89 protein-coding genes and 1 pseudogene (1 of these 90 cut by a window edge) are annotated in these 105,911 nt (G+C 70.5%); 67 read left to right on the forward strand and 23 right to left on the reverse strand.

All coding sequences use genetic code 11. From position 1 onward, the window contains the following. From LY41_RS11915 to LY41_RS11930, 4 genes and pseudogenes are all read right to left on the reverse strand, one after another. On the reverse strand, positions 1 to 614 hold the 5' portion of the coding sequence (locus LY41_RS11915) for an arginase family protein (protein ID WP_253863928.1). 232 nt of this gene lie to the left of the window's left edge; the window shows 614 of its 846 coding nt (coding positions 1–614); it begins with the start codon at positions 612 to 614; its stop codon lies beyond the left edge, outside the window. Next, positions 611 to 1,432 carry an amino acid ABC transporter ATP-binding protein gene (locus LY41_RS11920; protein WP_253864099.1) on the reverse strand — a complete coding sequence of 274 codons (822 nt, stop codon included), beginning with the start codon at positions 1,430 to 1,432 and terminating at the stop codon, positions 611 to 613. The genes LY41_RS11915 and LY41_RS11920 overlap by 4 nt, the downstream gene beginning before the upstream one ends. Before the next feature lie 72 nt (positions 1,433 to 1,504). Then, positions 1,505 to 2,155: pseudogene (locus tag LY41_RS11925) on the reverse strand (amino acid ABC transporter permease); the annotation flags it as partial. Positions 2,156 to 2,164: 9 nt separating this feature from the next. Further along, positions 2,165 to 3,022 carry a transporter substrate-binding domain-containing protein gene (locus LY41_RS11930; RefSeq protein ID WP_253863929.1) on the reverse strand — a complete coding sequence of 286 codons (858 nt, stop codon included), beginning with the start codon at positions 3,020 to 3,022 and terminating at the stop codon, positions 2,165 to 2,167. Between the two features lie 373 nt (positions 3,023 to 3,395). Here LY41_RS11930 and LY41_RS11935 point away from each other — a divergent pair, with 373 nt between their 5' ends. From LY41_RS11935 to LY41_RS11950, 4 genes are read left to right on the forward strand one after another with little or no spacing between them, the layout of a single operon-like run. Next, complete coding sequence (locus LY41_RS11935) at positions 3,396 to 4,865, forward strand: 4-hydroxyphenylacetate 3-hydroxylase family protein (RefSeq protein ID WP_253863930.1); 1,470 nt, start codon at positions 3,396 to 3,398, stop codon at positions 4,863 to 4,865. Continuing rightward, a complete protein-coding gene (locus LY41_RS11940; protein WP_253863931.1) occupies positions 4,862 to 5,311 on the forward strand; it encodes a RidA family protein in 450 nt (149 codons plus the stop codon). Before LY41_RS11935 ends, LY41_RS11940 begins: the two co-directional genes overlap by 4 nt. After that, positions 5,308 to 5,982, forward strand: coding sequence for a DUF1028 domain-containing protein (locus LY41_RS11945; protein WP_253863932.1), 675 nt, complete (start codon positions 5,308 to 5,310; stop codon positions 5,980 to 5,982). The genes LY41_RS11940 and LY41_RS11945 overlap by 4 nt, the downstream gene beginning before the upstream one ends. Continuing rightward, a complete protein-coding gene (locus tag LY41_RS11950) occupies positions 5,982 to 7,142 on the forward strand; it encodes an amidohydrolase (protein ID WP_253863933.1) in 1,161 nt (386 codons plus the stop codon). Before LY41_RS11945 ends, LY41_RS11950 begins: the two co-directional genes overlap by 1 nt. Before the next feature lie 35 nt (positions 7,143 to 7,177). On the opposite strand, the gene LY41_RS11955 is transcribed toward LY41_RS11950, so the two are convergent. Beyond that, positions 7,178 to 8,440: an MFS transporter gene (locus LY41_RS11955; RefSeq protein ID WP_253863934.1), complete on the reverse strand. Its 1,263-nt coding sequence runs from the start codon at positions 8,438 to 8,440 to the stop codon at positions 7,178 to 7,180. A 68-nt stretch (positions 8,441 to 8,508) separates the two neighbouring features. Here LY41_RS11955 and LY41_RS11960 point away from each other — a divergent pair, with 68 nt between their 5' ends. From LY41_RS11960 to LY41_RS11970, 3 genes are all read left to right on the forward strand, one after another. After that, positions 8,509 to 9,075 carry an ArsR/SmtB family transcription factor gene (locus tag LY41_RS11960; RefSeq protein ID WP_253863935.1) on the forward strand — a complete coding sequence of 189 codons (567 nt, stop codon included), beginning with the start codon at positions 8,509 to 8,511 and terminating at the stop codon, positions 9,073 to 9,075. Between the two features lie 128 nt (positions 9,076 to 9,203). Continuing rightward, positions 9,204 to 10,679, forward strand: a complete 1,476-nt coding sequence (gene hflX / locus LY41_RS11965; protein WP_301297036.1) for a GTPase HflX — start codon at positions 9,204 to 9,206, stop codon at positions 10,677 to 10,679. A gap of 22 nt (positions 10,680 to 10,701) precedes the next feature. Then, on the forward strand, positions 10,702 to 11,916 hold the full coding sequence (locus LY41_RS11970; protein WP_372493204.1) for a hypothetical protein: 1,215 nt from the start codon (positions 10,702 to 10,704) through the stop codon (positions 11,914 to 11,916). Positions 11,917 to 12,051: 135 nt separating this feature from the next. Here the strand turns inward: LY41_RS11970 and lexA are convergent, their stop codons facing one another. Further along, positions 12,052 to 12,756: a transcriptional repressor LexA gene (gene lexA / locus LY41_RS11975; RefSeq protein WP_372493205.1), complete on the reverse strand. Its 705-nt coding sequence runs from the start codon at positions 12,754 to 12,756 to the stop codon at positions 12,052 to 12,054. A 489-nt stretch (positions 12,757 to 13,245) separates the two neighbouring features. Between lexA and LY41_RS11980 the strand changes: the two genes are divergently transcribed. The 4 genes from LY41_RS11980 (at position 13,246) to LY41_RS11995 (ending at position 18,489) form a co-directional block, all read left to right on the forward strand. After that, positions 13,246 to 13,566: a LysM peptidoglycan-binding domain-containing protein gene (locus LY41_RS11980; protein WP_253863936.1), complete on the forward strand. Its 321-nt coding sequence runs from the start codon at positions 13,246 to 13,248 to the stop codon at positions 13,564 to 13,566. 480 nt (positions 13,567 to 14,046) lie between these two features. Then, on the forward strand, positions 14,047 to 14,508 hold the full coding sequence (gene nrdR / locus LY41_RS11985; protein WP_253863937.1) for a transcriptional regulator NrdR: 462 nt from the start codon (positions 14,047 to 14,049) through the stop codon (positions 14,506 to 14,508). Between the two features lie 79 nt (positions 14,509 to 14,587). Next, entirely contained in the window at positions 14,588 to 17,446 is a 2,859-nt protein-coding gene (locus LY41_RS11990) for a vitamin B12-dependent ribonucleotide reductase (protein ID WP_253863938.1), read from the forward strand. Between the two features lie 365 nt (positions 17,447 to 17,811). Then, positions 17,812 to 18,489, forward strand: coding sequence for a hypothetical protein (locus LY41_RS11995; protein WP_253863939.1), 678 nt, complete (start codon positions 17,812 to 17,814; stop codon positions 18,487 to 18,489). A gap of 27 nt (positions 18,490 to 18,516) precedes the next feature. Here LY41_RS11995 and LY41_RS12000 read toward each other — a convergent pair whose 3' ends face one another. Further along, entirely contained in the window at positions 18,517 to 20,550 is a 2,034-nt protein-coding gene (locus tag LY41_RS12000; RefSeq protein ID WP_253863940.1) for a prolyl oligopeptidase family serine peptidase, read from the reverse strand. A gap of 29 nt (positions 20,551 to 20,579) precedes the next feature. Beyond that, on the reverse strand, positions 20,580 to 21,491 hold the full coding sequence (locus LY41_RS12005) for a serine hydrolase (protein WP_253863941.1): 912 nt from the start codon (positions 21,489 to 21,491) through the stop codon (positions 20,580 to 20,582). A 210-nt stretch (positions 21,492 to 21,701) separates the two neighbouring features. On the opposite strand from LY41_RS12005, the gene LY41_RS12010 reads away from it, so the two are divergent. Continuing rightward, on the forward strand, positions 21,702 to 23,489 hold the full coding sequence (locus tag LY41_RS12010) for a Xaa-Pro dipeptidyl-peptidase (protein ID WP_253863942.1): 1,788 nt from the start codon (positions 21,702 to 21,704) through the stop codon (positions 23,487 to 23,489). Between the two features lie 125 nt (positions 23,490 to 23,614). Then, a complete protein-coding gene (locus LY41_RS12015) occupies positions 23,615 to 24,805 on the forward strand; it encodes a DUF4192 domain-containing protein (RefSeq protein ID WP_253863943.1) in 1,191 nt (396 codons plus the stop codon). Here LY41_RS12015 and galE read toward each other — a convergent pair. The 3 genes from galE to LY41_RS12030 form a co-directional block, all read right to left on the reverse strand. Further along, the gene (galE, locus tag LY41_RS12020) at positions 24,756 to 25,775 is read right to left on the reverse strand and encodes a UDP-glucose 4-epimerase GalE (RefSeq protein ID WP_253863944.1); all 1,020 of its coding nucleotides are present in this window, start codon (positions 25,773 to 25,775) and stop codon (positions 24,756 to 24,758) included. The two genes, LY41_RS12015 and galE, sit on opposite strands and share 50 nt — an antisense overlap. 219 nt (positions 25,776 to 25,994) lie before the next feature. Next, positions 25,995 to 27,224, reverse strand: a complete 1,230-nt coding sequence (gene galK / locus LY41_RS12025; RefSeq protein WP_253863945.1) for a galactokinase — start codon at positions 27,222 to 27,224, stop codon at positions 25,995 to 25,997. Continuing rightward, positions 27,221 to 27,913, reverse strand: coding sequence for an iron-dependent transcriptional repressor DtxR (locus LY41_RS12030; protein WP_253863946.1), 693 nt, complete (start codon positions 27,911 to 27,913; stop codon positions 27,221 to 27,223). The genes galK and LY41_RS12030 overlap by 4 nt, the downstream gene beginning before the upstream one ends. 189 nt (positions 27,914 to 28,102) lie before the next feature. Here LY41_RS12030 and LY41_RS12035 point away from each other — a divergent pair, with 189 nt between their 5' ends. The 3 genes from LY41_RS12035 to LY41_RS12045 are packed head-to-tail and all read left to right on the forward strand — an operon-like array spanning position 28,103 to position 33,144. Then, the gene (locus tag LY41_RS12035; protein WP_253863947.1) at positions 28,103 to 29,005 is read left to right on the forward strand and encodes a sulfurtransferase; all 903 of its coding nucleotides are present in this window, start codon (positions 28,103 to 28,105) and stop codon (positions 29,003 to 29,005) included. 44 nt (positions 29,006 to 29,049) lie between these two features. Beyond that, positions 29,050 to 30,222 carry an acetoin utilization protein AcuC gene (locus tag LY41_RS12040; RefSeq protein ID WP_253863948.1) on the forward strand — a complete coding sequence of 391 codons (1,173 nt, stop codon included), beginning with the start codon at positions 29,050 to 29,052 and terminating at the stop codon, positions 30,220 to 30,222. Between the two features lie 6 nt (positions 30,223 to 30,228). Next, positions 30,229 to 33,144 (forward strand): bifunctional acetate--CoA ligase family protein/GNAT family N-acetyltransferase, encoded by a 2,916-nt coding sequence (locus tag LY41_RS12045; RefSeq protein WP_253863949.1) that lies wholly within the window; start codon positions 30,229 to 30,231, stop codon positions 33,142 to 33,144. A gap of 51 nt (positions 33,145 to 33,195) precedes the next feature. Here the strand turns inward: LY41_RS12045 and LY41_RS12050 are convergent, their stop codons facing one another. From LY41_RS12050 to LY41_RS12060, 3 genes are read right to left on the reverse strand one after another with little or no spacing between them, the layout of a single operon-like run. Continuing rightward, positions 33,196 to 34,782 (reverse strand): long-chain-fatty-acid--CoA ligase, encoded by a 1,587-nt coding sequence (locus LY41_RS12050; RefSeq protein WP_253863950.1) that lies wholly within the window; start codon positions 34,780 to 34,782, stop codon positions 33,196 to 33,198. After that, positions 34,779 to 35,963, reverse strand: coding sequence for an acyl-CoA dehydrogenase family protein (locus LY41_RS12055; protein ID WP_253863951.1), 1,185 nt, complete (start codon positions 35,961 to 35,963; stop codon positions 34,779 to 34,781). Before LY41_RS12055 ends, LY41_RS12050 begins: the two co-directional genes overlap by 4 nt. A 42-nt stretch (positions 35,964 to 36,005) precedes the next feature. Further along, positions 36,006 to 37,214 (reverse strand): acyl-CoA dehydrogenase family protein, encoded by a 1,209-nt coding sequence (locus LY41_RS12060; protein WP_253863952.1) that lies wholly within the window; start codon positions 37,212 to 37,214, stop codon positions 36,006 to 36,008. A 353-nt stretch (positions 37,215 to 37,567) separates the two neighbouring features. Between LY41_RS12060 and LY41_RS12065 the strand changes: the two genes are divergently transcribed. The 17 genes from LY41_RS12065 (at position 37,568) to LY41_RS12145 (ending at position 55,474) form a co-directional block, all read left to right on the forward strand. Continuing rightward, positions 37,568 to 38,656, forward strand: a complete 1,089-nt coding sequence (locus LY41_RS12065; protein ID WP_253863953.1) for a Zn-dependent alcohol dehydrogenase — start codon at positions 37,568 to 37,570, stop codon at positions 38,654 to 38,656. Next, a complete protein-coding gene (locus tag LY41_RS12070; protein WP_253863954.1) occupies positions 38,653 to 39,573 on the forward strand; it encodes a 3-oxoacyl-ACP reductase in 921 nt (306 codons plus the stop codon). The genes LY41_RS12065 and LY41_RS12070 overlap by 4 nt, the downstream gene beginning before the upstream one ends. Next, the gene (locus tag LY41_RS12075) at positions 39,570 to 41,084 is read left to right on the forward strand and encodes an aldehyde dehydrogenase family protein (RefSeq protein ID WP_253863955.1); all 1,515 of its coding nucleotides are present in this window, start codon (positions 39,570 to 39,572) and stop codon (positions 41,082 to 41,084) included. The genes LY41_RS12070 and LY41_RS12075 overlap by 4 nt, the downstream gene beginning before the upstream one ends. Positions 41,085 to 41,092: 8 nt before the next feature. Beyond that, on the forward strand, positions 41,093 to 41,893 hold the full coding sequence (locus LY41_RS12080) for a glucose 1-dehydrogenase (protein WP_253863956.1): 801 nt from the start codon (positions 41,093 to 41,095) through the stop codon (positions 41,891 to 41,893). Positions 41,894 to 41,937: 44 nt separating this feature from the next. After that, entirely contained in the window at positions 41,938 to 42,726 is a 789-nt protein-coding gene (locus tag LY41_RS12085; protein WP_253863957.1) for an MlaE family ABC transporter permease, read from the forward strand. A 4-nt stretch (positions 42,727 to 42,730) separates the two neighbouring features. Then, the gene (locus tag LY41_RS12090) at positions 42,731 to 43,651 is read left to right on the forward strand and encodes an MlaE family ABC transporter permease (protein WP_253863958.1); all 921 of its coding nucleotides are present in this window, start codon (positions 42,731 to 42,733) and stop codon (positions 43,649 to 43,651) included. Then, on the forward strand, positions 43,648 to 45,072 hold the full coding sequence (locus LY41_RS12095) for an MCE family protein (RefSeq protein ID WP_253863959.1): 1,425 nt from the start codon (positions 43,648 to 43,650) through the stop codon (positions 45,070 to 45,072). Before LY41_RS12090 ends, LY41_RS12095 begins: the two co-directional genes overlap by 4 nt. Next, entirely contained in the window at positions 45,069 to 46,103 is a 1,035-nt protein-coding gene (locus tag LY41_RS12100; RefSeq protein ID WP_253863960.1) for an MCE family protein, read from the forward strand. The genes LY41_RS12095 and LY41_RS12100 overlap by 4 nt, the downstream gene beginning before the upstream one ends. Next, complete coding sequence (locus LY41_RS12105; RefSeq protein WP_253863961.1) at positions 46,100 to 47,146, forward strand: MCE family protein; 1,047 nt, start codon at positions 46,100 to 46,102, stop codon at positions 47,144 to 47,146. Before LY41_RS12100 ends, LY41_RS12105 begins: the two co-directional genes overlap by 4 nt. Then, positions 47,143 to 48,324 carry an MCE family protein gene (locus tag LY41_RS12110; RefSeq protein ID WP_253863962.1) on the forward strand — a complete coding sequence of 394 codons (1,182 nt, stop codon included), beginning with the start codon at positions 47,143 to 47,145 and terminating at the stop codon, positions 48,322 to 48,324. Before LY41_RS12105 ends, LY41_RS12110 begins: the two co-directional genes overlap by 4 nt. 77 nt (positions 48,325 to 48,401) lie before the next feature. Continuing rightward, positions 48,402 to 49,613, forward strand: a complete 1,212-nt coding sequence (locus tag LY41_RS12115; RefSeq protein WP_253864103.1) for an MCE family protein — start codon at positions 48,402 to 48,404, stop codon at positions 49,611 to 49,613. Then, on the forward strand, positions 49,613 to 50,977 hold the full coding sequence (locus LY41_RS12120; RefSeq protein WP_253863963.1) for an MCE family protein: 1,365 nt from the start codon (positions 49,613 to 49,615) through the stop codon (positions 50,975 to 50,977). The genes LY41_RS12115 and LY41_RS12120 overlap by 1 nt, the downstream gene beginning before the upstream one ends. Next, entirely contained in the window at positions 50,974 to 51,486 is a 513-nt protein-coding gene (locus LY41_RS12125; RefSeq protein ID WP_253863964.1) for a hypothetical protein, read from the forward strand. Before LY41_RS12120 ends, LY41_RS12125 begins: the two co-directional genes overlap by 4 nt. Then, positions 51,483 to 52,229 (forward strand): hypothetical protein, encoded by a 747-nt coding sequence (locus tag LY41_RS12130; RefSeq protein ID WP_253863965.1) that lies wholly within the window; start codon positions 51,483 to 51,485, stop codon positions 52,227 to 52,229. The genes LY41_RS12125 and LY41_RS12130 overlap by 4 nt, the downstream gene beginning before the upstream one ends. 136 nt (positions 52,230 to 52,365) lie before the next feature. Further along, on the forward strand, positions 52,366 to 53,595 hold the full coding sequence (locus LY41_RS12135) for a glycosyltransferase family 4 protein (protein ID WP_253863966.1): 1,230 nt from the start codon (positions 52,366 to 52,368) through the stop codon (positions 53,593 to 53,595). Further along, a complete protein-coding gene (locus LY41_RS12140; RefSeq protein ID WP_253863967.1) occupies positions 53,596 to 54,402 on the forward strand; it encodes a class I SAM-dependent methyltransferase in 807 nt (268 codons plus the stop codon). Then, positions 54,389 to 55,474, forward strand: coding sequence for a prenyltransferase (locus LY41_RS12145; RefSeq protein WP_253863968.1), 1,086 nt, complete (start codon positions 54,389 to 54,391; stop codon positions 55,472 to 55,474). The genes LY41_RS12140 and LY41_RS12145 overlap by 14 nt, the downstream gene beginning before the upstream one ends. On the opposite strand, the gene LY41_RS12150 is transcribed toward LY41_RS12145, so the two are convergent. Next, entirely contained in the window at positions 55,450 to 56,136 is a 687-nt protein-coding gene (locus LY41_RS12150; RefSeq protein WP_253863969.1) for a class I SAM-dependent methyltransferase, read from the reverse strand. The genes LY41_RS12145 and LY41_RS12150 overlap by 25 nt on opposite strands. A gap of 192 nt (positions 56,137 to 56,328) precedes the next feature. On the opposite strand from LY41_RS12150, the gene LY41_RS12155 reads away from it, so the two are divergent. The 25 genes from LY41_RS12155 to LY41_RS12275 all read left to right on the forward strand — a co-directional run bounded on the left by LY41_RS12155 (position 56,329) and on the right by LY41_RS12275 (position 86,418). Continuing rightward, positions 56,329 to 57,933: an FAD-binding protein gene (locus LY41_RS12155; protein WP_253863970.1), complete on the forward strand. Its 1,605-nt coding sequence runs from the start codon at positions 56,329 to 56,331 to the stop codon at positions 57,931 to 57,933. After that, on the forward strand, positions 57,930 to 58,124 hold the full coding sequence (locus tag LY41_RS12160) for a ferredoxin (protein ID WP_253863971.1): 195 nt from the start codon (positions 57,930 to 57,932) through the stop codon (positions 58,122 to 58,124). The genes LY41_RS12155 and LY41_RS12160 overlap by 4 nt, the downstream gene beginning before the upstream one ends. Beyond that, entirely contained in the window at positions 58,121 to 59,878 is a 1,758-nt protein-coding gene (kstD, locus tag LY41_RS12165) for a 3-oxosteroid 1-dehydrogenase (RefSeq protein ID WP_253863972.1), read from the forward strand. Before LY41_RS12160 ends, kstD begins: the two co-directional genes overlap by 4 nt. 81 nt (positions 59,879 to 59,959) lie before the next feature. Further along, positions 59,960 to 61,525 carry a UDP-N-acetylmuramoyl-L-alanyl-D-glutamate--2,6-diaminopimelate ligase gene (locus LY41_RS12170; RefSeq protein ID WP_253864104.1) on the forward strand — a complete coding sequence of 522 codons (1,566 nt, stop codon included), beginning with the start codon at positions 59,960 to 59,962 and terminating at the stop codon, positions 61,523 to 61,525. Continuing rightward, a complete protein-coding gene (locus LY41_RS12175) occupies positions 61,522 to 62,979 on the forward strand; it encodes a UDP-N-acetylmuramoyl-tripeptide--D-alanyl-D-alanine ligase (RefSeq protein ID WP_253863973.1) in 1,458 nt (485 codons plus the stop codon). Before LY41_RS12170 ends, LY41_RS12175 begins: the two co-directional genes overlap by 4 nt. Further along, a complete protein-coding gene (gene mraY / locus LY41_RS12180) occupies positions 62,976 to 64,061 on the forward strand; it encodes a phospho-N-acetylmuramoyl-pentapeptide-transferase (RefSeq protein ID WP_253863974.1) in 1,086 nt (361 codons plus the stop codon). Before LY41_RS12175 ends, mraY begins: the two co-directional genes overlap by 4 nt. A 3-nt stretch (positions 64,062 to 64,064) precedes the next feature. Next, positions 64,065 to 65,462, forward strand: coding sequence for a UDP-N-acetylmuramoyl-L-alanine--D-glutamate ligase (gene murD, locus LY41_RS12185; protein WP_253863975.1), 1,398 nt, complete (start codon positions 64,065 to 64,067; stop codon positions 65,460 to 65,462). Further along, a complete protein-coding gene (gene ftsW / locus LY41_RS12190) occupies positions 65,449 to 67,032 on the forward strand; it encodes a putative lipid II flippase FtsW (RefSeq protein ID WP_372493207.1) in 1,584 nt (527 codons plus the stop codon). The genes murD and ftsW overlap by 14 nt, the downstream gene beginning before the upstream one ends. After that, positions 67,029 to 68,168 carry an undecaprenyldiphospho-muramoylpentapeptide beta-N-acetylglucosaminyltransferase gene (murG, locus tag LY41_RS12195; RefSeq protein WP_253863976.1) on the forward strand — a complete coding sequence of 380 codons (1,140 nt, stop codon included), beginning with the start codon at positions 67,029 to 67,031 and terminating at the stop codon, positions 68,166 to 68,168. Before ftsW ends, murG begins: the two co-directional genes overlap by 4 nt. Continuing rightward, the gene (gene murC / locus LY41_RS12200) at positions 68,158 to 69,606 is read left to right on the forward strand and encodes a UDP-N-acetylmuramate--L-alanine ligase (RefSeq protein ID WP_372493209.1); all 1,449 of its coding nucleotides are present in this window, start codon (positions 68,158 to 68,160) and stop codon (positions 69,604 to 69,606) included. The genes murG and murC overlap by 11 nt, the downstream gene beginning before the upstream one ends. Positions 69,607 to 69,626: 20 nt before the next feature. Next, positions 69,627 to 70,448 carry a cell division protein FtsQ/DivIB gene (locus LY41_RS12205; protein ID WP_253863977.1) on the forward strand — a complete coding sequence of 274 codons (822 nt, stop codon included), beginning with the start codon at positions 69,627 to 69,629 and terminating at the stop codon, positions 70,446 to 70,448. A gap of 288 nt (positions 70,449 to 70,736) precedes the next feature. Then, positions 70,737 to 72,155: a cell division protein FtsZ gene (gene ftsZ, locus LY41_RS12210; RefSeq protein ID WP_253863978.1), complete on the forward strand. Its 1,419-nt coding sequence runs from the start codon at positions 70,737 to 70,739 to the stop codon at positions 72,153 to 72,155. 148 nt (positions 72,156 to 72,303) lie between these two features. After that, on the forward strand, positions 72,304 to 73,008 hold the full coding sequence (gene pgeF, locus LY41_RS12215) for a peptidoglycan editing factor PgeF (RefSeq protein ID WP_253863979.1): 705 nt from the start codon (positions 72,304 to 72,306) through the stop codon (positions 73,006 to 73,008). Positions 73,009 to 73,010: 2 nt separating this feature from the next. Further along, positions 73,011 to 73,775: a YggS family pyridoxal phosphate-dependent enzyme gene (locus LY41_RS12220; RefSeq protein ID WP_253863980.1), complete on the forward strand. Its 765-nt coding sequence runs from the start codon at positions 73,011 to 73,013 to the stop codon at positions 73,773 to 73,775. Between the two features lie 77 nt (positions 73,776 to 73,852). Then, positions 73,853 to 74,512, forward strand: coding sequence for a cell division protein SepF (locus tag LY41_RS12225; RefSeq protein ID WP_253863981.1), 660 nt, complete (start codon positions 73,853 to 73,855; stop codon positions 74,510 to 74,512). A gap of 154 nt (positions 74,513 to 74,666) precedes the next feature. Then, the gene (locus LY41_RS12230; protein WP_253864107.1) at positions 74,667 to 74,936 is read left to right on the forward strand and encodes a YggT family protein; all 270 of its coding nucleotides are present in this window, start codon (positions 74,667 to 74,669) and stop codon (positions 74,934 to 74,936) included. 49 nt (positions 74,937 to 74,985) lie between these two features. Then, entirely contained in the window at positions 74,986 to 75,939 is a 954-nt protein-coding gene (gene wag31, locus LY41_RS12235; RefSeq protein WP_253863982.1) for a DivIVA-like cell division protein Wag31, read from the forward strand. Positions 75,940 to 76,058: 119 nt separating this feature from the next. Beyond that, positions 76,059 to 76,733 carry a hypothetical protein gene (locus LY41_RS12240; RefSeq protein WP_253863983.1) on the forward strand — a complete coding sequence of 225 codons (675 nt, stop codon included), beginning with the start codon at positions 76,059 to 76,061 and terminating at the stop codon, positions 76,731 to 76,733. Between the two features lie 399 nt (positions 76,734 to 77,132). Then, positions 77,133 to 80,342, forward strand: a complete 3,210-nt coding sequence (gene ileS / locus LY41_RS12245; RefSeq protein WP_253863984.1) for an isoleucine--tRNA ligase — start codon at positions 77,133 to 77,135, stop codon at positions 80,340 to 80,342. A 122-nt stretch (positions 80,343 to 80,464) separates the two neighbouring features. Beyond that, positions 80,465 to 80,827, forward strand: a complete 363-nt coding sequence (locus LY41_RS12250; RefSeq protein ID WP_253863985.1) for a hypothetical protein — start codon at positions 80,465 to 80,467, stop codon at positions 80,825 to 80,827. A gap of 38 nt (positions 80,828 to 80,865) precedes the next feature. Further along, positions 80,866 to 82,377, forward strand: a complete 1,512-nt coding sequence (locus LY41_RS12255) for a sensor histidine kinase (protein WP_253863986.1) — start codon at positions 80,866 to 80,868, stop codon at positions 82,375 to 82,377. Continuing rightward, positions 82,374 to 83,033, forward strand: coding sequence for a response regulator transcription factor (locus LY41_RS12260; protein WP_253863987.1), 660 nt, complete (start codon positions 82,374 to 82,376; stop codon positions 83,031 to 83,033). Before LY41_RS12255 ends, LY41_RS12260 begins: the two co-directional genes overlap by 4 nt. 167 nt (positions 83,034 to 83,200) lie before the next feature. Continuing rightward, a complete protein-coding gene (locus tag LY41_RS12265) occupies positions 83,201 to 84,679 on the forward strand; it encodes a potassium/proton antiporter (RefSeq protein ID WP_253863988.1) in 1,479 nt (492 codons plus the stop codon). A 42-nt stretch (positions 84,680 to 84,721) separates the two neighbouring features. After that, entirely contained in the window at positions 84,722 to 85,495 is a 774-nt protein-coding gene (lspA, locus tag LY41_RS23875) for a signal peptidase II (RefSeq protein WP_308292235.1), read from the forward strand. Continuing rightward, the gene (locus LY41_RS12275) at positions 85,492 to 86,418 is read left to right on the forward strand and encodes an RluA family pseudouridine synthase (RefSeq protein ID WP_253863989.1); all 927 of its coding nucleotides are present in this window, start codon (positions 85,492 to 85,494) and stop codon (positions 86,416 to 86,418) included. The genes lspA and LY41_RS12275 overlap by 4 nt, the downstream gene beginning before the upstream one ends. Positions 86,419 to 86,451: 33 nt before the next feature. On the opposite strand, the gene LY41_RS12280 is transcribed toward LY41_RS12275, so the two are convergent. Continuing rightward, positions 86,452 to 86,853 (reverse strand): Lrp/AsnC family transcriptional regulator, encoded by a 402-nt coding sequence (locus LY41_RS12280; RefSeq protein WP_253863990.1) that lies wholly within the window; start codon positions 86,851 to 86,853, stop codon positions 86,452 to 86,454. Positions 86,854 to 86,954: 101 nt separating this feature from the next. Here LY41_RS12280 and LY41_RS12285 point away from each other — a divergent pair, with 101 nt between their 5' ends. Continuing rightward, positions 86,955 to 88,628: a DUF885 domain-containing protein gene (locus tag LY41_RS12285; protein ID WP_253863991.1), complete on the forward strand. Its 1,674-nt coding sequence runs from the start codon at positions 86,955 to 86,957 to the stop codon at positions 88,626 to 88,628. Positions 88,629 to 88,683: 55 nt separating this feature from the next. Here LY41_RS12285 and LY41_RS23630 read toward each other — a convergent pair whose 3' ends face one another. Next, complete coding sequence (locus LY41_RS23630) at positions 88,684 to 88,815, reverse strand: hypothetical protein (RefSeq protein WP_301296825.1); 132 nt, start codon at positions 88,813 to 88,815, stop codon at positions 88,684 to 88,686. Between the two features lie 210 nt (positions 88,816 to 89,025). Here LY41_RS23630 and LY41_RS12290 point away from each other — a divergent pair, with 210 nt between their 5' ends. Beyond that, entirely contained in the window at positions 89,026 to 89,262 is a 237-nt protein-coding gene (locus tag LY41_RS12290; protein ID WP_253863992.1) for a hypothetical protein, read from the forward strand. Here the strand turns inward: LY41_RS12290 and LY41_RS12295 are convergent. From LY41_RS12295 to LY41_RS12305, 3 genes are all read right to left on the reverse strand, one after another. Beyond that, positions 89,259 to 91,706: a glycoside hydrolase family 65 protein gene (locus LY41_RS12295; protein WP_253863993.1), complete on the reverse strand. Its 2,448-nt coding sequence runs from the start codon at positions 91,704 to 91,706 to the stop codon at positions 89,259 to 89,261. The two genes, LY41_RS12290 and LY41_RS12295, sit on opposite strands and share 4 nt — an antisense overlap. Further along, the gene (locus LY41_RS12300) at positions 91,703 to 92,428 is read right to left on the reverse strand and encodes a beta-phosphoglucomutase family hydrolase (RefSeq protein ID WP_253863994.1); all 726 of its coding nucleotides are present in this window, start codon (positions 92,426 to 92,428) and stop codon (positions 91,703 to 91,705) included. The genes LY41_RS12295 and LY41_RS12300 overlap by 4 nt, the downstream gene beginning before the upstream one ends. Positions 92,429 to 92,609: 181 nt before the next feature. Further along, entirely contained in the window at positions 92,610 to 93,434 is an 825-nt protein-coding gene (locus LY41_RS12305; protein WP_253863995.1) for a PIG-L family deacetylase, read from the reverse strand. A 666-nt stretch (positions 93,435 to 94,100) separates the two neighbouring features. On the opposite strand from LY41_RS12305, the gene LY41_RS12310 reads away from it, so the two are divergent. Together LY41_RS12310 and LY41_RS12315 are read left to right on the forward strand one after the other, a co-directional pair. Then, positions 94,101 to 94,511, forward strand: a complete 411-nt coding sequence (locus LY41_RS12310; RefSeq protein WP_253863996.1) for an STAS domain-containing protein — start codon at positions 94,101 to 94,103, stop codon at positions 94,509 to 94,511. Between the two features lie 129 nt (positions 94,512 to 94,640). Continuing rightward, positions 94,641 to 95,384 (forward strand): class I SAM-dependent methyltransferase, encoded by a 744-nt coding sequence (locus LY41_RS12315; protein WP_253863997.1) that lies wholly within the window; start codon positions 94,641 to 94,643, stop codon positions 95,382 to 95,384. A gap of 13 nt (positions 95,385 to 95,397) precedes the next feature. Here LY41_RS12315 and LY41_RS12320 read toward each other — a convergent pair whose 3' ends face one another. Beyond that, the gene (locus LY41_RS12320; protein ID WP_253863998.1) at positions 95,398 to 95,787 is read right to left on the reverse strand and encodes a DUF2237 family protein; all 390 of its coding nucleotides are present in this window, start codon (positions 95,785 to 95,787) and stop codon (positions 95,398 to 95,400) included. A gap of 160 nt (positions 95,788 to 95,947) precedes the next feature. Further along, complete coding sequence (locus LY41_RS12325) at positions 95,948 to 96,205, reverse strand: winged helix-turn-helix domain-containing protein (RefSeq protein WP_253863999.1); 258 nt, start codon at positions 96,203 to 96,205, stop codon at positions 95,948 to 95,950. A gap of 249 nt (positions 96,206 to 96,454) precedes the next feature. On the opposite strand from LY41_RS12325, the gene LY41_RS12330 reads away from it, so the two are divergent. Further along, the gene (locus LY41_RS12330; protein WP_253864000.1) at positions 96,455 to 97,336 is read left to right on the forward strand and encodes a hypothetical protein; all 882 of its coding nucleotides are present in this window, start codon (positions 96,455 to 96,457) and stop codon (positions 97,334 to 97,336) included. A 47-nt stretch (positions 97,337 to 97,383) separates the two neighbouring features. On the opposite strand, the gene LY41_RS12335 is transcribed toward LY41_RS12330, so the two are convergent. Beyond that, positions 97,384 to 99,057 (reverse strand): GGDEF domain-containing protein, encoded by a 1,674-nt coding sequence (locus LY41_RS12335; RefSeq protein WP_253864001.1) that lies wholly within the window; start codon positions 99,055 to 99,057, stop codon positions 97,384 to 97,386. Between the two features lie 208 nt (positions 99,058 to 99,265). Here LY41_RS12335 and LY41_RS12340 point away from each other — a divergent pair, with 208 nt between their 5' ends. From LY41_RS12340 to metK, 4 genes are all read left to right on the forward strand, one after another. Beyond that, on the forward strand, positions 99,266 to 100,954 hold the full coding sequence (locus tag LY41_RS12340) for an alkaline phosphatase D family protein (RefSeq protein ID WP_253864002.1): 1,689 nt from the start codon (positions 99,266 to 99,268) through the stop codon (positions 100,952 to 100,954). Further along, positions 100,951 to 102,306, forward strand: coding sequence for an alkaline phosphatase family protein (locus tag LY41_RS12345; RefSeq protein ID WP_253864003.1), 1,356 nt, complete (start codon positions 100,951 to 100,953; stop codon positions 102,304 to 102,306). Before LY41_RS12340 ends, LY41_RS12345 begins: the two co-directional genes overlap by 4 nt. 880 nt (positions 102,307 to 103,186) lie before the next feature. Further along, positions 103,187 to 104,887, forward strand: a complete 1,701-nt coding sequence (locus LY41_RS12350; RefSeq protein WP_253864004.1) for a glycine/sarcosine N-methyltransferase — start codon at positions 103,187 to 103,189, stop codon at positions 104,885 to 104,887. A 67-nt stretch (positions 104,888 to 104,954) separates the two neighbouring features. Next, positions 104,955 to 105,911 (forward strand): methionine adenosyltransferase (metK, locus tag LY41_RS12355; RefSeq protein ID WP_253864108.1); only part of this gene is annotated, 957 nt, incomplete at its 3' end.

Here is a 105,911-nt window from a genome sequence, read left to right on the forward strand (position 1 = left end):
CCGGCCATGTCCGGGTGGTAGTGCACGCGGTCGCGGCTCCCGGGACCTGCGGCGACGGATTCGAGGATGTCGACGCGCCACACGGCCGTGTCGAGCACGATCCTGGCCGACGAGTACACCGAACCGGTCTGCGGTTGTGGGTCCAGCAGCCGCAACTCCACGCGGACCCCGCGTTCCGCGCCCTCCTGGCCGGGATAGGGATCCGGGTCGACGAAGTACAGGTCCTCGACGAGGACGGCGAGCTTGCCGAAACAGAACGTGCGCATCATGGTGAACCTCCGGGGAGTGTGCGTGCCGATTTCGCCGAGTGCGGCGTCGATGGAGAACGGGTTCGCCGCCACGTCACCGGCGTCGACGACCTGCGCGGCGCGGAAGGGGGCCACGTCCAGTTCCACGTGGTATGCGGGCCGCAGGTGACGCGACGCTTGGCGGACCGCCATCGGACCGAACCGCGCCCCGGGCCGGTACGGGGTGCCGCCGTCGAACGGCACACCCAGGACGGCGAGGTCGTAGTCGGTCACCGCGTCGATCGCAGGCAGGTGGGCGAACGTGGCCGCCTCGGCGAAGCGCGGCACCTCGGTGCCGCTCACCGGTTCCACGGGACCGGGTGTCATGAGCGCACCTCCTCGGCCGCCGGTGCGGTGTGGTCGACCTGCTGCAGGAAGCGCGCGACCCGCGGGGTGGCGCCCGTGCCGAGCACTTCGTCCGGCGGGCCCTGGGCGGCGACCCGGCCGTCCTCCATGAACACGACCCAGTCGGCCACGTCGCGGGCGAGGCGCATCTCGTGGGTCACGACGACCATCGTGCGGCCCTCGTCGGCCAGGTCGGCGATCGTGCCGAGTACCTCGCCCACCAGCTCCGGGTCCAGTGCCGAGGTGGGCTCGTCGAACAACAGAACCTTCGGGTTCATCGCGATGGCGCGTGCGATCGCCACCCGCTGTTGCTGCCCGCCCGAGAGCTGGTGCGGGTACTTGTCGGCGTGCTCGCGCAGCCCCACCCGTTCGAGGAGATCCAGCGCACCGGCACGGTCGACGGCGCCGCGCAGCCGCAACGCCGTCGGCGCCAGGAGCACGTTCTCGACCGACGTCCGGTGCGGGAACAGGTTGAACCGCTGGAACACCATCCCCACCTCGCGCCGTTGCCGTGACACCTCGGCGTCCGAGAGGTCGTGGGGCTTGCCGGAGTCGTCGAGCTTGTAGCCCATGAGGGCGCCGTTGATCTCGACCCGTCCCGAGTCGACGGACTCCAGGTGGTTCAGGGTGCGCAGCAACGTCGTCTTCCCGGACCCCGACGGCCCGATGACGACCACGACCTCGCCCTCGTGGACGTCGAGATCCACATCGGACAGTACGGTGTTGTCGCCGAACGACTTGTCGACATCCTCGACCCGGACGACGGGTGTGCCGGTGTGCTCCCGGCGCGGCCGCGCCAGGAGCACGGGACGGTCGGTGCGGTCGGCGGACGCGACGGCGGCGGTCTTCCGCCGCGTGACGTCGAGCCGGTTCTCGATGAGCCTGCGCACGATGTCGAAGAAGCTGACGATGAGCACGTAGTAGAACGCCACCATGAGCATCGTCTCGAGCACTTTGAAGTTGTCGGTGTACAGCCGCTGGCCGACGAGCAGGATCTCCGTCAGCGAAATGGTCGACACCAGCGAGGAGAGCTTGATGATCGTCGTCAGCTCGTTGCCCAGCGACGGGATCGCCACCCGGAAGGCCTGCGGCAGCACGACGAGCCGCTGCACCGTCAGGTACCGCAATCCCAGCGCCTGTGCGGCCTCCCGCTGGTCGGGGCGTACCGACAGCAGTCCACCCCGGTGGATCTCCGCCATGTAGGCGCCTTCGCTGAGTACCAGCGAGATCAGGCCGACGACGAAGGCCGAGCCGAGCACGTCGGCCAGCCCCGGGAACAGCTGCGGCAGGTTGTAGACGAACACCAGCAGCACGAGGAGCGGGAGGCTGCGGAACAGCCACACGTATCCCGACGCGAGCCAGCGCACCGGTCCGATCCGGGACTCCTTCATGAAGGCGGCGACGATGCCGACGGCGTTGCCGAGCAGCCACGAGGCCACGCTCAGCGCCACGACGACGAGACACGCCGTCCAGAAGTCCCCGAACGACAGCAGGCTCAGCGCGTAGTTCCAGTCGAAACTCATCCGGGCGCCTCAGCTGTTCTTCGACTCTTCGAGTACCCGGTCGTCGACCGGCTCCAGGTTGTAGGACTCGAGCAGTCGCTCGTAGGTCCCGTCGTCCTTCATCTCCTGGATGGCCTGCTCGATGGACGCGCGCAGCTCGTCGTTGCCCTTGTTGACGGCCAGGCCCACCGCCGTCGGCCAGAGCAGCTCGTCGTCGAGGAGCTTCAGCGCACCGTCGGAGGACTCGACGACGTCCGCGGCCACCGCGGCGTCGGTCACCGTGGCCTGGACCTGGCCCGCTCGCATCGCCGACGTGGCCTCGGGGTCGGTGGGGTACTCGCGGGCATCGACGGCACCCTCTCCCGCTTCGTCGCACAGCGACGGGATCTTCTCCGCGGCGGCGTCGTGGTGCACGCTGCCGGTCAGCGCGCCCACGCTCCGTCCGCACAGGTCGGTGAGTTCGGTGGCATCGGAGTCACCGGCGACGATGATCGACGAACCGGTCTGGAAGTACGGCACCATGTCCACCTGTTCGAGACGTTCCGCCGAGAAGTAGAGCGCCGAGGCCACCATGTCGTAGCGGTTCCCCTTGAGTCCCTGGATGATCTGGGCGAATCGCACGTCCTGATAGTCGGGGGTCATGCCCATCTTCTCGGTCATAGCGTCGACGAACTCGACGTCGAACCCGGCGGGCTGTCCGTCCTCCCGCTGGTCGTACGGCGGGTAGGTCAGGTCGATACCGACGGACAGGTCGCCGCCGGAGCCCGTGTCGGATCCTCCGCAGGCGGCGGTGGCGAGGAGGGCCGCACCGGCGGCGAAGGCGGCGAACCGGCGGAACCGGGCGGAGCCGCTACAGGGACGGGGAGATGGCGCGGGGGAGTGGGTCATCGCGATTTCCCTTCGTGCGAGCCGACGTTCGACGTCGTCCGAGTGAGCGAAGCGGGGAAGACACGTCCGAGGTTATGCGCGCACCGAGGCCGCGAATAAGCGGCGAACATCGATGAACTGCATCATGTGATCCGATGAAACATCTGCGAAATCCGATGTGAGCGTGGACGTATCGTGAATCCGCCGTGTGGCGGGGAATCCGGCGGTCACGCGACGTTCGTGTTGCGCCGGTATTGCGGTGTCGGATTCATCTCATTCGACGATGCCGACGATCGGAACTCCGTGTTTTACAGATTCCGTGCTGCCACCGAATGCTGGTGGTCATCTCGGCCACTCATGACAGGCCGCGCCCACTTACGAGGAGAACGTCAGCATGATCCGTACCGGTGAGGAGTACCGCGACTCCATTCGCGACGGCCGCGAAGTCTGGATGGGCAACGAACGTGTGCGGGACGTGACGACACATCGGGCGTTCAAGCCGATCGTGGATGTCCGTGCCCACCTCTACGACATGGCCCACGACTCCGGCACGCGTGACGTGATGACCTACCACGATCCGGACAGTGGCGAGACCAATTGCATCGCCAACCGACTGCCGCGCACTCAGCAGGACTGGTGGGACAAACGCGCTGCGACCGATCTGGTCATGGACCACGCCCGTGGCGTCGTCACGCGCGTCGGCGACGAGACCATCGGCGAGATGTGGTCGCTCTACGACGGCCAGGACGTGCTCAACGAGGTGGACCCGCGTTTCGCCGAGAACATCCGCAACCATGTGCACCGGGCCGTGACCGCCGACCCGTTCCACGTCTCGGCGAACACCGACCCGAAGGGCGACCGTTCCCGTGCGCCGCAGGACCAGGACCCCGACATGCTGCTGCACATCGTGCGGGAGACCGACAACGGCATCGTGGTGCGCGGGGCGAAGTACGAGACGGCGGCCGCGTACTCGAACCAGGCGTTCACGAAACCCACGATCGCCAACTGGGGCAACGACGAGATGTCCGACTACGCCGTCGGTTTCATTCTCGACATGGGATCGCCGGGCCTCAAGTTCATCTGCCGGGACGGTTTCGCCGGCCGCGTGCCGGAGGCGGACTACCCGTTGTCGAACCGGGTGGACGAGGTCGAGTCCATGGTGGTCTTCGACGACGTCGAGATCCCGTGGGAGAACGTACTGTTCTACCGCCACACGCGCGCCGCCACATACATCCGGTCCACGCTGCACCGCTACAGCGCGTTCGCCTACGTGCAGCGGACGCTGCGGTTCGCCGACCTGATGATCGGCGCCGCGCTGTGGAACGCCAAACAGACCGGACTCGACAAGCAGCAGGCGGTGCAGGAGAAGCTGGCGACACTGGCGACGTATCGCGAGACGATCAGCGCGCACCTCACGGCGTCGATCGTCATGGCAGAGCCCAGCCCCGGCGGGCTGCTGATGCCCAACCAGTCGTTGCTCTACACGGGCCGGGTCGCCGCGCTCACACCGCTGGCGGAGATGATGCATCTGGCGCGCGAGCTGTGCGGCGGGCAGATCTGCATCACGCCCGACGCCGCGGCGTTCGACAACCCGGCTACCGCGGGATGGCTGGACAAGTTCTACTCGATCAACGAGAACTGGGTCGCCGACGATCGCCGCAAACTCCTCGCCATGGCACGCGATCTACTCAACAGCGACTACGCGGGACATCGGCTGGCGTTCCAGCTGTTCGCACAGGCACCGCCGTTCGCACATCTCGCGGCCGTCTACCACAACTTCGACTACGCCGGTCCGCTCGATCTGGTCCGGGACGTGGCGGACCTGTCGGACAAGGTTCTCGGACAGAAGGGTGCCACCGTATGACCGGCCAACAGCTGCGGCCCGCCCACACCCGGATCCGGACGTTCAACACGGCCGAGACGTACCCCGAGCAGAATCTCGACAACGACCTGTGCCAGGCGGTCGTGGCCGGGGGTGTGGTGTACCTGCGCGGCCAGGTCGGCCAGGATCTCGACACACGCGAGAGCGTCGGCATCGGCGACGCAACGGCTCAGACGCGCAAGGCCATGGCGAACATCGCGCAGCTGCTCGACGAATCGGGAAGCGGGTTGCGGGACATCGTCAAGATCGTCGTGTACCTGACCGACGTGCGCCATCGGGAAGAGGTGTACCGCGAAATGGGAACCTGGTTGCGCGGTGTGTATCCGGTTTCGACCGGTTTGATCGTGGACGGGCTCGCGCGGCCGGAGTGGGTCGTCGAGATCGATGCGACGGCCGTCCTCAGCGGCGAGTACGGGGAGGACGCATGACCTTCTCGCTCGCGGCGCGGGATCCTGCGACCGGTGGACTCGGTGTCGTCGTCAGTTCGTCGAGTCCGGCAGTGGCGTCACGGTGCGCGCACGTACGAACCGGCGTCGGAGCGGTGACCTCGCAGAACGTCACGAACCCCGCACTGGGACCGGTGGGGCTCGATGCGCTGGCGACCGGTGCGGACGCATCGGAAGCCGTCGCGGCGATGGTCGCCGCCGATGCGTTCCCGGAGTATCGCCAGCTGTCCGTGGTGTCGGCTTCGGGAGGGGCCGCGGCTCATTCCGGCTCGAACACTCTCGGCACCCACACGTCGGTCACCGGCGACGGGGCGGTCGTGGCGGGCAACCTGCTCGCTACGGAGTCGGTGGCACACGCGATGATGGCGGGTTACACGGGCAGCCGGGCGGAGACGTTCGAGCAGCGGCTGCTGGACGGTTACGCCGTGGCGCTGGAGGCTGGTGGCGAGGAGGGTCCCGTGCGGTCGGTGGGCCTCGTCGTGGTCGAGGACGTGCCATGGGCGGTGACCGACCTGCGCGTGGACGACGCGGACGATCCGTTCGGCGAGCTGCGTCGGCTCTGGCGACTGTGGGCACCGCAGAAGGCGGCCTACCGGGTCCGCGGCATCGACCCGCGACAGGCACCCTCCTACGGCGTGCCGGGAGACCTCTGATGACCTCGGCGATCGCATCCACCGTGCACGACGCGGTGGCGGCCGCGTCGCGCCGGCTGGTGACGCTGTCCCACGACCTGCATGCGGACCCGGAGGTCGCGTGGGAGGAGGTCCGCTCGAGCGCGCGCGTGGCCGGTGAGCTGGCCGACGCCGGTTTCGGCGTGCGGGAGCGCTGGTGCGGCCTCGACACGGCGTTCCTCGCCAGCGCGGGCGGTGGGCCGTTGCACGTCGTGTTGTGCGCGGAGTACGACGCGTTGCCGGGGCTCGGGCACGCGTGCGGGCACAACGTGATCGCCGCGATCTCCGTGGGCGCGGCACTCGCGCTGGCGCCGCTGGCCGACGACCTCGGCCTGACCGTGCACGTCGCGGGGACACCCGCCGAGGAAGGTGGCGGCGGCAAGATCGAACTGCTGGACCGGGGCGGGTTCGACGGGATGCACCTCGCGGCACTCGTCCACCCGGGCCCGGTCGACGTGGCCGAGGCCGAGCCGTACGCGGTGTCCCATTCCCGGGTCGGCTACACCGGGCGCGCCGCTCACGCGGCCGCCTACCCGGAACGTGGCGTCAACGCGGCGGACGCGTTCACGGTGGCGCAGGTGGCGATCGGCCTGCTGCGCCAGCAACTGCCCGCGAGTGTGCGGGTGCACGGGATCGTCACCGAGGCGGGGGCGGCCCCCAACGCGATCCCCGGGCACGCGGAGGGACGCTGGTACGTCCGCGCCTCGGACCTCGACGAGCTGGCCGAGGTGGAGCAGCGGGTACAGCGCTGTTTCGAAGCCGGGGCGCTGGCCGCCGGCTGCGACCTGTCGGTGGAACCGGAGAGCAAGCCGTACGCGAGTTTCCGCAACGACGCCGAGCTCACGGAACTGTACGTGGCCGCGGCGTCGGAACTGGGCAGGACGTTCACCGAGGGTGCCGACGCCCGCATGAACCGCGCCTCCACCGACCTCGGCAACGTCAGCCAGGTGATCCCCGCGATCCACCCGTACATCGGCATCGACTCGCTGCCCGCCGTCAATCACCAGGCCGAATTCGCGGTGGCCGCCGCGGCGCCGGCGGCGGACACCGCCGTCGTGCAGGGTGCCCAGGCGTTGGCGGTCACCGTGGCTCGGGCGGCGGCCGACGGCGCGATCCGCGCCCGGCTCCTCACCGGACGGTGACCGAACCGGTGAGGAGCCGGTGCCGCGACGGGAGGTCAGCCTTCCCGCTGAGCCGTGACGTCCCCGCTCCGCTCCGACGGCGACGCGCCTCCGGAACGGAGCGGGGACAGGATGAGCAGCGTCGGTGCGCCGAGCATGCAGGCCGCGAACATCCACACCGTCGGACGGAGCCCGACCGTTTCGGCGAGTGCCCCTCCAGCCAGGGCACCCAGCGGCGCGGCGCCCCACGCCACGAACCGGATTCCGGCGTTCATGCGACCGAGCAGGTGCTCCGGGCAGATCGCCTGCCGGTAACTGACCTGGCCGACGTTGTACACGGTCATCCCGTGACCGAGGACCGCGAGCGCGGCGCCGACGAACCATGCTCCGGTGCCCGGCTGTGCGAGCGGTACCACGACTGCCGCCGGTGCGGTGAGCAGCGGCACGAGCCAGATGGTTCGCACGCTGCCGAACAGTCGTGTCCACGTGCCGGCGGTGAACGCGCCGCTCACGGCCCCGAACCCGACCGCGGCCAGGACGGCACCCACCTGGGCAGGCGCGAGTTGGAGGGTGCGGGTCAGATACAGCACCTGCACGGCTGTGAGCACGGCGAACGCGAGGTTGCCGACGGCCGTGTACAACGTCATGGCGCGCAGGTCCCGCCGGCCGACCACGAACCGCAGTCCGTCGCCGATCTCGGCCCGGATCGTGCGATGGCCGCGGGAGACGGGTGCGGGCTCACGGGTGCGGATACGCCCGAGTGCGGCTGCCGACGCGAGGTATCCGATGCCGACGGGAATCACGGCGTGTGCCGCCCCCAGCAACTGTACGAGACCTCCGCCGAGTCCGCGTCCGGTCACGTCGGCGACGGAGTGGCTGGCGTGCAGACCGGTGTTGGCCGCAACGAGCCGGTCCCGGCCGACGAGGCTCGGCAGGTACGACTGGTGCGCGACGTCGAACACGAGTGCGCCGGCTCCGGCCAACAGCGCCACGACGATCAGCTGCGGCATCGTCAGTGCGTCCGCCCACCACGCGAGAGGCACGGTCAGCAGGAGGCAGCCGCGGAGCAGGTTGGCAGTGATCATGAGTGGTTTGCGGCGCACGCGGTCGATCCATACGCCGACGGGCAGGCCGAGGAACAGGAACGCCGCCTTGTCCGCCGCCGTCAGCAGGCCCATCTGCCACGGCGACGCAGTGAGCGCGGTCGCTGCGAGCAACGGAAGGACGGCGCCACCGGTGAACGTGCTCAACTGACTTGCCGACGCTCCGGCCCACAGCCGCCGGAAATCCCGCTGCCGCCATGGGGAGTCCGGTCGCATCGATGCAGTGTGTCCCACTGATTGGAAACCGTCAATCACTGACGCCGCGAGGCACGTATGCTGTGCGGATGGGAGAGCGGCGACGGACGGCGACCGAGGCCGAGGCGAGTGCGCTCGCCTCGGGAATACGCCTGCGGATCATCCGGTTGACCCATCACGAGGGGCTGACCAACAAGGAGATCGCTCAACGGCTCGACCGGGACCCGGCGACGACGCTGCATCACGTGCGCAAACTCGTGGACACGGGCTTTCTCGCCGCCGAACGGCCTCGCAGGGGAGCCCGCGGTGCGAAAGAGATCCCGTACCGCTCGACCGGACTGTCCTGGCGGATCGGCGGCCCGTGGAACGCGCCGGTGGAAGACGCGATGCTCGAGGCGTTCCTGACCGAGATCGCCGACCTCGACCGGGCGGAGCTGCACCAGACGCGGGTGGTCGCACGGTTGCCGGAGGGCAGGCTCGCCGAATTCCGAGCGCGACTGACGGAGCTCATCGACGAGTTCGCGGCAGGTGACGAGCAGGATTGCGACGCGGCATCGGCAGCCACCTCGGACGATGCGGCCGGCCACGCGACCGGGGGCGGTGCGGAACCGCCCGACGCGACCGCCGTCTACCTGGCTCTATACCCCAGTCGGTAAACGGTTCGGCGAATCCGGCGGAACGTGGGACGATGGATCCGTAGGCGCCGTGTACGCGGCGACGACACTCGACATGGAGGCTTGTGAGTAACCCGAATCGCGGCGACGTGCTGACGTCGCGGGCGGACCTGTCCGCCGACACGCCGGACGAGGTGTTCGACGACGCACCGTCGACCGGTGAACTGGAGCTCGAGGACCGTGCGTCACTGCGCCGGGTCGCGGGCCTGTCCACCGAACTCTCCGACATCACCGAGGTCGAGAACCGGCAGCTGCGGCTCGAACATGTCGTGCTCGTCGGCGTGTGGACCGAGGGGACGGCCGCCCAGTCGGAGGCCTCCCTCGACGAACTCGCCCGACTGGCCGAAACGGCGGGCTCGACCGTGCTCGAAGGTCTCGTGCAGCGGCGCAACCGGCCCGATCCGGCGACCTACGTGGGCTCGGGCAAGGTGCGCGAGCTCGCCGACATCGTGACCGCCACGGGTGCGGACACGGTGGTCTGCGACGGCGAGCTCTCGCCCGGTCAGCTGCGCCAGCTCGAGGACAAGCTCAACGTCAAGGTCGTCGACCGCACGGCCCTGATCCTCGACATCTTCGCCCAGCATGCGAGCTCGAAGGAAGGCAAGGCGCAGGTCGAGCTCGCACAGCTGCAGTACCTCATTCCGCGGCTGCGCGGCTGGGGCGACACGTTGTCCCGGCAGGCCGGTGGTCGCGCGGGCAGCAACGGCGGCGTGGGGCTGCGCGGACCGGGTGAGACCAAGCTCGAGATCGACCGCAGGCGCATCAGCAAGCGCGTGGCCAAACTGCGCCGTGAGATCGCGGCGATGGACACGATCCGCGAGACCAAACGCGGCAGGCGTGTCGCGAACGACGTGCCGAGCGTGGCGATCGTCGGTTACACCAACGCGGGCAAGTCGAGCCTGCTCAACGCGGTGACCGACGCCGGTGTGCTGGTCGAGGACGCGCTGTTCGCCACGCTCGACCCGACGACCCGCCGCGCCGTCACTCCCGACGGCAGGGCGTACACGTTGACCGACACCGTCGGCTTCGTCCGGCACCTGCCGCACCAGCTCGTGGATGCCTTCCGTTCGACGCTCGACGAGGCCGTCGCCGCCGATGTGCTGCTGCACATCGTCGACGGCTCCGATCCGGCACCCGAAGAGCAGGTGCAGGCAGTGCGGACCGTGTTGGCCGAGATCGGCAGCACACGCTCCGAGTCGCTACCGCCCGAGCTGATCGTCATCAACAAGGCCGACGCCGCCGATGACGTGTCGCTGGCCCGCCTGCGGCACCTGTTGCCGGAGGCCCATGTCGTCTCGGCCCGTACGCAGCACGGTGTCGAGAAGCTGGTCGCCGCGATCGCGGACCGGTTGCCGCGACCGGAGAAGCCGGTCGACGTGCTCGTGCCGTACGCGCGGGGTGAGCTCGTCGCGCGTACGCACGCCGAGGGTGAGGTGCTGACCGAGGACCACACTGCCGACGGCACACGGCTGTGTGCGCGGGTGCACGCGGACCTGGCCGGTGCCCTGGAGCCGTACCGCACCGAGGCCGATGGCGCGGCCGGATCGGGCGATGCGGGCGGTCCGGTCGGCGAACCGGCGTCCTGACCGCGTGCGACCCCGTCGGACGGTGGATGCCCGTACCGGGCGCACCACCGTCGGGACCCCGGCCCGCGTTCTGCGTGCCGGGGTTCTGACCGCCGTCGCCCTGTCCGCCGCCGTCGCTCTGTCCGCTGTCTCCCTGTCTGCTGCCGTCGCGCTGGGGCTTCCGGCCGCCGCCCCGATGGCGGAGGCCCGGCCGCCCGGCGGTGATCCGCCCGCGCCCGAAGCGGTGTGCCGCGTCGACGACCCCGCGCTGGCCGAGGCATCGGGACTGGTGGCCGATGCGGACCGGTGGTACGTCGTCAACGACGGGGGCGTGGACCTTCGGGTCTATGCACTCGATCGGAACTGCGTCGTCGCCGACGTGATCACCGACCCCGCGGACCCGTACGACGTCGAAGATCTCGCGAGGGCCGCCGACGGTACGTTCTGGCTCGCCGACGTCGGCGACAACCGCATGGCCCGGGAGACCGTGGCACTGCACGCACTCCGTCCCGGCGAAGGGTCCACGCTCCACCGGCTCACGTATCCCGACGGCCCGCACGACGCCGAGGCGATGATCCTCGGTCCCGAGGGCACACCGCACATCATCACGAAGAGCATGACCGGATCTTCGGACGTGTACCGCCCGGCGACAGCACTGCGGACCCCCGGGCCGACTCCGTTGGAGCGGGTCGGCACGGTGCAGGTCTCTCCGACGGGAACGCCCGGCGGGCCGGTCGGCGCCGCCGGGTCACTGCTCGTCACAGGTGCCGCGTCGAGCCACGACGGGACGGTCGTCGCGGTCCGCACCTACACCGACGCCTACCTGTACCCGGCGCCCGACGGCGACGTCGTCACAGCGCTCCGGCGCGACCCGGTACGGGTACCGCTGCCTGACGAACCGCAGGGTGAGGCGATCGCGTTCCAACCGGACGGGGCGCTCGTGTCCGTGAGTGAGGGAGTCGGGAATCCGGTCCGCCTCGTTCCGGACGCCACGGCGCTGGTCTCCGGCGCGGCAGGGAACGGGACTCCCGGTGACGACGGTGCGGGCGCAGGACCGGACGGCGATTCCGGGTCGACCGTGACCGGGCCTGGCGGGCCCGACAGCGGCCGACGACAGGCCGACGCCCGGTCGGCGGCCGATTCCCGGCAGCACGACGACGCGCCGGGTTTTCCGATCCTGCCGGTCACCGCAGGCGTCGTCGTGATTGCCCTGGCCGTGGCACTCCTCGTGACCGTCGTGCGTCGTCGTAAGCGGTGATGGTCGTGGCCGGTGACGGCCGGGAGCGGTGGGCGCCGGGATACCCGAGCGTGTGCACCCGACCCGGAGCGCCGGGAGCCTCTCCGCAGCGGGATCCCTGTGCGGTGGGGCATCCTCACACGGCCGGGTGTGGTGTCAGAGCCGGCGTAGCACTGCGACCACTTTGCCGAGGATCTCGGCATCGTCGCCCGGGATCGGCTCGTAGGCGTCGTTGTGCGGCAGCAACCAGATGTGGCCGTCCTTGCGCTTGAACGTCTTGACGGTCGCCTCGCCGTCGATCATGGCCGCCACGATCTCGCCGTTCTCCGCGTCCTCCTGCTGACGCACGACGACCCAGTCGCCGTCGGTGATGGCCGCGTCGACCATGGAGTCACCGGTGACGCTGAGCAGGAACAGATTTCCCTCGCCGACCAGGTCCTTCGGCAACGGGAAGACGTCTTCGACCGCCTGCTCGGCCAGCACCGGACCACCGGCGGCGATGCGGCCGACCATCGGCACGAAGGCCGGAGTCGGCCGGTCTTCGGACGGGTTCACCTTCGAGATGGAGTCCGTCGTCAGCATGCCGACGGCGCGCGGGCGGTTGGGGTCCCGCCGCAGATAGCCCTTGCGCTGCAGCGCGCCGAGCTGATGGTGCACCGACGAGGTGGAGGTCAGGCCGACCGCCTCGCCGATCTCGCGGACACTCGGTGGGTAGCCGTAGCGGTCCACCCACCACCGGATCACGGCCAGCACGCGCTGCTGCCGTGGTGTGAGGCCTTCCTCGGTGACCTCCGGCAGATCGTGGACGGTGCCGCCGGGACCGCGCTTGCCGCCGGTCTCGTCATGGGTCTTGCGTGCCACCGTGTCGCCTCCCAGTCGCGGGCAGCGGACGGCTGCCCGGTGATCGCGGTGCCGTACGGCTGCCGCGAGTCGTCGTGTACTCGGTCGTGTTCGGCGGGCCGCCACACGCCGTGATGGCCGGATGGCACGCCGTACACCTCCGACGCTAGCTTGCCCGACCGCGAATCTCAAACATCTGTTCGAGGGACACGCCGCTCGGGTCTCGATTTTGTCGGACCCGGGTGGTACACATCGTACACGCGTTCGATCGATCGGATGTTCGAGGAGGTGGCCATGTCGATCGTACTGCAGCGGGAGCAGCCGCTGGAGCACGGACATGCGAGGTATAGCAGTGCCGTGACCTGCCGTGTGGATGCGGGGTCCGGCAGGTCGGGGAGCGGGGGTGTTCGCGTTCGGCGAACGGCCGAGTGGGTCCGAGTGGTCCCGGTCGCCGAGCCGTGCCGGCCACCGACGAGACGTGCCCCGGTCCGTCCTCGTACCCGACGTCCGGTGAGAGCATGTTCGCGAACCCGGCCCACGTCGCAGGTGTGGCTTCTCGCCGCGGTGGCGATCGGTGTGTTCTGCTTCGTGGTGGCGGTCGGGTCGATCGCCAACGCGCTCGCCGTCGTGAGCGACGCCGGCGTCGGCGCGGTGCCTGCGGAGACGGCGGTGGTGTCGGTGGGTGCGGGGGAGACGCTCTGGGATCTCGCCGAGGCGGCCGCCCCCGACGCGAACCCGGCCGCGGTCGTGACTCGTATCCGGGAGCTCAACGATCTGGCCGGTGGCACCGTGCGGGTCGGCACACCGCTGGTGGTGCCAGCAGGGTCGTGACGGCCGGGTCGCGAAGGTCAGGTCGTGAGGGTTGCGGACCGCCTCTCCTGCGGATTCCTCCGGAGTGGCGCTCGAGCCGACTCCCCCGCGATGGTGAGCTATGTCGGTGATCACTCGCCGGAGGGTTGTGTCAGCTTGCGCGGCGGGTGGGTGGACTCTTAAGCTCAGCCCCCACATCTAGTAGTTACACGGCTGTAGTTGGTCCACAAGTTGGGGTAGGATCGGACAGAGTTATCCACAGCTCGTCGGTCTTCGCCCACCGGGTATCCACAGCCCGATCACCAGGGCGGACCTGGTGATCGGCAGTCTCCGCCGAAGCTCCACGACCGGTGTCGCCGCCGGTCGTCGAGTCGGCGGGTGATCGAGAGTTGTCGGCGGTGCGTCAGGGACGCACCGGCAGCCGGTCGCCACGTGAGGTGACTCGGCGACGGTCGATGGCGCACGGTGCGCCATCATCTGTGAAGCGGGAGGTGTTCGGTCATGCGGTGTCCGTTCTGCAGGCATGCCGAGTCTCGCGTCGTCGATTCTCGTGAGGTGGACGAAGGGCAGGCGATCCGGCGTCGGCGTTCGTGCTCGCAGTGCGGCCGTCGGTTCACGACCTCGGAGTCGATGGTCCTCGCCGTCGTCAAACGGTCCGGGGTGACGGAACAGTTCAGCAGGGACAAGGTCATTCGGGGAGTGCACCGGGCCTGCCAGGGGCGTCCGGTCGACGACGACGCGCTGCAGCAACTCGCGCAGCGGGTGGAGGAGTCGATCAGGGCCGCCGGCGTGGCGGAGATCCCGAGTCATGAGGTCGGGTTGGCGATCCTCGGACCGTTGCGGGAGCTGGACGCTGTGGCATATCTGCGGTTCGCGAGTGTTTACCGCGGGTTCTCCTCCATCGAAGACTTCGAGAAGGAGATCACGGACCTTCGTCAGGCGATTGCGGATTCAGTCGACTGAGGGCCTCGGTCGACAGCGGGAGTAAATGCGGACGGCGCATCGGCGTCGCCGCTTGGTGTCAATCGCGGGAGTGGGAGTCATGACAGAAACGGTCGGAGCCGGCGCCGAGACCTCGAAGACGTCGAAGAAGCGGTCCGGTGGCGGCAGTGGCGCACGGAAGGGCCTGCAGGTCCGCCGTGTGTTCACGACCGAGGGGGTGCACCCGTACGACGAGGTCACGTGGGAGAGGCGTGACGTCGTCATGACCAACTGGCGCGACGGGACGGTGAACTTCGAGCAGCGGGGCGTCGAGTTCCCCGAGTCCTGGTCGATCAACGCCACGAACATCGTCACCAGCAAGTACTTCCGGGGTGCGGCGGGCAGCCCGGAGCGGGAGAACAGCCTCAAACAGCTGATCGACCGCGTCGTGAAGACCTACGTCGCCTCGGGTACCGAACACGGCTACTTCGCCTCGCCTGCCGACGCGGAGATCTTCGAGCACGAACTCACCTGGATGCTGCTCCACCAGGTGTTCAGCTTCAACTCGCCGGTCTGGTTCAACGTCGGCACCGCGTCCAAGCAACAGGTCTCGGCGTGCTTCATCCTGTCGGTCGACGACACCATGGAGTCGATCCTCGACTGGTACAAGGAAGAGGGCCGCATCTTCAAGGGCGGCTCCGGCGCCGGTCTGAACCTGTCGCGGATCCGCTCCTCGAAGGAGCTCCTCTCCTCCGGCGGTACGGCCTCCGGCCCGGTGTCGTTCATGCGCGGTGCCGACGCCTCGGCGGGCACGATCAAGTCGGGCGGTGCGACCCGCCGTGCGGCGAAGATGGTGGTGCTCGACGTCGACCACCCCGACGTCGAGGAGTTCATCGACACCAAGGCCAAGGAAGAGCACAAGATCCGGGCGCTCCGCGACGGCGGCTTCGACATGGACCTGGGCGGCACCGACATCGCGTCGGTGCAGTACCAGAACGCGAACAACTCGGTGCGCGTGTCCGACGAGTTCATGCGGGCCGTCGAGTCGGACGACAAGTTCGGCATGCGTGCCCGCGCCACCGGTGAGGTCATCGACCACACCGAGGCGAAGCCGCTGTTCCGCAAGATGGCGCAGGCGGCGTGGGAATGTGCCGACCCGGGCCTGCAGTACGACGACACGATCAACGACTGGCACACGTGCCCCGAGTCCGGCCGGATCACCGCATCCAACCCGTGCTCGGAGTACATGCACCTCGACAACTCGAGCTGCAACCTGGCGTCGCTGAACCTGCTCAAGTTCCTGTCCGACGACGGTTCGTTCGACGCGCAGCTGTTCGCGAGTGCGGTCGAGCTGGTCATCACGGCGATGGACATCTCGATCTGCTTCGCCGACTTCCCGACCGAGGCGATCGGTGACACGACGCGGAAGTACCGCCAGCTGGGCATCGGCTACGCCAACCTGGGCGCGCTGCTCATGGCGACGGGCCACGCCTACGACTCCGACGGCGGCCGTGCGCTCGCGGCGTCGATCACCTCGCTGATGACCGCGGTGTCGTACCGGCGTTCCGCCGAGATGGCAGGTGTGGTCGGCCCGTACGAGGGCTACGCCCGCAACGCCGAAGGCCACCAGCGGGTCATGCGTAAGCACGCCGCCGCGAACGAGCTCGTGCGGACGTTGCACCGCAACGACGCGGACGTCCGTGCACTGGCCACGGACGAATGGAAGCGTGGCATCGAGGTCGGTGAGCGCGCAGGCTGGCGCAACGCGCAGGCCAGTGTGCTCGCGCCCACGGGCACGATCGGCTTCATGATGGACTGCGACACCACCGGCATCGAGCCGGACTTCTCGCTGGTGAAGTTCAAGAAGCTCGTCGGCGGCGGGTCGATGCAGATCGTCAACAACGCTGCCCCGCGTGCCCTCCGTTCCCTGGGCTACCAGGAGGAGCAGGTCGAGGCGATCGTCGACTACATCGCCCAGCACGGCCACGTCATCGACGCGCCGGGGCTGCGGAGCGAGCACTACGAGGTGTTCGACTGTGCGGTCGGTGAGCGTTCCATCGCTCCGATGGGCCACGTGCGCATGATGGCTGCGGTGCAGCCCTTCATCTCGGGTGCAATCTCCAAGACCGTCAACATGCCGGAGGCGGCGACGGTCGACGAGGTCGCGGAGATCTACTTCGAAGGCTGGAGGCTCGGCCTGAAGGCGCTGGCGATCTACCGGGACAACTGCAAGGTCGGTCAGCCGCTGTCGACGGGCAAGCAGGAGAAGGGCGAGGCCGAGCCGGAGAAGGTCGTCGAGTACCGCCCGGTGCGCAAGCGCCTGCCGAAGAAGCGCCCGAGCCAGACGGTGTCGTTCACCGTCGCCGGTGCCGAGGGGTACCTGACGGCCGGGTCGTACCCGGACGACGGGCTCGGCGAGATCTTCGTCAAGCTCGGTAAGCAGGGTTCGACGCTCGCGGGCGTGATGGACGCCTTCTCGATGTCGATCTCGGTGGGGTTGCAGTACGGCATTCCGCTCGAGTTCTACGTGCAGAAGTTCCAGAACCTGCGGTTCGAGCCGGCCGGTATGACCGACGATCCGGACGTGCGGATGGCGACCAGCGTGCTGGACTACCTGTTCCGCAGGCTTGCGCTGGACTACCTGCCGCACGAGAAGCGCGCCCAGCTCGGCATCTTCACTGCCGACGAGCGAGCGGCCCAGGTCGAGGCCGAGTACAGCGGCGGCGGTTCGGACAGCGACGGTGTCGATCTGGAGACACTGCGCAGCACCGTGGACTTCGGCGGCACGCATGTTGTCGAGCAGGCGGCGGATGACGAGAGTGCGTCCGGGGGCGAGGCGCACACGACCACCGAGCTGGTGGAGCTGCAGCTCGGCAAGGCCGCGGACGCCCCGCTGTGCATGACCTGCGGGACGAAGATGCGGCCCGCAGGGTCGTGCTACGCCTGCGAGGGTTGCGGCGCCACGTCGGGCTGCAGCTGACCACCGGGCACCGTGCCACCTCCGCCGAGGAGATTGCGTCGAGGTGACCGTCCGGTGTGAGCGATGACGAGGGCCGGGGATCATGCCGATCCCCGGCCCTCGTTCGTGGGTGCGGCCCGGTGCGGTGCTGTCGCCCGATGGCGTGACGTTCGGTATCGCCCGTCGTGCCGTATGCGCTGCCGTCGAGTTCACTGTGGCAGGAATTCACTGTGTCAGGAACGGGTGGCCGTAGGCGCCTGCCGGTGGGGCTTCCGGCGTGAACGCGGTCGCGGCAACGGGTGTGGACCGCGGAGTGCGTGCCCGGCGGCCGGCCCGAACACGTCACGTCACCTGCTCGCAGGTCGACCACCGAGCGAAGGGATGGCATGAGCACGTCGAGAACAGGATTGGTGACCGGCCTGGCCGTGTCGGTACTGACCATGGCTATTGCGGTTCCCGCGGCGGCCGGCGAGCGCGATGACGCACTGTTGCGGCCGGGCGCTCATCTCCCGGCGGCCGAGAGCCCTGTGCACGTCCACTGCGACGTCCCCGCCGAGGCCGACGAGCAGATTCTCGTGATCATCGAGAACGTGCTCGACGCCGAGGAGGCAGGAGCGAAGGTGCGGTTGGCCGCCTACGAGGCGGCATGGGTGGAATCGCACGCCAACGATCTCGACTGCGGGCATGCGTCGTCGATCGGCGTGTTCCAGCAGCGGCCGGACTACGGGTGGGTCAACGCCGCTGATCCGGAGCTGGCGACGTACGACTTCCTGCACGGCAACCCGTCGGACGGCACGACGGGCGCGATCGACCAGGACGCGGCGAATCCCGACTTCACCGCCGGACAGATCGCTCAGGCCGTGCAACGGTCGGCCTATCCCGACCGCTACGACGAAGCCGAGCCCATCGCGCTCGAGCTGCAGGAACGCGCCGAGGAACTCACGCAGGACGCCCCGGACGCCCCGGACGCCCCGGACGCCCCGGACGCCCCGGACGCCCCGGACGCCCCGGACGCCCCGGATGCCCCGGATGCCCCGGACGTCCCGGACTTCGCAGAAGCGTGAGACGTGCCGGGGCACACCCGGTCGGCGTCAGCCGCCGAGGCGTTCCCAGAGGAACTCGTAGGCCAGCGCCGTCTTGAACGCCAGCTGTGCGTTGTCGGCCGCTCCGCCGTGACCGCCTTCGATGTTCTCGTAGTAGCGGACGTTCTCCGGTGAGTAGCCGGATTCGAGCAGCCGCGCCACCATTTTGCGCGCGTGCCCGGGATGCACGCGGTCGTCCCGCGTGGACGTGAGCATCAGCAGCGGGGGATAGGGCTGTCCACTCCGGACGTTCTGGTACGGCGAGTAGGCGCGGATGTGGTCCCACTGCTCGGCATCGTCGGGGTCGCCGTACTCGGCCATCCACGATGCACCCGCCAGCAACAGGTGATACCGCCCCATGTCGAGTAGCGGCACCTGGCACACGATCGCACCGAACAGTTCCGGATAGCGCGTGAGCATCACTCCCATGAGCAGGCCGCCGTTGCTGCCGCCCTGGATGCCGAGCCGATCGCGCGTGGTGATGCCGCGCTCGGTGAGATCCTGTGCCACGGCGGCGAAGTCCTCGTGGACACGGTGGCGGTGCTCCTTGATGGCCTGGTTGTGCCAGTCCGGTCCGTATTCGCCGCCGCCGCGAATGTTGGCGAGCACGTAGGTTCCCCCACGTGCGAGCCAGGCACGGCCGACGACGCCGCTGTAGTACGGCGTCTGCGACACCTCGAAGCCGCCGTAGCCGCCGAGCAGCGTCGGCCCGGGCTCGGTACCGGGCTCGCGCACCACGAAGTACGGGATTTCGGTGCCGTCGGCCGACGTGGCGAAGAACTGCTCGGTCGTCAGGCCGGAGGCGTCGAACCGCGCCGGCGCCTCCTTCAGCGTTTCGTAGCGGCCGCCGACGACACCGCGGACGAGCGAGGACGGCTGCGTGAATCCCGTGACCTCGAGCAGGAACTCGTCGTCGAGGTCGGGCTCGGTGTCGATCAGGTCGACGGTGCCGACGTCGGGAACTCCGGTGAGCGGCTCGTCGCGCCAGCCGTCGTTGCCGGGGGTGAGCACGCGCAGTCTGGTCTTCACATCGCTGAGAGTGCCGACGATCAGGTGGTTGCGGGTCCAGGCGTAGTAGTCCAGCGACGTGTGGGCGTCCGGGGAGAACAGTGCGGTCATCGTGGTGTTCCCGGCGAGGAAGTCCTCGAGCCGGGCCGCCAGGAGCGCCCCCGCGGGGTGGTCGCCCCACGGAGTGCGCGTGCGGACCAGCAGCCATTCCCGGTGCAACGACGCGACGGCGTCGTCGGGTACGTCGATGTGCACGAGCCCGTCGTCGGTGTGCAGGTAGAGTTCGCTGCGGTAGAATTCGACGTTCCGCCGAACCAGGTCGCGTTCCCACCCTTCGGTCGGGTCGTGGAAGCCACGGACCGCGACATCGTCGGGTTTGCCTTCGAAGACGGTGTCGGCGTCCTCGAGCGGCGTGCCGCGCCGCCAGCGTTTCACCACGCGCGGGTACCCCGACGTGGTGAGCGAGCCCTCGCCGAAGTCCGTGCCGACGTAGATCGTGTCGGCGTCGATCCAGCTGACCGAGCTCTTCGCCTCGGGCAGCTGGAATCCGTCGGCGACGAACTCGCGGCGCTGGAGATCGAACTCGCGGACCACCGCGGCGTCCGCTCCGCCGCGCGAGAGTTCGACGAGGCAGCGGTCCAGCGACGGCCGCAGTACCGCGGCGCCCTGCCACACCCAGTTCTCGTCTTCGGCGTCGGCCAGCGCGCCGACGTCGATGAGGACGTCCCACTCCGGGTCGGCCGTGCGGTACTCGGCGAGGGTGGTGCGGCGCCACAGTCCCCGGGGGTGCTGCGCGTCGCGCCAGAAGTTGTACAGGAACTCGCCGCGCCGCACGACGTACGGAATCCGGTCGTCGGCGTCGAGGGTTTCGCGCAACCGGTCCTGCAGAGCCGTGAAGCGGGGACGGTCGGTGTAGGCGGCCGTCGTCTCGGCGTTGCGGGCGCGCACCCAGTCGAGCGCGCGTTCGCCGGTCACGTCCTCGAGCCAGCGGTGCGGATCGTCGGGGGTCGTGGCGGGATCGGGCACGTCGGTCATGCGCCCAGTCTGCCAGCAGGCGCGGAGAGTCAGCCGCCGCCGAGGGCACGGGCCAGGGCCCGCGCGCCGGCCGTCAGTGCGTCCCGTGCCGTGGCGAAATCGGTGTCGCCCGGCAGGACCACGGGCAGGGCGACGACGAAACGGCCGCCCGCACCGACGACACCGGTCGTGTTCAGCACCACGTCGTCGCCGACCGGCATCCAGCCCTGCTTCACCGCCACGGTGTCGTTCCCGAAGGCCGCAGGCAGGCCGAATCGCTGGTCGAAGCCGTCGGCGGCGGTTGCGTCGAAGTGGGCGAGCGTGCCGAGCACCGCTTCGCGCGCGGATCGGGGCAGGTCCTGCTGCAGGTAGGTGTAGGTGCGCACGATGTCACGGGGACTCATGCGGGTGAGTTCCCATTCGTCGGCCTCGTCGGGCGGTGTCGTGGCGTCCAGCCCGACGAGCTCGGCGGTGCGGTCGACGATGGCGGCACCGCCGAACTCGTCCCACAGCCGGCTCGCTGCGGCATCGTCGCTGGCCGACAGCATGGCGGTCAGATCCGAGCCGGTGTCGCCGCCGGGGGCGTGCCAGCCGTGGTGGCGGAGTACGTCGATGGCGATGAGCAACTTGACGACGGAGGCCGTGTAATGGGGCTCGTCGGGATCGGTCGCGACGGCCATCGCCCCGGTCCGCCGGTCGTGGACGGCCAGACCCGCCGTCGAACCGGGCACGACACCGTTGATCGCGTCGGTGACGGCCGCGGCCGTCTGCGTGCGCTCACGCGGTGTCGACGGAGGTTCGAGTGTGGTGGCGTCCTGGCCACGGCCGGGGGCGGCCGCGATCACGGAGCGGCCGGTGTGCTCTGCGGTCGGATCGTGCAGGGCTCCGCCTGCGGTGAGCGTGACGCCCGCCGCCAGCACGGCCCCGGTGACGGCACCGGCCGCGACGACACGATGTCCCATGCCTCCATCCGACCATGTCTCGGTGGGTTTCGCCGGGGACGTGTCGGCGCGGGATCTCGGTGACACGTCATCCGAAAGTCGGTGATTTCCCCGCTTCCGGCGGTTTCTGCGCGATCTTGACAGCCTCGCGGATCGGCGGAAGGGTCGTGCCGCTCGCGTGCGCGGTGCCGAGCGCACCGTCCCTGCCCGACGAACCGACCGAGGTGTTCCGTGTTGAGAGCCAGGTGGAGAGCCAGCCGTTTCGCCCCGTTGCTGACCGCCGTGATCGCGCTGCCGTTGCTGGCCCCCGCTGCGGCCGCCGAGTCCGCGGGCTCACCGCAGCGGCCCGTGTTCGCGGACGGGCAAGCACAGCCGGTGTTCGATTCCGGCGACGTCGTGCGGGAGAACCTGTGGGTACGTGCACCGGTCGACAGCGACCGGGACGGCGCCGACGACGAGGTGCACGTCCGGGTCGTGCGGCCGGCCGAGACCGAGCAGGGTGTGCAGGTGCCGGTGGTCTACACCGCGAGCCCGTACTTCGCGGGCGGCAACGACGTGCAGAACCACGACGTCGACGTGGAACTGTACGTGCCGAGGGCGGAGATGACGTCCCGGTACGAGGACTATCTGCTGTCGCGCGGTTTCGCCGTGGTCTACGCCGAATCGCTCGGAACCGGCGCGTCGACGGGATGCCCGACGACGGGAGGTGAGAACGAGACGATCGGTGCCACCTCCGTCGTGGACTGGCTGAACGGGCGCGCCTCGGCACGTACCGGTGACGGTGATCGGGTGCAGGCGGACTGGACCACCGGCAGGACGGCGATGATGGGTGTGTCCTACAACGGGACGTTGCCGAACGCCGTCGCGAGCACCGGGGTCGACGGGCTCGAGACGATCGTGCCGATCGCGGCGATCTCCGAGTGGTACGACTACTACCGGGAGAACGGTGCCGTCGTCGCGCCCGGCGGTTTCCAGGGTGAGGACGCCGACGTGCTCGCCGAGTACGTCTACACCCGCGAGGACCGGGAGATCTGCCGCCCGGTGATCGACGAGCTGGCACGGGAACAGGATCGGATCACCGGCGACGACAGTGAATTCTGGCAGCGCCGGTCCTACCGCGACGATGCGGCGGACGTGGAGGCCTCGGTGCTGGCCGTGCACGGCCTGGCCGACTGGAACGTGACGTTCAGCCAGACCGCGCGCTGGTACGAGGCGCTGGCCGAGCACGGGGTCGAGCGGAAGATCTGGCTGCACCAGGCCGCGCACACCGACCCGTACGGCGTGCGCAAGGAGGAATGGCTGCGGACGCTGAACCGCTGGTTCTCCCACTACCTCTACGACGTCGACAACGGCATCGACACGGAACCGCGCGCGACGATCCAGCGCGAGGACGAGTCGTGGCACGACGAGGCGGACTGGCCCGCGGCCGGTGCCGACGATGCGGAACTGCACCTGCGGCCCGGCGGTGACGGTGTCGGCGGGCTGTCGCCGGACGGCATGGCGCGCGGCCGGCCGGTGACGGAGTCGCTGACCGACGACGCGTCGAAGACGGTGGAGCAGCTCGCGGACGCCGGGGCGTCGCCGCACCGGTTGCGCTACACCACCGGAGCTCTCGCAAGCCCGATGCGGCTGAGCGGGACCCCGTCGGTCGATCTGCGCCTCTCGTTCGACCGGCCCGCGGCGAACGTGACCGGCGTACTCGTCGATCGCGGTCACGACGGCACGTCGCACGTCATCACGCGCGGCTGGGCGGATCCGCAGAACCGCCACGACCGCGCCTCGACCCGGCCCGTCCGCCCGGGGCAGTCGTACCGGCTCTCGTTCGACCTGCAGCCGCAGGACTACGTGCTGGACGCGGGGCACCGGCTGGAGTTCGTGGTGCTCTCCAGCGACCACGACTTCACGCTGCGGCCGCGGCCGGGCGCGGGCGTCGCGGTGGACGTGAAGCATTCCTCGGTCACGGTGCCGATCGTCGGCACCGGGGGCGCCGTGCGGCCGGTGGCGGGCGCGGGAGGGTAGCGCCCGCCACCGACAGTTCCGCCCCGCGCCGGTCGCACGGTGGCGAGTTATCCACGTCGGACCGGAGTGTCCACAGATTTCGCGCAGCGCCGCCCGCGGCGCTTCCGCGGCCGCATCGTGGAGGCATGACCACTTCATCGACGACCCATCCCGACTTCGAGACCCGGGTGGACCTGCGCAGGCCGGAACGGCTCATCGCCTCGGTTCCGTACCTCCTGGGCTTCACGCCCGCGGATTCGCTGGTGCTGCTCGTCCACGCCTCCGACGGTCCGGAGTCCCACATCGTCAGCCACGTCATGCGCGTCGACATCCCGGATGCGGCGGCAGTGCCGGAGCTGGCCCCGACACTGGACCCGGCGCTCACCGGTGCCGCCGCCGTGACCGTGGTGCTGGTCGGCGGCGATCCGCCGGATGACGGGCCCGCGCACCGCGACGTGATGGCGGCATTGTCCGCCGTGATGACCGATCTCGGCGTACCGATCAATCACGCGCTGTGGACGCCGGAGATCCGGATCGGCGCACGATGGCGGTGCTACGCCGACGAGAGCTACGCCGACGAGAGCTGCGCCGGTGAGCTGCCCGACCCGGCGGCCTCGACGACGGCGGCCGTGACCACGCACGCCGGACAGGTGACCTATGCCAGCCGGGACGCGATGGCGCACACGCTGGATCCGGAGAGTGACGAAGCGCTGGCCCGCCGCGCGGCGCTGCTGGAACTGGCCGCCTGCCGGGACGAGGCGGAACCGGCCGATGTCGACGACGAGATCGCGCGTGCCTACGCGATCGTCCGCGATGCACTGGAACGGTTCCGGACCGGTGCGGACGCCGGAACCCGGCCGGCACTGGCGGACCAGGAGATCGTGGACCTGGCACGTGCCCTGGCACACCACGAGGTGCGGGACGCGGCGTTCAGCGTGTGCTGGCCGCCGCGGAGCGAAGTCGCGGTCGCGGCCGAACACCTCTGGACCGCGCTGGTGCGCGGGGTTCCACCGCCGGAGCGGGCGGAACCGGCGTCGCTGCTGGCCTACACCGCCTACCTTCGTGGCGACGGTCCGCTGGCCGGCATGGCGGTGGCGAACGCGCTCGAGGCATGTCCGGGACACACGCTGGCGAAACTCTTCGACCAGGCGCTGGTGCACGCCGTGCCGCCGGAGAAGCTGGCCGGGCTCGCACGGGACCGGAGAGGGGCCCTGTCAGCGGTTGCCGGCCGAGCCGACGACGCCGGAGCCCGAGCACGTGGGCCCGGAGCAGGGGGCGGCGGTACGGTCAGCGGCGCGGCGCGGAACGGCGGTCCTGAGCGATCCGGTCCCGGGTGAAGCGCCATGCGTCCGTGACGATCCCGTGCAGATCCGTGTGCACCGGCTTCCAGCCCAGGTCCGTGCGTGCCTTCTCGGCCGAGGCCACGAGTACGGCCGGATCGCCTGCGCGACGCGGTGCGACGGCTGCGGGGATGTCGTGCCCGGTGACCTCGCGGCAGGCGTCGATCACCTCGCGCACGGAGAACCCGGTGCCGTTACCGAGGTTGTAGATCTCGTGCCGGCCTTCACGCGCGTGCTCGAGAGCGAGCAGATGCGCGTCCGCGAGATCGGTGACGTGGATGTAGTCGCGGACGGCGGTGCCGTCGGCGGTCGGGTAGTCCTCGCCGAAGATCTGCACCTGCTCGCGGTCGCCGGTGGCGACCTGCAGCACGATCGGGATCAGGTGCGTTTCGGTGGCGTGGCGCTCCCCGAACCCGTCGTGAGCGCCGGCGACGTTGAAGTAGCGCAGGCTGGTCGCCGCGATCCCGTGGGCGTGGGCATAGCTGGTGATCGCGTGGTCGATCGCCAGCTTGGTGGCGCCGTAGGTGTTCGTGGGCCCGGTCGGTGTGGTCTCCGGAATCGGGCTGACGTCCGGTTCGCCGTAGGTGGCGGCCGTCGAGGAGAACACCAGCCGCGGTGTGTTGTGGGTGCGCATCGCATCGAGCAAGCGCAGGGAGGTGAGGACATTGCCCCGCCAGTAGAGACCCGGATCCTGCATGGACTCGCCGACGAGCGACTTCGCCGCGAAGTGCAGGACGCCGTCGAATCCCTGGCTCAGCAGCGTCTGCGCGACGTCGGCAGCATCCCCCTGGATGAAGTGGACGCCGTCCGGAACCGCGTCGGCATGGCCCGTCGACAGGTCGTCGACGACCGTGACGTCATGCCCGGCTTCGACGAGCCGGGCGGCACACACGCTGCCGACGTACCCGGCGCCGCCGGTGACGACCAGTTTCATCGGGCTGCGGGACGTGGCTGTGTCGGTGGGCATGTTCCGGGCCTTCCTGATCGGGTGCGGGCGACGGGTCGCCGACCTGTGGCGGAGCGGTGGTCCGAGGGTTTCGAGGCGGCGCGGGGCGTCGGATCCGGGCGGGGCATATCCGGGCGGGGCGTCGTGTCGGGGCGGGACGTCGAATCGGCGAAGGGCTTCGGGCCGGAGCCGGCCGATGACAGTGTGCCGCAGTCCCGGCGGGGTGCTGCGGCGAGGCGGTCACCGGTCGCGCCCGGCCCCGGTGGACGGTACGGCGACGAACATGCGCGGCCTGCGGTATCCGGCGGTGTCGAACGCCGTGGTCACGGCCGCCTCCACGGCGTGCCGATCGTTCTCGCGGACCAGTGCGATGGCCGATCCGCCGAACCCGCCGCCCGTCATCCGGGAGCCGAGCGCACCTGCGGTGCGGGCCGTATCGACGGCGAGGTCGAGCTCGGGACACGAAATGCGGTAGTCGTCGCGCATGCTCACGTGCGAGGCGTCCAGCACCGGCCCGATGTCGGCGATCCGGCCGCCGCGCAGGTACCGGGATGCTTCGAGTACGCGGGCGTTCTCGGTGACGACGTGCCGGACGAGCGGAACGAGGTCGGCAGGCAGTTGGTCGAGAGCGTCGTCCAGCGCGTCCGGGGCGATGTCGCGCAGCGCGGGCAGACCGAGCAGCCGCGCCGCACGCTCGGTGCCTTCCCGCCGGTCGCCGTACTCGGACCCGTCCAGCGAGTGCTTGACCTGTGTGTCGATGACCAGCACCGACAGTCCGGCGCCCGTGGCGTTGAGCGGCACCTGCTCGGCCTCGCCGGACCGGCAGTCGAGAGCCAGCACGTGACCGTCGACGCAGCACATCGACGCCGTCTGGTCGAGGATGCCCGTCGGGACGCCGACGAACTCGTTCTCGGCGCGCTGCGCCTCTCGCGCGATCGCGGCGCGGCGGGCCGCGTCCTGGTCGTGCTCGCCCGCCAGGCCGAGCAGCGCCATCGCGGTGGCGCATTCGATCGCGGCGGACGACGACAGCCCGGCTCCGGTCGGCACGTCCCCCGCGAACACCAGATCGGCGCCCCGGTCGACGCTCCACCCAGCTGCGGTGCCGGGTCCTTCGGCACCGGCTTCGCGCAGTACCCAGGCGACACCGGCCGGGTAGCGGGACCAGCCGTCGGGTGTGCCGGGCCGCAGGTCGGCCACGGCCACCGGGTCCTCGGCATGGGTACGGCCGTCCGACCCGACGGTCGTGAACGTCAGCTTGCCGTCCTCCCTCGGCGCAGCGGCTGCGGCGAGGCGATGAGGGAGCGCGAACGGCAGGACGAACCCGTCGTTGTAGTCGGTGTGCTCGCCGATGAGGTTCACCCGGCCCGGTGCCGACCACACGCCTGCGGGTGGGCGACCGTGGACGGAACGGAACGCGTTCTCGGCGGTGCCCGCGGGGCCCGCAGGCACCGCCTGGCCCGAGACTGTCACCGGATCTGGGCCAGCACGGCGTGCAGCACGTTCGTGTTCACGGTGCCCGATGTCGCGTCGTCCGACACCTCGACGGACGTGCCCGCGTTCTTCCCGACGTGGACCGTCCGGCCGGGGATGATGCCGACCGACTTGAGCTGCGCCATGAGCGCCTCGTCGCTCTGCACGTGCTCGGCGATGCGGCGGATCTCCACCTTGCCGCCACCGCCGCGTGCCACGTCGTCGAGCCGCACCAGGTCGGCCTCGGCGGGCGGGGCGGGTTCGCCACCGTCGCCGAGCTTGTCCAGCCCCGGGATCGGATTGCCGTACGGCGAGGTCGTCGGCTGGTTCAGCAGCGTGACGAGCTTGTGCTCGACGGCTTCGCTCATCACGTGTTCCCAGCGGCAGGCCTCGCTGTGGACGTGCTCCCACTCGAGGCCGATGACGTCGACGAGCAACCGCTCGGCCAGCCGGTGCTTGCGCATCACCGCGATGGCGAGCTCGCGCCCGTGCTCGGTCAGCTGCAGGTGCCGGTCGTCGGCGACGACGACCAGGCCGTCCCGTTCCATCCGCGCCACCGTCTGGCTCACCGTCGGACCGCTCTGGTCCAGCCGCTCCGCGATCCGCGCGCGCAGCGGGGTGACACCTTCTTCCTCGAGCTCGAAGATGGTGCGCAAGTACATCTCTGTGGTGTCGATGAGATCGTTCACGCCTGTCCCCTTTGTTCGCCGAACTCATGGTAGTCCTCACCCCCGACGGAGCGGTCGGCCGTCACGCGCCGGAATCTCGTCGGGGCGGTGTGGTAATCACTCCGACAGCCTCCGCCGAGGAGCCCGTTCGCCGGGACGAACGACGGCGGCGCCGCCGGCCGACCACTCCCGAGGTAAGGAACGTCACCGATGACCGACACCATGCCCGAGCCGCAGCCCGCGTCGTTCGGTCCGGTGGTGAGCACCGCCGAACTGGCCGAAACGCTGGACGGCCCGGCCGGCCTGCGGCCGGTCGTGCTCGATGTGCGCTGGCGGCTCCTCGGCCCGCCCGGGGCGGAGTCGTACCGCGACGGGCATCTGCCCGGCGCCGTGTTCCTCGACGTCGACGCCGACCTCGCCGGCGCCGCGGGCCCGGCGGGCCGCCACCCGCTGCCGGAGCCCGGCGACCTGCAACGGGTGCTGCGGGCTGCCGGCGTGCGCGCCGACCGGCCGGTGGTCGCCTACGACGACGCGGATTCGTCGGTCGCGGCCCGCGCCTGGTGGCTACTGCGCTGGGCGGGGCACGACCGTGTGGCCGTGCTCGACGGCGGGTTCGCGGCGTGGCGGGCCGAGGGAAGGCCCGTGACCACCGAGGTTCCCGCTCCGCGGGACGGTGACGTCACCGTCGAGCCCGGCCAGCTGCCGGTGCTCGACGCCGACGGGGCGGCCGCGCTGGCACGGGACGGTGTCCTGCTCGACGCGCGGGCCCACGAGCGCTACACCGGCGACCACGAGCCCGTCGACCCACGCGGCGGTCACATCCCGGGTGCCCGCAACGCCCCGTTCGCGACGCAGGTCGAGACGGACGGACATTGGCGCTCCCCGGAGCGGCTGCGGGAGCACTTCGCAGCCCTCGGCATCGACTTCGGTACGTCGGCGCCGGGGGAGTCCGCCGCGGGTGCCTACTGCGGATCGGGCATCACCGCCAGCTCGGTCGTGCTCGCGCTCGAACGCGCGGGGCGCACGACGCCGGCCGCGCTGTACGCGGGCTCGTGGTCGAACTGGTCCGCGGATCCGGACCGTCCCGCGGCCACCGGTGAGCGTCCGGGCTGATCGTCACCCTCGACTCCTCCCTCGTGGCAGCTAGGCTCTGGGGCATGTCTCCCTCCGCCGTCGTCTGGGACTCCGCGCTGCTGGCCTACGACATGGGGGAGCAGCACCCGTTCAACCCCGTGCGGCTGCACTTGACGATGCGGCTCGCGACGGCCCTCGGAGTACTCGACGACGTGCCGCTGCTGAGTCCGGAACCGGCGGGTGCCAAGGAGCTCTACCGGGCGCACTCGGCGGAGTATCTCGAGGCGGTGCAGCAGGCGCCGCTGGCAGGCTGGGACGTCGGCCACGGTCTCGGCACCGACGACAACCCGGTTTTCACCGATATGCACGACGCCGCCTCGCTCGTCGTGGGCTCCACCCTGATGGGGGCGCGGTGCCTCTCCGAGGGCCGCGCGCAGCGTGCGGTGAGCATCGCGGGCGGGCACCACCACGCGATGCACGACCGCGCGGCGGGGTTCTGCGTCTACAACGACTGTTCCGTCGCGATCTCGTGGCTGCTCGAGCAGGGCTACGACCGCATCGCCTACGTCGACACCGACGTGCACCACGGCGACGGGGTGCAGGCGGCGTTCCTCGGCGATCCGCGCGTGCTGACGATCTCGCTTCACCAGCACCCGTTGACGCTGTTCCCCGGGACCGGTTACTCGGCGGAGACCGGGGTCGAGGACGGCGAGGGCAGCGCCGTCAACGTGCCGCTGCCACCCGGCACTCATGACGCCGGGTGGCAGCGCGCCTTCCACGCCGTCGTCCCGTCGCTGCTCGACCGGTTCCGGCCGCAGATTCTCGTCACCCAGTGCGGCGTCGACTCCCACGGTGAGGATCCGCTCGCGGACCTGTCGCTCACGGTCGACGGGCACCGGACGATCTACCGCGAGCTGCGCGCGCTGGCCGACCGTCATGCGGAGGGCCGCTGGCTCGCGGTCGGCGGCGGTGGCTACCAGTTGCTGCGCGTCGTGCCGCGGTCCTGGACACACCTCGTCGCGACGGTGCTCGACCGCGACGTCGCCCCGGACGTCCCCCTGCCCGCCGAGTGGACCGAGACGGTCCGTGGCGTGGCGCCGACTGCGGAGTTGCCGCCGACCATGTCCGACGGGGCCGACACGGCGTACTCGCCGTGGGGTGACGGCTCGGGCGCCGCCGTGGATGCGGCGATCCGCGACACCCGCCGTGCCGTGTTCCCATTGCACGGACTGGATCCGGACGATCCGAGGGACTGAACCGCCATGACCGAGCAGCAGTATTCCTCCGGTACCGGCGAGACGTCGGATGCGGGCGAGACGGCCCCGGAGACCGACGGCGCAGAGACCGCGCCCCCGGAGACCGCGACCCCGGAGACCGCGACCCCGGAGACCGCCGGCGCAGCAGCCGGAGGGAGCGAGGAGCCGGGGCCGGATCCGTTCGACTACCCGCACGAGTGGGAGGCCGACGTCGTCCTGTCCGACGGCGGCACCGTGCACATGCGGCCGATCGTGCCGAGCGACGCCGACCTGGTCGTGGCTCTCCACAGCAGGCTGTCGGAGCGGACCCGGTACCTGCGTTACTTCGGTGCCTATCCGCGGATCCCGGGGCGGGACCTCAAGCGGTTCACGACCGTCGATCACCGCAGCCGGGTCGCGTTTATCGCGCTGCTCGGTGACGACGCCGTCGCGATCGGCAGATACGAGGGCCTGGACAGCGAGTCCGCCGAGGTGGCGTTCGTCGTCGACGACGCTCATCAGGGCCGTGGGCTGGGGTCGATCCTGCTCGAACACCTCGCCGCGGCGGCGCGGGAATCGGGGTTGCGGCGGTTCGTGGCCGAGGTCCTCGCCGAGAACTCGGCGATGGTGCGGGTGTTCCGGGACGCCGGGTATCAGGTCAGCCGCGCATTCGAGGAAGGTGTCGTCCACCTCGAGTTCGACATCGATCCCACCGAGGACTCGCTCGAGGTGGCGCGCGCCCGCGAACAGGCCGCAGAGGCGCGCAGTGTGCACAACCTGCTGCACCCGCGTTCGGTGGCCGTGATCGGCGCGTCGACCGATCCGACGAAGATCGGCTACGCGGTCCTGACCAACCTGCTGGGCGCCGACTTCTCCGGGCCGGTCTTCCCGGTCAACGCCGAGCACGCATCGGTACGCGGGGTGCGGGCCTACCGGTCGGTGCTGGACATCCCGGACCCCGTCGATCTCGCGGTGGTCGCCGTGCCCGCCGACCAGGTCGAGGCGGTGCTCGACGGTGCGCTCGAGAAGGGCGTCAAAACGCTCGTCATCGTTTCGGCCGGGTTCGCCGAGGCGGGTCCGCACGGCGCGCACGCGGAGCTGCAGCTCGTCGGTGAGGCGCGGGCGCACGGGATGCGGGTGGTCGGTCCGAACGCGCTCGGCGTGCTCAACACGGACCGGCGGGTGCGGCTCAACGCGACGCTCGCACCGCAGTTGCCGAGACCCGGCCGCACCGGCTTCTTCTGCCAGTCGGGTTCGCTGGGGACGGCGATCCTGGCCGATGCCGAGTCGCGCGGGCTCGGACTGTCGACGTTCGTCTCGGCGGGTAACCGCGCCGACGTGTCCGGCAACGACCTGCTGCAGTACTGGGAGACCGATCCGAACACCGACGTCGTACTGCTGTATCTCGAGTCGTTCGGCAACCCGCGCAAGTTCGCCCGGCTCGCGCGGCGGCTCGCGCGCACCACACCGATCGTGGCGGTGAAATCGGGCAGGCACGCGGTCCGGCCGCAGCTCGCGGCGACGTCGACGGAGATCGACGAGTCGAGTGTGCAGGCACTGTTCGAGCAGGCCGGGGTCGTGCGGGTGGACTCGCTGGCGCAGCTGTTCGACACGGCGCTGGTGTTCGCCCACCAGCCGCTGCCTGCCGGTTCCCGCGTGGGAATCGTCGGGAACTCGAGTGCGATCGGCCTGCTCGCCGCGGACACGGCGAGGGCGAACGGGCTCGAACTCGGCATCGAGCCGGTCGACATCGGACCGCAGGCTTCGCCGGAGGAGTTCGCCGGGGCCGTCGGCGAGGCACTCGACTCGCCGGACGTGGACGCGCTGGTCGCCGTGTTCGCGCCGCCCGTGGCGACCCCCGGCACGACGTACGCGCGTGCGTTGCGGGAGACGGTGCAGGCGCGGGACGCGGTCGACAAGCCGATCGTGTCGACGTTCCTCGCCGTCGAGGGCGTGCCCGCCGAGCTGGCCACGCTCGGCGACCACGGCCAGCCGGTGGTCGGCTCGATACCGAGCTACCCCAGCCCCGAGCGGGCGGTGAACGCGCTCGCCAGGGTCATCCGCTACGCGGAGTGGCGCTCGCGGGCACAGGGGACGGTCGTGCGGCCCGACGGGCTGCATCCGGAACGGGCACAGGGCATCGTGCGGGAGTGGCTGCCCGCCGAGTCCCGGTACGGGGGAGACGCGGGACGGCACCACCTCTCCGGCCTCGACGGCGACCACCAGGACGGACAGCGCTCCGGCGGGCGGGACGTGCGCCTGACCGATGCGGATCTGATTCGGCTGCTCGAGTGCTACGGCATCGACGTCGTACCGTTCCGGGTGGTCTCGAGCGAGGACGAGGCCGCGGCCGTCGCGGCCGAGCTCGGCTACCCGGTGACACTGAAGGCCTACGACGACACCCTGCGGGGCAGGCCCGATCTGGCGGGCGTACGGCTCGACCTCGCCTCGGACGATTCGGTGCGCACGAGCTATCGCGACCTGCGTGACACCTCGGGGATGGCCGAGATCTACGTGCAGCGGATGGCGCCCAAGGGGCTCTCGTGCGTCATCGGCCTGCAGGACGACCCGTCGTTCGGCACGCTCGTCTCGTTCGGACTGTCCGGAGTGGTCAGTACGCTGCTGGGCGACCGTGCGTTCCGTGCGGTTCCGCTGACCGATGTGGACGCCGCGACCCTGGTGCGGGAACCGCGGACGGCACCACTGCTCACCGGATACCGCGGCGATGAGCCCGCCGACCTCGACGCGCTGCAGGACCTCATGCTCCGCGTCGCGGCGCTGGGGGAGGACAACCCGGAGGTGCGGTCGCTGATGCTCGACCCGATTCTGGCGTCGCCGGAGGGAGCGTTCGTCACGAACGCGCGGATCGTTCTCGGTTCGCCGCCGTCCCGGCCCGACAGCGGTCCCCGGCGGCTGCGCCAGCTCAACGCTCCTGCAGGCTGACCACGCTCCTGCAGGCTGACCGCGCTCCTGCAGGCCGACCACGGCGTCCCGTCAGGACCCGGTGACGATCCGGTAGGTGGCGCCGGTGTGTTCCCACACCGGGTCGGCGCACGTGGTGCCGTCCGCGGCGAGCCGCCGCTTGATCACCTTGAATGTCGCCGTCCTCGGCAGCTCGCGGGTCACGCGCACGTAGCGGGGACGCTGTTTCGGGCCGAGATCGTCCTGCCGGTCCAGGAACTCCGCGAACCCGCCGGGGTCGGGTTCGGCGCCGTCGGCGGGGACGATCGCGGCCATGACGTCGTCGCCGACGTTGCCCGGCACGGCGTACACGGCCGCTTCGGCGATCGCGGGGTGGCGCACGAGGATCCGCTCGATCGGCGCCGTGCCGAGGTTCTCGCCGTCGACGCGCACCCAGTCGGCGGTGCGCCCGGCGAAGTAGGCGAACCCGTCGGCGTCGGCGTAGGCCAGGTCACCGGTGTGGTATCGGCCGTCTCGGACCCGGTCGGCGTTGGCCGCGGGGTCGTTGTAGTACCCGGCGAACGAGCCCGGACCGGCCAGGTTGACGAGCTCGCCCACGGCGGCGTCGGCGTTGCGGAGCTGCCCGTCCTGGCCGAACTCGGCGGGCGGGCAGGACCGGCCGGTGTCGGGGTCGAGGATGTGCACCCCGTCGGTGAGCCTGCCGAGCGATCCCGGCGGGGTGCCGGGTGTCCTGGCGAAGCCGATGCCGCCCTCGGTCGAGCCGTACGCGTCGACCACGTGGCAGCCGAACCGGTCCGCGAAGGCCGCGAGGTCGGCCTCGGCGCCCTCGTTGCCGTAGACGATGCGGAGCGGGTTGTCGGCATCGTCGGGCCGCGGCGGCGTGGCGAGCACGTACGAGAGGGGCGTGCCGACGTAGTCGGCGTACGTCGCCCCGAACCGGCGCACGTCCGGGAGGAATCCGCTCGCGGAGAACCGGTCGCGCAGCGCGACGGCCGCGCCCGCGGCGAGTCCGACGGCCCAGCCTGCCATGACGGCGTTGGAATGGAACATCGGCATCGCGACGTAGACGGTGTCGGTGGGCGACAGGCCGAACCGGTCCGCGAGCATCCGTCCGGGCCCGGCGATCTTGCCGTGGGTGCAGCGCACCGGTTTCGGATCGCCGCTCGTGCCGGAGGTGAAGATCAGCATCAGCAGATCGTCGGCGGCCGCGGCGGCGGGGTCGGCGGAGGTTCCGGCGTGACCCGCGACCAGTTCCGTCCACTCCGGACCGTCGAGCTCGAGCACGGGAACGCCGGGATCGTCACCGAGTAGTGGCCGGTACGACGGCTGCGTGAGCACCACGCGACAGTCCGAGACCCGCACGTCCCGTGCGAGCGCCGGGCCGCGCCGCGTCGGGTTCAGGCCGACGAGTACCGAGCCCGCCAGTGCGCACCCGCCGAGCAGGAAGGCGAACTCGGGGCCGTTGTCGGCGAGGATGCCGACATGCGGCGGGCCGTCGCCGGGCCGGCTGCGCAGCAGTTCCCGCAGGGCCGCCCCGCGGGTGGCGGATTCGGCGACGACCTCGTCCCACGTCCACGTCCCGTCGTGGGTCTTCAGCCCGGGGTCCGTGCGCCCCGCCTGCGCCAGCAGCAGCTCGGCGACCGTCGGAACCGGCGTCATGCCAGCAGCTCCCCGAGCCGGTGGAGCTGTGCCGTCGCGCCGCCGCCCGCGAACTCGCCCCGTTTCGCCGCGATGAAGTACCGGTGCACGTCGTGTTCGACGTCGATGCCGACGCCGCCGTGGACGTGCACGGCCGTGTGCGCCACCCGGTGGCCGGCCTCAGCGGCCCAGTACTTCGCCGTCGCGATCGCGACATCGACGTCGGTCTCGCCGTCGTTACCGTCGTTACCGCCGTTGCTGTCGTTGCTGTCGTTGCTGTCCGGATCGTCGGCGATTCCGCCGTCACCGGTGGTCCCGGTCCGCGATCCGTCGGCGGCCGGGGCGGCCGGGGCGGCCGGGGCGGCGGAGAGGCGCCACGCCGCCTGCCAGAGCGTGAGCCGGACGGCGTCGACGTCGAGGTAGCCGTCGGCCAGCCGGTGCCGCACCGACTGGAAGCCGCCGATCGGTGTACCGAACTGGTGCCGCTCGCCCGCGTAACCCGCCGTGAGCTCGAGCGCGCGCTCGACCACGCCGAGCTGCCGCGCACAGCTACCGAGCGTGAGGCGCCTGCGGAGGAACGGCACCGACGCTGCGGGCAGTACCGCCTGCGGCCGTACTCCGGCTGCGCGCACGAGCGCGGCGTCGGCGTGGTCGACCATGCGCTGCGGTGCGAGGTCCAGGCCGGGATCGTCGGCGGCCACCAGCGCGAGGACGTCGCCGTCGGCCGTGGCCGCCTGGAGCAGCAGGCCGTCGGCGAATGCCCCGTACGGTACGGCCTGTGCCTCGCCGGTCAGACCGCCGGCCGGGTCCAGTGAGAAGCCGGTGGGAGCCCCGTCGTCGGGCACGGCGGCGCTCACCACCACCGCGCCCCGCACGACGGGCACGAGCCAGCGTTCCACCAGCTCGCCGTCGCCGAACCCGGCGAGTGCCGACGCGGCGGGGGCGATCGCGGGCACGTACGGCACGGCCGCGGCGGCGCGGCCCAGCTCGTGCAGGATCGCGCACTGCTCCAGCACGCCGAACCCGCCACCGCCGACCGCCGACGGCAGGGCCGCGTCCAGCACGCCCGCGGTGGCGAGCGCCCGCCACAGCTCGCGGTCGAAACCGCCGGTCCCGTGCGGCGCCGTCGGCGGGTGGTCGCTCGCGATGCGGCGGGTCAGTTCGGCGAGGTCGCGCTGCGCCTCGGTGTAGGTGAAGTCCATCGACGTCTCCTCGCGTGGCGGTCCGATGTGGAATGGTGTTCGTCAGCGGGTGACGGGCAGGCCGAGTGCGGTGGCGCCGACGATGTCCCGCTGGATCTCGTTGGTGCCGCCGCCGAACGTGAGGATCAGTGCCGACCGGTGCGCGCGTTCGATCCGCCCCTGCAGCACCGCACCGGGAGAACCCTCACGGACCAGGCCGCCCGCGCCCAGGACCTCGAGCAGCAGCCGGTAGGCGTCGGTGGCCAGCTCCGTGCCGAACACCTTCGTCGCCGACGCGTCCGCAGGGGAGACTCCGCCGGTGTCGGCGGTCGAGGCGATCTTCCAGTTGCGGAGCTTGAGGTAGTCGGCGTGGGCGTGCACCCGCGCCAGGTGCGCGCGTACCCATTCCTGGTCGATGACGCGGCTGCCGTCGGCCCGTTTCGTCTCCCGTGCCCAGGTGAGAACCTCGGCGAGCGCCGCCTGGAGCGGCGCCGCGGAGGTGAGCGCGACACGTTCGTGGTTGAGCTGGTTGGTGATCAGCGGCCAGCCGGCGTTCTCCTCGGCGATCCGGGAGGAGACGGGAACCCGCACGTCCGAGTAGTAGGTCGCGCTCGTGCCCGGTCCGGCGACGGTGCGGACCTTCGTCCACGAGAAGCCTTCCGCCGAGGTCGGCACGGCCAGCACGCTGATCCCCTTGTGCCGCGTGGCGTCCGGGTCGGTGCGCGCGGCGAGCCACACGTAGTCGGCGTACTCGATGAGACTGGTCCACATCTTCTGGCCGTTGACGACGTACTCGTCGCCGTCCCGTACCGCCCGGGTCCGCAGCGCGGCGAGGTCGGTGCCCGCGTCGGGCTCGGAGTAGCCGATGGCGAAGTGGAGGCGGCCGCTCGCGATGCGCGGCAGGAAGTACTCCTGCTGCCGCGGAGTGCCGTACCGCATGATGGTCGGGCCGATGGTGTTGATCGTCAGGAACGGCACCGGCACCCCTGCGGCCGCGGCCTCGTCGGTGAAGATCAGCTGATCGAGCATCGACCGCGCCTGTCCGCCGTGTTCCTCCGGCCAGCCGAGCGCCAGCCAGCCGTCCTCGCCCAGCTGTCGCACGATCTCCTTGTACGCGGTTCCGTCGCCGTACTCGCCCCCGTTGCCGTGATCCCCGGCGCCGGGGCCTTCGGTGCGGAGCCCGTCGCGCCGCTCCGGCGTCATGAGCGTGGCGAAGTACGCGCGCAGCTCGTCGCGCAGCCGGTCGTGCTCCGGTGCGTACGCGATCCGCATCCGAACCTCCTGTGGGCCGTTGGACGTAGTGAGGTACCTGGCCGCCGCCCCGCCGGTCAGGTCGAGCCCTCGCCGACCCGGTCCGGCCACAGCGGCGGATCCTGCCGACTCTGAGTGTAGAACAGGTTCTACTTGAGAAAAGGGGTCCGATGGGGTTCGTATTCGACCTCTCGGGCATCGTTCCCGCTCAGTGGTTACTTGTGTCGCCGATGGAGGCGGCGTAGACCGCGGCAGCCGACCCTTGCGGAGAATGAGAACAAATTCTATTGTCGATCGCGATGTGAGCCGAGGTGAGCCAGCACACACTCCCGGCCGCGTCGCACCCCGAGCAGGCTTCAACGAGGAGGCACTACGTGAGAGCGGCCGTTCTGCACGAGATCGGGACCGACAAGCTCGACCTGCGCGACGACGTCACGGTCGTCGGGCCCGGGCCCGGCGAGGTGCGCGTACGCGTGCGTGCCTCGGGTATCTGTCACAGCGACCTGTCCGCGATGACCGGCACGCTGCCCGCGTTGGCGCCGGCGGTCGTCGGGCACGAGGGCGCGGGCGAGGTCGTCGCCGTCGGGGACGGAGTCGAGCACCTGCAGCCGGGAGACCACGTCACGATGTCGTTCGTGCCGCCGTGCGGGCACTGCCCGGACTGCGTGCGCGGAGAACCGAATCTGTGCGCGGTGCACGTCGTCGAGGCGTTCACCACCGCCCGGTTCCGGATCGGTGACCAGCAGCTGTTCGGGTTCTCCGGACTCGGCACGTTCGCCGAGGAACTGGTCGTTCCGGCTCCGGCTGCCGTCAAGGTCGACTCCGAGGTGCCGTTCGATACCGCCGCGCTGATCGCGTGCGGTGTGCTCACCGGCGTCGGGGCGGTGCTCAACACCGCGAGGGTGGAGCCGGGCTCGACGGCGATCGTGTACGGCTGCGGCGGCGTCGGCATCTCGGTCATCCAGGGCCTGCGGATCGCCGGAGCCACCACGATCGTCGCCGTCGACCCGGTCACGGCCAAGCACGACGTCGCCGAGCGGTTCGGCGCGACCCACGCGGTGACACCGGACCAGGTGGAGGAGACCAAGCATCAACTGACGGCCTCGCAGGGCTTCGACTACGCCTTCGATGTCGTCGGCGCGCCCGCGACGATCCGCTCCGGCTGGGACCACGCGCGCCGCGGCGGCTCGGTCGTCGTGGTCGGTGCGGGCAAGGCCGACTCGATGGTCGAGTTCAGTGCGCAGGAGCTGTTCCTGCACGACAAGAAGATCCTCGGCTCGCTCTACGGATCCGCGCACGTCGAACGCGACACGGCGGCCATGCTCCGCTTCTGGCGTGCGGGCATGCTCGACCTGGACGGCATGATCAGCCGCCGCGTCGCGTTCGACGACCTCAACGCCGGGCTCGACACCCTGCGGAGCGGCAGCGGTGACGTGATTCGCCAGGTGGTGACGTTCGCGTGACGGGGACCGTGCTCGACGGCCGGGTCGCGATCGTCACCGGTGCGGGGGCAGGACTCGGCCGGGCCGAGGCACTTGCACTCGCCGAGCAGGGCGCCGCGGTCGTCGTCAACGACGTCACCGATGAGCCCGCCCGCGCCACGGCCACCGCCGTCGAAGAGGTCGGCGGCAAAGCGTTGGCCGTGGCCGGTGACGTCGGCGAGCGCGCCACGGCCGACGCGCTCCTCGCCGCGGCGACCGAACACTTCGGCAGGCTCGACGTCGTGGTGAACAACGCGGGCCTGGTACGCGACAAGATGCTGTTCAACCTCACCGACGACGACTGGGACACCGTGGTGCGGGTGCATCTGCGCGGGCACTTCCTGCTGTGCCGCGGCGCACTGCAGCATTGGCGGGCGGTGTCGAAAGCCGACGGCGGCGTTGCCTACGGCCGGGTCGTCAACACGGCCTCGGAGGCCTTCCTGTCCGGCCCCGCCGGGCAAGCGAACTACGGCGCCGCGAAGGCGGGCATCACGGCGCTGACGGTGTCGACCGCGCGGGCGGGCGCCCGCTACGGCGTCCGCGCCAACGCGATCTGCCCCCGCGCCCGGACCGCGATGACCGCGGAGACCTTCGGCACCGAGGCGCCGGACGGCAACGACCCGCTGTCGACCGGCCACGTCGCCCCGTTGGTCGGCTACCTGGCCTCGCCGGGAGCCGACCGCATCAACGGTCAGGTGTTCGTCGTGCACGGCGGGCACGTGGCACTGCTGGCCCCGCCGTCGATCGAACGGGATTTCGTCACCGGCGGCGAGGCCTGGACGGTCGGCGAACTCGCCGACCGGATCGGCGGCCACTTCGACGACCGCGACCCCGCACGCATGTTCTCCGCGACCGACGTGCTGGAACTGGGACAACCGGGACAGGAGACGCGCCCATGACGCTGACCATGCAGCCGCACCGCGAGACGGTGGGACTCAAACCGGGCCTGCTCTACATCGACGGCGAATGGGGAGGCGCCACCGGTGGGGCCACGTGGACGCACCGGCACCCCGCCACCGGCGAGGACATCGGCGAACTCGCCGTCGCATCGGCATCCGATGTGGACGCCGCCGTCGCCGCGGCACGCAAGCGGTTCGACTCCGGCGAGTGGTCGAACACCCGCGCGCAGGAACGCATCGCCGTGCTCCGCCGCTGTGGTGCACTGCTGCGCGAGCACGCCGAGGAGCTCCGCGGGCTGCAGGCGCTCGACAACTCCGTGCCCGTCGGCTTCGGTGCCGGTGTCTACGCGGTGTCGGTCGAGGTCGCCGCGGACGTGTTCGACCACCACGCCGGCTGGGTCGACAAGCTCGGCGGCGAGACGCTCACGCCGTACCAGGGCGGTGACCACCTGGCGATGACGTTCCGCGAGCCGATCGGCGTCGTCGCGGCGATCCTGCCGTGGAACGCGCCGTTCCTGCTGTTCGCGCAGAAGGTCGCGCCCGCGCTCGCGACCGGGTGCACCGTGGTGCTGAAGCCGTCGGAGTACTGCACGTTCGCGGTGCTGCGGATGGTGGAGCTGCTCGAAGAGGCTGGCGTGCCTGCCGGCGTGCTCAACGTCGTGACCGGTCCCGGCGATCCGACCGGCCAGCGGCTCATCACCCACCCCGACGTCGACAAGGTCAGCTTCACCGGCTCACGCGGGGTCGGCGGCCGGATCGTCGAGGCGTCGGCGGCGACGATGAAGCGGGTGTCGCTCGAACTCGGCGGCAAGAGCCCGGCGATCGTGTTCGACGACGCCGCGGACGTCGGCCTCGCTGCGGCCACGACCATCGGCGCGGTCACCCTCGGCCTGTCCGGCCAGGCGTGCGTGGCCAACACGCGGGCGCTCGTGCACCGCAGCGTGTACGACGAGTTCATCGCCGCGGCGGAGGGCATGGCGGGCATGGTCAGCTACGGCGACCCGTTCGACCCCGCCGTGATGTCGGCGCCACTGATCAACGGCACGCAGCTCGACCGCGTTCTCGGTTACATCGAGCAGGGCAAGGCCGACGGCGCCCGGCTCGTGACCGGCGGGGAGCGTCTCGACGGCGACTACGCCTGCGGCAACTTCGTCGCTCCGACGATCTTCGCCGACGTCGACAACTCGTCGACGCTCGCGCAGGAGGAGGTTTTCGGCCCGGTACTGGCCGTGATCCCGTTCGAGGACGAGGACGAGGCCGTCGCGATGGCCAACGACACCGAGTACGGCCTGGGCGCCAGCGTGTTCAGCGCGAACGCCCAGCGCACGTTCCGCATGGCCCGCAAGGTGCGCGCGGGGACGGTGTGCGTGAACGGGTTCCAGATCGAACCGCACCTGCCGTTCGGCGGCTTCAAGCAGTCCGGCCTCGGCCGGGAGGGCGGCAAGTCGTCGATCGAGTCGTTCACCGAACTCAAGACCGTGCTCATGCCCCTCGGCGACGAGATGATGTGAGCGCGGCGATGACGACGACACCTGGGACGGTCACGAACGGGTCACGGCTCTCGGGAAAGATCGCACTGATCACCGGTGCGGCGGGCGGCCAGGGAGCGGCGTTCGCGCGCAGGCTGGCCGCCGAGGGCGCGCGTGTGCTGGTCACCGACGTCGAGGACGCCGAAGGCAAGGAGGTCGCGGCGCAGTTGTGCGCCCACCGCGCCGGGGCGGCGGCCTACCAGCGGCTCGACGTGGCGTCCGAAGAGGACTGGACGTCCGCGCTCGAGCGTGTCACCGAGGAGTTCGGCCCGCCGAACGTGCTGGTCAACAACGCCGGACTGCTGCACTTCTCGGAGCTGGAGCACACGACGCTGGCCGACTACGAGCGGCTTCTCCGGGTGAACCAGATCGGCACATTCCTCGGGATGCGTGCGGCCGTGGCGCCCATGACGTCGGCGGGCGGCGGTTCGATCGTCAACCTGTCGTCGGTCGAAGGACTGGCCGGCATGCCGAACGTCGCGGCGTACACGGCCACGAAGTTCGCGATCCGCGGCATGACGAAGGTGGCGGCGCTGGAGCTGGGCGGGAAGGGGATCCGGGTCAACTCGGTGCACCCGGGCATGATCGACACTGCCATGATCCGCAGGTTCACCGGTGAGGACACCGATCTCTCCCCGGTGGGCGGGAAGGTCGCGCTGGGGCGCGTCGGTGCACCCGAGGAGATCGCGGGCCTCGTCGCGTTCCTGGCGAGTGACGACAGCTCCTACAGCACGGGAGCCGAGTTCGTCGCCGACGGCGGCGCCACCGCGACCCACGCGCTGAAGTCCTAGGAGCTCGGCACGTCAGTAACCGGCAGGCCGGCGCAGGAGGTGTCATGACCACACGGACGGCTTCCCTCCCGGGCACCGCCGCGCTGGCCCAGGTCGGCCGGCTCACGACGTTGTCGTGGCAGGTGCTCACCGCGATCCCGCGGCGGCCGTTCCAGTGGCGCGAATGGATCCAGCAGTGTTGGTTCTTCGCCAGTGTCACGATCCTGCCGACCGCGCTGGTGGCGATTCCGTTCGGCGCGGTGATCGCGCTGCAGCTGGGCTCGCTGACCCAGCAGATCGGCGCCCAGTCGTTCACCGGTGCGGCCAGCGCGCTGGCGATCGTGCAGCAGGCGAGCCCGCTGATCACGGCGCTGCTCGTCGCGGGTGCGGGCGGTAGCGCCGTGTGTGCCGACATCGGTGCCCGCAAGATCCGCGAGGAGATCGACGCGATGGAGGTGCTCGGGGTCGACCCGATCCAGCGCCTCATCGTGCCGCGGGTGCTCGCGGCGATCATCGTGTCGGTCCTGCTCAACGGTCTGGTCAGCGTCGTCGGCGTGCTCGGCGGTTACTTCTTCAACGTCGTCATGCAGGGCGGCACACCGGGCGCGTACTTGGCGAGCTTCAACGCGCTCGCACAGTTGCCGGATCTGTGGATCAGCGAGATCAAGGCCGTGATCTACGGATTCTTCGCCGGCGTGGTCGCCGCGTTCCGCGGGCTCAACCCGTCCGGTGGACCGAAGGGTGTCGGTGACGCCGTGAACCAGGCGGTCGTGATCACGTTCCTGCTGTTGTTCCTCATCAACGTGGTGCTCACGGCCGTGTACCTGCAGCTCGTCCCACCGAAGGCGTTGTGACGCCATGACCTCGACCCAGGGCCGGGATTCCGAGTCCACCGCAGAGCCGCGCACGCCGGCACGGCCGGGCGCATCCCCGCAGCGCGGCCCGCGCTCCGACGAGCGGGTGCTCGAGGCCATCGCGCGGCCGGGCGCGCTGTTCGAGGGCCTCGGCGAGCAGCTGCTGTTCTACCTCAAGGTGCTCGCCTGGGTGCCGCGCACGGTCCGGCGCTACAGCAAGGAGACGTTGCGGCTGCTGACCGAGGTGTGCTTCGGCACCGGTGGACTGGCCGTCATCGGCGGCACCCTCGGCGTGATGATCGGCATGACTCTGTTCACCGGGCTCATCGTCGGCATCCAGGGCTATGCGGCGCTCGAACAGCTCGGCACGGCCGCGCTGACGGGTTTCATCTCCGCCTACTTCAACACCCGCGAGGTGGCGCCGCTCGCCGCCGGCCTGGCCCTCTCGTCCACCGTCGGCTGCGGGTTCACCGCCCAGCTCGGCGCGATGCGGATCTCCGAGGAGATCGACGCCATGGAGGTCATGGGCATCCCGAGCCTGCCGTATCTGGTCACGACGCGGGTGATCGCCGGGGTCGTGGCGGTGATCCCGCTGTACGCGGTGGGACTGCTGTCGTCGTATCTGGCCTCCCGCCAGGTGACGATCTGGATGTACGGGCAGTCCGCGGGCACGTACGACCACTACTTCCACCTGTTCCTCCCGCCGGAGGACGTGCTGTGGTCGTTCCTCAAGGTGATCATCTTCAGCACCATCGTGATCATGTCGCACTGCTTCTACGGCTACTACGCCCGCGGCGGGCCCGCGGGCGTGGGAACCGCCGTGGGCCGGGCGGTGCGGACGTCGATCGTCCTGGTCGCGGTGCTGGACTTCTTCCTCAGCCTCGCGATCTGGGGCGCGAGCACGACGGTGAGGTTGTCCGGATGAGTACGCCGAAGGTGGTGGTGCGCCGGCTCGGGCTGCAGCTGCTCGGGCTGATCTTCCTCGTCGTGGCTGCCCTGTTCATCACCACGACGATCGCGATCTACAACAAGGCGTTCTCCGACGCGGTCCCCGTCCGTCTCGAGGCCTCCACCGCGGGCAACCAGCTGCGCCAGGGTGCCGACGTGAAGATCCGCGGCATGCGCGTGGGGGAGGTGCGGTCGGTGGCGACCGACGGGGAGAAGGCGATTCTCGAGCTGGCGATCGAGCGTGACCGGATCGAGGCCGTGCCCGCGGGGGTGTCGGCGAGGCTGCTGCCGAAAACGCTGTTCGGCGAGCGCTATGTGGCGCTGCAACCGCCGAAGGGGTCGGACGGTTCCGGGGAGGTGGTGCCGTTGGCGGCCGGTGACGTCATCACCCAGGACCGCAGCCGCTCGGCGGTCGAGCTGGAGGAGGTGTTGTCCAATGTGCTCCCGCTGCTCCAGTCGGTGCAGCCCCAGAAGCTCGCCGGCACGCTGTCGTCGGTGTCCGACGCGCTGGAGGGGCGCGGCGAGCAGCTCGGGGACACGCTCGTGGGGCTGTCGGAATATCTGAAGGACTTCAACCCGTCGTTGCCGGACCTGTCGCACGACATCGAGGCGGTGGCCGACGTGGCCGGCATCTACCGCGAGGCGGCGCCCGACTTCCTCGCCGCGATGCGGGATCTGACCACGACGACCCGCACGATCGTCGAGAAACGGCAGGGGCTGGCAGGCGTGTACGAGAGCGTGTCCCGTGCGTCCGGGAACCTGGAGCGGTTCCTCGCCGCCAACGAACAGAACATCATCCGCCTGACGACGACCTCGCAGTCCACACTGGACGTGCTTGCCGAGTACGCGCCGCAGTACCCGTGCATGTTCCGGCAGTTCGCCGAGGCCGTGCCGAACGCGAAGGCGGCCTTCGGACACGGCGAGGACGAGATGAACCATGTCGTGATCCGGATGCTGGCCGACAACCGCGGCAAGTACGAGCCGGGAGTCGACGAGCCGCAGTACAACGACAAGCGCGGCCCGAGGTGCTACCCGCAGAAGGTGCCACCCGAGCGGTTTCCGCAGTATCCGCCGGAAGGTCCGCTCGAGGACGGGTCGACCCATCCGGCGCCGTCGAAGAACTCCGGACCGCTCCCGGGGCCGGTGCTGGGCTACGACGTGCCGTTCCCCGCCGACGGTGACGACAAGGCCGCGCTGCAGGGCCGGTCGAGCGCGGCGTCGGGCGGCGGCGGTGCGCCGCAGGGACGGGTCTCGTCGCCCGCGAATTCGGCCGCCGAACACCGGCTGATCGGGGTGCTGCAGTCGCCGAACACCGGGATCGCGCCGGACGAGCTGCCGGGCTGGGGCGGCGTGCTGCTCGGCCCGCTCTACCGCGGCACAACAGTGGAGCTGCGATGAGGAGTATCACCGGACCACTGCTGAAGATCTCGGTGTTCGCCGTCGTGACGGTGCTGCTGACCGGAATGCTGGCCGCGACCATCGCCAACACGAACTTCGGCGACGCCTCGGGCTACACCGCACGGTTCGTCGACGTGTCGGGTCTGGCCGAGGGCGACGACGTCCGGATCGCGGGCGTGAAGGTCGGTCAGGTCAGGGAGATCACCGTCGGCGAGGGCGACCACGCGGAAGTCCGGTTCGACGTCGACGGTGAGCGCGAGCTGCCCGCTCTGGTGACGGCGACGGTGAAATACCGCAACCTCATCGGACAGCGGTACGTGGCGCTCGGTACCGATGTGCCCGACCGGGGCCGCCTCGAACCCGGCGGGGTGATCCCGCCGGAGCGGACGAGCCCCGCGCTCAACCTGACGGTGCTGTTCAACGGCTTCCAGCCGCTGTTCCGCGCACTCGACCCGAAGGAGATCAACCAGCTCTCCTACGAGATCATCCGAGTGTTCCAGGGCGAGGGCGGCACGGTGCGCAGCCTGCTGTCGCACACGGCGTCGCTGACCTCGACCCTCGCGTCGAAGGACCGGGTCATCGGGCAGACCATCGACAATCTCAACCGTGTCCTCGGCACCGTCAACTCGCGCACGCCGCAGGTGAAAAGCCTCGTGTCGACGACGCAGCAGCTGGTGAGCGGGCTGGCGAAACAGCGCAAGCCGATCGGCGAGGCCGTGTCCGGGCTGGCCGAGCTGACCACGGCGACCAGCGGGCTGCTCGAGGACGCGCGGCAGCCGCTGCGCCAGGACGTGGCGTCGCTGCGGAAGCTGGCGAGCGGTCTGGCCGGCTCGCGCGAGCTGATCGACGAGGTGCTCACGACGCTGCCGGGGCACCTGCAGAAGTTCACGCGCGCGGTCAGCTACGGCAGCTGGTTCAACTACTTCTTGTGTGATTTGAGCGGGACGGTCGGTATCAAGGCCCTCAATGTCGAGGTGCCGATTCTGCCGCTGCCCGCGACGGAGCAGCCGGAGAGGTGCCAGACGGAGTGAAACCGCTGAAGGAACGCAACCAGGCCGCGGTGGGGCTCGTGGCCCTCGTGCTGGTCGTGCTCGTGACCGTCACCGTCTACCGGGCCGACGAGATCCCGATTCTGAGCGACCGCACGAGTTATGCCGCGCACTTCGCCGAGTCCGCGGGCTTGGCCGAGGGCAACGACGTGCAGCTGGCGGGCGTGAAGGTCGGCGAGGTCGACGAGGTCGTGCTCGACGGCACGCACGTGCGCGCGACGTTCTCGCTCGACGGTGTCGACACCTCCCGGATCGGTGCTCGGACGAAGGCGTCGATCGAGATCAAGACGCTGCTGGGCGAGAAGTACCTCGGGCTCGAGCCGGAGGGTGACACGCCGCAGGATCCGGCGGAGCCGATTCCGGTGCGGCGCACGGAAACGCCGTTCGAATTGCAGGACGCGTTCGACCGGCTCTCCGGAACCGTCGAGGACATCGACACCGACCAGCTCGCGAAGAGCTTCGACGTGGCGGCCGAGACGTTCGCCGACACCCCCGAGCCGATGACCGAGGCGCTGGAGGGGCTCTCTGCGCTCTCGGAGACGGTGTCGTCACGCGACGCCGAACTCGGCAGGTTGCTGTCGAACACCCGCAAGATCACCGGCACGCTCCGCAGCAGGAACACGCAGCTGCGCAAGGTCATCGGTGACGGCAACACGCTGCTGACCGAACTGCAGGACCGGCGGCAGGCCATCAATCGGCTGCTGGTCGGCACCCGGCAGGTCTCGCAACAATTGTCCGGCGTCGTCGACGACAACCGGGAGCAGCTGCGGCCCGCGCTACGGGAACTGAGCAAGGTCACCACCGTGCTGCAGCGGAACCAGAGCAACCTGGACCGGGGCCTGGAACTGCTCGCGCCGTTCACGCGGCTCGGGACCAACGTGACCGGCAACGGCCGCTGGTTCGACGGCTACATCTGCGGGCTGCTGCCGCCGACGATCAACACGGGAACCGGGTACGAGTACAACTCGGAGGGCTGCATCGGTGACATGGCCGCACCGGACCAGGGTGCCGGAGGTGACCGATGACGATGGACACGCGCTCGGGCAGGAGCCTGTACCGCTGGCTGGCCACGGCCTGCGTCGCCGCGTTGCTGCTGACCGCGGGCGGCTGGTGGCTGTTGCGCGAGGAGGCGGGCACCCGGGTGAGCGCCCACTTCGACCGCGCGGTCGGGCTGTACGCGGGCTCGACGGTGCGCGTCCTGGGCATCGAGGTCGGCGAGATCACGCGGGTGCAGCCGCGCGGTGAGCAGGTCGTGGTGACCATGCGGGTCGACGACGGGGTGCAGGTGCCGCGCGACGCCGACGCGGTGGTCGTCTCGCCGAGCCTCGTCAGCGACCGCTACGTGCAGCTGACGCCGGTGTACGACGGCGGTCCGGTGATGTCGTCGGGCACCGTCATCCCACGTGAGCGCACCGCCACGCCGATGGAGATCGACGACCTGTACGCGAGCCTGGACGAACTGTCGACGGCGCTCGGGCCGGACGGGGCGAACTCCGACGGGGCACTGTCGCGGGTGCTCGACACGACCGCGGCCAACCTCGACGGCAACGGGCGGAATCTGAACACCACGGTTACGAAACTGTCCGAACTGGCCACGACGCTCGACGGCTCGTCCGAGGACCTGTTCGCGACGGTGCGGAACCTGCAGAAGTTCACCGAACTGCTCGCCACGAGCGATGCGCAGCTCAACCGCTTCTACGAGCGGCTGAGCGAGGTGAGCGGATTCCTCGCGGAGGACTCCGACGACGTCGGCAAGGCGCTGTCGTCGCTGGGCGGGGCGCTGGGCAAGGTGAAGGGCTTCGTCGGCGAGAACAGGAAGGCGCTGTCGGACAACATCGGCAAACTCGAAGGCATCACCCGGGTACTGGCCGATCAGCGCGCCGCGGTCGCGGAGATCGCCGACGTGGCGCCGCTCGGGCTGTCGAACTTCATCAACTCCTACGACGCCGCATCCGGGTCGATCGCGATCCGCTACAACTTCAACGAGCTGACCAACCCGCTGATGACGAGCGCGTGCAAGCTGACGAAGTCGTTGGCCGACCACCGCATCCCGGCCTCGCTCGACAAGTTGTGCGAGATCCTCGGGCCGGTCGTCGACGGCGCGGCGAAGCTGCCGTCGGTCTCGCAGTTGCTGGCCTCGATCCAGAACGGGGAGCTGCCGCCGTTGCCCCTTCCGTCGATCGTCGCACCGGGAGGCCGGTGATGACGGTGACGACAGTGACAGCGGTGACGACAGTGACAGCGGCGGAGCGCAGGCCGGGTCGAGCACGTCCCGGGCGGATGCGCCGGGCCGTGCACGTGACACTGGTGTCCCTGCTGTTGCTGGTGGCAGGCTGTGGCGACGGCGGGTTCTCGGGGCTGTACAACGCGCCGCTTCCCGGTGGTGCCGACCTCGGCGACCGGCCGTACCGGATCACCGTGCGGTTCCAGGACGTGCTCGACCTCGTGCCGCAGGCGGCGGTGAAGGTCAACGACGTCGCGGTCGGGCGAGTGGAGCGGGTGCGCCTCGCCGAGGACGGGAAGACCGCGCTGGCCGATCTCGCCGTGAACGGGGACATCGGCCTGCCCGCCGATGCGGTGGCGGAGTTGCGCCAGTCGAGTCTGCTCGGCGAGAAGTTCGTCGAGCTGCGTCCGCCCGGCGACGGCGGCACGGGAACGCTCGGCGACGGCGACGTGATCCCACTCGACCGGACGAACCGCAATCCGCAGGTGGAGGAGGTGCTCGGTGCGCTGTCGCTGCTGCTCAACGGTGGCGGAGTGGAACAGATCCGGGACATCGTCGGTGAACTCAACGATGCGCTGAGCGGGAACGAACCGGAGATCAGGGCGTTGCTGACGCGGGTGGACGAACTGGCGACCACATTGGACAACCAGCGTGGCGACATCGTACGGGCCATCGACGGTGTGCACCGGCTGTCGAGCACCCTGTCGACACAGCGCGGACACCTGGCGACGGCGCTGGAGCACCTGGAACCCGGGTTGAAGGTCGTCTCCGGCCAACGGAAGCAGCTGGTCGGCATGCTGACGTCGTTGCGGGAGCTGTCGGGGACCGGCACGCGCGTGATCGATGCGAGCAAGCAGAGCCTCGTCGCGAACCTGCAGGCGCTCACGCCGACGTTGGAGAAACTGGCCGAGACCGGTGCCGATCTGCCGAAGGCGATGCAGCTGCTGCCGAGCTATCCGATTCCGGTGTTCGGGGAGTCGATCATGCAGGGCGATTACGCGAACGTGAGCGTGCGGCTGGATCTGCAGCTCGACGCGATCCTGGAGAACATCGTCAATGCACCCAGATCCGCCGTGCAGCTCCCGGACGACGACGGCACAGGCGCCGATGGGGCGATTCCGTTCAACGACGGGGACAGCCCGCCGCCGCTGCCGTTGCCGGGTTCCTCGCAACCGCTGACCGCCTCGCCGCCGGACGGCGGGCAGGGCCGGTCCGGCGCGGGCGGGGGCTTCGACGGCCTGCTCGGCGGACTGCTGGGAGGTGGCTGATGCGCCTGGAACGCAAGAACCGCGTGCAGCTTGTCGCGTTCGGCCTCATTTCGCTGCTGGCCGTCGGCTACGCGGGTGGCACGTATGCCGGGCTGGACCGGTTGTTCGGCAACCGCGGGTACGTCGTCCACGTCCAGCTCGCCGAGTCGGGTGGCATCTTCGAGAACGCCGAGGTCGCCTACCGCGGTGTGACGGTCGGCCGGGTGGCCGATATCGGCCTCGAAGGAAGCGGGGTGACCGTCGACCTGGACATCGACAGCGACTCGCCGGACATTCCCGCGGACGCCGGTGCCGTTGTCGCCAACCGGTCCGCCGTCGGCGAGCAATATGTCGATTTACGGCCCCGGTCGGGCGACGGACCGTATCTCGAACACGGTTCGACGATCGACAGTTCCCGGACCGGCACACCGGTACCGCCCGGACAGCTACTGGGAAACCTGAACCGTCTCGTGTCCAGTGTGGACCCGGAGTCGTTGCGGACGGTCGTCGACGAACTCGACACCGCCTTCACCGGTGTGGGGCCCGACTTGGGGCGGTTGCTGGATTCGGCGGGTTCGCTCACCGCCGAGGCCGGGGAGAACCTGCCGCAGACGGCGCAACTGCTGCGGCAGAGCCGCACGGTGCTCGACACCCAGCGCCGGAACGCCGAGCAGCTGCGTTCGATCGCCGGTGGCTTCCGCGACATCGCCGCGCAGCTGAAGAAGTCCGATTCCGATCTGCGCAGCGTCATCGACCGGGCACCTGCGGCGAGCCGCGAGATCTCGGCACTGCTCGACGAGTCCGGGACGAGCCTGTCGGTGCTGATCGCGAATCTGCTCACGACCTCGCAGGTGCTCGAGCCGCGCACCGATGCGCTCGAGCACATGCTGGTGGCGCTGCCGATGGTGTCCGGCTTCTCCCGTTCGGTCGTGTCCAACGGCGAAGGGCACCTCGGTTTCGTGCCCACGTTCTTCGACCCGCACGGCTGCACCAAGGGCTACGAGGGCACCGAGCGCCGCACTGCGAACGACACGCGCGACATCGAGCCCAACACCGAGGCCTACTGCGCGGAACCTCCGGGGAGTCCGAGCAGCGTCCGCGGTGCACAGAACGCGCCGGTGGCGGGCGAGCAGGTGCAGGTGCCGGGTGGTGACGGGGACGCGAGTGGTGACTCCGGCGGTGGCACCGACCGGGAGGCGGCACGACGCGGGAACCAGGAGGGACGTGGGGAACGGTCCGGCGGACTGCCCGGGCTGCTCGACTTCTCGGCCACCGGCGATTCCGGCCAGCGTGACTCCGACCAGCGTGATTCGGACCGGGGCGATCCGGCGGACTCCGGGGCGTCCGGCGGCGGGCTGGGCGGCCTGCTGGGGGTGGACGGATGAGGCCGGTACCGCTGCTGCGCCGGGTGGCCCGGGACCGCACCGTCACGGTGCTGCTGGCCGTCGCCGTGATCGCGACCGCAACCTGTGCCGGTCTGGGCTGGCGTTGGTGGGCGGTGGCCCACAGCGAGCCCGCCAGCACGGCCGCCGCCCGTGACGCCGCCGTGCGGGAGAGCACCCGGGCACTGGAGGTGCTCCACACGATCGATCACCGCACCGCCGCATCGGACCTCGACGCGTGGGCACGGGTGACCTCCGGCGCCCTGCACGGCAGGCTGACGGGCGACCGGAAACGGCACATCGACCGCGCCCGCAGCAACGAGACCGTCGCCACGGCAACGGTGACCCGCTCCGCCCTGTCCGAACTGGACGTCGAGGGCGGGACGGCGCGGCTGCTGGCGGTCGTGGACACCGACGTCGGTACGGAGCAGCGGCGCAGCACGCTGATCGCGTCGCTGACGCGGAAGGGGGACCGGTGGACCGTGTCGGACGTGCAGGCGGTGGGATCATGACGCGGCGGACCGGGCGGGAACCCGGCGATCGCGAGGGCGAGATGCCCGGCACGGAAACCGATGCGGAGCCCGGGGACGACGGCGAGGATCGGGGAGGCCGCGACCGGCGGGACGCCGAGGACGAGGATGCCCTCGACGACGAGCGTGCGGCCGGGCAGGACCTTGCGACCGGGGGCCGCGGCACAGCCGACGACGCGTCGGCCGGGACGAAGGTTCCGGCGACGCGGCGAGCCACGGTGCTGGCCGTCCTCGCCGCGGTGTGTGTCGTCGCCACGGCCGGCGCGGTCTGGCTGGGCATGCGCTCGGTGGATGCGGCACCGGACGACGTGGCCCACGTCGACGCAGCGCGGACGCAGCAGTTGGCGGAGGAGATCGATGCCGCCGTCACGGCCGTGTTCTCCTACGACCGCGGTGACCTCGCGCGCACCGAGCGGGCCGCCGACCGGGTGCTGACCGGAAAGGCGCGCCGGGAGTACGACGCGACGTTCGCCCGGCTCCGCGACGGATCGGACAGTGACGCGGACGGCGGGCGCGGAGGTGAGTCCGGCACCGTGCAGTCGACGACGGTCCGCTCGGTCGGGGTGCGCAGTCTGCACGCGGACCGGGCGGAACTGCTCGTACTGGCCGATCAGCGCGTCCTGGGCGAGGATATGCGTCCGCGCAGTTCGGATGCGGTGTGGATCGATGTCGAGGCGGTGCGGGTGGACGGGACCTGGCGCATCTCCCGGATGTCGCCGACGTGACCCTGCCGCCGAGTGCGCAGGTCAGGGCGGTGGGTGAGCAGGGCAGGAGGGCCGGACGTTGGCGGGAAATGAAACATGTTGTCATCGTGCTCGATGATCAGGGCGGTCGTCCGGCGAACGCGGGTGAGGTGAGCGGATGCGGATCGCGTTGTTGTCCTACCGGAGCAAGCCGCACTGCGGCGGGCAGGGCGTGTACGTACGGCACCTCAGCCGTGGGCTGGCCGAGCTCGGGCACGACGTCGAGGTGCTGTCCGGGCAGCCGTATCCGGATCTCGACGATCCGGTCCGGCTCACGCCGGTGCCGAGCCTCGACCTGTACCGCGAGCCGGATCCGTTCCGCACCCCGCGGCTCGGCGAGTACCGCGACGCGATCGACCTGCTCGAGACCGGCGCCATGTGGACGGCCGGGTTCCCCGAGCCGCTGACGTTCAGCCTGCGCGCTGCGCGGTTGCTCCGGGACCGGGCGGCCGACTTCGATGTCGTGCACGACAACCAGTGCCTCGGCTACGGCCTGCTCGGCCTGCAGCGCGCGGGTCTGCCCCTGGTGGCGACGGTGCACCATCCGATCACCCGCGACCGGATCGCCGACCTGGCCGCGGCGCCGTGGCGGCGCAGGCTCGCGGTCCGCCGCTGGTACGGCTTCGTGACGATGCAGGCGCGGGTGGCCCGGCGGCTTCCGCGGTTGATCACCGTGTCGCAGGCGTCGGCGGGCGACATCGCCGAGGATTTCCGGGTGCCGGACGAGCGGCTCACGACGATCCCGCTCGGCGTCGACACGGAGCTGTTCCGCCCGGCCCGGGATCGGGTGCCGGGGCGCATCGTGGCCGTGGCCAGTGCCGACGTGCCGTTGAAAGGCGTCCGCCACCTGCTCGAGTCGGTGGCGAAGCTCCGGGCGGAACGGGACGTGGAGCTGGTGCTGGTCAGCAAGCTCGCCGAGGACGGGCCGACCAGGCGGCTCATCGACGAACTGGCGATCGGTGACGTCGTGCGCGCGGTGCACGGACTGGCCGATGACGAGCTGGCCGGTCTGCTGGCCTCCGCGGAGGTGGCCTGCGTGCCGTCGCTCTACGAGGGATTCTCGCTGCCGACGGTCGAGGCGATGGCGTGTGGCACGCCCCTGGTGGTGAGCCGCGCGGGCGCGCTGCCGGAGGTGGTGGGCGACTGCGCCCGGCTGGTGCCACCCGGCGACACCGAGGCGCTGACGCGGGAACTGGCCACGGTGCTCGACGACCGGGGTCTGCGCGGCCGACTCGGCGAGGCGGGACGGGCGCGGGCCCTCGAACGATACAGCTGGCGATCCGTCGCGGCGTCCACAGTGGATGCATACCGCGAGGTGATCGACCGGACACGGCGAAAGGCGGAATAGATGCTGACGGTGGACTTCGACCGCATCGGGGTGGGACCGGATGCGACGGTGATCGACGTCGGCTGCGGTGCGGGCAGGCACGCGTTCGAGGCCTACCGGCGGGGCGCCGACGTCGTGGCGTTCGATCAGGACAAGTCCGAGCTCGCCGAGGTCGAGACGATGTTCGCCGCGATGTCGGCCGAAGGGCAGGTGCCCGACGGGGCGGCGGCCACCACGGTGGCGGGCGACGCGCTGCGGCTGCCGTTCCCGGACGGGACGTTCGACTGCGTGATCGCCTCCGAGATCCTGGAGCACGTTCCCGAGGACGAGCGGGCGATCGCCGAGCTGGTGCGCGTGGCGCGGCCCGGCGGGTCCGTCGTCGTCACGGTGCCGCGGTGGCTGCCGGAACGCGTGTGCTGGCTGCTCTCGGACGCTTACCACGAGGTCGAGGGCGGGCACGTGCGCATCTACCGGGGCGACGAACTGCGCGGCAAGCTGAGCTCCGCCGGGCTGCGGCCCGTCGCCGCCGAGCACGCCCATGCACTGCACGCGCCGTACTGGTGGCTCAAGTGCGCCGTCGGACCCGACAACGACGACAATCCGCTGGTCAAGGCGTACCACCGGCTGCTGGTGTGGGACATGCTGCGCGCCCCCTGGCCGACGCGCACCGCCGAGCGGCTGCTCGACCCCGTGCTCGGCAAGAGCCTCGCGCTGTACAGCGTCAAGGACGAGGGCGCGGTCAAGGACGAGGGCGCGGCCGGGGACGAGGCCGCAGCCGGGGACGGCGGGACCGGTGGTGGGCAGGGGGTCGCCGGTGCCGCGGACTGACCTGCCCGAGGTCCCCGGCGTCCTGACCGCGTCCGAGATGGCCGCCACGGCGCGGTCGATCGCCGCGGTGCAGGAGAGTTCCGGTGCCGTTCCGTGGTTTCCCGGCGGGCACACCGACCCGTGGGACCACGTCGAATCCGCCATGGCGCTGACGGCCTCCGGGCTCCACGACGAGGCTGCCGCCGCCTACGACTGGTGCCGCTGCACCCAGCGCAGCGACGGTTCCTGGCCCGCGAAGCTCGTCGGCGGCCGCGTCGAGGATCCGGTCACCGACACCAACTTCTGCGCCTACGTGGCTGTCGGCGTGTGGCATCACCTGACCTGCACCGGCGACGACGACTTCGCCCGTCGTATGTGGCCGGTGGTGCGCGCCGCCGTCGACCTCGTGCTGGAGGCGCAGGCCGAACGCGGCGAGGTCGCCTGGGCGCGCGGCGCCGGCGGTGTGTGGGCCGGTGAGGCGTTGCTGTCGGGCTGCGCGAGCATCCATCAGAGCCTGCGATGCGCGCTCGCGCTGGCCGAGTACGTCGAACGGCCGCAGCCGGACTGGGAGGTCGCGCTGGGCAGGCTCGGCCACGCGCTGCGCGCCCACCCCGAGGCGTTCGCGGACAAGAGCCGTTACTCGATGGACTGGTACTACCCGGTGCTCGGGGGCGCCGTCCGCGGGCGCGCCGGGCTCGACCGGATCCGCGGGCGCTGGCGGGACTTCGTCGTCGACGGGCTCGGCGCGCGGTGTGTCGACGACCGGCCGTGGGTCACCGGAGCGGAGACCTGTGAACTCGTGCTCAGTCTCGATGCGCTTGGCGAGGCCGCGCCGGCACGGGAGCTGCTGGCGGCCATGCAGCATCTGCGCGATCCGGACGGCTCGTACTGGACGGGCCACGTCGTCACCGACGGCAAGCGCTGGCCGGAGGAACGGACGACGTGGACCGGCGCGGCGGTGATCCTGGCAGCCGATGCGCTGTCGCGCACCACGCCGTCGTCGGCGATCTTCCGCGGCGACGGCCTCCCCGCGGGACTCGCGTCGGTCGGCGCCGGCTGCTGTGACACCTATGTGACGGGTGTGCCCGGCTGACCGGCGATCCGCCGCAGCAGCCGCATCGAACCGGTCGCCGCGTGTTCGGCGAACTGTCCGGAGGCCAGCGCCCGGCGGAAGATGTGGAACGGCGGGCGGCCGCCGTCGCGCGGGTCGGGGAACACGTCGTGGATGGCCAGCAGTCCGCCAGGCCGCACCCAGGGCGCCCAGCCGGCGAGGTCTGCCTCGGCGGCCTCCTCGGTGTGGCCGCCGTCGATGAACACCAGGTCGGCGGGGGTGCGCCACAGCGCCGCGACCTCCGGCGAGCGGCCGACGACGGCGACGACGGTCTCCTCCAGTCCGGCGCTCGCGATGGTGCGGCGGAAGGCGCCCAGCGTGTCGAGCCTGCCGGTGTGCGGGTCGACGAGGCCGGGGTCGTGGTACTCCCAACCGGGCTGGTGTTCCTCGGAGCCGCGGTGGTGATCGACGGTCACGACCCGTGCGCCCGTCTCCCGCGCGGCCGCGCCCAGGAACACTGTCGACTTGCCGCAGTAGCTGCCGATCTCCACGGCCACGGGGGCCTCGCCGGCGTCGCCGTGCCGGGTGGTCGCCGTCTCGTGCAGTGCGTCGTAGAGGACGAGGCCCTCGTCGGTCGGCATGAAGCCGGGGGCGTCGATCGCGGCGGTCAGCAGCTCGGGTGGCATGGCCGTGGCAGCGGGCATGCCGGGACTGTAGGCGCGCGCCGCCGCGGGCTCAACAGCGGTGTCACCGCGGTTGGAACACGATGCTGTCCGGGTGTGGCGGCGTGGTCGAGTTCGGTATCGACCACCACGTTCGGCTTCGGCCATGAGTTGAAACATGTTTCAGAAATCTGCATCATGTGAGGGCGATCCGCCCGCCGGAAGGAGCCTGCGATGCCGCACCGGGAATGGGATGCCGAGGCCGACGTCGTGATCGTCGGCCTCGGGGGTGCAGGGGCGTGTGCCGCCGTCGACGCCTCCGACCACGGTGCCGACGTGCTCGTCCTCGACCGGTTCGACGGCGGCGGCGCGACCGCCCTCAGCGGCGGCGTCGTCTACGCCGGGGGCGGCACGCCGTACCAGCGGGCCGCGGGGTTCGAGGACAGCACCGGCGCGATGCTCGACTACCTCCGGCTCGAGACCGGCGGCGCCGTCTCCGACGAGACGCTGTCGCGGTTCTGCGCGCAGAGCCTCGACAACCTGCGCTGGCTGGAGCAGCACGGCGTGCCGTTCGACGGCAGCATGGCGCCGCGCAAGACGTCGTATCCCACCAACGAGCACTACCTGTACTACTCGGGCAACGAGCTCGCCCCGCCGTTCTCCGACGCCGCGGCACCCGCACCGCGCGGGCACCGCGCCAAGGGCAAGGGCGTGTCCGGCAAACCGTTGTTCGCGGCGTTGCGCCGGGCCGTGGCGCGCAGGCCGATCGCGGTGCGCACCCGGACCAGGGCCACCGGGCTCGTCACCGCCGACGACTGCGTCGTCGGCGTGGAGGCCACCGAACTCCGCAGGCCCCTTCCGCGCCGGCTGCACCGGGCGCTGTCGGCGGCGAACCGCAAGCTCAACATCTACTACCGCCCGCTGGGCCGGATGCTCGACGGGCCGATCGCGAGCCTGGAACGCAGGCACGGCGAGGTGCGGCGGTTCCGCGCCCGCCGCGGTGTCGTCCTCGCCGCCGGCGGGTTCGTGTTCAACCGGTCGCTCGTGGCCGAGCACGCACCCGCCTATCGCCGGGGATCCTCGCTCGGCACGATCGGTGACGACGGCAGCGGCATCGCGCTCGGGGAGTCCGTGGGCGGGCGGACCGACCGGATGCACCGGGTGTCGGCGTGGCGGTTCTTCAACCCGCCGCTGGCGATGGTCGACGGGGTGCTCGTCAACAACCGCGGCGAGCGCATCTGCAACGAGGCCTACTACGGCGCGCGCATCGGTGACCACGTCGCGCGCCAGCCCGGCGCGGAGGCGTACCTGATCGTCGACGCCCGCATCCGCGCGGAGGCGCTCCGGCAGGCCCCGTCCCAGACCCTGTGGTTCCAGCGACTGCAGGCCGAGTACGTGCTGCGGCTGGGCCACGTTTCCGGAGACGATCTGCCGGCACTCGCCCGCAGGCGCGGCATCGACCCGGACGGGCTGGCACACACGATCGAGGAGTACAACGCCGGCGCCGCCGCCGGTCACGACCGGATGGGCAAGGATCCGGCACACGTGCGCCCGCTGTCGGACGGCCCGTTCCACGCGATCGACTGCTCCATCCGGACGCAGCCGGCCTTCCCGATCCCGATGATCACGCTCGGCGGGCTGGCCGTCGACGAATCGACCGGCGCCGTCACCCGCGACGACGGCTCGGCCGTACCGGGGCTGTACGCCGCGGGCCGCAACGCCGTCGGCGTGTGCTCGGAGTCCTACGTGAGCGGGCTGTCCATTGCGGACTGCGTGTTCTCCGGGCGCCGCGTGGCGGCCGCACTGACCGAGAAGCGATTTCAGGAGGAACAGGCATGAGGATCGTCGTCGACTGGGATCTGTGTGAGTCCAACGGAATCTGCGAGGCCGTCGCACCCGACGTGTTCGAGCTGGACGAGGACGAGAACCTGATTCTCAAGGCCGACCCGGACGCCGAGAACCGCGGCCGGATCCTGCAGGCCGTCGAGTCGTGCCCGAAGGCCGCGCTGTCGCTGGAGGATTCCGCGTGACGGGCGAGCAGCCGAGCACACCCGCGGGTGATGACGGCGAGGTCGAGGAGATCGACGTCGTCGTGGTCGGCAGCGGCGCCGCCGGGCTGACCGCGGCGCTGCGTGCGGCGCATCTCGGGCTGTCGACCGTGGTGCTCGAGAAGGCCGGGGCGTTCGGCGGGTCGACGGCCCGTTCCGGCGGTGGCGTGTGGGTTCCCGGCAACGACGCGCTGCAGCGCGCGGGGGTGCCGGACACGCCGGCGGCCGCCAGGGAGTACCTGCACGCGATCGTGGGCGAGGCGGCCGAACCGGAGCGCATCGACACGTATCTCGCGCACGGCCCGGCAGTACTGTCCTTCGTGGAAGCGGTCACGCCGTTGCGGTTGCGCTGGGTGCGCGGCTACTCCGACTACTATCCCGAAGTGCCCGGCGGCAGGGCGGCCGGTCGTTCCGCCGAGCCGAAACCCGTCGACGCCCGGCTGCTCGGCGAGGACCGGAGCAGGCTCGAGCCGCCGTACAGCGCGCCGCCGCTCGGCGTGCCGCTCGGCCAGGCCGACTACCGGTGGCTGAGCCTGATCGCACGCCACCCGCGGGGCCTGCTGACGTTGCTGAGCCTCGGCATGCGCTGGCTGGGCGGTCTGCTGCTGGGCAAGCGCCAGCTGGTCATGGGACAGGCGATCGCCGCCGCGCTCCGGATCGGCGTTCGCCGCGCCGGCGGCGAGGTCAGGCTCAACCGGCCGCTGTTGCGCCTGGAGACCGACGGCGACCGGGTGACCGGCGTCGTCGTCGACCGGGACGGGGAGGAGGCCGTGGTGCGCGCCCGGCGCGGAGTGGTGCTCGCCGCAGGCGGGTTCGAGCACAACGCGGCGATGCGCGAGCGGTGCCAGCGGGCTCCCATCGGGACGGAGTGGACGGTCGGCGCCGAGGCCAACACCGGCGACGCCATCACCGCGGCGACGGCCGTGGGTGCGGCGGTGGACCTGATGGACGACGCCTGGTGGGGCCCGTCGATCCCGCTGCCGGGCGGACCGTGGTTCGCGCTGGCCGAGCGATCCCGGCCCGGCAGCATCATGGTGAACGACCGCGGTCGCCGGTTCGTGAACGAGTCGGCGCCCTACGTGGACGCCGTGCACGCCATGTACGGCGGCGACCAGGGCCGCGGTGACGGTCCGGGGGAGAACATCCCGACCTGGCTGGTGTTCGACCAGCGGTACCGCAACCGCTACATGTTCACCGGACTCGGCCCGCGGCAGGCCCTCCCGGGACGCTGGTACAAGCACGGCATCGTGGTGCAGGCATCGTCGGTCGGCGCGCTGGCCGAGCAGATGGGTGTGCCCGCCCGGGAGCTCGAAGCCACGGTGGCCCGGTTCAACGGGTATGCCAGGGCGGGCGAGGACACCGAGTTCGGCCGGGGCCGCAGCCGTTACGACCACTACTACGGCGACCCCCGGAACCGGCCCAATCCCAGTCTCGGCGAACTGAACCAGGCGCCGTTCTACGCCGTGAGGATGGTCCCGGGTGATCTCGGCACGAAGGGCGGGGTGCGCACGGACACGCGAGCCCGCGTGCTGCGTGAGGACGGCTCGGTGATCGACGGGCTCTACGCGGCGGGCAACACCACCGCCGCCGTGATGGGCCGTACCTACGCCGGTCCCGGGGCCACGATCGGACCGGCGATGGTGTTCGGCCACCTGGCCGCCGAGGACCTCGCCGGCACCGGCACCGGCACCGGCGACGTCGGGGATCGGCGGCTGCCGGTGACCGCTGAGGAGTGACGGCGCGGGCGTGGGTAACCTTCCCGCGTGTCTGTCAACAAGGACGAGCCCGGGATCACCGCGTCCGGCGCGCCCGGCCCAGTGCCCGGTGATGCGTCCGCGGCGCCGCCCGGTCGTTCCGGGCCGCCGCGGCCCGCGTACACCGAACCGGTTCCCGTGACGACGCTCGTGGCGCGCTCCGGATCCCGGCTGCTGGCCGACCCGTCGGCGCCCGAGGTCATGGTGACGGGAGCGACGCTGCGCGGACAGGACGTGCGACCCGGCGACCTGTTCGCCGCGCTGCCGGGCGCACACGTGCACGGCGCGGATTTCGCCGCAGGCGCCATGGCCGCGGGTGCGGCCGCGATCCTCACCGACGAGGCCGGCGCCGAACGCCCCGTGATCGCCGAGACCGACCTGCCCGTGCTCGTGCACTCCGAGCCGCGCGCGGTGCTCGGCGAGATCGCCGCCTGGATCTACGGCGAACCGTCGCTGACCCTCAACGTCCTCGGGATCACGGGCACGTCGGGCAAAACGACCACGACGTACCTCGTGGAGGCGGGACTGCGCGCGGCGGGCCACACCACCGGTCTCATCGGAACGGTCGAGACCCGGGTGTCGGGCGAACGGCTCGCCAGCGCGTTCACCACGCCGGAGGCACCCGATCTGCAGGCCCTGTTCGCGCTCATGGTCGAACAGGGCGTGACGCACGTGCCGATGGAAGTCTCCAGCCACGCGCTGAGCCTCGGCCGGGTGAACGGCACGCGGTTCACGGTCGGTGCGTTCACCAACCTGTCGCAGGACCATCTCGACTTCCACCGCGACATGGACGACTACTTCGCCGCGAAATCGCTGCTGTTCGACGGCCGGTCGACGAGCGAGGTCGTGGTCACCGACGCCGAGTGGGGCCGCGCGCTCGTCACGCCGCAGACGATCACGGTCGGGACGGAGGCGGACGCCGACGCCGCATGGCGGGCGAGCGACATCGCCGCGATGCCGACGGGAGAACAGGCCTTCACCCTCCACGCGCCGGACGGGCGCACCGCCCGCGCCGGCATCCCGCTGCCGGGTGAGTTCAACGTCGCCAACGCGACCCTGGCCGCGGCGATCCTGGACACGGCGGGCGTCTCCCTCGACGCGATCGTCGCGGGCCTGGCTTCGGTCGAGGTGCCGGGCCGGATGGAACGTGTCGCGCTGGGCCAGCCGTTCGCCGCGGTCGTCGACTACGCGCACAAGCCGGCCGCCGTCACGCAGGCGCTGCAAGCACTGCGCGCGCGCACGCAAGGGCGCATCATCACGGTGCTCGGGTGCGGTGGCGATCGCGACACCGCGAAGCGGCCCATCATGGGCGAGGCGGCGGCGCGCGGCAGCGAACTGGTGATCGTCACCGACGACAACCCTCGCAGCGAGGACCCGGCCGCGATCCGCGCCGAGACGCTGGTGGGCGCCCGGGCCGTGGACCCGGCCGAGGCCGGTGAGATCCGCGAGATCGGCGACCGCAGGGAGGCCATCGCCGCGGCGGTCGCCGCGGCCGGTCCCGGGGACGTCGTGCTCGTGGCGGGCAAAGGACACGAGAGCGGCCAGAACATCGCGGGCGTGGTGCATCCCTTCTCCGACCGGGATGAGCTCGCGGCCGCCATCCGCGACAGACTCGAGGTGAGCGTGTGATCGAGATGAGCATGGCCGAGATCGCCGAGGTGACCGGCGGCCGGCTGCACCGGGCCGACGGTACCGAGCGCGTGACGGGGTCGGTGGAATTCGACTCCCGCAGGCTCACCGACGGTGGGTTGTTCGTCGCGTTGCCCGGCGAGCGGGTCGACGGGCACGAGTTCGCGGCGAAGGCCGTCGCCGACGGTGCCGCGGGCGTGCTCGCGGGCCGTGAGGTCGACGCACCCGCCGTGATCGCCCCGCCGGTCGCGGATGCGCACGCGAACGCGATGGCGCTGGCGGGCGACAGCGACGGATCGGGCGCGGCGGTGCTCGCCGCGCTCGGCACGCTCGCCCGGCACGTCGTCACGCGGCTGACCGAGGGCGGGACGACCGTCGTCGGCGTCACCGGCTCGTCCGGCAAGACCTCCACCAAGGACCTCATCGCCCAGCTGCTCGAACCGCTCGGGCCGACGATCGCGCCGCCCGGGTCGTTCAACAACGAGCTCGGTCATCCGTGGACCGCACTGCGGGCCGACTCCTCGACCCGCAACCTCGTGCTGGAGCTGTCGGCCCGCGGGCCCGGGCACATCGCCGAACTGGCGCGGATCGCGCCCCCGACGATCGGGGCGGTGCTCAACGTCGGCACCGCCCACGTCGGCGAGTTCGGCTCCCGCGAGGGCATCGCGCAGACGAAGGGCGAGCTGGTCGAGGCGCTGCCCGCCGACGGCGTGGCCGTGCTCAACGCCGACGACCCGCTGGTCGCCGCCATGGCCTCCCGCACCCCGGCGCGCGTCGTGTTCGTCGGCGAGAGCCCCGGGGCGACGGTGCGGGCCGAGGACGTCCGCCTCGACGACCAGGCGCGGGCGTCGTTCCGGCTCGCCGCCCCGCAGGGCACCGCCGACGTGACGCTGTCGCTGCACGGGGAGCACCACGTCGGCAACGCCCTCACCGCCGCGGCGATCGCGCTCGAGCTCGGTACGCCCGTCGCCGAGGTCGCCGAGCGCCTGTCCGGTGCCGAGCGGCGGTCCTCCCGGCGCATGGAGGTCACCACGCGCGACGACGGCGTCACGGTGCTCAACGACTCCTACAACGCCAACCCGGAGTCGATGAAGGCGGCGCTCAAGACCCTCGCGTCGATGACCCGGCCTGCGGGCCGACGATCATGGGCGGTCCTGTCGGAGATGGGCGAACTGGGTACCGATAGCGTGTCCGCGCACGACGAGATCGGCAGGCTCGCGGTGCGCCTGAACATCAGCAGGCTCGTGGTGGTCGGAGACGCGGCCGCCCCGATGCACACCGGTGCCAGCCATGAAGGTTCTTGGGGAGAGGAGTCGGTTCTGGTTCCCGACACCGACGCGGCCGTCGCACTGCTGCGCGACGAGCTGCGTTCCGACGACGTGGTCCTGGTCAAGGCCTCCAAGGTCGCCGAGATGTGGCGGGTGGCCGACGCGCTGCTGGAGGGCACCGAGTGATCAGCATCCTGATCGCGGCCTCGGTGGGGCTGCTGATCTCCATCCTGTTCACGCCGTATCTGATCAGGCAGTTCTCGAAACAGGGTTTCGGGCAGGAGATCCGTGAAGAGGGGCCCGAGGGTCACCGTTCGAAACGCGGCACGCCCACGATGGGCGGTGTGGCGATCATCGTCGCGATGGTCGTCGCGTACGCCGTGGCGCACCTGGTCGACGTGTTCCGCGGTTCGGCGAACTCGGGGCCGACGGCGTCCGGTCTGCTCGTGTTGTTCCTGTCCGTCGGGCTCGGCATCGTGGGCTTCCTCGACGACTTCATCAAGATCCGCAAACAGCGCAATCTCGGCCTCAACAAGACGGCCAAGCTGGTCGGCCAGCTCCTCGTTGCGGTCGTGTTCGGCATCCTCGCGCTGCAGTTCGTCAACGACAACGGACTGGCGCCCGCCTCGCAGCACCTCTCGTACGTCCGGGACCTGTCACTGATCTTCTTCCCGGTCCCGGTGTTCATCCTGTTCTGCTACCTGCTGATCTCGGCGTGGTCGAACGCGGTGAACTTCACCGACGGGCTCGACGGCCTCGCCGGCGGCGCCGGAGCGATGGTGCTGGTCACGTACGTGGTGATCGCGTTCTGGCAGGCCCGGCTCAGCTGTGTCGAGACGCCGCAGGCCGCGTGTTACGACGTTCGCGATCCGCTCGACCTCGCCGTGGTGGCCGCCGCCGCGGCAGGTGGCTGCGTCGGGTTCCTGTGGTGGAACGCCGCACCGGCGAAGATCTTCATGGGCGACACCGGATCGCTCGCCCTCGGTGGTCTCATCGCGGGCCTGTCGATGACCACGCGCACCGAGCTGCTCGCCATCGTCATCGGGGGCCTGTTCGTCGTCGAGATGGTGTCGGTCGTGCTGCAGATCGCCGTCTTCCGCACCACCCGCAAGCGGCTGTTCCGGATGGCGCCGTTCCATCACCACTTCGAGCTCTCCGGCTGGGCCGAGACGACGGTGATCATCCGGTTCTGGCTGCTCGCGGCCGTGTGCTGCATGTTCGGCCTCGGCTTGTTCTACAGCGAACAGCTCGGACTCGGCGGAGGCTGACCCGTGAAGTTGGCGGGAACACGTGTCCTCGTCGCGGGCGCCGGGGTGACCGGCCGGTCGGCGGCCGAGGCGCTGACCGAACTCGGCGCCGACGTGACCGTGACGGACGGCGACGCCCAGCGGCTCGCCGAACTCGACGGTCTCGGCGCCGCACTGGAACCCGGGCTCGACGCCCCGCCCGAGGGCACCGAGCTGGTCGTGACGAGTCCCGGCTGGCGGCCGACCGCGCCACTGCTGGCGGCGGCGGCCGAGGCGGGCATCGAGGTGATCGGCGACGTCGAGCTGGCCTGGCGACTCGGGCAGCAGCGGGAGCGCCCGCCCACCTGGCTCGTCGTGACCGGCACCAACGGCAAGACCACGACCGTCGGCATGCTCGAGTCGGTACTGCGCGCGGCCGGCGTGGACGCCGTGGCCTGCGGTAACGTCGGCTTCGCCGTGCTCGACGCCGTTCGCGCGGGGCACGCCGTACTGGCCGTCGAGCTGTCCAGCTTCCAGCTGCACTGGTCGTCCACTCTCGCCCCTCGCGCGTCCGTGGTGCTCAACGTCGCCGAGGACCATCTCGACTGGCACGGTGGTCTCGAGGCCTACGCCGCCGCCAAGGGCAGCGTGCACGCGCGCTCGGCGACGGTCGTGCACAACGTGGCCGAGGCGTGGTCGCAGCGCCTCGCCGACGAGTACGCGCCCGACGGCGCGCGCCGGATCGGGTTCCGCCTCGACGCCCCGTGGCCCGGTGAACTCGGCATCGCCCGAGACCTGTTCGTCGACCGCGCCTATGTCGGCGATCCGGCGCAGGGTGCCGAGGAACTGGCCACGCTCGGCGACATCCGTCCGATGGGACCGCACAACGTCGCCAACGCCCTCGCCGCCGCCGCTCTCGCACGTGCCTGCGGCGTCCCGTCCGCCGCCGTCTCGGAAGGTCTGCGCACCTTCGCGCCCGGCGCCCACCGCGCCGTCGTCGCGGGTGAGGTCGACGGGGTGCGCTACGTCAACGATTCGAAGGCCACCAACCCGCACGCCGCGACCGGCTCCCTGCTCGCACAGGACGGTGTCGTCTGGGTCGCGGGCGGCCAGCTCAAGGGCGCGTCCGTCGACGACCTCGTCGAGGGCGTGGCGGCGCGACTACGCGGTGTGGTCCTGCTCGGGGTCGACGCGGACGTGATCGGCGCCGCTGTTGCGCGACACGCGCCCGATGTTCCCGTCACACGTGTCGATCCGGGTGACCATGAGCCCATGACATCGGCGGTGAACGCGGCTCACGCGCTCGCGGAGGCGGGCGACACGGTGGTGCTGGCACCCGCGGCGGCGTCGCTGGACATGTTCCGCGACTACGCGGCGAGGGGTGAGGCGTTCACGGCGGCCGTCGACGTGCTGAGACGGGAACGCCTCGGTGACGGCGGTTGACGAGGGCCGATCCGGTTCCGCCGGCTCCGCCCGGCGGAGCGAGGGCGGCAACCGGACGAAACGCACCGAACGCGGACTGACGGCCGTCCGCACCGCGCTGACCGCGTGGCTGTCGCGCCCGTTGGCCGACTTCCACCTGATCCTCGCGGTGTGCGGGCTGCTCGTGGTGATCGGCACCGTGATGGTGCTGTCGGCGTCGTCGGTGTCGTCGTACGACCCGGGCAATGCGGGCAGCGTCTACGCCCTGTTCCAGCGGCACCTGGTGTTCGTGGCCATCGGCGCGGTCGTGTTCTGGCTCGGCGTGCGCATTCCGCTGCCGCGGATCCGCATGCTCTCGTCCGCCGCGATGGTCGTCGTGCTCGGCCTGCTGGCTCTCGTGCTCACCCCGTTGGGCACCGAGCGGAACGGTTCGCAGGGTTGGTTCGCGGTCGGGCCGCTGTCGCTGCAGCCCGTGGAGCTCGGCAAGGTCGTGCTCGCGCTGTGGGGCGCCCACATCCTGGTGACCAAATACCAGGTGCTGCACCAGTGGCGGCACCTGCTGGTGCCGGTGGTGCCCGCGGCGCTGCTGATGTGTGCACTGGTCATGGCCCAGCCGGACCTCGGCGGCACGGTGCCGCTCGGCATCGTGCTCATCGCGCTGCTGTGGTTCGCGGGCGCGCCGAAACGCCTGTTCGGCATCGTGCTGGCCTCGGGCATCGCGGCCGCGGTGACGCTGGCGCTGATCGCCGACTACCGGCTCGATCGCGTCATGACGTTCCTGAATCCCGACGCCGATCCGCTCGGCAAGGGGATGCAGGCCAACCAGGCGCTGTACGCGCTCGCCGACGGCGGACTCCTCGGCAAGGGCCTCGGGCAGGGCCAGTCGAAATGGATGTACCTGCCGAACGTGCAGCACGACTTCATCTTCGCCCTGATCGGCGAAGAACTCGGCTTCGTCGGCTGTATCGGCGTGATCGGCCTGTTCGGCCTGCTGACCTTCGTCGGCCTGCGCATCGCGATGCGTAACCTGGACCCCTGGATCCGGATCGTCGCCGGGACGCTGACGGTGTCGATCGTGTCGCAGGCGGCCATCAACATCGGCTACGTCGTCGGATTGCTGCCCGTCACGGGCGTGACGCTGCCGATGATCTCCTACGGCGGCACGTCGCTGCTGGTGACGATGCTGCTGTTCGGCCTGCTCGCCAACTGCGCGCGGCACGAACCGGAGGCCGTCGCGGCGTTGCGAACCCAGGGGCCGGGTAAGTTCGGGCGCCTGATGCGGTTGCCGGCACCGGCGCCGTACCGGCCGCCCGCCACCCGGCGTGGCGGGGCCCGGGGCGGCGGCCGCGGCCAGAACGGCTCGCGTTCCTCGGATGCCAAGACCGGCAGGCCCGCAACCCGCGGGGCACGCTCGTCGACAGCGTCCGAACGGCGGAGCGCGGCGCCGGGGCGAAGTGCGGTGCCGGGGCGGAGCGCGGCGCCGGAGCACGGTCGCCGCGCCCGCGGCGAGCCGGGGCGTGACCGACCACGCAGCTCGAAACCGGATCGCTCAACGGGAACCAGCCGATCGACACGGAGAGGACGCAGGTGAGCCAGCCCGACACCGGTGCGGAGCAGACGACGCCGGCACGCACCGCACCGACGGTCGTCGTCGCAGGGGGCGGCACGGCCGGCCATATCGAACCCGCGCTCGCGCTGGCCGACGCGGTGACGCGGCTCCGGCCGGATGCGCGAGTGGTCGCGCTGGGCACCGAGCGCGGCCTGGAGACCACGCTGGTACCGGACCGCGGGTACCCGCTCGAGCTGATCCCGCCGGTGCCGATGCCCCGCAAACCCACGCCCGAGCTGCTGCGGCTCCCGTTGAAGGTGCGCGATTCCGTCAAGCGCACGCGCGAGGTGTTCGACCGTGTCGGCGCCGACGTCGTCGTCGGGTTCGGCGGCTACGTCGCGCTGCCCGCCTACCTGGCCGCACGCGGGCGGACCCCGATCGTCGTGCACGAGGCCAACAAACACCCGGGCCTGGCCAACAAGATCGGCGCCCGCCTCGCCGCGAAGGTCGCCGCCGCCGTGCCGGGAACACCGCTGCCGGGCGCCGAGGTCGTCGGCATCCCGCTGCGGCGCTCGATCACGTCACTGGACCGCGCCGCGCTGCGCGCCGAGGCCCGGGCCCACTTCGGACTCGACCCCGACGCCCCGACCGTGCTCGCCTTCGGCGGTTCGCAGGGCGCGAGGTCGATCAACGAGGCCGTGTCCGGGGCCGCCCGGACCTTCGCCGAGGCCGGTGTGGGGGTGCTCCACGCGCACGGTCCAAAGAACTCGGTCGCGGTGCGCGAGTTCCCCGGCGCTCCGCCGTACGTGCCGGTGCCGTACCTGGAACGGATGGACCTCGCCTACGCCGCGGCCGACCTGGTGCTGTGCCGGTCGGGGGCGATGACGGTCGCCGAGGTGTCGGCGGTCGGCCTGCCCGCGGTGTTCGTCCCGCTGCCGCACGGCAACGGTGAGCAGGCGCTCAACGCCGAACCCGCGGTGCAGGCCGGGGCCGGGCTGTTGGTCGAGGACGAGGCGCTGACCCCGGAATCGATCGCCGAGCAGGTGGTCCCGGTGGTGACCGACGCCGAGCGGCTCGCGAAGATGAGTGCGGCCGCGGTCGGGCTGGGGCACGGCTCGGCCGACGAAACGCTGGCGCGGATGGTCTTGGAGGCCGGGGGACATGGCGATGGCAGTTGACACACCCGAGGAGCCCGGCATGAACGCCGTCGTGGCGCGTCCGCCCGAGGTGCTGCAGCGGGCGCACCTCATCGGGATCGGCGGCGCAGGTATGAGCGGTATCGCGCGCATCCTGCTGGCGCGCGGTGCGCAGGTGTCCGGTTCCGACGCGAAGGAGTCGCGGGCCTTCCTGACGCTGCGGGCCCAGGGCGGGCACATCGCCGTCGGGCAGGCCGCGGAGAACCTCGTCCTCGCGGGTGCAGAACCGACCGCGGTGGTCGTGTCGACGGCGATCCGCGACGACAACCCCGAACTGGTGGCCGCGCGCGCACGCGGCATTCCGGTGCTGCATCGCGCCGAGGCCCTCGCCGCGCTGATGGAGGGTCACCGTGTCGCGTGCATCGCGGGCACCCACGGCAAGACGTCGACGACGTCGATGCTGACGGTCGCACTGCAGCACTGCAGGCTCGACCCGTCGTTCGCGATCGGCGGCGATCTCAACGAGTCCGGTGCGAACGCACACCACGGCGAAGGTGGTGTGTTCGTCGCGGAGGCCGACGAGAGCGACGGTTCGTTCCTGAGCTACACGCCGGACGTGGCGGTCGTGACGAATGTCGAACCCGACCACCTCGACCACCACGGCACCGTCGACGCCTACATGGCCGTGTTCACCGAATTCCTCGGGCGGATCGCGCCGGGGGGCGCGCTCGTGGTGTGCGCCGACGACGCGGCCGCGGCCGAGCTGGCGTGCCGCGCCGAGGCGGCCGGGGTGCGCGTGCTGCGGTACGGCCGGTCGGCGACCGGTGAGCACGACGCGCAGGTCGTGGCCTACGAGCCGGCCGAAGAAGGCGGCACGGTGCGGCTCGCGCTCGGCGGTGAGGAGCTCGAGGTGCGGGTGACCGTGCCGGGCGAGCACATGGCGTTCAACGCCGTCGCCGCACTGCTGACGGGTCTGGAGCTGGGCGCGCCGGTCGACGGGATGCTCGCCGGCCTCGCGGTGTTCGGCGGTGTGCGCAGGCGGTTCGAGTTCAAGGGCCGTGCCGCCGACGTGCGCGTCTACGACGACTACGCCCATCACCCCACCGAAGTCGACGCGCAGCTGCGTGCGGTGCGGCACGCCGCGGGCACCGGCCGGGTCGTCGTCGTGTTCCAGCCACACCTCTATTCCCGCACCGAGGCGTTCGCGAGCGAGTTCGCCGAGGCGCTGGACCTGGCCGATGAGGTGATCCTGCTCGACGTCTACGGCGCGCGGGAGGAGCCGAAACCGGGGGTGAACGGGGAGCTCATCGCGGAGCGGATCAGCGGTGCGACCGTGCACTACGAACCCGCGTTCGACCGCGCCACCGCGCTCGCGGCCGATCTCGTCGAGCCGGGTGATCTGCTCGTGACCATGGGTGCAGGCGACGTGACACAGCTCGGCCCGGAGATCCTCGCCGAGTTGGATCGGCGCCGGGCCTGACGCGGCGAACGGACACGGACATGACCGGCACGAGACGGCAAGCGCAGCGCCGGGGTGACGACGGCCCGGCGAAGCCGGATCGCGGAGCGGCGCGGCGCGGCAGGCCCGCGCCGGGGCGACAGGGCCGGAGAACGGAACGTCGGGCGGGGCCCGCGGGCGCCGGCATCGTGTCGCGCGCCCGCGCCCTGCGGCGACGGTGGATCGCGGTGCTGAGCGTGCTCACGGTGGTCGGACTGGTGTACGTGCTGCTGTTCACGTCGTTGCTGGGGGTGCGGTCGGTGGAGGTGACCGGAAATCGTGACGTCGAGGCCGGCCGGGTGCGGCAGGTGGCCGAGGTTCCCGACCAGCGCGCGATGCTCCGGGTGGACACCGACGCGATCGCCGGACGGGTCGCCGAGATCCCCGGTGTCGCGACGGTCGACGTCTCGCGGTCGTGGCCGTCGACGATCGAGATCGCCGTCACCGAACGCACGCCCGCCGGCGTGTACGACACCGGTTCGACGCTGTACCTCGTCGACTCCGGCGGCGTGGTGTACAAGGAGATTTCCGAGCGGCCGCAAGGACTTCCGGAGTTCAAGCTGTCCGAAGTGGGCGCCGACAACGCCGAGACGCGCGCGGTGATCTCGGTGCGGAAGGCGTTGCCGGAACAGCTGCGGGGCAAGGTCACGCAGTGGCGGGCGGAGTCGCCGGGCAGCGTCGAGTTCACGCTCCGCAGCGGAAAGACGGTGCGGTGGGGCGATGCCTCCGACAGTGACAGCAAGACGAAAGCCCTCGGCGCGGTGATGACCCGGCCGGGGAAGGTGTACGACGTGTCGAGCCCCGAACTGCCGACCGTGTCGTGACCGGGTGGCTGCACTGCGTGGCGGCCGTTTTCCGTTGTGCGGCAACGCGGTCCGGGTGGTTCGGGCTCCGGGCGTGCGGTGGCGGAGATAACGCCGGAGGTGTGCAAACATCCGGCGACACGCGGCGTGGCGCCTGGATTCGGGCCCGCGCGATGCTTACCGTCCTACCGCAACGTTGGTAGTTGACATAAGTCTGAACCTCAACTTGAGGTTGAGGGTTTCCGCGAGTTCGAGGTCGACATCCAGCGCGAGCCAGGGACAAGCACCACGATCAGGAAGGCGAACCCGATGACGCCCCCGCACAATTACCTCGCGGTGATCAAGGTCGTCGGTATCGGCGGCGGCGGCGTGAACGCCGTGAACCGCATGATCGAGGTCGGCCTCAAAGGCGTCGAGTTCATCGCGGTGAACACCGACGCTCAGGCACTGCTGATGTCCGACGCGGACGTCAAGCTCGACATCGGCCGGGAACTCACCCGCGGGCTCGGTGCGGGTGCCGCACCGGACGTCGGCCAGCAGGCGGCCGAGGATCACCGCGACGAGATCGAAGAGGTCCTCAAGGGCGCCGACATGGTGTTCGTGACCGCGGGCGAAGGCGGCGGCACCGGCACCGGCGGCGCCCCGGTCGTGGCGCAGATCGCCCGCAAGCTCGGTGCACTGACCATCGGTGTGGTCACGCGTCCGTTCTCGTTCGAGGGGAAACGGCGCGGCAAGCAGGCCGAGGACGGGATACAGGAGCTGCGCAACGAGTGCGACACGCTCATCGTCATCCCGAACGACCGGCTGCTGCAGCTCGGCGACATCGGTGTCTCGCTGATGGACGCCTTCCGCTCGGCCGACGAGGTGTTGCTGTCCGGTGTGCAGGGCATCACCGATCTGATCACCACGCCCGGTCTGATCAACCTCGACTTCGCGGACGTCAAGAGCGTCATGTCGGGGGCGGGAAGCGCACTCATGGGGATCGGCTCGGCGCGTGGCGAGGGTCGCGCCGTGCAGGCAGCGGAGAAGGCGATCAATTCTCCGTTGCTCGAGGCATCCATGGACGGCGCGTACGGTGCTCTGCTGTCGATCGCGGGCGGGTCCGATCTGGGTCTGTTCGAGATCAACGAGGCTGCGTCGCTGGTGCAGGAGTCGGCGCACCCCGAGGCGAACATCATCTTCGGAACGATCATCGACGACTCGCTCGGCGACGAGGTCCGGGTGACGGTGATCGCTGCGGGCTTCGACGCGGGTACTCCGACACACAAGAAGCTGGACCCGGGCACGCTGACGGCGAACGGCACGGCCGCGACCGTCGAAGCGGGCGAGGGTGGCGGTGCGCCGGCCGAGTCCGGTATCTCCGGAGCACAGGCCAACCCGGCACAGCCGGCTGCAGGCGGGCCGGCCGAGCAGTCGCCGACCGCGTCGGCTCCGGGGGCGACCCCGGCCAACGGCGCGGCATCGGCGCACGCCAACGGTTCCGGCGCAGCTCCGCAATCGGGTGCACAGTCGACCGGTGCTCCGCAGCCGGGTGGTGGCCAGCCTGGGGCGAGCGACCAGCAGGCGCCCGCACCGCAGGGACCCGCGCAGCAGGCGGGAGCCCCGGCATCCGGCCAGGCTCAGCCCGGAGCGCCGCGCCCGCAGACGGGACTGCCGGGCGGTACGCAGCCGGTGACGGAGGATCCGGCCGACGACGAGGTCGACGTCCCACCGTTCATGCGCCGCTGAGGCACGTTTCGCAGCATTTCGCGTTCGAGGGTCACCGCTCCCGCGGCAGGGGGCGGTGACCCTCGGCGTATGTCGGGGTTCCGTAAGCTCTCCGGTGCCGGCGGTCCTGCAGGGGCCGTCGGCCGAGCCCGAGTGAAAGGACGAATCGGTGCGCATCAGGCGCGTGATCACGACGAGGGCGGGCGGTTACTCGAAACCCCCGTACGACTCGTTCAACCTCGGCCTGCAGGTCGGAGACGATCCCGACGCGGTGCGTGCCAACCGCACGCGGCTGGCCACCGAACTGGGCCTGGCCGAGGGCGACCTCGCGTGGATGGAACAGGTCCACGGGCGCACGGCGACGATCGTGGACGGCACCGAGACCGAACCCGCCGAAGCCACGGATGCACTGGTGACCGCCACGCCCGGGGTGGTGCCGGTCGTGCTCGTCGCGGACTGCGTCCCGGTGCTGCTTGGCGATTCCGAGGCAGGTGTCGTGGCCGCCGTGCACGCGGGACGGGTCGGGGCCAGGGTGGGTGTCGTGCCTGCCGCGCTGGCCGCGATGCGCTCGGTCGGTGCCGAACCGGGGCGGATCGAGGCGCTGCTGGGCCCTGCGGTGTGCGGTTCCTGTTACGAGGTGCCTGCCGACATGGCCGCCGACGTCGAGGCGCACCTGCCGGGTAGCCGATGCCGGAGCAGGAAGGGCACGGCGGCGCTCGACCTGCACGCCGGTCTGTGGCGACAGTTGGCCGACGCCGGCGTCGGCAGGATCGGCGTCGATCCGCGCTGCACCGTGGAGGACGACACGCTGTTCAGCCACCGCAGGGACCGCCCTTCGGGCCGGATCGCGGCGCTGACGTGGATCGAGGAGTGAGCGTGACCGCAGAGGGGCCCCGGAATCCGGAGCAGCGGCGCGCGGAGCTGGCGTCGTCGCTCGAGGCCGTCCGCGGCCGGATCGACGCGGCGTGTGCCGCGGCGGGCCGAAAGCCGGACGAGGTCCGGTTGCTCGCCGTGACGAAGACCTTCCCCGCCGCCGATGCCGCATTGCTGGTCGACCTCGGTCTGACGGACCTGGCCGAGAATCGGGACCAGGAGGCGGCTCCGAAGGCGGCCGAGGTCGCGCGGCTGCGGCCCGGCGCCGCCGTGCGCTGGCACATGGTCGGGCGACTGCAGCGCAACAAGGCCAAGTCGGTCGCAGGCTGGGCGAGCGAGGTGCAGTCGGTCGATTCGTCACGCCTCGCCGAGGCGCTCGCCAAGGCGGTACGCACCGAGCAGGAGGCCGGCCGACGATCCGGGCCGCTCGAGGTCCTGCTGCAGGCGAGCCTCGACACCTCCGAGGACGCGCAGCGGCGCGGTGGGTGCCCGCTCGGCGATCTGCCGCAGCTGGCCGATGTCGTTGCTCGTTCGAGTGAGGCGCTGCGATTGCGGGGAGTCATGGCGGTCGCTCCACTGGCCGCGGATCCGGAGCCGGCGTTCGCCCGACTCGCCGAGGCACACGCGAGGGTGAGACGTGATCATCCCGACGCCGTGGAGCTTTCGGCAGGGATGAGCGGGGATGTGGAGGCCGCGGTGGCGCACGGCTCGACTTGTGTGCGTGTCGGAACCGCATTGCTCGGCGGCCGCGGTCTAGCCTCGCCATAGAGAGGTTCACCCACAGTGGCGTTCGTCGGTGACTCAGCGTCAAGGGTGGGGCGTGGCCGTACGGGCGAGGGAGAGGCATGAGCACGCTGCACAAGCTGAAGGCCTACTTCGGAATGGTCCCTGCCGAGGACGAGTACGACTACGACTACCGGCGCGGCTATGCCGACGACCCGGACGCGTACGAGGCCTACGAGGCCTACGACTCCTACGACGCGTACGACCGCGGCAGGAGCGACTACCGGGAGGCGGATTACGACGAGCCGCCGCGCCGGGGGCGCTCGCGGTACCACGTCATGGACGAGTTCGAGGAGCCCGAGCCTGCCCGTTCGCGGCGTTCGGCCCCGGAGCCGTCGCCGGTGCACGGCTCACTCGCCGTCGATCGTCAGCCCGAGCCCGTCACCCGCTTGCGCCCGGCGCCGGAGCCGCCCGCGCGCACGCCTGCGGCGAACCGGGACCCGCTGAGCCGGATCCGCACCCTGCACCCGACGAGCTACACCGAGGCCCGTGAGATCGGTGAGGCCTATCGGGACGGCACGCCGGTGATCATCAACCTGACAGAAATGGACAATGCGGACGCCAAGCGCGTCGTCGACTTCGCCGCGGGGCTCGCGTTCGCTCTCCGCGGCTCGATGGACCGCGTCACCAACAAGGTGTTCTTGCTCTCACCCCCGGACGCCGACGTCTCCGCGGAGGACCGCAGGCGTATCGCCGAGGGCGGCTTGTTCCTGCGCCGCTGATCCGTGCCGTTGCCGATCCGTGCTGTTGCCGATCCCTGCCACCGATCACCGGGCAACCACCCGGCGCCGGTGACGAGCCGCTGGGCGCGGAGGCGGGCCGGTGGCCCACAGTCGCGCCGGTTGTGGCTAGAGTGGCGGCGTGGATGCGGTCCGGATGGTCTTTTATTGGCTGCTCTTTGTCGTTTGGCTCCTGCTCATGGCGCGGATCGTCGTGGAGCTTGTACGGGCTTTCGCGCGCGAGTGGCGACCTGAGGGAGGGGTTGCGGTCGCGGTCGAGAGCATCTACACAGTGACAGACCCACCGGTCAAGCTCGTACGACGTGTCATTCCCGTCGTACGGATCGGCGGCGTGGGCCTGGACTTATCGATTATGGTGCTGCTGTTGGTTGTGTTCATACTGATGCAACTGGCGCTACCCGGGTGACGGGGAACCCGGATCGTCCGACAGCCCATGGAGTGCGTGAGGTGATCTGATGTCGTTGACCCCTGCTGACGTGCATAACGTCGCGTTCAGCAAGCCGCCTATCGGCAAGCGGGGCTACAACGAGGACGAGGTGGATGCGTTCCTCGACCTGGTGGAGACGGAACTTGCCCGGTTGATCGAGGACAACAACGAGCTGCGGCAGCAGGTCGAGCAGCTCGACGCCGAGCTGGAGTCGACCCGCGGTGAGCTGGAGTCGGCGAAGGCGGGCGGTACCGCGTCCGCGCCGGCGGCCCAGTCCGCTCCGCAGCGCGGTTCCACCGACGAGGCCCCGTCGCGCCGGCTCGCTCCGGTGCCGCCCCCGTCGTCGACCGAGCAGACGCAGGCCGCGGCCGCGGCCGCGGGCCTGCTCGGTGGTGAGAACGGCGAGCCGAATGTGCAGGCCGCCAAGGTCCTGGGCCTGGCCCAGGAGATGGCCGACCGGCTGACCGCCGAGGCCAAGACCGAGTCCGACGGCATGCTCGCCGAAGCCAGGACGAAGTCCGAACAGTTGCTGTCGGATGCCCGCTCGAAGGCGGACTCGATGGTCAACGAGGCGCGAACGCGCGCCGAGAGCATGCTCAACGACGCACGGACCCGGGCGGAGACGCTCGAGCGTCAGGCGCGCGACAAGGCGACCACACTGGATCGCGAGGCGCAGCGCAAGTACACCGAGACCATGAACAACCTGAACACCGAGAAGGGCGAGCTCAACAAGAAGATCGAGGAACTGCGCACGATCGAGCGGGAGTACCGTACGCGGCTCCGCGGGTTCCTGGAATCGCAGTTGCGTGAGCTCGACGATCGTGGTTCGGCAGCACCGGCATCGGCGTCGGCATCGACGTCCTCGTCGTCCGAATCCGAGTCCTCGTCCTCCTCCTCGACCAACAGCTCGAGCTCGAGTTCGAACTCCTCGAACGGGAACCAGCAGGGCTACTCGTTCGGTCCGCGGGCCGAAGCGGGCTGACGAGCTGCCCGGCGGCTCCATCGGCACCGCCGGGCCGACGTGTTCACCGGGAGAGACGGTTCCGACACCCTGAGGAAGGGGTCGGGGCCGTCTTTTTCTTGCTCGTGTTGTAATTCACTGTGCTCTACATCGTTCTGATTCTCGTGCTGGGTGCGCTCGGCCTCGTGGTCGCGGCGCTGATCACCGCCGACTCGCTGTGGGCCTGGGTCTCGCTGGGCGTGTCCGTGCTCGCGGCGATCCTGCTGGTGATCGACTGGTGGCGGCGCCGGTCGGCAGGTGGGGACGCGAAACCGGAGGCTGCAGGCGACACGGCCGAATCCGACACAGCGGAATCCGAGAACGCCGAGTCCGAGAACGCCGAGTCCGCGAAGACGGCCGCCGTTGCGGACTCGGCTGCCGACCGGGACTTCGCCGACTCCGACCATTCCGCCGAGTCCGCCGACGATGCTGACAATGCCGAGGATGCCGACGTCGACGAGGATGCCGACGCGGCCGTGGACGACGGGCAGACGGAGCTGATCGCCGTCGAGGGCGATCTGGCCGACCCGGACGACGAACCGGCCACGGAGGACTCGTCCGCCGCCGATGCGCGACTCATGGAGCTGCTCGAGGACGAGGTCGTGGTCGTGGACGAGCGGCCGCGATACCACCTCGGCGAGTGCACGTGGCTCCAGGCGCGCGAGACGATCCCGTTGCCGGCCAGAGAGGCCAGGGAGCTGGGGTTCAGCCCGTGCGGACGGTGCAGCCCGGACGCGACGCTCGCCGCACGGCACCGCGACTCCGCGGGCACCTGATGCTCCGCGCCGGGACCGGTTACCCTGAACACACAACTTGAACAGACAAGGCACCTGAACAGACAAGGCGCCTGAACAGACAAGGCGCCTGAACAGACAAGGCGCCTGAACAGACAAGGCGCCTGAACAGACAAGGCGCCTGAACAGACAAGGCGATGATCCGGCCATCACCGGGGAGCTTCCGGAAGAACGGACGCCGCGTGGCGACACGCCCACGGCGACTCAGTAGAACCGGACGGCAGCGGCCCGTCACAGCCGCCGAACGAGAGGTCCGCGCGACCGGCGCGGACAAACGGGGTGGTACCGCGGAACGTGCGCTCACGTGGCGCACGCGTCGTCCCCGTGTGGGCCGGAAGGCCCGTACGGCAACACGGACATTTTCCGCGAGGAGCACACCGGATGTACCCCAAGGCATCCGTCGGCGGGCAGCCCGCTGACGAGGTCCCGTCGCAGCCGTCCTTTCCCGCCTTGGAAAAGGACATCCTGGCTTACTGGGAGAGCGACCGCACTTTTCAGGCGAGCATCGAGGCGCGCGATGCGGGCACCGGCGGTGACAACGAGTACGTCTTCTACGACGGTCCGCCGTTCGCCAACGGTCTGCCGCACTACGGCCACCTGCTGACCGGGTACGTCAAGGACATCGTTCCCCGCTACCAGACGATGCGGGGCAAGCGGGTCGAGCGCCGGTTCGGCTGGGACACCCACGGTCTGCCCGCCGAGCTCGAAGCGGAGAAGCAGCTCGGCATCACCGACAAGTCGCAGATCGACGAGATGGGCATCGCCGAGTTCAACCGGGCGTGCCGTGAATCGGTGCTGCGCTACACCGCCGAGTGGCAGGACTACGTCACCCGGCAGGCGCGGTGGGTCGATTTCGACAACGACTACAAGACGCTCGACGTCACCTACATGGAATCGGTGATCTGGGCGTTCAAGCGGCTGTGGGACAAGGGCCTGGTCTACGAGGGCTACCGGGTGCTGCCGTACTGCTGGCGTGACGAGACGCCGTTGTCCAACCACGAGCTGCGGATGGACGACGACGTCTACCAGTCGCGGCAGGACCCGGCGGTGACCATCGGCTACCGCGTCGAGGGCAACGACAGCGAGCTGGACGGCGCGCATCTGCTCATCTGGACCACCACGCCGTGGACCGTGCCGTCCAATCTGGCCACGGCCGTGCACCCGGACGTGGACTACGTCCAGGTCGCCGACGCCGACGGCAGGCGGTTCGTGCTCGCCGAAGCCCGCCTCGGTGCCTATGAGAAGGAGCTCGGCGAACAGCCGTCGGTCATCGCCCGGTACAAGGGATCCGACCTGCTCGGCACCCGCTACGCGCCGCCGTTCCCGTATTTCGTCGGCAGGGAGCACGCCCACCGGGTGCTGTCGGCCGACTACGTGACCACCGACGACGGCACGGGTATCGTCCACATCGCCCCCGCCTACGGTGACGAGGACAAGGTCGTCACCGACGCCGCCGGTATCGTTCCCGCGACGCCGGTCGACGCCAGGGGCCGGTTCGACGCGCAGGTGCCCGACTACGAGGGCCAGCAGGTGTTCGAGGCCAACCCGAACATCATCCGCGATCTGAAAAGCGGCACCGGATCGGCCGCGCAGCAGGGCGCGATCCTGCTGCGGCACGAGACCTACGAGCACAGCTATCCGCACTGCTGGCGGTGCCGGAACCCGCTCATCTACCGCGCCGTGTCGTCGTGGTTCGTGGCGGTGACCGAGTTCAAGGACCGGATGGTCGAGCTGAACCAGCAGATCACCTGGTACCCGGACCACATCAAGGACGGCCAGTTCGGCAAGTGGCTCGAGAACGCCCGCGACTGGTCGATCTCGCGCAACCGCTACTGGGGCACGCCGATCCCGGTGTGGGTCTCCGACGACCCGAATCACCCGCGCGTCGACGTCTACGGCTCGCTCGACGAGCTGGAGCGCGACTTCGGGGTGCGGCCCGCCGACCTGCACCGGCCGTACATCGACGAGCTCACCCGGCCGAACCCGGACGATCCGACGGGCGCCTCGACGATGCGCCGCGTGCCGGACGTGCTGGACGTGTGGTTCGACTCCGGGTCGATGCCGTACGCCCAGGTGCATTACCCGTTCGAGAACACCGAGTGGTTCGAGCACCACTACCCGGGTGATTTCATCGTCGAGTACATCGGCCAGACCCGCGGCTGGTTCTACACGCTGCACGTGCTGGCGACGGCGCTGTTCGACCGGCCGTCGTTCCGGACCTGTGTCTCGCACGGCATCGTGCTCGGCTCCGACGGCCAGAAGATGTCGAAGTCGCTGCGGAACTACCCGGACGTCAACGAGGTGTTCGACCGGGACGGTTCCGACGCGATGCGCTGGTACCTGATGGCGAGCCCGATTCTGCGCGGCGGCAACCTGGTGGTGACGGAGAAGGGCATCCGCGACGCGGTGCGCCAGGCGGTGCTGCCGCTGTGGAACTCGTACTACTTCCTCGCGTTGTACGCGAACGCCGAGGGCATCGACGGAACATCGGTCACCGACGCTGAAGCGATGGCTCGGGCCTGCAAGCAGCCCTCGCGGCACGTGCTGGACCGCTACATCCTCGCCAAGACCCGCGAACTCGTCGTCGACGCGCAGTCCGCAATGGACAGCTACGACATCGCGGGGGCGTGCGCGACACTGCGGGACTACCTCGAGGTGCTGACCAACTGGTACGTGCGGCGCTCTCGTGATCGGTTCTGGGCGGGCGAGAAGGCCGCGGTCGACACGTTGCACACGGTCCTGGAGACGGTGTGCCGGGTGGCGGCACCGTTGTTGCCGATGACGACGGAGGTGGTGTGGCGCGGGCTGACCGGCGGGCGGTCGGTGCACCTGGCCGACTGGCCGGACGCCGAGTCGCTGCGGGCCGACCACGAGCTCGTCACGGCGATGGACCGCGTGCGGCAGGTGTGCTCGTCGGCGCTGTCGCTGCGCAAGGCGAACAAGCTGCGGGTGCGGCTGCCGTTGGCCTCACTGCTCGTGGCCGCCGAGGACGCCGAGGTGCTGCGGCCGTTCGCGGACATCGTCGCCGATGAGGTGAACGTCAAGTCGGTCGAGCTGACCACCGACGTCGCCGCCCACGGGGCGTTCGAGGTCGCGGTCAACGCCCGTGCTGCGGGGCCGCGGCTGGGCAAGGACGTGCAGACCGTGATCAAGGCGGTGAAGGCGGGGGACTGGTCCGTCACGTCCGAGGGCGCGGTCGTCGCGGCCGGCATCGAGCTGGCCGAGGGCGAGTACGAACGCAGGCTGGTCGCCTCGGGCGAGGGAGTCGCGGGTGAGCTGCCCGGCGGCTCGGGACTGGTGCTGCTCGAGACCGCGGTGACGCCGGAACTGGCGGCCGAGGGTGTGGCGCGCGACCTGGTCCGGGTCGTGCAGCAGGCCCGCCGCGATGCGGGGCTCGACGTGGCCGACCGCATCACGCTGACGATCGATGCGTCGGACGCGGTTGCCGAGGCGGCGCGGGTGCACCAGGAATTCGTGGCCTCGGAGACCCTGGCCGCCGACGTGGAGTACGGGGCGGCGAGCGACGGGTTCGCCGGTGCGGTCGGTGACGGGGACAAGGTGACCGTCGCGGTGCGCAAGCACGCGGGCTGAGGCGTCGATGCGCGGGCCGGCCTGCGGTGCCGGCCTGCCGAGCCGCCCGGGCGGGCCGGAGATGAAGACGTTTTCATCTCCGGCTCATCCGGGCTTCGCCGTTGCGGGGGAGGGTGGACGCCATGAAACCGACACCGAGGGCGCTGGCGCTCGTCGCCGTGCTGGCCCTTCCGGTCGCCGCGGTGGTCGTGACACTGCTGCTGCGCGGTTCCGGCGAGCCGGTCAACGAGCACCCGGTGGTCCGCATCGGCGGAGCCGACGGCTCGCGCAGTGAACTGCCGTCGCTCGGGTCCGACGACACCCTGCCGGCCTCGCCTGATCCGAGCTCCGGTTCCGACGGGCCGGAACGGCCGCCCCGGTCACCTGCGAATCCCCGGTCGACCCATGTCGTCCCGCCACCGCCGCCGGTCGATGACGACGACGATGACGACGACGAGGGAGACGACGACCGGGACGACGACCGGGACGACGATGACGACGACTGACCGGTTTCGCCGATCCCGGTCGCTCCGCACGGTGGCCGATGCCTGACGTCTTCGCCACGCAGGAGTTCGCTGGCCCCGGCGCCGGAGGCGGTGCCTCGAGTTCCGAGGGCAGGCCCTCGCCCGGACGCAGGCGGGGGACCCGGATCCCCGCCAGACTGCAGATCATGGGCTGGCTCGCCGCCGTCATGGCGGCGGGACTGGCCACGGTCGTGCTGCTGGTGGTCGAGTTTGAGTACCGCGCGATCGACGATCGGGTCAACGCCGCGCTGGCCCAGGACGCCCAGGAGTTCCGTCGGTTCGCCGAGGCGGGCCTGGACCCGATGACCGGCCGGCCGGTGACCGATCCGAACGACCTGTTCTATCGCCACCTGAGCAGTCAGTACCCGGACGACGCCGAGATCATGCTGGGTATCCGGCGCACCGGTGGCGGGATCGAGGCGATCCGGCAGGCCGACGAGACGTTCCGGGACGTCCGGCTCTCCGATGCGCTGCTGCGCGACATCGTCTCGCGCGACGACACCACGGGGACCGTGGCGACACCTGCCGGCGAGCTGCGCTGGCTGCGGGTCGAGGTGCTGCCCCGCCAGGGCGGCACCGAGGCGGATGCCTGGTTCGTCAGCGGATACTTCGTCGACGAGGTCAGGGCGGAGTCGAGCGCGACGGTGCAGACCCTGATCGTCGTCAGCGGCGTCGCGCTCGTGTTGGCCGCAGGGGTGTCGTGGTTGGTCGCGGGGCAGATTCTCGCTCCGGTCAACACGGTACGGAAGGCGGCGGGCCGGCTCACCGAGGCCGACCTGACGCGGCGGATCCGGGTCGAAGGCCGGGACGACGTCGCCGCGCTGGCCGAACAGTTCAACGCGATGCTGGACCGGTTGGAGCGGGCGTTCGACACGCGCAGGCAGTTCCTCGACGACGCAGGCCACGAGCTGCGCACCCCGATCACGATCGTGCGCGGGAATCTCGAGCTGATGGGCGACGATCCGGCCGAACGCGCCGAGGTCGTGCGCCTGTGCACCGGTGAACTCGACCGGATGGCGCGGATCGTGGACGATCTGTTGTTGCTCGCGAAGGCCGAGCAGCCCGACTTCGTCCATCCGGAATGGACGTCCGTGCCGGAACTGACGAGCGACATCGACGCGAAGGTGCGGGCGATCGCACCGCGCGGGTGGACACTCGAGGCGATCGGGGAGGGAGACGCCTGGGTCGACTCGCAGCGCGTCACCCAGGCGATGGTGCAGTTGGCGCAGAATGCGGTTCAGCACACCACCGAGGGTGCGGCGATCCGTATCGGTTCGGCCGTCGGCGGACAGTCCGTGTCGTTCTGGGTCAGTGACACCGGTCCCGGGCTGGAGGCCGGGGACGCCGACCGGATCTTCGACAGGTTCGTACGAGGCGGGGCCGGTGCCCGCGACGGTACGGGCGCCGGTCTGGGCCTGGCGATCGTGCAGGCGATCGCCGATGCGCACCACGGACAGGTGCGGGTGATGTCGGCACCGGGACAGGGTGCGACGTTCGGGTTCGAGTTGCCGCTGCGGGGAGGAGACCGATGAGCCGCATCCTGATCGCCGAGGACGAGGCGAAGATCGCCGCGTTCATCGAGAAGGGGCTGCGTTCCAACGGCTTCACCACGACGGTGGTCGAGGACGGCGATACCGCGCTCGCGCAGGTCGTGGCAGGCGAGTTCGATCTGGTGGTGCTCGATCTGGGGCTGCCCAAACGTGACGGTTTCGCCGTGCTGCAGGCGATGCGGCGCGCCCACGTGCACGTTCCCGTGATCATCCTGACCGCTCGCGACACCGTGCACGACACGGTCGCGGGTCTCGAAGGCGGCGCGGACGACTACATGACCAAGCCGTTCCGGTTCGAGGAACTGCTCGCGCGCGTGCGGCTGCGGCTGCGCTCGTCGGAGCGCGCGCCCGAGGTCACGGTGCTGCGGCACGGGGATTTGTCCCTCGACCTGCGGACCCGCCGTGCCGAAACCCCCGACGGGGTCATCGACCTCACGGCGCGCGAGTTCTCGCTGCTCGAGCTGTTCCTGCGGCATCCGGGCCAGGTCCTCTCGCGGGAGCAGATGCTCTCCCACGTGTGGGGGTACGACTTCGATCCCGGCTCCAACGTCGTGGACGTCTACGTGCGGACGCTGCGCCGCAAACTCGGCCAGGACCGCATCGTCACCGTGCGGGGCATGGGCTACCGCCTCGACTGACGGAGTGGCTCGACTGCCGGCGCCGAGGAGCCGACGCCGGGTGCGGCCGATGTCACCCGCCGCCCCGGCTGTGGCGGCCCGCGGCATCGCCGCCCGTTACCGTAATGCCATGAACGGCACACGGACCGTACGGTCACGCCGATAGACGACAGCGAGGGACAGACGGCATGGACGAGCTTCCGGTCATTCTCGGATCGGGCGCCATCGTCCTGCTCGCGTCGGTGTTCGCCGTTCGGTTCTCGATCCGGCTCGGGCTGCCGTCGCTGCTGATCTACCTCGGTATCGGGGTGCTGCTGGGCGAGTCCGGCCTCGGTATCGAGTTCGACAATCCCGAGATCACCCAGAGCCTCGGTCTCGCCGCGCTCGTGATGATCCTGGCCGAAGGCGGGCTGACGACGCGGTGGGAGGCGGTGCGGCCCGCGCTCGGCCCCGGAATCGCACTGTCCACACTGGCCATTGTCGTCACCGTTCTGGTGGCAGGGTCGGCGCTGCACTGGCTGCTCGACCTCGACTGGCAGGTCGCCTTCCTGTGGGGTGCCGTACTGGCCAGTACCGATGCGGCGGCCGTGTTCTCCATGCTGCGCGGATCGGGGATCAACCGGCGACTGTCGGGCACCCTGGAACTGGAGTCCGGTCTCAACGACGCGCCCGCCTACATCGCCGTGGTGCTGTTGGCAGGCGGTGCCGAGGTGGACTGGACATTGCCGCTGGTCGTGCTGTATCAGCTGGGTGCGGGCGCCGGGATCGGACTGGGGCTCGGCTGGCTCGGTGCCCAGGCGTTGCGGCGGATCGCGCTGCCCGCCACCGGCCTGTATCCGCTCGCGACGGTCGCCGTGTGCGTGGTCGCCTACTCGGCGGGCCAGCTCGGCCAGGCGTCGGGGCTGCTCGCGACCTACCTCGCCGGCCTCGTGCTCGGCAACGCACGGCTGCCGCACCGCGGTGACACACTGTCGTTCGCCGAGGGCCTCGGCTGGATGGCACAGATCGGCCTGTTCGTGCTGCTCGGGCTGTTCGCCTCGCCGGAGCGGCTGGTCGGCGGCCTCGTGCCCGGCCTCGTCGCCGGTGCGGTGGTCCTCCTGCTCGCACGGCCCGTGTCGGTACTGGTGTCGATGCTGCCGTTCCGGTTGCCGTGGCGGGAGCAGGTGTTCCTGTCCTGGGCGGGGCTGCGGGGTGCGGTACCGATCGTGCTGGCCACGATCCCGCTGGCCGAGGGACTGCCCGGAGCGCAGGGCCTGCTGGATGCCGTGTTCGTGATCGTCATCGGGTTCACCCTGCTGCAGGGAGCCCTGCTCAGCCCGGTCGCGCGACTGCTCGGGCTCGCGCGTACCGGCGAACCGGAGGAGCTCGACGTCGACGCGGCGCCACTGGACGAGCTCGGCGCGGTGCTGCTGCAGATCGAGATCCGCTCGGGGTCCCGGCTGCACGGCGTCTACCTGCGGGAACTGCGCCTGCCCACCGGTGCGGGCATGAGTCTGGTGGTGCGTGACGGGGCGAGCTTCACCCCCGGTTCCGGGACGCGGTTGCAGTCGGGGGACCGGCTGCTCGTGGTCACCACGAGCGAAGCGCGCAGCCGCGCCGAGCGCCGGCTCCGTGCCGTCGACCGAGCGGGGCCGCTCGCCACGTGGAAGGGCGAGTCCGGCGACTGACCGCCGACGAGGACCGGGGCGGCCGGGGTGGACAATGGACCGGTGAACCCCGAGCGTGAACCCGAGACCGCCACGTCCCGCGAGCCGGCGGGTACCGGCGGCCGCTCGCCCCGTTACGTCGTGCTGCTCGCGTCCGTGGCCGTGGTCGTCTATCTGATCGACCTGGTCACGAAGGTCGCCGCGACGGCCGCGCTGGAGGGCGAGGAACCGGTCCGCATTCTCGGCGGGTTCGTCCACCTGCAGCTCGTCCGCAACCCCTACGCCGCGTTCGGGATGGACTTCGGAGGCACGTGGATACTCGCGCTGGTCGCGCTCGCCGTCGTGGGCGTGATCGTCTGGTTCGCCAGGAAACTGCGGTCGACCGGCTGGGCGATCGGCCTCGGGCTCGTTCTCGCCGGTGCGCTCGGTAACCTGACCGACCGGGTGTTCCGCGCACCTGCCCCGATGGAGGGGCACGTGATCGACTTCCTGTCCGTGTTCGGTCCGGACGGCCGGTACTTCCCGGTGTTCAACGCCGCCGACTCGGCCATCACCATCGGCGCGGTACTGATCGTGGTGTTGTCCGTGCTCGGCAGGGACTACGACGGCACGATCACGCGCGGGCGCAAGCGCAACACCGACACCGACTCCGGCGACGCCGAAGCCGGCGACACCGATACCAACACCGATACCGACGCCGAATCGGCCGGGCCGGAGGCCGGTGCTCCTGCGGCCGCTCCCGACGCCGCTCCCGACGCCACGGATGCCGCGTCCGCCGCGGAGGACGGGACGCGGTCCGGCCGGGCCGCACGGACGAGCCCGGAGGAGGATGCATGAGCGCCCGGATGCTGCCCGTCCCGGACGGGCTGGACGGAATGCGGGTCGATGCCGGGCTGGCCAAACTGCTCGGCCTGTCGCGCACGGCCGTGGCCGACCTCGCCGGTAACGGCGACGTGGTCCTCGACGGAATGCCCGCGGCCAAATCGGACCGCCTCGTCGCGGGCGGTCTGCTCGAGGTCACGCTGCCCGAACCGGAGGCACCGCCGCAGGTGGTGGCCGAACCGGTCGAGGGGATGAAGGTCCTTCACGAGGACGACGACATCGTCGTGGTCGACAAGCCCGTCGGCGTCGCCGTGCACCCGAGCCCGGGCTGGGAGGGGCCGACCGTCATCGGCGGACTCGCTGCGGCGGGCCTGCGGATCTCCACTTCGGGAGCGGCGGAACGGCAGGGCGTGGTGCACCGCCTCGACGCGGGCACGACCGGCGTGATGGTGGTGGCCAAGAGCGAGTACGCCTACACGGCGCTCAAACGCGCGTTCAAGGAACGCACGGTGGAGAAGCGCTACCACGCACTGGTGCAGGGACATCCGGATCCGATGCGCGGCACGATCGACGCGCCCATCGACCGGCATCCGACCCGTGACTACAAGTTCGCGGTCGTGCAGGGCGGGCGGCCGTCGGTGACGCACTACGAGGTGATCGAGGCGTTCCGTGCGGCCTCACTGGCCGACGTCAAACTGGAGACGGGCCGCACCCATCAGATCCGCGTGCATTTCTCCGCGCTGCGGCATCCGTGTGTCGGCGACGCGACCTACGGTGCGGATCCTGCGCTGGCGAGCAAGCTCGGCGTGACGCGGCAGTGGCTGCATGCGCGGGCGCTCGGATTCGCCCACCCCGCCGACGGCAGGTGGGTCGAGTTCACGAGCGAGTATCCGGACGATCTCGCCCACGCACTGGAGATCCTGCGCGTCGAGTCCTGACTCGGTCCGGGGCCCGAGCAGGCGGAGCGGGTGTCAGGAGCCGTCGGGGCGGGTCCACGAGGCGCTCTGCGGCGGGCCCCACATGCTGATCACGGGGTCGACCGGCGGCTGCGAGCCGTCCGAACCGGACGGTCCGCCGGTTGCGGGAGCCCCCGCCGGTGGCGCGGCAGCCGGCGGCAGGGGGTTCGGTGCCGTGGGACCGGGCGGTCCGGGGCTCGATGCCGCCGGCGCCGCTGCGAGCGCGGAGCGCAGGCGAGTGCTGTCGGCTTCGACTCCGACCTGTAGCGGCAGGCCGTAGGCCGACAGGGACAGCAGTCGCCGAGCGGCCTCGCGGGGATCCAGGCCGGCGCGGGAGGCGATGTCGACGATCGACGCCCGGCCCAGGTCGGCAACAACCTGCAGCAGCCGCGCGTCGACGGGGTCGGTGACGGACACGCCGCCGACAATACCGTCGCCTCCTGCGCGCGCGGCCGCGGTCGAAACAGGCGGTCGAAACAGGCGGCCGGAGGGCGTGACAGCCGTTATCCTCGTCGTCCATGGATGACGTCGTGGCGCTCGCCGATGAGTACATGGACCTGATCTTCGATGCGAACCCGATGATGCCGGCGATTCTCGGGATCGATCCCGAGCGAGCGGGCCTCGAGGACCTCGGGGAGGAGGCGGAGCAGCGGCAGTGGCGCGCCCTCACGGACATCGTCACGCGCGCGAAGGCGATCGACCCGGCGCGGTTGACCGGCGAGAGCAGGACGACGCGGGAGGTGCTGATCGCATCGGCACAGGCCCGTCTCGAGACGCTCGACGCGAAGACCGTGGAGTTCTGCATCAGCGACGGGTTCCAGGCGCCGGCCACGGGTGTGCTGATGCTGCTGCCGATGACGCCCGTCACCACGGCGGGGCAGGCAGCCGCACAGCTCGACCGGCTCCGCGCCGTACCCGGGCACCTGGAGGCGGCTGCCGAGCGGCATCGCACCGGTCTCGGTGCCGGCCGCAGGCCCGTCACCCGCGGCGTGCGGAACGCGATCGCCCACATCGATCGTTATCTCGCCGATTCCCGTGCCGATCCGCTGCTGCGCCAGGAGGCACCCGCCGACTCACCCGACTTCGACGCCGAACGGGTGCGGATTCTCGAGGAGTTCGTCCGGCCCGCGTTCCGCCGGTACCGCGATGTGCTGGAAACAGAGATCCTGCCCCACGGCAGGCCCGACGAGGAGTCCGGGGTGTGCCACGTGCCCGGCGGGGAGACGATCTACCGTTCGCTGGCGCGGGTGCACACGACGACCGATCGCACCGCCGACGAGCTCCACGACACGGGCCTGCGGCTGATCGGCGAACTGGCGGGGGAGTACCGCGAGATCGGCGCGCGGGTCTTCGGCACCGACGATCTGCAGGAGATCTTCCGGCGACTGCGGACCGACGGTGAGCTGCGCTGGAACAACGGTGACGAGCTGCTGGAGGCGTCCCGGGCGGCCGTGGCGCGCGCGGAGCAGGCCACCCCGGAGTGGTTCGGCACGATCCCGCCGGAATCGTGCGTCGTGGAGCCCGTGCCCGAGGCGGAGGCACCGGGATCGGCGCCCGCGTACTACCTCGCGCCCGCCACCGACGGGTCACGCCCCGGCATGTACTTCGCCAACACGTACAAGGCGGAGGAGCGCTTCCGGCACACCGTCGAGGCAACCGCCTTCCACGAGGCTGTTCCCGGTCATCACTTCCAGATCAGCCGCGCACTGGGACTCACCGACCTGCCGCTGCTGCGCAGGCTCGGCGACTTCAACGCCTACACCGAAGGCTGGGGACTGTACGCGGAACGGCTGGCGCACGAGATGGGCCTGTACTCGGGCGACGTCGCGCTGCTCGGCATGCTGAGCAACGATTCGATGCGCGCGGGCAGGCTCGTCGTCGACACCGGGCTGCATGCGAAGGGCTGGAGCAGGCAGCAGGCGATCGACTACCTGCTCGAGAACACGCCGATGGCGGAGGTGGAGATCGTCTCCGAGGCCGACCGGTACATCAACTGGCCGGGGCAGGCACTGGCGTACATGGTGGGCAGGCTCGAGATCGAGCGGATCCGGGCGAAGGCCGAAGCAGCACTGGGCGCGTCGTTCGACATCCGTGCGTTCCACGACGTCGTCCTGGGCGGCGGTGGGTTGCCGTTGTCCGTGCTCGACGGGGTCGTCTCCGAATGGGCCGGAGCGGCCGAAGTGGCCTCGTAGCGGGCCGTGTTCCCGTGGCCGGTGGTCGGCCGTGAGGGTCAGCCGGAGGGCCGGGTCAGTCGGTGCCCGCCCGGACGCAGATGCCCGCACCCTTGTCGGTCATGCCGTCGGGGCAGCTGTGGGTCCGGTCGGGGCCGAGCAGCATCCCCGCGGTGATCAGGACGGCGAGCGTCAGCAGAGACGGCACACCGACAAGTGTCCACCAGCGGCGCAGGCAGGTGGCCCGGCCACAGGCCGGCATCTGCTCGGCGTGTGACGAGGCTTCGCCGCACTGGCACGGTGGCCACATCCGCTGACGACGTTTCCCCATGGCGCGCAGGATAGCCGCTGGGCCGTACGTCCGCGGGAGATGCCGGTGACGTCGACACGGCCACGGCGATGCGGGTACACCTCGGGTATGTCCGATCACCGCAATCCCGGCGACCCGGGGCCGGACGGCTCCGGGTCGCCGTGGCCGCAGTCGCCGGACGTGCCCGTACCGCCGCACCCGGATGCCGGCGGCGGCACCGAGGACGTGCCGGAACCGCCCAACCGCGACGAGGTGGACACCGGACTTCCCGGCCGCCGGCGTCGTGAGGTCCAGGACGCCGACGACGTCGACCCGGACGCCGGGGCGATCGAACCGCCCGACTAGGGGTCGTCCGCCGTCCGGTGCGCGGCGCCGGTGGCGTCGCCCTGCGCGGCGTCGGTGGCTGTGCCCGGCGAGGCGCCGGCATCGGCCGCCGGGAGCGGCCGACGTCGTGCCGGGCCGCGGCCCTCAGGCTGTGCCGGGCGCGGCGGGTCGGCCGGTTCGGGCAACGGAAGTGTGACCGCCTCGCCGGTCAGGGTGACCGTCTCACCGTGATGGAGGAACGAGACGGATTCGCCGTCGGTCGGCGTGTAGGTCGCTTCGCCCCGTCGTACGTCGACGCGGAACCGCGCGTGCCGGAAACACACGTGGAAGGTGATGCGCTCGAGGTCGGGCGGCAGCTGGGGCCGGAACGACAGGTTGCCGTCGTGATCACGCATGCCGCCGAAACCGGCGACGAGCGCGATCCACGCGCCCGCGAGCGAGGCGATGTGCAGGCCGTTGCGGACGTTGCCGTGGACGTCACGCAGATCCACGAGCGCGGCTTCGGCGAAGTAGTCGTAGGCCAGCTCGAGGTGCCCGCACTCGGCAGCCAGCACTGCCTGAGTGGCCGCCGACAAGGACGAGTCCCGCACGGTGAGCGCCTCGTAGTACGCGAAGTTGCGCCGCTTCTCCTCGTCGGTGAACGCGTCCCCGCGCAGGTGCATGGCCAGCACCAGGTCCGACTGCTTGACCACCTGCTTGCGGTAGAGGTCGAAGTACGGGAAATGCAGCAGCAGCGGGTAGGCCGACGCCGGTGTCGCCCGGAAGTTCCAGCGTGCGTGTTCGGTGAAGCGTTCGGCCTGCGGGTGCACCTCGAGCAGCTCGTCGTAGGGGACGAGCATCGCGTCGGCCGCCGCCAGCCATGCGGCGGTCTCGTGCCGGCCCACCGACAGTCGTGCGGCGACGTCCGGCTGCCGCGTACACGATGCGGCCGCTTCGAGCAGATTCCGCTGTGCCATCAGATTCGTGTAGACGTTGTTGTCCACAATGGCCGAGTACTCGTCCGGCCCGGTGACGCCGTCGATGCGGAACCCGCCGTGCGGATCGTGATGGCCCAGTGACATCCACAGCCGTGCGGTCTCGACGAAGAGCTCCGTGCCGTGGGCGCGTTCGAACTCGGCGTCGCCGGTGGCCGCGAGATACCGGGCCACGGCGTCGGCGATGTCGGCGTTGACATGGAAGGCCGCCGTGCCCGCGGGCCAGTAGGCCGAACATTCGTCGCCGTTGATCGAGCGCCACGGAAAGGCCGCTCCGCGCAGGCCGAGCTGTCGGGCGCGGTTGCGTGCCTTGTCGATCGTGGAGTGCCGCCAGCGGAGGGCATCGCCCGCGGCACCGGGAAGGGTGTAGGTGAGCGCCTGCGCGACGAACGTTTCGCTGTCCCAGAAGGCGTGCCCGTCGTAGCCGGGACCGGTCAGGCCCTTGCCGGGAATGGCGCGGCTCTCGCCGCGGGCACCGGCCTGCAGGACGTGGAACAGCGAGAACCGCAGCGCCTGCTGCAGCTCCGGATCGCCCTCGATCTCGACGTCGGCCGAGGCCCAGAAGTCGTCGAGGAACCGCCGCTGCTCGGCCAGCAGACCTTCCCAGCCGGTCTGCCGTGCCCCGGCGAGCGCCGCGTCGACCTGGGAGCGCAGCGCCGGGATCGAGCGCTGCGCCGACCAGCCGTAGCCGAGGTACTTCGTCAGCCGCAGGCTCCCGCCCTCGGCGACGTCGACCGCGACCGTCAATCGCGCGAGGTCGTCCTCGACGGTGATGTCGGTGCGCAGATCGCTGCCGCCGGGCGCCTCGATCTCGTGGTCCATCGCCGCGGCCATGCGCAGTCCGGACCGGCTCGTGCGATGGACCAGCACGGCGCGGTGGTCCGTTGCAGTCAGGTACTCGCCGTGCAGCGGTGCCTCGAGGGCCGCGGCCACCCGCGGGTCACCGGTTTCGGCCTCGATCGGATCGTTCGCCAGCAGGTCCGACTGCGCCACCAGCTGCAGCCCGCCGTCGAGCGGTTCGACCTCGTAACGGATCGCCACCACTGCGCGCTGCGTGAACGAGACCAGGCGCTCGCTGCGTACTCGCACGCGCCTGCCGGTCGGCGAGGTCCAGTTCGTCTCGCGCCGGAGTGTGCCGGACCGGAAGTCGAGTACCCGGTGATGCGCTGTCGTGTGCCCGTAGCGCAGGTCGAGCGGTTCGTCCTCGACGAGCAGCCGGATGATCTTGCCGTCGGTCACGTTGACGACCGTCTGGCCCGCCTCCGGATAGCCGTATCCCGCCTCGGCGTAGGGCAGTGGGTGCTCCTCGTAGAACCCGTTCAGATACGTGCCCGGCAGGCCGCGCGGTTCGGCCTCCTCGAACGTGCCGCGCAGGCCGATGTGCCCGTTGGACAGTGCGAACGTCGATTCGGTCTGGGTGAGTCCGCTCAGGTCGAGGCCGCGCCACAGCAGCTGCCACGGTGAGCATTCGTAACCGCGTGTCCCGGTCATGGCGGCACCTCCAGCAGGTCGGCGAGATCCCGGACGACGACGTCCGCGCCGTGCTCGGCCAGGGCGGCGGCCTGCCCGGCCCTGTCGACCCCGACGACGTGGCCGAATCCGCCCGCCCTGCCCGCCTCGACCCCGGCGAGCGCGTCCTCGAACACGGCTGCGGCCGCCGGCGCGGCTCCCAGCAGCCCGGCGCAGGCGAGGAACGCATCGGGGGCGGGTTTGCCGCGCAGCCCCTCCCGGGTGATCGTCTTCCCGTCGACGCGGGCCTGGACGAACTCGTCGAGGCCCGCGGCGCCGAGGACGTGTGCGGCGTTCGCCGACGAGGTGACGACGCCGATCGCGAGGCCCGCGGCACGCGCGGCCGTCAGGTACCGGACCGACCCTGGGAACGGCGTCACGCCCGACTCGTCGATGAGGCGCAGGACGAGAGCGTTCTTGCGTGCGCCGATGCCGTGGACCGTCTCCGTATCCGTCGGATCGTCCGGAGTCCCTTCGGGCAGGTCGAGGTCCCGAGAGGCGAGGAACGCGCGCACGCCGTCGAGCCGTGACCGGCCGTCGAGGTAGGTGGTGTAGTCCTCATCGGTGAACGGGGCGTGGCCGCGGCGGGCGAGCAGCTCGTCGAACGTGCGCCGCCACGCGGTCCGGTGCACCGACGCCGTGCTGGTGAGCACGCCGTCGAGATCGAACAGGCAGGCGGTGATCGCCGCGGGAAGGCCGATCATGTGCCTTCACGCTAGTGGACTCGCGGCGGTCCTGCCAGGTGCACGCCCGCGCACGGTCTGTCGGTGCTGTCGGTGCCCGGTCGAGGTTCCCGGACGTGGACGAGTCCGGCGGATCAGTTCGCGCCTGGCCTCGTCCGCGCGCGCCATGGCCCGCGGGCCGCAGCACTCGCCGCCCATGATCTCACCCGGACGTGTCCGCACCGGTCGTGACGGGCAGCTCCGCCATGAGGTCGGTCTCGGTGATGCCCGGTCCGCCGCCCGCGCGGATGAACCACTCCGTGCCGAAGGTGAACGCGAACGCCTCGTCGGGCATCGCGAGGAAGAACGACTGTTCGGCGATCTGACTCGCGTGCGCCCGCATGGCCGCGCGCTTGGCGTCGAGATACGGGGTCACGTCGACCGCCGCGGTGAGCACCGCTTCGGGGCTGCCGAACTCGGGTGCGGCGTCGACGTCCGGCAGTTCGATACCGGCGAGTTCCGGGTTCTCGGCGAGCTGTGCCATTCCGCGGAGCATCTGGTCGCGGTTCTGCGTGGCCTCGTAGACGCGTGGGGTGCCTGCGAGTTCGGCCGCCCGCAGGCCCACGCGGTGCACCTGGATGTGGTCGGGGTGGCCGTAGCCGCCGTGGGAGTCGTAGACGGTGAGCACCTCGGCGTCCTCCTCCCGGAGGATGTCGGCCAACCGCTGTGCGGCCTCGTCCACGTCGGCCTGCCAGAAGGAGCCGGTCTCGTCGTTGGAGGGTTCACCCATCATCCCGGAGTCGGTGTATCCGAGGAATTCCACGCGCGCGGCGCCGAGGAGGTCCGCGGCGGCACGGGTCTCGGCGACCCGGCGGCGCCACAGCGGTTCGCCCGGCTCGAGCACCCCGTCGGTCACCTCACCGAGTTCGCCGCGCGTGGCGACCACGAGCACCACACGATGTCCCTGGTCGGCGGCCATGCGCATCACGCCGCCGCACGTGATGCATTCGTCGTCCGGGTGCGCGTGAAAAGTCACCAGCGTTGCCATGGGAAACGACCGTAGTCGGTCCGGGTCGTCGTGGTTGCGGCGCCGTCGCCGCGGGTGCCGGGCACGCCCCGCGGTCCGGTGCGGAGCCGGCCGGTGCGGAGCCGGCCGGTGGCACAGGCCGTGGTTCGTGGCATCACCCCCGGTTCGGCGATTAATCGTAGAATTGAACGGTTTCGTGGGTTTCTTTCCGGACAGGGTCCATTATGGACAACTCACGGCCGGATGGGTCGAGGTGTTGAAGTTCGTTTGCGACGGGCGTACCGTTCTGAGCAGCGGCGTCGGGGTCGGTGATGCATCGCCGACAGGTGACGGTTGTCGACGATCTGCGCAGATTTCGCCGGGCGATTTCGGCTCGGGGTAGGCGAAATCGGGATGTTCGACTCCGATTCTGTCGGCCGCTGCGGGTATTCGTCATATCGCGGGGATATGGCGTGACTCCGGCGGCGGGCTCCGGTGAGCCACGAGCGACGGGCCGGGCGGAATGCCCGGGTGGAATGCCCGGATGGAATGCCGGGGTGAGGCGGTGCTGCCGGACACCACCGCGGGGTACCGGCGTCGAGCACGATGCCGCGGCGGGCCGGTGTCGGGGTCGCAGGACGGCCGGCGTCGGGGTCGGAGAACGTCGGGGTCGGAGAACAGAGTGTGGAATCCGGGGGAGGGACTTTCATGGAGACGGTCGTCGGGGCAAGATCGGGAGCGGGCACGATTTCGGCCACCGGTGTCGAGGTGGTGACCGAACCACGGCGTGCGGGGCTCGTGGTGATGCATGTGCTGGGGGAGATCGACCTGCTCGGAGTATCGCTGTTGCGCCCGTGTTTCGAACATCAGCTGCAGAATGTGCGGGCCCTCGTGCTCGACTTCACCGAGACGAGTTATCTCAGCGCGGCGGGGCTGTCGCTCCTGCTGCAGACCGGTGCCGATGCGCGATCGCGGAATATTCCGTGGGCACTCGCCGCGGCACGGCCGGTCCTGCGCCCGATCGAGGTCACCGGCTTGGAACGGCGGCTGCCCGTTTATCGCGAGGTGCCGCCGGCTGTCGATGCGGTGTTGGCGCCCGGACGGTCGATGTCCGCCTAGGGTGACGGCAGCCGGGACGTTGCGTCTCGCCTCACCGCTGTCGCCTCACCGCTGTCGCCTCACACCTGTCGTGTCACCGCTGTCGTCGACTGTGTCGGCGGCAGCGGCGTGCCCAGTACGGTCGCGCGCATGGACTCCACCGCGCTGCCCGACGCCGTGCGTCGCGTACTGCCACTGCTGACCACGGAACCGGCCCCGGTGTCGATCCGGGACGGGTACCTCGACCTGCTCGGCACGGAGGAGCGACGGCCGAGCGGTCCGGTACAGGCACTGTGGGAGTCGCGTGCGGGTACCGCCGTGTACGAGCCCGCGCAGGCCTTCGCCAGGAAGGTCGTCGCGCGGCTCCGCCCGCCGGCCGAGCGGCTGCACCTGCCCGAAGGCGGGACCGCCCTCGATGTCGGATGTGGTCCCGGAACGGTGACCGCGGAGCTGGGGCGGGATGTCGGAGGCGAGGGGGTCGCCATCGGCGTCGACGTGTCGCGGTCGATGCTGCGGCGTGCCGCGGGCGCCTGTGCCGCGCCGAACGTCGGATTCCTCCGGGCGGATGCCACGGAGCTGCCGCTGGGCGAGGCGAGCGTCGACGCCGTGACGTGCCTGATGGTGCTGCAGCTCGTGCACGACCGGCAGGCGGCGCTGGCCGAGTGCGCCCGGGTGGTCGCGCCGGGTGGTCGCGTCGCGGTCCTGCAGCCGGGCTATGCGGGACCGGGCGCCGACGCGGTGGCCGCCGCCGCGGGGCTCGCCGGGGTGCGGATGCCGGGGCACCGGGCGATCGCGGCCACGTTGCGAGCCGAGGGCATGACTGTCGTGGAAGCCGAGACGACGGCGCCCGTCGTGCGGGTGCTGGCCGAGAAGCCGGCGGCCGACCACGGCTGACGGCCGGGCCGGGTCAGAGCAGACTGCTCGGATCGGCCGGCACGTCGACCGCGTGTTCGCGAAGCACAGCCAGAGGGACGACCTCGGCGGCGCGTTCGTGCGTCGCGGCCAGCACGACCGGTGGTGCGGACCCGGCCTCGCGCGCCTGGAGCCAGCGATCGGCGCAGACGCACCAGCGGTCCCCGGGGGTGAGGCCGGGAAAGCCGAACTCCGGGCGCGGGTTCGTGAGGTCGTTGCCCCCGGCCTGTTGCTGGGCAAGGAACTCCGTCGTCACCACGGCGCACACGGAATGGTTGCCGGGGTCGTCGTCTCCGGTTTCGCAGCACCCCGTGCGGTAGTAGCCGGTCACCGGGTCGGTACCGCACGGTTGGAGCTCGTCGCCGAGAACGTTGCGCTCGCTCATGGTTCTACGGTGCCACGAGCGATGGCAGGGCGGACAGCGGCGCGCGCGAATACGCGTGAGGCAGGGCGGCGTCGGGGCGGTGTGCCGCGGCGCGCGCCCGATGGTGAGCGGTGACCGCCGCCGGGTGGTGACCGGTGGCGGGTCGTTCGGGATGGGTGACTCAATCGGGATGGGCGACGAACGTGCCCTTCGACTTGAGGGTCTGCACGAGTCCGCGCTCGCGCAGGATGCGGGTTGCCTTGCGGACGGTGTCGAGCGCGACGCCGTACTCCTCGGCCAGGGATCGCTCGCCGGGCACTCGTCGTCCGGGAGCCCATTCGCCGCTGGCGATGAGCCCGGCGAGGTGGTCGGCCAGTAGCTCGTATTCGTATCCGGTCTTGTTGTCCGGGTTGTACTTGCGTGGTGCGGGACCGCTCATGGGTTCGACATTAGAACGGTCCCGAGCTGCACGAAGTTGTGGAACGCGGCACACCGCGTCGGTCTGCGTCACACCATCAGGTAGCGCGCTGTGGCGCGCCCTGCTCGTTCCGTGCTAGCTTGTCGTTCGCCAGCGCGCATCGCGGGCCGCTCACCAGCGATGATGCGTGCCGGATCGGCCGGCCGTCCGGACGGTGCGAGTGGACGAGACGGCGCGAGTGGACAAGGTGTCAGGGAACGGGGACTGTTCGTGGGGATCAGTGGCAGAGCCGACCTGCCGTGGATGTCGTCGGCCGTCGACGAGACACGACGCCGGGGCGCCGTGCCCGGTCAGCACGACCCGGCGGGCGAGGCGGGCCACCGGCGTCAGGAGCAACTGGACGTCGAGGCGTGGGAAGTGCGGAGGCGGGGACGAACCGTGCGGCTGTGGAGCGCGGAGCTGCTGGTCCGGACGACGGCACGGGACGCCGGGGATGCAGCTTTCCGGCTGGTGACACTGGCGCACCCGTACCACCGGACCGGTCATGCTCCGCGGCTGTACTCGGTGGCGGGTCCGGTGCTGGGGCAGGCTCCGTCGGACGGTGTCGCCCCCGCCGGGCCGCGGAACGCGTGGCCGGGCGGGGACGCTGCCACCGGGGACGCGGCCACCGGGGAGGACGCGGAACGTGCACAGGCAGCCGGTCATGCGGCGGCCCTCGACCGCGCCGGCGGCGGTACGCAGCCGTCCCGGGCGGCAACGTTCCCCCTGGATCTGCCGTGCTGGCAGGCCTGGCAGCGGGTGTCGTTCCTGGCAGGGCCGGGGGATGCGCCTGCGCGTGCCGCCGAGCTCGCAGCGACCGTCGTCGGCCCGCTGGGGGAACCGGCGGCGGTCGTCACTCGGCTCGAACCTCAGGACGGCCGACGGGACCCGGTCGGCGGCCGCCTCGTACATCCGGCGTGCGACGCCGGGTCCGCCGGGATCGATGCGCTGTGGAACGACTTCGACGCGGTCGACGGGGGCCTGGGCGACCCGGGTGAGCCCGTCGCGCTGGCCGCGGTGTGCCTGGCCGCAGCGCGGGAACTGCGGGCGGAGTTCGGCCTCCGGCCGGATCGCCCGGTGCCGGCAGGCGGGCGGGTGGATATTCCGCGATGAGCCGTGCCGCGGGAGATGTCCCCGATCGGACCGGTGACGGAGGTCCCTCAGCCCGCGGACGCCGACGTCCCGGAGGCGCCGGGCGTGCCGCGGAGTACCTCGACGTGCCCGGTGCCCGGTCTTCCGCAGACCCAGCTCGATCCTGCGAGGTCCTTCGCGTGCTTCTTCAACGGCGCCAGCAGCCGGGAGATCTCGCCGTAGGACTCGATGGACCGTCGCGGGCACCGCAGCGTGGACAACGACACGGTCACCGGCATCCCGTCCGCCGACCAGCGCGTGTCCAGTATCGCGTCGGCGAGCGGGCGGATCGTGTCCTGCCCGCACGAGATGAGGAAGTCGTCACCACCGACGTGACTGACCGTCACTCCGCCCAGGTCGGTGGCGAGGCGCGTGAGCGCGCGCCCGATCGCGCGGATGACGTCGTCCCCCGCGGCGAAGCCGGCTGTGTCGTTGATCGTCTTGAACGAGTCGATGTCCAGCCAGCCGACCACGAGCGGTTCGTTCGCGGCGAGGCGCCGGTCGACGTCCCTGGCCACGGCGTCGCTGCCGGGGAGCCGGGTCAGCGGGTTCAGGGCTGCGGCCTGTTCCACCTTGGCTTCGGCCATGCCGCGGACGAGCTCGTGCATCAGTACGACCCCCTGGCAGCGGCCCGATTCGTCGATGACGACCACGTCGTCCGAGGCCCGGCCGGACTGCCCATCGCTGGCGAGGTCCAGAACCTCCAGCGTCGATGCCGAGTTGCGGATCACGTGCGGCGGGTCGGCGAGGCGCCGCGCCGGCCGGTGTGCGTGGAGCGCGTGACCGAACGGGCCGGTGACGGCGAGCAGGAAGCGGGTGCGGTCGATCGACCAGCGGGGTTTGCCGTCGGCATCGACGCCGACGAGGCCGCTGAGCGCGACGTCGTCGACGAGGACCGTGCGGACCTCGTCGCACGTGGCGTCGGCGGACACGGTCCGTGCCGGGCGGAGGAAGTCCTTGATCCCGGGTGTTCCGCCGGACGGGTAGGAGTCACGGCCAGAGTGGGCCGGAGCGATGGCACCGGCGGGTACGGAGCCCGCGCCTGCCGGCGCGAACAGGTTCCCTTGGACGAGGCCGATACCGAGTCCGCGCACCGTGTCCAGCTGCGTCTCGGTCTCGACCCCGGTCGCCACGAGTCGTACGCCGGTGCGGTCGGCGAAATGCACCAGCGCTTCGGTCAGCGCCGTCGTCGGGGTGTCGTCCGGCAGCTTGCCGAGGGAGCTGCGGTCCAGCTTCACCATGTCGGTGCGGGAATCGGCGAGCAGGTTGAGCGGGAGGTCGGCGGCGCCGACTCCGTCGAACGCGAGGCGGAATCCGTGCGCGGCCAGCCGGTTCAATCCGTCGAGCAGTGCCGCGGGCGGAGCCGTGTGGAACGGCGGGCCGACTTCGAAGACGATGTCGTGGGGCCTGCGCCCCGTCTCCCGGAGCGCGGTGAGCAGCGGTTCCAGCGAGGACGAGGGGGAGGCGGCCGTCAGCGCCGTGATGTTGAGATGCAGCGGCAGCCGCGTGGCGTGGTGCTCGGCTTCGTCGACGGCGCGGGCGGCGAGGCCCGTATCGGCCTGGACGAGCCTGCCCAGGCGCATGGCCGATTCAAGCAATTCGCTTATGCGCCCCGAGGCCGGACGGGCAAGCGCTTCCACAGCGACTGCACTCCCCGTGTGCAGGCTGTAGAGCGGTTGGAACGCGAATTGAACCTGGTTCACACCGACTCCTGTCCGTCCGAATCCGGGTGTGTCCGGACCGACTCAGCGAACAGTCGGCCGATACTTACACAAGCATGCTGGACCCGGCAAGCATGACGGTCACACCCGACTGTCGGTTCCCGGCCGTCCGGGCGAAATCTGGTTGAACGAAACGGTTGCACCCGTGACACGACGGGGTGCCGTCCTCAAGAGTGCCAGCGTGAACACGATGAACCGAAGACAGGTGCTGCGAACGGGTTCACTGGCCGCCGTGGGTGGGGCCGCACTCACAGGGCCCGCCGTGGCGGCCGGGGCCGAGCAGCCGTTCCGGCACGGGGTGGCCTCCGGCGATCCGTTGCCCGACAGCGTGCTGCTGTGGACGCGCCTGACCCCGTCGGCCGACGCGACACCCGGTTCGGGCAGGGGAGTGGAGTCGGTCGTCCGGTGGGAGATGGCCCGCGACGCGGGGTTTCGCCGGATCGCCGCCCGCGGCCGGGTCCCGACCGGCCCCGGCCGGGACCACACGGTCAAGGCCGATGTCACCGGCCTCGAGCCGGACACGTGGTACTACTTCCGCTTCTCCTGGCGGGGCGCCACATCGCCCGTCGGCCGGACTCGCACCGCCCCCACTGCCGGCAGCGCAGTGCGGAGTCTGCGCTTCGGGGTGGTCTCGTGTTCGAACTGGCAGGCGGGCCACTTCGCCGCGTACCGGCACCTGGCCGAGCGTGGAGACCTCGACCTGGTCATCCATCTCGGCGACTATCTGTACGAGTACGGGGCCGGATCCGGTGTGCCGCGCCGCCACGATCCCCCGGTCGAGATGACGACGCTGGAGCACTATCGCCGGCGGCACGCGCAGTACAAGACGGACCCGTCGTTGCAGGCGCTGCACGCGGCCGCGCCGTTCGCCGTGACGTGGGACGACCACGAGTCGGCCAACGACGCCTGGGCGGGCGGAGCCGAGAACCACACCGAGCCGGACGAGGGTACGTGGGCCGACCGCAGGGCGGCGTCCCAGCAGGCGTACGCGGAGTGGATGCCGGTGCGCTACGAACCCGGTGGCACCCTCTACCGGAGGCTGACGTTCGGATCACTGGCCGAACTGTCCATGTTGGACTTGAGGTCCTATCGCAGTGAGCAGGTGGCGCATCCGTTCGACGGCGGAATTCATGACGGCGAACGCACCATCACGGGCAGGGAGCAGCTGGACTGGCTCACGTCGGGACTCACGACCGCGACCGCACAATGGAAGCTCGTCGGGAACTCGGTGATGATCTCGCCCGTGCAGTTTCCGTCCACATTGACCACCCGGGAGTTCGGGGCGATCACGGAACTCGTCGGTCCCGTCGAAGGGGTTCCGTATAATGTGGACCAATGGGACGGGTACACGTCCGACCGGGCGGCGGTGTTGCGGGCGCTGCGCGACCACGGTGTGTCCGGCACCGTGTTCCTGACCGGCGATATTCACTCGGGCTGGGCCGCGGAGCTTCCGGCGGATCCGCTGACGTACCCGCTCAGCGGTGATGCCGTCGCGACCGAGCTGGTCTGCACCTCGGTCACGAGCGACAACCTGGACGACTACCTGAACGTGCGGCCCCGCACGCTGTCGCTGGTCGTCGAAGCGGCCATCAAGCTGGCGAACCCGCACGTGAAATACCTCGACTTCGACTCGCACGGGTTCTCGGTCCTCGACGTCACGCCCGAACAGGTGCGCATGGACTGGTTCCGGCTCGCCGACCGTGCCGATCCCGCCAGCGCTGCCGAGGTCACCGCTTCCTACCGCGTGCCTGCAGGTACCGGCGGCCTCGAGCGCGCCCCGCGGTCGATGGACGGGATCGTCCCGCGGTACGAGGCCGCGACCGAACACGCACGCGCCGACGCACGCAGCCGAGCCCTGGCACGGCAGGAGGAACGATGAACGACGAGAACACCGCCCCCGCTGCCGCACCGCGCCATGGCGTCGATGCGTCCCGGCGGCGGTTCCTGCGGGTCGCGACGACGACCGGTGCCGCGATCGTGCTGTCCACCGCGGCGGGGGCGCCGGCCGTGTCGGCGGCCCGGAGCGGAGGGCACGGCCCGGGCGTGGCGGGCGAGAAGGACCTGCGGGTCTACGTGCTCGTCGTCGACGGGCTACGGCCCGACGAGATCGACCCCGGTGTGACGCCGAACCTGTACGCACTGCGTGCCGAGGGGACGCACTTCCCGCAGGCGCGTGCACTGCCGGTGACGGAGACACTGCCTAACCACGTGATGATGATGACCGGCGTACGGCCCGACCGGTCGGGTGTGCCTGCCAACGACGTCTACGACCGTGACGAGGGTGTGGTGCGCACGCTCGACCGGCCGTCGGACATCCGCGTGCCGACCCTGCTCGAGCGGGTCGCGGGCACGGGCCGGGTGAGCGGCAGTGTGCTCAGTAAGGAGTACCTGTACACGATCTTCGGGGATCGGGCGAGTGTTCGCTGGGAACCGGAGCCGCTGATTCCGGTCACCGACCATGCGCCGGACCTGGCGACCAAGTGCGCGTTGTCGGCGATGGTGGACGAGACGGATCCGGACCTCGTCTTCGTCAATCTCGGTGACGTCGACCGGGTGGGCCATGCGGACCTGACCGGCACGTCGCTGGGACTGTTGCGGACGGGCGCACTCGCTGCCACGGATGCGCATGTCGGCCGGTTCGTCGACGAGCTGCGCAGCAGCGGCCGCTGGTCTTCGAGCGTGGTCATGGTGATCGCGGACCACTCGATGGACTGGTCGCACGGGCACAAGATGATCTCACTGCAGGCGCCGCTGGAGGCGGACGAGGCACTGGCGGGCAAGGTCGCGATCGCGCAGAACGGCGGAGCGGACCTGCTGACCTTCACCGGCCCGGAGTCCGAACGCGGCGCGGCCGTGGCGCGGATGCGGGAGATCGCCCTGGCCACGTCGGGGGTGCTGTCGGTGCACTCGCCCGCGAAGCTGCGGCTCGCACCGGACGGTGCGGACCTGGTCGTGTACTGCGAGGCGGGATGGCGCTTCTCCGACCCGACGCCGATATCGAACCCGATCCCGGGTAACCACGGTCACCCGGCGACCGAGCCCATCCCGTTCTTCGTCGCGGGCGGGCATCCACGGGTACGCAAGGGGGTGACGTCCTCGGCTCCGGCGACGACGGTCGACGTGGCACCGACAGTGGGCGAGCTGTTCGCGTTGCCGCCGGTCGCAGGCGGTTACGACGGTGCGACGCGGCACGAGGCGCTATTTTCAAGATCCGGGTCGGCCATCTCATAGAAGTTCCGATTCACCGAATCCGAATTGGCGGCAGTGATGACCTCGGTCACCGGAATTGTGTCCGCAAGCACACTCGTGAATCGCACATCGTGCAGGTTGCATTGTTTCGCCACGATGTCAAGGCGGCAACGGAACGATAACGGTACTACATTTTGACAATCTTGGGCGGTGCACCGGCGATGTCCGGCGGCGCTCCCGCGGTGATTCGGTGATCGCCTCGGCAGGTATCGTTGTTGAGTAATGCGCAACGCGTTGTCGGATACGCTACGAACTCGAATCTTGTATCATTGATCAGGCTCACGGGCTAGAGCTGCGGCGAAATCCGCGCTGAAATGCACACTGGGTAGTTCTGCTTGGTCCGAACGTGTCGGTGTGTTGCGGACGTCACAAAACCCTTGGCGGTGTAACGCGGGGGTGGTTGCGCATTGCGCGCATCAGCCCTCCGACCTGGCAGAACGCAGCTCGCCGCGGCGTCGTGAGCGCGGCTCGTGCGGCCGCGAAGCGTCGCTCGCGCGGTATACGAGGGGTGAAAATTCACGTCACGCCACGGACCCATTGATCGAACGGCGAGTTTGTGAATAGATTGAGTCTCAGGCGGTTTGCGCGGGATCAGTGCGGATACGGCGCAATTCCGCCCAGTCGGGGCGAAGGGCCGCGTCAGGTGTGACGCGCGTTACTCGGGCTGCGCACAATGCGCGCCGCGGGCCGATTTGAACCGCGATCGATACGTCGCGTCGTCGGCCCGGATCTTTCTCCGCCCTTCCCCGATGTGTTCGCGGCCGTATCTCCGCACGTGACGTGCGCCGAGAGGTGGGACGAGACTGCGGTGAGTCGGCCACGGACGATCAAGCACCGATCCGCCGAACGTGGAGGGAACCCAATGCAGGAATCAACGGCTGGCACCACCGATGCGCAGGCCGAAGTCGCAGAGAAGAGCCGCGCCGACGCGCATCCCGACCAGGCGTTCGGTTCCGACCCGCTGGCCGTCCGGGAGAGCGACCACTACGCCGAGGAGTACAACGAGGGCTTCGTCGACAAGTGGGACGAGCTGATCGACTGGCGTGGCCGGTACGAGAGTGAAGGCAGCTTCTTCGTCGACCTGCTCCGCAAGCACGGCGTCGAGTCGGTACTCGACGCCGCCGCGGGGACGGGCTTCCACTCCGTGCGCATGCTCGAGGCGGGCTTCGACACGACGAGTGTCGACGGCGCCGCCGAGATGCTGGCGAAGGCGTTCGAGAACGGCAAGCAGTACGGCGACTACGTCCTGAAGGTCGTGCACTCCGACTGGCGCTGGCTGAGCAAGGACGTCAAGGGCAAGTACGACGCGATCGTCTGCCTGGGCAACTCCTTCACGCACCTGTTCGACGAGAACGACCGTCGTAAGGCGCTGGCCGAGTTCTACTCCGTGCTCAAGCACGACGGCATCCTGATCATCGACCAGCGCAACTACGACTCGATCCTCGACGACGGGTTCTCGAGCAAGCACACGTACTACTACTGCGGTGACCAGGTCAGCGCCGAGCCGGAGTACGTCGACGACGGTCTGGCCCGTTTCCGGTACGAGTTCCCGGACGGCTCGCTGTACCACCTCAACATGTTCCCGCTGCGCAAGAACTACCTGCGCCGCCTGCTGCGTGAGGTCGGCTTCCAGCAGATCGACACGTACGGCGACTTCCAGGAGGCCTACGGCAGCGACAACGCGCCGGACTTCTTCGTGCACGTTGCGACGAAGGCGTACCTGGAGAACACGATGACGGAGAACTACTCGAGTGCGGTCAACACCGCTCGCGAGTACTACAACTCCGAGGACGCCGACAACTTCTACTACAACGTCTGGGGCGGCACCGACATCCACGTCGGCCTGTACCAGTCGGAGACCGAGGAGATCGCCGCCGCCAGCCGTCGCACGGTCGAGCAGATGGCGAACACGCTCGACCTGACCAAGGGCCAGAAGGTGCTCGACCTGGGTGCCGGCTACGGCGGTGCGGCCCGCTACCTGGCCGAGACCTACGGCGTCCACGTCACGTGCTTGAACCTCTCCGAGGTCGAGAACGAGCGCAACCGCCAGTTCAACAAGGAAGCGGGCCTCTCCGAGCTGATCGACGTCGTCGACGGCGACTTCGAGAACCTGGCGTTCAACGACAACGAGTTCGACGTCATCTGGTCGCAGGACGCGTACCTGCACAGCGGTGACCGCGTCCGCGTGGTCGAGGAAGCGGTGCGCGTGCTCAAGCCGAACGGCGAGATGGTCTTCACCGACCCGATGGCCGCGGACGGCTGCGACACGTCCGCGCTGCAGCCGATTCTCGACCGGCTTCACCTCGACAGCCTCGGCTCGCCCGCCTTCTACACGAAGGAGCTGAAGCGCCTGGGTATGGCGTCGGTCGAGTTCGACGACCACACCCACCAGCTCGCGAACCACTACGGTCGCGTACTGGCCGAGCTGGAGAAGCGGGAGACCGAGCTGGCCGGCACGATCAGCCAGGACTACCGCGACCGCATGAAGCTCGGCCTCCGGAACTGGGTTGCCGGCGGCAAGTCCGGCAACCTCGCGTGGGGCATCTTCCACGTCAAGGCGTGATCCGGCGCCGCATCGCAAGCAAGTTCACGAGACACAAGTAAGACCGCTCCCGTCGACAGAAGGAAGCATTGTGAGTACAGGCAGGTTGTTCACGAGTGAGTCGGTGACCGAGGGTCACCCGGACAAGATGTGTGACGCGATTAGCGACACGATTCTGGATGCGATGTTGGCGCAGGATCCGCGGTCGCGGGTCGCGGTGGAAGCGATGATCACGACTGGTCAGGTGCATGTGGCCGGTGAGGTGACGACGGCGGCGAACGTGGATGCGACGGCGTTGATTCGTCAGGCGGTGTTGGACATCGGTTATGACTCCTCGGAGAAGGGCTTTGATGGCGCTTCGTGTGGTGTGAGTGTGTCGATCGGTGCGCAGTCGCCGGATATTGCGCAGGGTGTGGACACGGCGTATGAGTCGCGTCTGGAGAATGCTCTGGATGATCTGGACAAGCAGGGTGCCGGTGATCAGGGGTTGATGTTCGGGTATGCCTGCTCGGACACGCCGGAGTTGATGCCGTTGCCGATCGCGTTGTCGCACCGGTTGTCGTTGCGGTTGTCGCAGGTGCGGAAGAACGGCACGGTGCCGTATTTGCGTGCGGATGGGAAGACGCAGGTCACGATCGAGTACGACAAGGACAAGCCGGTCCGGTTGGACACGGTGGTGTTGTCGTCGCAGCATGCTGAGGGTATCGATCTGGACAAGCAGCTTGCGGCGGATGTGCAGAAGTATGTGATTGATCCGGAGATCGAGGATCTGGGTCTGCAGGCCGAGAACCCGAACATTTTGATCAATCCGACGGGCCGGTTCGTGGTCGGTGGTCCGATGGGTGATGCGGGTCTGACGGGTCGGAAGATCATTGTCGACACGTATGGCGGGATGGCCCGTCATGGTGGTGGCGCGTTCTCGGGTAAGGACCCGTCGAAGGTGGACCGGTCCGCGGCGTATGCGACGCGGTGGGTGGCCAAGAACGTGGTGGCTGCCGGTCTGGCGGATCGGGCCGAGGTGCAGGTCGCCTATGCGATCGGTAAG

Source organism: Prauserella halophila (genome assembly GCF_024171895.1).
Classification (GTDB): Bacteria; Actinomycetota; Actinomycetes; order Mycobacteriales; family Pseudonocardiaceae; genus Prauserella; species Prauserella halophila.

Coding starts and splice junctions, on each gene's coding strand:
- LY41_RS11930 (WP_253863929.1), bottom strand. CDS start 3,022: ATGACCCACTCCCCCGCGCCATCTCCCCGTCCCTGTAGCGGCTCCGCC.
- LY41_RS11935 (WP_253863930.1), top strand. CDS start 3,396: ATGATCCGTACCGGTGAGGAGTACCGCGACTCCATTCGCGACGGCCGC.
- LY41_RS11940 (WP_253863931.1), top strand. CDS start 4,862: ATGACCGGCCAACAGCTGCGGCCCGCCCACACCCGGATCCGGACGTTC.
- LY41_RS11945 (WP_253863932.1), top strand. CDS start 5,308: ATGACCTTCTCGCTCGCGGCGCGGGATCCTGCGACCGGTGGACTCGGT.
- LY41_RS11950 (WP_253863933.1), top strand. CDS start 5,982: ATGACCTCGGCGATCGCATCCACCGTGCACGACGCGGTGGCGGCCGCG.
- LY41_RS11955 (WP_253863934.1), bottom strand. CDS start 8,440: ATGCGACCGGACTCCCCATGGCGGCAGCGGGATTTCCGGCGGCTGTGG.
- LY41_RS11960 (WP_253863935.1), top strand. CDS start 8,509: ATGGGAGAGCGGCGACGGACGGCGACCGAGGCCGAGGCGAGTGCGCTC.
- nrdR (WP_253863937.1), top strand. CDS start 14,047: ATGCGGTGTCCGTTCTGCAGGCATGCCGAGTCTCGCGTCGTCGATTCT.
- LY41_RS11990 (WP_253863938.1), top strand. CDS start 14,588: ATGACAGAAACGGTCGGAGCCGGCGCCGAGACCTCGAAGACGTCGAAG.
- LY41_RS11995 (WP_253863939.1), top strand. CDS start 17,812: ATGAGCACGTCGAGAACAGGATTGGTGACCGGCCTGGCCGTGTCGGTA.
- LY41_RS12000 (WP_253863940.1), bottom strand. CDS start 20,550: ATGACCGACGTGCCCGATCCCGCCACGACCCCCGACGATCCGCACCGC.
- LY41_RS12005 (WP_253863941.1), bottom strand. CDS start 21,491: ATGGGACATCGTGTCGTCGCGGCCGGTGCCGTCACCGGGGCCGTGCTG.
- LY41_RS12015 (WP_253863943.1), top strand. CDS start 23,615: ATGACCACTTCATCGACGACCCATCCCGACTTCGAGACCCGGGTGGAC.
- galE (WP_253863944.1), bottom strand. CDS start 25,775: ATGCCCACCGACACAGCCACGTCCCGCAGCCCGATGAAACTGGTCGTC.
- LY41_RS12035 (WP_253863947.1), top strand. CDS start 28,103: ATGACCGACACCATGCCCGAGCCGCAGCCCGCGTCGTTCGGTCCGGTG.
- LY41_RS12040 (WP_253863948.1), top strand. CDS start 29,050: ATGTCTCCCTCCGCCGTCGTCTGGGACTCCGCGCTGCTGGCCTACGAC.
- LY41_RS12045 (WP_253863949.1), top strand. CDS start 30,229: ATGACCGAGCAGCAGTATTCCTCCGGTACCGGCGAGACGTCGGATGCG.
- LY41_RS12050 (WP_253863950.1), bottom strand. CDS start 34,782: ATGACGCCGGTTCCGACGGTCGCCGAGCTGCTGCTGGCGCAGGCGGGG.
- LY41_RS12055 (WP_253863951.1), bottom strand. CDS start 35,963: ATGGACTTCACCTACACCGAGGCGCAGCGCGACCTCGCCGAACTGACC.
- LY41_RS12060 (WP_253863952.1), bottom strand. CDS start 37,214: ATGCGGATCGCGTACGCACCGGAGCACGACCGGCTGCGCGACGAGCTG.
- LY41_RS12075 (WP_253863955.1), top strand. CDS start 39,570: ATGACGCTGACCATGCAGCCGCACCGCGAGACGGTGGGACTCAAACCG.
- LY41_RS12080 (WP_253863956.1), top strand. CDS start 41,093: ATGACGACGACACCTGGGACGGTCACGAACGGGTCACGGCTCTCGGGA.
- LY41_RS12085 (WP_253863957.1), top strand. CDS start 41,938: ATGACCACACGGACGGCTTCCCTCCCGGGCACCGCCGCGCTGGCCCAG.
- LY41_RS12090 (WP_253863958.1), top strand. CDS start 42,731: ATGACCTCGACCCAGGGCCGGGATTCCGAGTCCACCGCAGAGCCGCGC.
- LY41_RS12095 (WP_253863959.1), top strand. CDS start 43,648: ATGAGTACGCCGAAGGTGGTGGTGCGCCGGCTCGGGCTGCAGCTGCTC.
- LY41_RS12100 (WP_253863960.1), top strand. CDS start 45,069: ATGAGGAGTATCACCGGACCACTGCTGAAGATCTCGGTGTTCGCCGTC.
- LY41_RS12110 (WP_253863962.1), top strand. CDS start 47,143: ATGACGATGGACACGCGCTCGGGCAGGAGCCTGTACCGCTGGCTGGCC.
- LY41_RS12115 (WP_253864103.1), top strand. CDS start 48,402: ATGCGCCGGGCCGTGCACGTGACACTGGTGTCCCTGCTGTTGCTGGTG.
- LY41_RS12120 (WP_253863963.1), top strand. CDS start 49,613: ATGCGCCTGGAACGCAAGAACCGCGTGCAGCTTGTCGCGTTCGGCCTC.
- LY41_RS12125 (WP_253863964.1), top strand. CDS start 50,974: ATGAGGCCGGTACCGCTGCTGCGCCGGGTGGCCCGGGACCGCACCGTC.
- LY41_RS12130 (WP_253863965.1), top strand. CDS start 51,483: ATGACGCGGCGGACCGGGCGGGAACCCGGCGATCGCGAGGGCGAGATG.
- LY41_RS12135 (WP_253863966.1), top strand. CDS start 52,366: ATGCGGATCGCGTTGTTGTCCTACCGGAGCAAGCCGCACTGCGGCGGG.
- LY41_RS12140 (WP_253863967.1), top strand. CDS start 53,596: ATGCTGACGGTGGACTTCGACCGCATCGGGGTGGGACCGGATGCGACG.
- LY41_RS12150 (WP_253863969.1), bottom strand. CDS start 56,136: ATGCCCGCTGCCACGGCCATGCCACCCGAGCTGCTGACCGCCGCGATC.
- LY41_RS12155 (WP_253863970.1), top strand. CDS start 56,329: ATGCCGCACCGGGAATGGGATGCCGAGGCCGACGTCGTGATCGTCGGC.
- LY41_RS12160 (WP_253863971.1), top strand. CDS start 57,930: ATGAGGATCGTCGTCGACTGGGATCTGTGTGAGTCCAACGGAATCTGC.
- murC (WP_372493209.1), top strand. CDS start 68,158: ATGGCAGTTGACACACCCGAGGAGCCCGGCATGAACGCCGTCGTGGCG.
- LY41_RS12205 (WP_253863977.1), top strand. CDS start 69,627: ATGACCGGCACGAGACGGCAAGCGCAGCGCCGGGGTGACGACGGCCCG.
- ftsZ (WP_253863978.1), top strand. CDS start 70,737: ATGACGCCCCCGCACAATTACCTCGCGGTGATCAAGGTCGTCGGTATC.
- LY41_RS12225 (WP_253863981.1), top strand. CDS start 73,853: ATGAGCACGCTGCACAAGCTGAAGGCCTACTTCGGAATGGTCCCTGCC.
- LY41_RS12230 (WP_253864107.1), top strand. CDS start 74,667: ATGGTCTTTTATTGGCTGCTCTTTGTCGTTTGGCTCCTGCTCATGGCG.
- wag31 (WP_253863982.1), top strand. CDS start 74,986: ATGTCGTTGACCCCTGCTGACGTGCATAACGTCGCGTTCAGCAAGCCG.
- ileS (WP_253863984.1), top strand. CDS start 77,133: ATGTACCCCAAGGCATCCGTCGGCGGGCAGCCCGCTGACGAGGTCCCG.
- LY41_RS12250 (WP_253863985.1), top strand. CDS start 80,465: ATGAAACCGACACCGAGGGCGCTGGCGCTCGTCGCCGTGCTGGCCCTT.
- LY41_RS12255 (WP_253863986.1), top strand. CDS start 80,866: ATGCCTGACGTCTTCGCCACGCAGGAGTTCGCTGGCCCCGGCGCCGGA.
- LY41_RS12260 (WP_253863987.1), top strand. CDS start 82,374: ATGAGCCGCATCCTGATCGCCGAGGACGAGGCGAAGATCGCCGCGTTC.
- LY41_RS12265 (WP_253863988.1), top strand. CDS start 83,201: ATGGACGAGCTTCCGGTCATTCTCGGATCGGGCGCCATCGTCCTGCTC.
- LY41_RS12275 (WP_253863989.1), top strand. CDS start 85,492: ATGAGCGCCCGGATGCTGCCCGTCCCGGACGGGCTGGACGGAATGCGG.
- LY41_RS12285 (WP_253863991.1), top strand. CDS start 86,955: ATGGATGACGTCGTGGCGCTCGCCGATGAGTACATGGACCTGATCTTC.
- LY41_RS12290 (WP_253863992.1), top strand. CDS start 89,026: ATGTCCGATCACCGCAATCCCGGCGACCCGGGGCCGGACGGCTCCGGG.
- LY41_RS12295 (WP_253863993.1), bottom strand. CDS start 91,706: ATGACCGGGACACGCGGTTACGAATGCTCACCGTGGCAGCTGCTGTGG.
- LY41_RS12300 (WP_253863994.1), bottom strand. CDS start 92,428: ATGATCGGCCTTCCCGCGGCGATCACCGCCTGCCTGTTCGATCTCGAC.
- LY41_RS12305 (WP_253863995.1), bottom strand. CDS start 93,434: ATGGCAACGCTGGTGACTTTTCACGCGCACCCGGACGACGAATGCATC.
- LY41_RS12310 (WP_253863996.1), top strand. CDS start 94,101: ATGGAGACGGTCGTCGGGGCAAGATCGGGAGCGGGCACGATTTCGGCC.
- LY41_RS12315 (WP_253863997.1), top strand. CDS start 94,641: ATGGACTCCACCGCGCTGCCCGACGCCGTGCGTCGCGTACTGCCACTG.
- LY41_RS12320 (WP_253863998.1), bottom strand. CDS start 95,787: ATGAGCGAGCGCAACGTTCTCGGCGACGAGCTCCAACCGTGCGGTACC.
- LY41_RS12325 (WP_253863999.1), bottom strand. CDS start 96,205: ATGAGCGGTCCCGCACCACGCAAGTACAACCCGGACAACAAGACCGGA.
- LY41_RS12340 (WP_253864002.1), top strand. CDS start 99,266: ATGAACCGAAGACAGGTGCTGCGAACGGGTTCACTGGCCGCCGTGGGT.
- LY41_RS12345 (WP_253864003.1), top strand. CDS start 100,951: ATGAACGACGAGAACACCGCCCCCGCTGCCGCACCGCGCCATGGCGTC.
- LY41_RS12350 (WP_253864004.1), top strand. CDS start 103,187: ATGCAGGAATCAACGGCTGGCACCACCGATGCGCAGGCCGAAGTCGCA.